Consider the following 114356-nt stretch of genomic DNA (forward strand, 5'->3'; position numbering starts at 1 on the left):
ACCTCTGTCGTTGACAGACGCTGCTGAGCAAGAACAATCTGCCTAACGCCTACATGGTGCGCAGCGTTTTGAAACCGCATTCTGCAGAGCTTCCTTAACAGGACTTCGCGGCGTTGCTGCCTTATGGGTGGTTGTGCATCACATGTTGCTGCTCGCGCCACTTCCAACTTCGCTGAACACTCTCGTGCATCACGGTTATCTGGCCGTCGATGTTTTTTTCATGCTCAGCGGCTTCGTCATGTCGTTGACGTATGAGCGCATGTTCAGAACGCGCTTGCTTGGACGAGGCTATGCGATTTTCCTGATCCGGCGCCTGGCGCGCGTGTATCCGCTCTACGTCGTCACGCTACTGGCCGTCGCCGCGCTCAATCTCGCCGGCTTCAGTCATTCCTGGTCAGGCGGGTACGCAAACTTCGTCTTCAACTTGCTGATGATTCACGGATGGGGATTCTATGACTCCATCAATTCGCCGGCATGGTCGATCAGCACGGAGTTCGCGGCCTATCTCCTCTTCCCCGCGTTCACGCTCTTGGTATTGCGACAGCGATGGCTGCGCATTGCCACGGTGACTCTGTTCATCGCCGGCATTGCGCTGATGTCATGCGTGTCGCTGCATCAGGGCGCTCAGAACGGACCGCTCGACATCGCCAACGAAGCGACCATCTTCCCGCTGCTGCGTTGCCTGTGTGAATTCGGTATCGGCATGGCGGTCTATGTCGCCGCGAAAGATCCACGCATTGCGAAGGCGTGCTCCGGCAAGCGGGTATCGGTGTTCATCGTGATCGCGTTGCTCGCCTGCCTGCTGACGCCGGGAACCGATGTGATCGTGGTTCTCGCGACGCCTTTCGTCATCGTCATTGCCGCGACTTCCAGAAGAGCGCCCGTCAGCAAATTCCTGGGTTCTGCTCCGGTATTTTTTCTCGGCGAGATCTCGTATGCAATGTACTTGCTCCACTCGCAGTTCTTGCGGATCTATCGGCTCGGACCGCTGATTCTCGAACGGCATCACATGCCGCACACGCTTGCGCTGCTGATCACCATCGCCGCGTTGTTCGGCAGCCTGATCAGCGCGAGCTACCTGGCGTTTCGATATCTGGAGGTACCGGCGCGCAATGCGATCCGCAGGCTCGAAAGCAGATTGCAACCGCGCCCGGCGAGCGCGGTCGCAGTCCAGTCCTGAATAAAGAAGCGCCCACGGAGAATCCAGTCCTGAATAAAGAAGCGCCCACGGAGAATCAGGTCACCGGCGCCGGATTGAACAACACCAGGGCGTTATGCAACTTGAGCGCCTCGGCCTTGGTCTGCTTCTTCCCGCTGGCGACATCGAGCATCAGCCGGAACAGTTCCCAGCCCACATCCGCGATCGTCGCCTCGCCGGTCGCGATGGTGCCCGCGTTCACGTCCATCAGATCATGCCAGCGGCGCGCCAGATCCGAGCGCGTCGCGACCTTCAGCACCGGCACTTCAGCGAGGCTGTACGGCGTGCCGCGTCCCGTCGTGAAGACATGCAAGTTGATCCCTGAAGCCAGCTGCAAAGTCCCGCAAATAAAATCACTAGCAGGCGTAGCTGCATAGATAAGCCCCTTCTGCTTCACCTTCTCTCCCGGCGACAACACGCCGGAGATCGTCGAACTGCCCGACTTCACGATGGACCCCATCGCCTTCTCGACGATGTTCGACAACCCACCCTTCTTGTTCCCCGGCGTCGTATTCGCGCTCCGGTCCGCCCCGCCGCGCTTCAGATAATCGTCGTACCACTGCATCTCGCGGATGATCGCCTGCGCCACCTCTCCGTTTGCCGCACGCGCCGTCAACTGCGCGACGCCATCGCGCACTTCGGTGACTTCCGAGAACATCACCGTTGCGCCGGCGCGCACCAGCAGATCGGTCGCGAAACCTACCGCCGGATTCGCCGTCAGCCCGGAAAACGCATCGCTGCCGCCGCACTGCACGCCAACGACAAGATCCGCCGCCGGACACGTCTCGCGACGCCGGTTGTCCAGCCGCTTCAGATGCGTTTCCGCCATGCGCATGATCGAGTCGATCATCGACTGGAAGCCCACATGCTCCTCGTCCTGCAACACGACCGTGCCGCCGTTGCCGTCGAGCGTGTTGTCGCCGATATCGGCCACGTCTTCCGTCTGCGCCGCAGCCGCCGCGATGGGAATCGTGCCCGCCGGCATCAGCCGCTCCGGCTGCAGCTTCTCGCAGCCCAGGCTCACCATCATCACTTCGCCGCCGAAGTTCGGGTTCAGCGCGATATTGCGCACCGTGCGGATCGGCACCATGGCGTCCGGCGCATCGATAGCCACGCCGCACCCATACGTGTGACCGAGGCTGACGACATCGTCGACGTTTGGGTATTTCGGCAGCAGTTCCGCCTTGATGCGCGTCACCGCGTGCTGCACGACGTCGGCCACGCACTGCACGGTGGTGGTGATGGCGAGAATGTTGCGCGTGCCAACCGACCCGTCCGCATTGCGATAACCCTCAAAGGTGAAGCCTTCGAGCGGCGACTCGTCCGGCGCCTTGATGGTGGCGATGGGCAAGTCGTGCAGTTCGGGTGGCGTCGGCATGCGCGTGACGTGCTCGTTCACCCAGCTTCCCTTCGGCAAAAACCGCGTCGCGTAGCCGATCACCACGTTGTAGCGGATCACCGCATCGCCTTCCGCCAGGTCTTTCAGCGACAGCTTGTGCCCCTGCGGCACGCGCTCGCGCAGCACGAGGCCATCGGCGAACGTGGCGCCTTCGCCCAAGCCGCCGTCGTTCACGACGATCGCGACGTTGTCGTCCGGATGCACACGTATATAGAGAGGGGACTGATTCATTCTGACGATTCCTTCGGCACGCAACAGGCCGCTTAGAGTTATGTCATCCTACAACATAGCCGCCTTGCACGGCTAAGTATTTACCCTATCAATTGATTCCATTGCGATAAATCCGTTGTGAGGCGTCGACCCGTGTTGTACGATGACTTATAAGCTCGGCAACCGCCGGTCGCTGCTCAACGGACATTTTCATGACCACTCCGCAAGAACTGAAGCACATCGTTTCCGAAGGCCTGCTCTCCTTCCCCGTCACCGACTTCGACCAACAAGGCAACTTCCGCGCCGACACCTACGCAGAGCGCCTCGAATGGCTGGCTCCGTACGGTGCGTCCGCGCTGTTCGTCGCGGGCGGCACGGGCGAGTTCTTCTCGCTGACCCAACCTGAATACTCGCAGATCGTGAAGACGGCCACCGAAGTGTGCCGCGGCAAGGTGCCCATTCTGGCGGGCGCGGGCGGTCCGACCCGCACGGCCATCGCGTTCGCGCAGGAAGCCGAGAAGCAAGGCGCGCAGGGCATCCTGCTGATGCCGCACTATCTGACGGAAGCCTCGCAGGACGGCATCCGCGCGCACGCCGAGGAAGTGTGCCGCGCCGTGCCGAACATGGGCGTCATCATCTACAACCGCGCCAACTCGAAGCTCAACGCGGACATGCTGGAGCAACTGGCGGAGCGCTGCCCGAACCTGATCGGCTTCAAGGACGGCGTCGGCGAGATCGAGAACATGGTCACCATCCGCCGCCGTCTGGGCGAGCGCTTCTCGTACCTCGGTGGCCTGCCGACGGCTGAAGTCTACGCAGCCGCATACAAGGCGCTGGGCGTGCCGGTGTACTCGTCGGCCGTGTTCAACTTCATTCCGAAGACGGCGATGGAGTTCTACCGCGCCATCACCGCCGACGACCACGCGACCACCGGCCGCCTGATCGACGAATTCTTCCTGCCGTACCTGAAGATCCGCAATCGCAAGGCCGGCTATGCCGTGTCGATCGTCAAGGCCGGCGCGAAGCTGGTCGGCCACGACGCGGGCCCGGTGCGCGCGCCGCTGACGGACCTCACCGGCGAGGAAATGGAGCAGCTCGACGCGCTCATCAAGAAGCTCGGCGCGCAGTAATTCCACGGCGCCACGAGCAGACAGGCGAGGCGCGGCATGGCCGGTCGCTTCGCCGACGAGGGCCGCGCGAGCGGCCCTCCGTGTATCGGCACGCCTGAATCCGCGCAGTGCCCAATCGAAGCAAGGGGACGTTCATGTCGATGAGCCGCGCCGCGAATCCCGCGGACCTCATGAAGCGCAGCAAGACGCGCTATCTCATTCTGTTGCTGATCTTCGTGATCACGACCTTCAACTACGCCGACCGCGCGACCCTCTCGGTCACCGGCTCGGCGATGCGCGCCGAATTCGGCTTCGATGCCATCCGCATGGGCTATATCTTCTCGGCCTTCAGCTGGGCGTACGTGCTGTCGCAGCTGCCGGCCGGCTGGCTGCTCGACCGCTTCGGCGCACGGCGCGTGTATGCGGCGAGCATCTTCCTGTGGTCGCTGTTCACGCTGCTGCAAAGCTCGATCGGCTTGCTGGGCAGCGCGGCGACCGCCGTCACGGCGCTGTTCGCGCTGCGCTTCATGATGGGCGCGGCTGAAGCGCCCGCCTTCCCGGCCAACGCGAAAGTGGTCGCCAGCTGGTTCCCGACGAAGGAACTCGGCACGGCATCGGCGATCTTCAACTCGGCGCAGTATTTCGCGGCCGTCGTGTTCACGCCGTTGATGGCCTGGCTCACGCATGCGTTCGGCTGGCATCACGTCTATATCGTGATGGGCATCGCCGGCTTGCTGCTGGCGCTGACGTGGCTCTCCGTGATGAAGAATCCGGCGGACCATCCGCGCGTGAACCGGCAGGAACTCGACTACATCGAAGAAGGCGGCGGCCTCGTGAGCGGTCATCAGCGCAGATCGACGGGCAGCTCCGCCCGCGCCGGGCAGATCGGCTGGCCAGTCGTCAAGCAACTGCTGACCAACCGGATGCTGCTCGGCGTCTATCTCGCGCAGTACTGCATCAACGTGCTGACGTACTTCTTCCTGACGTGGTTCCCGATCTATCTCGTCCAGGCGCGTCACATGACGATCCTGAAGGCGGGCTTCGTCGCGTCCCTGCCGGCCATCTGCGGCTTCGCGGGCGGTGTCCTCGGCGGCGTCATCTCGGATGCGCTGCTGCGCCGCGGCACGTCGTTGACGGTAGCGCGCAAGCTGCCGATCGTCGGCGGCATGCTGCTGTCGTCGTGCATCATCGGCTGCAACTACGTGGATACGGACTGGCTCGTGGTCGGACTGATGTCGCTGGCGTTCTTCGGCAAGGGTATCGGCGCGCTCGGCTGGGCCGTGGTGGCCGATACGTCGCCGAAGGAAGCCATCGGGCTGTCGGGATCGATCTTCAACATGTTCGGCAACGTCGCCGGGATTGTGACGCCCATCGTGATCGGCTATCTCGTCGCCGAAACCGGCTCGTTCAACGGCGCGCTGGCGTTCGTCGGCGTCAATGCGCTGGTGACCGTGTTCAGCTATCTCGTGATCGTGAAGGACATCAGGCGCGTCGAACTGAAGATGTGAGTCTCCTCAGGCCTTAAGCCCGTTCTGCTTGCGACAGAACGGGCTTTTGTCTTTTCAGGCCGAGCGAATCACGTCGATGCGCAACGCCTCGCCGCCTTCGACAATCGCCACCAGACGGTCCACATTGGGATGCGCGCCGGGACGGCTGCGCGCGTCGGCGGTGTGTTCGGCGAACACGGCGAGCGCGTGCTCGGCGGCACGGGCGTCGAGCGTGCCGAACGCTTGCTGCAAGTAGTGATACACCGCGAGCGAACCCTGCTTGCCCGGCTTGTTCTCGATGCTTGCCACCACATTGCCCGCGCCGTTCACGAGATCGAGGCGCTCGATGCCATCGATGGCGGGCAGTTGGGCAAGGTTGTCCTTGAATACGTTGCTCGGTTGAATCACGGGTTGAATCACGGGTTGAATCAAGGGTTGAATCACGGGTTGAATCACGACAGGCACTCCACGTTAAGGGTCAAAGGCTGAGGCGCAGTATCTTAGCCGATCGTCGGGTGGACGCTCTTGCCTCCCGCTATCGGGTCCGCACTTTGCTCGACACCGGAACCCCCAACCGATAACGGAGAACACCATGTCCCGCGATACGCAAATGAGTTCCGGCACCGCTGCATCGGTCAAGACGGCGCGCAGCGTCGACGCGACCAAGCTGCTCACCGAGGATCACCGCGCCGTCCAGAAATTGTTCGATGCATTCGAGAAGGCTGACGACAACGACCTGGACGCAAAGGGCACCCTGGTCAGGCGTGCGTGCGAGGAACTGACGGTTCACGCAATGATCGAGGAAGAACTGCTGTACCCGGCTGCCCAGAAGGCGCTGCCGGAAGACGAGAGGCCTGACGTCGAGGAAGCTTATGTGGAGCACTTCCTGGTGAAGGTGCTGATCGAAAAGTTCGCGACGCTGAAGCCCGGTCAGACCGGCTTCGACGCGACCTTCAAGGTGTTGAGCGAGATGGTGAAGCACCACATCGAGGAAGAGGAGTCGGAACTGTTTCCGAACTTGCGCAAGTCCGGCGCCGATCTCGAAGAACTCGGCGGCAAGATGATGAAGCGCAAGGAAGCGCTTGAAGCAAAGATCCCGAAGGACGCGGGCGACAATACGATGCGTCTGCACTGATCCCGCGATGCGCGTTCCGGTCCTCTCGAAAGAGGACCGGCCTCGCCGCTACTTTCCGGAAGGAGACACCGCGGGCGCGACAACCGTTCCCTGCGCGTCTTCCGCTTCAAGAGAAGTCTTTGCTTGCTGCCAGAATTCCTCGGCGCGGCCATCGGGACTGCCTTCGCGTTCCCAGATTTCATAGGCGCGGCGACGAATCCGGTCCTGCTCTTTCTGATCTTCCATGACAGTCTCCCAGTAACACAATGACGAGTCCGCCTGGCGCTTGCCCGGGCGTTCTGAATGCTCACTCGCACGAGCAACCTCCGTGCCCCGGCAAGCGCGATTGCGCAGGCGAATCCGGCACGTTGCTTGCTCGAATGAAGGCCCCAATCGTCTGTTCAAACAGGAGGCGTCATGAGCATTTTTTCTTCGATCATGGGCAAGATCTTTGGTCATCACGACACCGCTGGCACTGCTGGAGCCACGCAGCCCGGTTCAGCTACGCCCCCGTCCAGCGGTGCTGCAGGCGCTCCTGCTGCGCCTGCCACACCGGCACCGGCGCAGTCCGCGCAGCCGCAGCAACCGGTCGACGTTGAGGCCGTGCTCACGCAAATGCAATCGAGCCACAGCGAGCAACTCAACTGGCGCACCTCAATCGTGGATCTGATGAAACTGCTCGGCCTGGATAGCAGTCTCGCCGCCCGCAAGGAACTGGCCGCCGAACTGCACTACAGCGGCAGCACCGAAGACTCCGCCGCCATGAACATGTGGCTGCACAAGCAGGTGATGCAGAAGCTGGCCGAGAACGGCGGCAAGGTGCCCGACGACCTGAAATAAGCATCGAAGCCCGGGCGACGCGCGTGGTGGTCCGCGCGGCCGCCCTGCCGCGTGTTCGACGAATGGAACGGTCATTGCTGCGGAATGCATCGACCGGCATCAACTGGCATCAACCGCTCCATGCTTCGGATCCCAACATGAAACTCGCCGACAAACCGTCCAGCTATCCCTACGCATCCGGTGGATGGGGCTCGCTCAAAGCCGTCACCCGTATCGTGACGCAAGAAAAGGTCGCCCTCAAGGACGGCCCCATTCTGCTCAAGCAGAACAAGCCCGAAGGCTTCGCCTGCGTCAGTTGTTCCTGGGCCAAGCCGGCCCATCCCCACACGTTCGAATTCTGCGAGAGCGGCGCAAAGGCCACGGCCTGGGACACCACTTCGAAACGGATCACGCCTGACTTCTTCGCGCAGCACACGGTGACGGAACTGCTCGACTGGCACGATCACGACCTGGAGGAAGCCGGCCGGCTGACCGCGCCGATGAAGTACGACCACGCCACCGACAAGTACATCGAAATCAGTTGGGAACAGGCGTTCGACGAAATCGGCCGGGAAATGCGTACGTTCGATCCGCACAGCGTCGTGTTCTACACGTCGGGGCGGGCATCGCTTGAAACGGCTTATATGTTCCAGTTGTTCGCGCGCATGTACGGCTGCAACAACCTGCCCGACAGTTCGAACATGTGTCACGAAAGCACCAGCGTGGGACTGACGGAAGCGATAGGCGTGGGCGTCGGCACCATTGTGCTCGACGACTTCGAGAAGACCGACCTGATGTTTTTCTTCGGCCAGAACGTCGGCACCAACAGCCCGCGCATGCTGCATCAGCTCCAGGACGCCCGCAAGCGCGGCGTGCCGATCATCACGTTCAATCCACTGCGCGAGCCGGGTCTCGTCTCCTTCGCGAATCCGCAGTCGCCCGTGCAGATGCTGACGCCCGCCGAGACGCGCATCAGCACGCAATACCATCAGCTGAAAAACGGTGGCGACACCGCCGCGATTCTCGGCATCTGCAAGGCCGTCATCGAAGCCGACGACCGCGCCTTGACCGAAGGCCGGCCGCGCAAGATCGACGTCGAGTTCATCGAGCAGCACACGACCGGCTTCGACGACTTCGCTGCCTGCGCGCGCCGCACGGAATGGCGCGAGATCGAACGCGTGAGCGGCCTGCCGCGCACCGCCCTGCTCGAAGCCGCCGACGAATACATGCATGCCAATGCGGTGCTCGCGCACTTCGGCATGGGATTGACGCAGCATCGGCTGGGCGTGCAGAACGTGCGCATGGTGTGCAACCTGCTGCTTCTGCGCGGCAACATCGGCAAGCCGGGCGCCGGGCCTTCGCCGATACGCGGGCATTCGAACGTGCAGGGACAGCGCACCGTGGGCGTGACGGAGAAGCCCGAACTCGCGCCGCTGGATCAACTGGCGAAGCAGTTCTCCTTCGAGCCGCCGCGCGACAAAGGCATGAACACGGTGGAGGCCTTCGAAGCCATGCTCGAAGGCAAGGTCAGCGCCGTGCTCAATCTCGGCGGCAATCTCGTGCGCTCGGTGCCCGACCGAAGCCGCACCGAACCCGCGTGGGGCAAGCTGCAACTCACGGTGAACGTGGCGACCAAGCTCAACCGCAGTCACCTCGTGCACGGTGCAAACGCGTATCTTCTGCCGTGCCTGAGCCGGATCGAAATCGACCGGCAGGCCGGCGGCGAACAAGCGGTTTCGATGGAAGACAGCACCGGCTGCATGCACGGCTCGCGCGGCGTGACCGAACCCGCCAGCGACGACGCGCGCTCGGAGCCGTTCATCGTGGCGGGCATCGCGAAGGCGGCGCTCGGCGCGCGCTCGACGGTGGACTGGGATGCGTGGCGCGACGATTACGCTGTCGTGCGAAACGAGATCGCCACGACTTATCCCGATATCTTCCATGACTTCAATGCGCGCATGTGGCAGCCAGGCGGTTTCCATCGGCCGTTGCCGGCGCGTGAGCGCGTCTGGAAGACGAAGTCCGGCAAGGCCGGTTTTCTCGTGCCTGAATCGTTGGGCGAGGATCCGGACATGCCGGAGACCACGCCTGATGCGCTGCGCCTGATGACCCTGCGCAGCGACAGCCAGTTCAACACGACCATCTACAGCCTCGACGACCGCTTCAGGGGCGTGAAGGACACGCGCATGGTGATTCTGATGAGCCAGGCCGACATGGCAAAGCGCCAGTTGCGGGAAGGTCAGGAAATCACCTTGCAGACGCTGTCGAACGACGGCTTCGACCGCAGGCTCGGCGGGCTGACCGTGAAGGCGTATGACATTCCGGAGGGCTGCATCGGCGGATATTTTCCGGAGTGCAATGTGCTGCTGCCGCTATGGCATTACGCAAAGGAAAGCAAGGTGCCGGGCGCGAAGTCCATTCCGGTGCGCATCGTCTGACGGCTCGTGACCGCGTGAAAGCAAAGGTCAGACGGCGCATAGGCCGCTTCGACGCGCTGCGCATGTGCATGCAGTCACTCATCGCGAGCGGGCTGGCCTATGGCTGCATGCAGTTCATCGCGTCATCGAACCTGACGTGGGGCGTCTTTGCGAGTCTCTTCACGCTGCAAGTGAATGTCGACCGCAGCCTGAAATATGGCGTGGGCCAGATGATCGGCGCAGCAGCAGGGACAGCGGTCGGCCTCGCGGCGCTGCACTTCTTCCCCGGCGCCGATGCAACACTGCCGCGCCTCGCGCTCGCCACGCTCGTCACCTGCCTCGGCGCGACGCTCTTTCCTACCACCAACTACAGCATCGTCGTGGCGGCGGCGCTGGCGCTGGAACCGTCGATGAGCATCGACAGCGCCTTCTCGCGCGCGCTAGCCATTGTGCTGGGGTCGGCTATCGGCATTGCGGTGTCGGTGAGCGTGTGGCCGCAACTGGCCCGCTCGCGCGCGTTCGACATCATGGCCGAACTGCTCGACGACTGCCGCGCCCTGCTCGCCACGCTGCCGATCCTGCATCCGGCCGAAGACCGGCAAACCGTGGACGCGCTGCATGAACGCTTTCTACGCCATCTCGTCGATGCCCGCGCGGTCTGCTCGGAGACGCGCGTGCGCGCCCGCTTTGCCACCGGTCCCACGCTCAACGCCGCGCTCAATGCCTTCGAGACGCTGTGGCATGGACTGGTGCTGCTCGATCGCGCGGGACAGGTGCAGGAGGGGTTGCCGGCGTCCGAGCGGGAGTCATCGGCCGGGCACATCCGCACCGTCAGCGATTGCGCCGGCGCCTATCTGGAAGCGCTCGCGGGATGGCTGCGCGACAACCACACGCAACCGCCGACCGAGCACTTTCTCACGCCGCTCCACGAGGCCTCCGCGGCAATCAAGGCGAGCTTCTCGCACATCATTGCGACGTGCCCGCCGGATTCGCCGCGCGTACAGCGACTCTCCACACTCACTTTCGCACTGGAGCAGATCGAGTCGAATCTCGCGAACATCGGGCGGGTGCTCGAAACGCGCTTTCATCCCTAGCGTAAGACGCGCACGACGGCATGCATCATGCTCGCGTCAGTATCGACACCGAACGGAGGAATCATGTTACGCGCCGCCATCTTCGACATAGACGGAACCCTGGTCGATTCCGTGGACCTGCACGCCCTCGCATGGCATGAGGCGTTCAAGCACTTCGGGCACGACGTCGGCGTCAACGCGGCGCGCAGCCAGATCGGCAAGGGCGGCGACAAGCTGTTGCCAGTGTTTCTTTCCGAGGACCAGATCCGCGATCATGGCAAGGCGCTCGAAGCGTGGCGCGGCAAGCATTTCAAGGCCCATTATCTGTCGCTCGTGCGGCCGTTCTCAGCGGTGCCCGAACTGTTGCAGCGGCTCAGCGACCAAGGCACGAAGCTGGCCGTGGGATCGTCGGCGAAGAAGGACGAGCTTCAGGTGTATCTTGACATTGCCGGCGTGGCGGACCGGTTCGACGTCGCCGTGTCGTCCGAGGACGTGGAAAGTTCAAAACCTGATCCCGATGTATTCCAGACCGCATTGCGCAAACTCGGCGTACAGGCCGACGAAGCCATTGCCATCGGCGACTCGCCTTACGATGCCCAGGCTGCCGGGCGAACGGGCGTGCGCACGATTGGCGTGCTGGCGGGCGGCTTCTCCGAGGCATCGCTGAGAGAAGCGGGCTGCATCGACATCTATACTGGACCTGCAGGCTTGCTGGCCAGATTCGACGCCTCGCCGCTGAAGGCAATGGACTAGTCCATTGCCCGATTCTTGGCCCTTCTGACTGAGTCATCGAGCCGGTATCGTGTAAATCATGCAACGTGGAGAACACGCATGGACACGACAATCGAATTCCGGCATCTCGATTCACCTGATGAATGGACCCGCGCCTTTCCGGTCGTGAAGGAACTGCGCCCGCATTTGACCGACGCCGCTGCTTTCGTCACCCGCATGCAGGCTCAGCGCGAAGAGCGCTACCGCCTGCTTGCCGCCTGCGATGCCCATGGCGTGATTCTCGGTCTCGCCGGCTATCGCTTGCAAACGAACACGCTGTACGGCCGCTTCCTCTATGTCGACGATCTCGTCGTCACCGCGCGGCTGCAACGCAGCGGCGTAGGCGCGCAGCTGATCGATCAGGTGCGCGACATCGCGCGCCGCTCGGACTGCGCGCATCTCGTGCTCGATACCGGCCTGCACATGGCGCTCGCGCAGCGCTTCTATTTCCGCAACGGTCTGCTCGCGCAAGGCATGCATTTCGTCGAGCCGTTGCACTCCACCCACGAGGAGGCCGCGCAATGAAATTGCTGTTCATCAACGCGAGCCCGCACAGCGAAGCGAGCCACGGCTACCGGCTGGCGCTCGACATGATCGGCAAGCTGGGCAGGCGTGCGCGCGTGCAGATTGTCGAACGCGACCTTGCCGCGCAGCCGCTGCCGCCGGTCACTCTCGACTACGCGCGCGCCATCACGTCGCGCGAGCCGGACATACGCCACTTCGATGTTTCGGAAGAACTGATACGCGAAGTCGAAACCACCGACGTGCTCATCATCAACACGCCGATGCACAACTTCACGGTACCCGCCGCGCTCAAGCTGTGGATCGATTACGTGTTGCGCATTCATCGCACCTTCGCGTCGACGCCAGAGGGCAAGGTCGGGCTGATGCGCGACCGGCCGGCTTTCGTGATCGTCGGATCGGGCGGCCATCACAGCGGCGAGCATGCGTTGCAGCAGGATTTCCTGACGCCTTACCTGCGCTATGCGTTGGGTTGCATCGGCGTGACGAACGTGCATTTCCTGCTGCTGCAAGGTCTCGTGCGCGGCGACGAGGCCGTGACGGCAGCACTGAACGCGGCGCGCGATGAATTCGAGCAACACGCGCTGTTCACGTCCGACAGCGCCGTCACTCACTCAGCTCAACCGTCATAAGCGCGCCGCAGCAGGCGCGCGAGCCGTGCCGCTTCGGCTTCGTCGGCGACGTTCGCGAAACCCAGTACCACGCCGCGCAAGGTGCGCTTCGTGCGTGCGCCGATATGCCACGCCGACAGCGCACTCACGCCCAGTCCCGCTTCCTGCGCGCGGGCGACGATGGCGAGATCATCGACGGGGCCGGTGCGGCCGTTGTTGAACAGCATCACGAGATGCATGCCGCCCGCAGGCCGTTCGATGTGCACCTTGTCGCCGAACGCTTTCTCCAGCGCCCGTGCGCAGACCTCGCGGCGCTCTGCATAGAGCGCGCGCATGCGCTTGAGATGCCGTGCGAAATGCCCTTGCGCGATGAAGTCCGCCACCGCCGCCTGCAACAGATAAGGCGGTCCGGCGTTCATGCTCTTCGTAAGCTGCGCGAAGCACGCAATGGCCCGCTCGGGCGCCACCACGTAGGACAGCCGCAAACCAGGGAACAACACCTTGCTGAAGGTGCCGCAATAGATCACGCGGTCGTCGACATCGAGGCTCTTCAGCGCGGGCAGCGGCCGCCCGGCATAGCGAAACTCGCTGTCGTAGTCGTCCTCGACGATCCAGCTGCCCGCCTGTCCCGCCCATTCGAGCAGCTTCATGCGCCGTGCCAGCGAGAGCGTGGCGCCGAGCGGACTCTGATGCGAAGGCGTCACGATGGCAAAGCGCGCGTGCGGAGCGAGCGCCCGTCCGGCATCGACATCGAGCCCGTCGCGATCCACCGGCACGGGTGCGAGCTTGAGCCCCGCCTGATCGAGGAAATCACGCGCCAGAAAATAGCCGGGTTCTTCGAACCACGCGCTGTCCTCCGGTTTGGCGAGACTGCGCAGGATGAGTTCGAGCGATGCGCGATAGCCGGTGGTCACGAACACCTGTTCCGGCGCGCACTCCACGCCACGCGACAGGCCCAGATACGTCGCGATGCGCTCACGCAGCGGCCCAAAGCCTGCTGGATCGGGATAGGTAAGCGAAGCGAGATCCACGCTGCGCGCCCGGTGCGCGATGATGCGGCTCCACACCTTGCGCGGAAATGCATCGAGCGCGGGCAGTCCGGGACGCAGCGGCCGGGCTTCGTGACCGGGGCCCGCTGCGGGCGCAGGTTTCACGCGCGGCACGCCAGAGCGTTCGCGTCCCCGGCGCGCGGCCGGCTTCAGCACCGATGCCGGCAGCGACGACGACACAAAGGTGCCCGCCGCGCCGCGCATCTGCAGATACCCTTCGTCGACGAGAATGTCGTAGGCCATTTCCACCGTGCCGCGCGCCGTGCTCAGCTGCGTGGCGAGACCGCGCAGCGCGGGCACGCGGTCGCCGGGCTTCAGGTGTCCTGCTGCAATTGCAGCCTTGAAGCGCTCGCAGATCTGCAGGTAGACCGGCAGCGCATGGCGCCGGTCAATGTCGATCTTCAGCGCCTGTTCCGGGTTCGGCATGGCAGGATCCTTGGACTAGTCCGATCGTTGATTCTTGTCCCTTCTGGCTAAGACATGATTGTCACACAATGACTTCACTTTCACGAACCAAACGAGGTGTGTCATGAAGATCGTCGTCATCGGCGGGACCGGGTTGATCGGGACGAAGGCCGTGGCCTTGCTGCGCGAGAAGGGTCATGAGGCGGTCGCCGCATCGCCGAGCACGGGCGTCAATGCCATCACCGGCGCGGGCCTTGCCGACGCGCTGCGCGGCGCGCAAGTCGTGATCGACGTGACCAATCCGCCGACGCACGACCGCGAAGCCGTCATGGCCTTCTTCCGCGACGCCACGCGCAACCTGCTTCAGGCCGAGCGCGAAGCGGGCGTGCAGCATCATGTCGTGCTGTCGATCGTCGGTGTGGACCGTATGAAGGGCAATGCGTACTACGCGGCGAAGTGCGTGCAGGAAGCGCTGATCGCGGAATCGGGCGTGCCGTATTCGATCGTGCGTGCCACGCAGTTCTTCGAGTTCCTGGGCACCATTGCCGACCTGAGCACCGTCGAGGGCACGGCGCGGCTCTCGCCGCATCAGTTCCAGCCCATCGCCGCCGACGACGTCACGGCCATCATCGCGGAGATCGCGCTGGGCGCGCCGCTGAACGGCATCGTGGATATCGCCGGTCCCGAGCAGGGTGCGATGCATGCGTTCATCGGCACTTACCTGCGAGCCGTGCGCGATGGCCGCCGGGTCATCGCCGACGACAAGGCCACCTACTTCGGCGGCGTGATGAGGGAGCGTTCTCTCGTGCCGATGGGCGCGGCGCGGCACGGCCGCACGAGTCTCGGCGCCTGGCTGGACCGTGCCCGCCAGAAGCCGCTCGCCACCGCCTGAAGCGTCTAGAAGATGTGCATCATCCCGACATACGCGCCGGTCTGCGATTCGCCCGCGAGCGGACTTGTCGGGCTGGACGCGTCGCGCGGCGTCGCGAACACGGAGAACGTGCCGTTCGCGCTGTTGCGCACGTAGGCCACCGTGCCGTACAGGAAGGTGCGCTTGGTGAAGTTGTAGGTGGTGCCAAGCGCGTAGAGCGTGGCATGGCTCGCGGGATCGTGCGCCGCGTCGCCGCTGCCCGCGCCGACATGAATATAAAAGCCCGCCGCCGTGACCGCCCAGGCGGGCGTGGCCTGATACGTGGCGCCGAGCCAGTAGTGATCGGCGCTGTCGGCCACGCCCGCCGGCGAGTCGGGCGCGGCGTAGTGCGTGTAGGCCATCTGCAGCTTCCACTTGTCCACCTTCACATTCGCGCCGACGAAATATTCCCGCGATGCCTGGAAGATGTTGTCGAGCTTGCCGTCCTGGCTGCGGAGTTCGTCGTAGATGCCGCGCAGGTCGAGCAGCGTCGAATGGTAGCTCAGCATGATGCCTTCGGAGCGGCCGAACTCGCCCGGCGCGCCGCGATTGAACGCGCCCGGCTGGTTGCCGAACGCATATTGCCCCTGCACGTCGACGCCATGGAACACCGGGCTGTGGTACTCGACGTTATTGCTGGACTGCTGCCAGTTGCGGCCCCGCACCAGCGACGCCGACGACACCGCTTCCTGGACGAAGGGGTCGAATTCCCAGACGCCGTCGCTGTCGATGAAGAGATTGCGGCCCGCCTGGATTTGCCCCCATGTCTTCGAGTTCAGGCCGGCGTAGGCGCGGCGGGACCATAGACGCCCGCCGCCAGTTGTGCCATTCATGATCTGTATGGCGGTTTCGAGATCGAAGACCGCGCTCAGGCCGCCGCCCAGGTCTTCATTGCCTTTCAACCCCCACATGCTGGTGCCCCAGTCGCCGCCCTCCGCGCTCCAGCGCGAGGTGTTGCCGTTGGCGCCGTTTGCAATGTGATTCAGGTATTCGATGCCGCCGTCAATGCGGCCGTACATCGTGACGGTGGACTGGGCGAAGGCGGTGGAGGCGAACAGGAGCAACGCTCCTGCGTTCCAGGCATGCGGTTTCATGAGCCGGCGTCTCCGTCTGGTTCTGTCCTTGGCGATGGGCAAGGAAGCGGTTCACGCGACCATAGCACTAACTCGGGAAGAGGGTTGGGTTAGGTGCGGAGCGTTGAAACACAGCGGGCGAGCCAGATTCATCGGCCGGCGTGACGAAAGTCCCATCGTGAGGAAGGCCGCGGAGAAGCATGATGAAACACGTCAATGTTTTTGCCGGTCGTGCTCAGGCGATGTTGATCGGTTCAACGATCGCCTACACAACCGCCAACGGTCACTACATTCTGATGACCATTCGCGACGATAGGGCGAAGTTCGCATCCGGCAGCCGGATGGACAACACCCCAGACGAAAACAAGGCGGTGGTCCAGGGCATGATCGCCCACTTCGGCACCTACACCGTGGACGAGTCTGACAAGACCATCACTTTCCATATCGCCAGCAGTTCGTTCCCGAACTGGAACGGCGTCGAGCGGAAGCGACCCTTCACCGTCGACGGGGACCCGCTCGAATGGAAAACGCCGGGCTCGAGCGGCGGCACTGCCGAAGTAATGATGCGGCGGTTGGAATGATGCAGCCGCCACGTCAGCGCAATGCGCTAACGCGTCCCGCAATCGGTACTGAACGTGCGTATCACCCGCCCAGCCTGCGTCAGCGTGATGCTGACCTTGCAGACATCGCCCTTGACGGACGACACCTTCAGCGTCGATACCGCATGGCTCTCGCCTGCGCGCAACCGCAGCCTGCCCATTTGAGCCACGTTCGAGGTTCCCAATGCGCCTGAGCGAAACACGCGCAGGTCATAACCGAGATCGGTATCGCTTACGCTGACAACATACGGCACCACGCGGATCGCACCATTGGCAGAAGCGACATCAAAGGAAACGAGGACATCGGATAGCGCGAGCATGCTGGACTCCTTGTCGGCGAAACGCCCCGCGACCACAAAACGCCCCGCGCGCCGAAGCTGGAAAATCACTCCGATCACGCAGGGCAAACACACACATCGACCGGACAGCCTGGGGCATGACTGTCCGGGTCAGGCCACGAAAGGAACGCCTGGACCTACGCGATCAACGCTGGCTGATGGTCGCCGAATTGTGGCTGCCCGCTTGCGAGACGGTCGCGACGTTCCCCGATCCCGCCTGTGCAATCGACGCATAGTTGTTCGACAGAGACTGCGTCGCCGAGATGCGGTTGTTGCTGCCGGATTGCGACGCGTACAACTCGTTGGCCGTGCCGGTCTGCGAAGCAAGCAACGTTTCTTCCACGCCGGCCTGATACGCGATCGCCGTGTGGCCGCTGCCGTTCTGCGTCAGATCGAGCTTCGAGTTCGTCGCACCGACTTGCGACAGCGTGGCCGCATTCACCGCGTTGCCGGTCGAGATCTGCGTCGAGGTGATCTCGTTGCCGTTGCCGCTCTGTTGCAAGGTTGCGATCGTGTTCACGCCCGAGCCGCTTTGCGAGACGGTCGCGCTCGAACCGATTTCGTTCGATTGAGCCACCGCGGCCGTGCTCGCCGAGCCCGATTGCGTCACCGACACCGTACCGCCGAGCGCCAGCAGTCCCGACACGTTCGCCGTGTTGCCGGAGCCGCCCTGCGTCACGCTGGACTGCTCGAGCGCCGACAGGGTCTGTGCGACGTTTGCCGTATTGTTCGAGCCGCCTTGATCGATCGTCGTCGTGTTGCCGAGCGTGCCCACTTGCGTGACCGTGGCCGTTGCTGAAGCGTTGCGCTGCGCGATGTTCGTCGTGTTGATGTAACTGGCCGTCTGATTCACGCTTGCATTGGCCGACGTCCCGCTTTGCTGGATGTTGGTCGTATTGCCCGTCGAGGACGCCTGATTCACCGAGGCCTTGTTGTAGAGGCCGCTCTGACGAATACCCGTCGTGTTGTCGGACCCGACGTTCTGCGCCACGCTTGCGGTGTTGATATTGGTCTGGTTGATCGACGTCGCATTGCCGGTGCCGCTGTTGGAGTTGACGGTCGCGGTCGACGCGCTGAGCAGACCAGACTGCGTGATATCGACCTTGTTCTGCACCTCGCTCGTCTGCGTGACCGAAGCCTTGGCCGAAGTGAGCAAGCCGCTCTGATTGATGTTGGTCGTGTTCTTCGAACCGCCGCTCGTATTCACCGATGCACTGTTCAGCACGTTCGACTGGTTGATCGTCACGTTGTTGCCGCTCGTGCTCGACTCCGCCACATTGGCCGTGTTACCGGCCGCGATCACGCCGCCTTGCTGCGAGACGGTCACGGTGTCGCCATTCGTGTCCTGCTGGTTGACGGTCGCACTGTTATAGGCGCCGATGGTGTTCACCGTCACGGTGTTGTCCGTGGCCACGGCGAAGGCGCTCGACGAAGCCAGTGCGAAAAAACCCATTGCGACGACGGATGTCTTGATCTTCATGGCGATAACCCCTTTGGAGATATGAACGATGTTGCTGTTATTGTTACTTCACGACTACATGCCGGATCTGATCGTCAAGTGAGCGCCTCCCTTGTGCGGCTCGCACTGAAATGGGCTTTTGTGTCTTGCGCGTTACCGTGCAATCGCCAGCGCTCTTGCTCCGTTGCCCGTCTGCTGGATCTGGATGCCGCTTCCGGAGCCGGCCTGAATGATGGCCGCCTGATTGCCGTTGCCGCGTTGCGAGACGGACGAATCGTTAGCCGAGCCGTACTGTGCAATGGATGCATGGTTGCCGTTGCCCTGTTGCGTGGTGCTGGCCGTGTTGTAAGAACCCGATTGCAGGCCCGCGTACTGATTGCCGTTGCCCGACTGCGAGAGCGCCTGCCAGTTCTGCACGCCGCTCTGCTGCGCTGTGGCCGCATTCGCCAAACCCGCCTGGCCGATGCTCAAACCGTTGACGCCCACCTGCCGTGCGTTCGCCACATTGCCCGCGCCCGCCTGACGGATCGCCGCGCTCTGGCCGCCCGACGCGAATCCCGGTTCGCCCGGACCGAAGTCCGAGGTGAACGAGAGATCGCTTGCATGAGCGAGCATCACGGTCCCGATCGCCAGCCACCCGATAAGGGATGCCAACGAACCCATGGCGATACGCTTCCCGTTGAACACGTCTTTCATCTGCTTCTCCTGATGAGCGAGGCCTTCGAAACGAAGCGGCTCAGCTTCCCGTCGAGCTCTTGGCCTTGTCGATCCTCGTCGGGTCGTAGGGCGTATCGAGCTTGTCCATTTCAGCCGCATAGCGATGGTCTTCCTGCAAATAGCGCTGCAGCGTCGGGTCGTACCAGTCCTTGTCATCCTTGAGCGCCCAGGTCTGATTCTTCAGGCCCTGGACGATCAGATGAACCACCGCCGATTCGATCGCTTCCTTCACGCACAGCTGCGCCGGTTCGTTGCGCGTCAGGCCCGCCTCGGCCTGGAGCAGATCCTTGAAGCCGACGAACTTGTAGACGCCGATATCGACCTGATACGAATAGATGGTCTTGGTCGTCGATACGCTGTTCAGGATCTGGCCGTTGCGGATATCGACCGTGCGCAGATTGACGGTGACCTGATCCACACGATACTGCTGCGAACCGCTGATCCCGAGATAGCCCACGCCCGCGCCGCCCGTTCTCACATTCGAGTCATAAGCGACGATTCCGCCTTCCAGAATCACGCTCGCCGGCGCGAGTGCACCGATCTGCGGAATAGCGCGATTCTTGTCATCCGGCGTTTCGAGCGCGCGCATGATCTTGCGCTCGGTCAGGAGGTCTTGCAGGTTCTCCCGCTCGACCGGCGTGAACCAGCCGGAGTCGCGCATGGACGCCACCAGGAAGGACGCGCCGCCCTGCGTCACTTGCGAAGAGAACGAGCTGTCGGGCGACGGCTTGTATTGGCCCGTCAGATCGCGGAAACCGTACACGGCGGCGAGCACGCGGCCCTTGGGCGGCGGCAGATGCACGAGATCCCGCGTGATGCGCGTGGGCGGTGTGAGCGTGGCATTGCTCGAAACGCTCTCAGGCGCCACCGCGCAACCGCCGAGCGTGAGCGCGGCGACGCTGGCCAGCGCGAGCGTCGCGCGAACTGCTGATCGATTCATCATCTTCCCCGTGGCCTGATTTTTTTATGTCGATAGCGGCGCAGAACGTCCGCTGCTTTTTGTTACTGCCCGCCGCTGACCACGAAGGTCGTCGAGGATCCCGTGGTCTTGTCGGTGGTCGTCACTTGCAGGTTGCCGCCGGCGATTTGCGCGATGTTGATCGAGAAATTACCGGTGTTGATCGTCCCCGGCTTGAGCGATCCATCCGCGCCCACAATGGAGCTCGTCACCGAACTCGCCACGCGCGAAAGGATGGCTTGTTGCAACTGGCTGTTGAACTGATCGAGTGTCGACTGTGAGCTGGTCAGGCTCGACAGGCTGGGGTCCTGATGCTTGTTCTGGGCCGTCGCCTGATCCATCAGCACGGGGCCGTTCAACGGATTGCCGCCAAAGGTGGGATTGACCGGCTCATACACGAGCGGCGACGCGAACGCAGCAGGTGTGCATGCGGCACTGATCATGGCGACAAGCAGGAGCGGCCTTGAAAGGCCTCGATGTGTTTTCATGAATCACCCCGTAGGTTGGTCTCGTTACCGCTTTATTGTTTTGCTGCCCGGTGCTGCGAACTACAGCTCGTCTGCTGCGAGATCGGATTCGTGAAACAGCAGGCGTGCGATATCGGCCTGCATCACGGTTTGCAGCACGCTTGCCGCCGCGCTTTCAGCAATGGGCCGCACATTGGCGCGGGCAATCGGCAAGAAGGCCTCGAACACGCGGCGCTGATCGTATTCGACCCAGACCAGACTGCCGTAGCGGGCGGATGGCCGTTCGTGCATGGACACGATGTAGCGCTCGCTCAACGGCATCTGCGTCCATGCCTGCGAGAACCAGGCGTAGAAGTCCTGCCCGACGAGCGTCACGGCGTTGTTCGTCACGATGCCGCCGAGCGCATCGATGAGCGGCTTCTGATTCGTCACATCGGGGGAGCGCGCGCCGGGTCTCGTCGCCAGCGTGTCGTTTCCACTCAGCGTCGACTGCTTGCCGACCGTGGCGCTGTCCGTGAGGGCGGGCTTCGTCGCGAGCGGCCTCACCTTGGTCAGCGGACCCGGCGTGGGCGGATTCGGCAGCGTGACGAGCGCACGCGCTTCGTTTCCCGATGCAGAGCCATGCGCGCTCACGGGCGACTCCGCGTCCTGCGCATCCTGAGCGTAGACCGCGGCACTCATCAACTTGCCGATCAGCACAGCAAGGAGCGCGTGCCTGCGCCGCCTTAAGCATCGCCTTGCATCGACAGCGTGTTGCATGAGCGTCTCCCCGTGGTGCGTCTGTTTTTGTTGTGGTCTGTGCGCATTCTCACGTTCGGACATGAACGACGTCCATGGTTCAAATGAACACCTCGCGCCTGCCGATGCATGCCTTGCATCGCGTGTCACGGCGAAACGTTACGGTGTTACGGCGAGGCAGCGCCACGCATCGACGCTTCCATCCGCCCCTTGTTCAGCCGCGACGCCAGTCCGGAAGCGCCTTGGATAACTGGCATGTGTTTTGCATCTTAGCGACGGAGATCATGAAAGCGAGTCCGACAACACAGAGCTCGCACAACAACGACAAAGCAGCGTTTCATGAAAAACGCCAATGAGAGAACCGCAGAGGGGAATGGAAATGCTGGATGTATTCGGGGATTTGGCGGTCGGCGACGACGGTCTGACGATCGCGCAGGAAAGCCTGGCACCCATGCCGGCAGCCGGCATCGTCGCGCTGGATGACGCCATGAACAGCGATGCCGCCGCGCTGATCGAATACTTGCTCAACGAAGAGACGACCGTCATAGCGGTCGATGTCGATCTGAACGTCAGGTGCCAGATGTCGAACGCCGCAACGCTTCTGAAGGAAGGCGCAGGTCTGTCGATTCGTGATGGACAACTCATGCATCAGGACCCGGACGTACATCAGGGACTGCGCTCGAGGCTGGCGAAGGCGCTCGCTCCCGGCATGCCCTGTGCCGTCGTGCTGCCCGGAACGTGGGGACATGCCTGGCATGTCGTGATCACCCCGGAAGCGAACATCTCTTTCTCAACGCCGCCGCGCGCCGTGTTGCGGATCGAGCGACGCCACATTTTCCGTCGGCCGGAAGTCGAAACGCTGCAGAACGTATTGCGGCTTTCGCAAGCGGAAGCGCGCGTACTGTCCGAGTTGATCTGCGGCCATAGCGTCATTGAATGCGCCACGCTTCTCGATCTCTCGGTGGCCACCGTACGCAAGCACCTCGCCGCGATTCTCAAGAAAACCTGCTGCTCGCGTCAGTCGGAATTGATGCGGCTCGCGAGCATCGTGATGTGAGTGAACGGCCGGGTTCCGCTCACTCCATCAAAGCTTCGATCCCCCATCCACGCGCAAGGTATCGCCGGTGATCCAGCGCGCCTCGTCGGACGCAAGGAACGCCACCGCCGCGCCGATATCGCCGGGTTCAGCCATGCGCTTGAGCGCCTGAATGCCGAGCGCGAAATCCCGTCCCGCGTCCGTCTTCGCGAAGCTGGACATATCGGTCGGCACGACGCCGGGGGCCACCGCATTGACGCGGATGCCGCGCTCGCCCAACGTCGCGGCGAAGTGTTTGACCAGCGTGTCGATCGCGCCTTTGGTCGCGGCGTAGGCGGCCAGCGTACCGAGCGACGCGTGCGCCACCAGCGACGACAGCAGCACGACGCTGCTGCCCTCGCATAACACCGGCAACAGCTGCTGCACGATGAAGAACGGCGCACGCACGTTGACCGCATACAGATCGTCGAACTGCTGCACCGTGGTCTCTTCGATCGTCGCCGAGCCGGCAATGCCGGCATTGGCCACCAGGATGTCGAGACGGTCGCCGACGATTGCACGCGTGCGCTGCGCAAGCAGATGCGGACCGTCGGCGGCGCGCAGGTCCGCAGCGATCTTCTCCGACGTGCCGCCCGCCCGGCGTATCTCGTCGACCACCGCGTCGGCTTCCTGCTCGCCGCGGCCATAATGCACCAGCACCTGCGCGCCCGCCCGTGCCAGCGCCAGCGCACTGGCGCGGCCGATGCCGCGTGATGCGCCCGTCACCAGCGCGGTCTTGCCATTCAGCGTATCCATGTCTGCTCCTTGAATGCTCAGCCCGCGGTCTTGCCGCCGTCGACCGTGACGATCTGCCCGGTCACGAACGCAGCGCCGTCGGACGCCAGATAAAGCACCGCTGCCGCGATGTCCTCGGGCGCGCCGATCCGCGCGAGCGGCACCTTGCCCGCGAGGGCGGCCTTGCGCTCGGCGGTGCCGGTGAAGCGGTCGAGCATGCCGGTGTCCGTCGGTCCGGGCGCCACCGCATTGACGCGCACGCCGGTGCCGGCAACTTCCAGCGCCGCCGATTTCGTGAACCCTTCCACCGCGTGCTTGCTGCCGGCGTAGATCACCGCATAGGCCGCGCCTTCGTGGCCATAGGTCGACGAGATGTTGATCACGCTGCCCGATCGTTGCGCGGCCATGATGCGCAGTTCGTGCTTGAGGCTCAACAGCACGCCCAGCACGTTGGTGTCGAAGGTCGCTGCGTAGCTGTCCGGCGAGACGTCGGTGATCGGTCCCGGCGTGCCTTCCGTGCCAGCGTTGTTGACCGCGACATCCAGCCTGCCGAAGCGGGCGACGGTCTGGTCAACGAGATCGCGGACTTCGTCGTCGTGCCGTACGTCGGCCTGGATGAAGCGGGCCTCGGCGCCGAGTTCGCGCAGTTCGGCTTCGAGCGCGGCGCCCTCGGCCGGACGACGGCCAGAGACGACAAGCTTCGCGCCGGAGCGAGCAAAAGCAAAGGCGGTGGCGCGACCGATGCCGGTCAATGCACCGGTGATGAGAACAACGGGCTGACTCATGGTGAAACTCCTGTAAGGTATTGCTGCGATGCATGACTCGGGGTCACCTTCGCAACTGGATTCGGGTCGGACAGGACTTAATGTAGGCGCCCGTTGCGCCGTTGAGAAAGACTTTCGAGGCGGGTGGGCATGCCTAGCAGGCATGGAGAACCGGGCGATGGAACTACGGCATTTGCGCTATTTCATTGCGGTCGCTGAGACCGGCAGCCTGACCGAGGCAGCCGCCAGCCGGCTGCACACGTCACAGCCGTCGTTGAGCCGGCAGATTCGCGATCTCGAGGATCGGATCGGCACGGCGCTGTTGCAGCGCAGTGCGCGCGGCGTCGAGTTGACCGACGCAGGTCGCGCGTTTCTCGATCATGCGCGGCTCGCGATGGCCCAGGTGGACGCCGCCGTCGAAGCGGCGCGACGCGCGGCGCAGCCCGCCAAACCGCGCCTGGCGCTGGGCTTTTTGACCGGTCAGGAGATGACCTGGCTGACCGAGGCGATGCATCTGTTGCGCGACAAGTTGCCGAACATCGAGGTCACCGTCACGAGCGACTACTCGACGGAACTGGCCAGCGCGCTCGCGCACGGCAAGCTCGACGTCGCGTTCATGCGCGCCGAGCCCGGCCACGGTCTCGACTACCGGATCATCGGCCAAGAGCCGCTGGTCGTGCTGATGCCGAGCGATCATCCGTTGGCCGCACGTAAAAGCGTGCGCCCGGAGGACTTGCGGCACCAGCCGTTCATCGCAATGGCGGATAAAGCGAAGGTGCTGGGGCAGGTCATCGATGGCTATCTGACGAAAGCCGGTGTCGAAGTGGAGGTCACGCAAAGGGTCGACAATCCGGCCATGGTGATGTCGCTGATCGCTTCGACGCGGGCCGTCACGTTGATCCCGGCCTACGTGCAGAAGCTGATGCCATGGTCCGTGGTCAGCCGTCCGTTGAAAGGCGAAGCGCCGACCATCGATCTGGTGGTCGGCACGAGTCCCGGCAACGCAGCGCCTATCGTCCAGTTGTTTTTGTCGCGACTGGAGGCGTTGAGAGCGAATAGCATGCGGCGTGCGGAGTGAAGCTGGCGTGGCGACAAGCCCATTGCGGCTCGCGCGTCGCTGCGTCATTCGGGCACGAAGGCATCCGGAATCGCACGTTGTAGAAGCGTCGCCTGCCTGTACACGGACTGCATGAACACGCTCGCATTCCGCGACGGCGGCGCAAATCGCGAGTACACGAAATGCGCGGTCAACCCGATCGCTTCACGCAGCGGCCGAATGACCAGCGCACTTCCCGTAGTCGCGAAGTTGTCGACGATCGTCACGCCCAGTCCGCCTTCCACGAGGGCAAGCGCCTGATCCGCGCGCATCACATCGATCGTCGACCTGAGTTCGACGCCGGCTTGTTGACAAGCTTGCGCGATGACCGTACCGAAGGGAATGTCGCGCTTGAACAGCACAACAGGCTCGTCTACGAGATCCGCGAGCGACACCTCTTGTCGAGCCGCCAGCCGGTGTCCCGCCGGCATCGCGCAGACCATGTTGCCGACCATGAACGGAACGTTTTCCAGGTGCTCGTGCAGGACCGGCATCGCGGCAATGGCGACCTCCGCTTCCTTGCTGAGCAGTTCCATCGGCATGTCGGCCATCAACGTGGTCTGCCAGCTTACCGTCAGCGCAGGCAGCCTCTTCTTCAGTTCGACGAGCGCGGGCGCGACCACACTCATCGCCAGCGAAGCACTGCACGACACCCGCAGAAGACTCGACGGTCCGAGCGCGAGCGCATGGGCGAACTCGTCCACGCGCACTGCCGCCTGATAGACCTGCTCGACCTCCCTGAACAGCGCATGAGCCTCCGCCGTCGGCACCAGACGGCCTTTCGAGCGCTCGAACAGGCGCAGACCGAGCGTCGTCTCGACATGCGACACCAGCTTGCTGACAGCGGGCTGTGAGACGAACAGCAGCTTCGACGCCGCATTGATCGATCCGGTCAGCATGACCGCACGAAACACCTCCATATGACGAAGCTTGAAGCGCATGGCGGCCGTCCGGACGATTAACCAAAAGTTATACGTTAGCTGACTTTCGGCATACGACAAAGCGGGCGTTAGTCCCTAGTATCGGTTCAAACGATGTCGAACTCTCGGAGACAGAAGGATGAACCAGCTGGATTTGCATCATCGCGTGTGTGTCATTACCGGCGGCTCCGGTGCAATCGGTTATGCGATCGCCGAACGACTCGTCGCTTCAGGCGCCAAGGTAGTGCTGTGGGATATCGACGGCGCCGCCGCCCGGGCGGCGGCCGAAACCGTTCGTGCGGCTTCATCGGCTCAGGTGAACGTGACGGATGCCGCGAGCGTGGCCGCTGCGGCGAAGTCCGTCGCCGAACACTACGGCTCCATCGACGTGCTGATCAACGCAGCGGGCATCAACGGTCCGATTGGTCCTGTCGAAACGTATGCGATCGATGCCTGGCGACAGGTCATCGACATCAATCTCACGGGCGTGTTCGTCTGCTGCCGCGAAACGCTGCCGTATCTGCGCCGTGCGCGGCACGGGCGCATCGTCAACCTTTCGTCGGTCGGCGGCAAGGAAGGCAATCCGAATCAGGGCGCGTATGGCGCGTCGAAGGCGGGCGTGATTGCATTGACCAAGTCGTTGGGCAAGGAGCTTGCGGACACGGAGATTCGCGTCAATTGCGTCACGCCGGCTGCCATCGAGTCAGAGATGCTTCGCAACATGACGACCGACGCCCGCAATTTCGTGCTCGCGAAGATTCCGCTCGGACGCGCGGGCCGTCCCGACGAAGTCGCGTCGATGGTCGCGTGGCTTGCAACGGAAGAGTGCTCGTTCACGACTGGCGCCGCGTTCGATCTGACCGGCGGACGTGCGACCTACTGAGCCACCGGAACCGTGCAATGAAAAGACTCTCCCTGGCTCATCTCACGGTGCTCGACGTCGGGCCGCCGGATCTGATTTCACTGGCCGCGCAAGCGGGATTCAAAGCTGTCGGCATCCGCTTGTGTTCTCCGGTTCCCGGCGGGCTTGCTTATCCGCTGCGCGCAGGATCGCCTGAATTGCGCGACACGCTGCGTCTCATGGAAGCGCACGATGTCGCGGTTTCGGACATCGAAGTCGTTCGTATCGGTGCCGATACGCGTATCGACGACTACGTCCCCGTGTTCGAGGCAGGCGCGGAACTCGGCGCACGTCGCGCATGCATCAACATCGACGATCCGGAGCGTGCGCGCGTGATTGAGCGGCTGGGCGCGCTATGCGATCTCGCCCGGCCGTTCAACCTTGCGCTCGACATCGAATTCATGATCTGGCGCCCGGTCGCCCGGCTCGAAGACGCAGTCGGTGTCGTCAAGGCGGTGGACAAGGAGAACGCCTTCGTGCTGATCGATGCATTGCATCTGTTCCGCTCGGGCGGCACGGTCGAAGCGGTGGCGGCGCTCGATCCCGCGTGGATCGGCAGCGTCCAGCTGTGCGATGCGCCGATCGACGCGCCAGCGCCTGCCGGGATGGTCGACGAGGCACGCGGCAACCGGCTCTTGCCGGGCGAAGGCGAGTTGCCCTTGCTCCCGCTTCTCGATGCTTTGCCGAAGGACGTGCCGCTATCGGCTGAAGTGCCGCTCGCTCGCGAACCGGATGCGACGAAGCGCGCGGCCCTCGTCCGAGAGGCCACCGGCCGGCTGCTCGGAAAGAGTGCGTGGCCGCTGATTTGAAACTTCCAACAAATACACGGAGACAGACATGACGACAAACACGATACGCACCGGCGACACGACACGGTCCGAGCCGGCCGACAGCAGACGCCAGGCGAGAAAGGCCGCCATCGCCGGATGGATCGGCAGTGCGCTCGAGTACTACGACTTCTTCATCTACGGCACGGTAGCCGCGCTGGTCTTTCCGCGCATCTTCTTTCCGCCCGGCGACCTGGCCGCCGCGACGCTTGCCTCGATGGCCACGTTCGGCGTCGCGTATGCGGCCCGTCCCCTCGGCTCGTTCCTGATGGGACACTACGGCGACCGTCTCGGCCGGAAAGTCGTGATGGTCGGCACCCTGCTTCTGATGGGTGTTTCCACGTTTCTGGTCGGCTGCCTGCCGGGTTATCAGAACGCAGGGCTGCTCGCCCCCGCGTTGCTCGTCCTGTTGCGCATTCTCCAGGGCATCTCGGCGGCCGGCGAACAGGCCGGCGCGAATTCGATGTCGTTCGAACACGCGCCCGCGCATCGTCGCGGCTATTACACCAGCTGGACCCTGAGCGGGACGCAAGGCGGTCAGGTGCTGGCGCCCGCCGTCGTGCTGCCCCTCGCCGCCTTGCTGTCGGAAGATCAATTGCTCTCGTGGGGCTGGCGGGTGCCGTTCTGGCTCAGCGCGGTGGTGGTCATCGTCGGCTTCATCGTCCGTTCGCGGCTCGAAGAAACGCCCGCGTTCCAGAGCGAGGCGTCGCACGGCGACGTTCCGCGCGCGCCGCTCAAGACGCTCCTCACGACGTATCGCAAGGAACTGCTGCAAGTGTTCTTCGCGGCGCTGATCGCATCCGTTGGGACGACATTCGCCGTATTCGCGTTGTCGTTCTCGCGCACATTCGACCATCACATCAGTACATCGACGATGCTGTGGACAGCGATCATCGGCAATCTGATCGCGGTGTTCACGATCCCGGTCTATGCGACGCTCTCCGACCGCATCGGGCGGCGTCCGGTATTCATCGCGGGCAACATCTTGTGTGCGATTGCCGCCGCGATCTTTCTCTGGTCGATCACGACCGGAAGCGATGCGCTCGTGCTCGCGACGGGCGTTTTTCTGGGCGGCGTCGTCTACAGCATCACGAACGCCGTCTGGCCGGCGACGTACGCCGAGCGCTTTCCCACGCAAGTGAGACTCTCAGGCATGGCGATCGGCACTCAATTCGGCTTCGCGATCGCCGGCTTTGCACCGCTGATCGAAACGGCGCTGATCGGCAAGTTCGGCACCGCGCCGTGGGTGATGCCGGCCGTCTTCACGGCGTTCGTGTGTCTGTTGTCCGCGGTGTCGATTTATTCGATGAGGGAAACGTATGACGTTCCGCTCGAGCGCCTTGGGAAGCACTCTGGCTGAAGACGAGATGCGGTCCGGGAAACGCACCCCGCCCTGTTGAACAAAACCATAAAGAACCCTGCCCCCCTGCCGATAAACGTGAAGCAAAGGGGGCCGGACGACCGTTCGACCCGATCCGCAGCGCTTTCAGGGAGAGAACGAATTGGTCTTCAGCTACAGGGACATGATGGTCACGCCGGCAGCGATCCGGCACGGCGACATGTTTGCCGCGACGGCGCGCATCCAGGATCTCGACGGCACTGAACGATCCGTCCGGCTGCCGGGCGCGTTCCCGAATGTGGAAGACGCGATCCGTTTCGCGATTGCTGCCGGCTTTGAATATATCGACTGCGCGCCCCGCTGCGGAGCCGCTTGACCCTGATCCAGCCGGACGCACAGGCGATCGGTTAAAATCCCCCCGCGCCGCAGCCCTTGCGGCGCTCTCCTTCCAGCACTAGCCCCCGTCCAGACACCTATGTAGCGTATCGCGAGCCTCCTTCGTCACATCCATCTGACCGACAGGGGTTCGCGGACCTATGACGTGCGTCGCCGGCATCGCCCATGTGAGCGCCGCGCAGCGCATGCATCGCGTGACCGCGCCCGCGGTCGTTGCACTCATTCTCCATCCAGGTTCACCCATGAAGACCCACACATTGCGCGAGGAATGGCTCTCGAACGTGCGCGCCGACGTGCTTGCCGGCATCGTCGTCGCACTGGCGCTGATTCCCGAAGCGCTGGCTTTTTCCATCATCGCGGGCGTCGATCCGAAGGTCGGCCTGTACGCCGCGTTCAGCATCGCGGTGGTCTCGTCGATCGCGGGCGGCCGGCCCGGCATGATCTCGGCGGCCACCGGCGCCGTCGCGCTGTTGCTGTCGTCGCTCGTCAAGACACATGGCGTCGAATACGTGCTGGCCGCGGGCATCCTCGCCGGCATCCTGCAAATCGGCGCCGGATTTGCGCGGTTGGGCGCGCTGATGCGCTTCGTGTCGCGCTCGGTCATCACCGGCTTCGTCAACGCGCTGGCCATCCTGATCTTTCTCGCGCAATTGCCACAGCTTAACGCGCAGCCCTGGTACGTCTACGCGATGGTCGCGAGCGGCCTCGCCATCATCTATCTGCTGCCGCGCCTGACCAAGGCGGTGCCGTCGCCGCTCATCTGCATCATCGTCATGACGGCCATCTCCATGGCCCTGCATCTGCAACTGCGCACGGTCGGCGACATGGGCCAGTTCCCCGACCGCCTGCCGGTGTTCGCGTTCCCGCAAGTGCCCTTCTCGTTCGATACGCTGCGCATCGTGTTCCCGTATTCGGTGGCGATCGCCATCGTCGGGCTGCTGGAGTCGCTGATGACGGCCGCCATCGTCGACGACTACACCGACACCCCCAGCGACAAGAATCGCGAATGCCGCGGCCAGGGTTGCGCGAACATCGTTGCGGGCTTTCTCGGCGGCATGCCGGGCTGCGCGATGATCGGCCAGACGGTCATCAACATGAAGTCAGGCGGACGGCAGCGTCTGTCCACCTTCGTGGCCGGCGCGTTCCTGCTGGTGCTGGTGGTGTTCCTCGGCCCGTGGGTCAAGCAGATTCCGATGGCCGCGCTCGTCGCGGTCATGATCATGGTGTCGATCAGCACGTTCAGCTGGAAGTCGATCGGCAATCTGCGCACGCATCCGAAGAGTTCGTCGGCGGTGATGCTGGCCACCGTGATCGTGGTCGTGGCAACGGGCAATCTGGCGATTGGCGTCGGGGTCGGCGTGCTGCTCTCGGCGTTGTTCTTCACGTCGAAGGTGCGCCGCGTGCTGGCCGTGGAATCCACGCTCGACGAAGCCGCGAGCGAGCGCCGCTATGTGGTGCGCGGGCAGGTGTTCTTCGCGTCGTCGGAAGCGCTGGTGGCGGAGTTCGACTTCAAGGAACGGGTGCGCGCGGTGCGGCTCGATCTGTCGCATGCGCACTTCTGGGACATCACGGCCATCGATGCGCTGGACCGCATCGTGAACAAGTTCCGCCGCAACGGGATCGCGGTGGACGTGACGGGTTTGAATCGCGCGAGCGCGACGATGATCGAGAAGTACGCCACGCACGACAAGACGTCCGCGACGCACGCCGAACCCACGCATTGACACGCAGGCAACGCAGGCAACGCAGCGAAGCGCGGCGCTTCGCTGCTTCCACGAGCCCGCTCAGCCGAGCTTGATCGAGGTCGGATCAGCCGTGAGGTAGCCCACCGCCGCGCCGAAGCGATCCTTGTAGTTCGCGCGGATCAGCGGATCGAGCGTGGCCTGCACTTTCGCATGCAGCGGCAGTTCCCAGTCGCCGGCGTGCTGGAAGTTGCTCATGATGTAAGTCCAGCCGTTGATCTCGTCGACGGCATGCAGGCCCGTCGATTCCGCGCCCGCCGGCGCCGAGAGAATCCGCGTCAGCGACTTCGTATCGACGTTGTACGCCCACAGGAAGTTGTTGACGTGCCGGCCGCTGTCCTCGCCGATGAAGAGCGTGCGCAGCTTCTCCGAGAACTTGAGGTTGTCGGGATTCGCCACCTTCTCCGGATTGCCGATATTGCCGAGCACATCCGCCGTGATGTCCTCGCCGACCAGCGCGGCAGGCGCGGCGATATCCACCGGCACCCATTCGCTGTCGATGGCCGCGCCGCTCAGGTCGCGCTGGCCGCCCTTCAGGTTGAACGCATACACGGCGCCGGAATTGATCGCCTTGTCCACGGCGAAGTCGCCGGCGTGCGCATCGCCCTTGACCATCGATTTGACGATCTGCGACATCGCCGAATACACGATCTTGTCCTTCGCATTGACCGTCGTGCCTTCGAGCTTCGTGAAGGTCATGCTCGCGCCGCGCAGCGCGGCATAACGGTGCGTTTCCAGGAACGCGGCCGCCTTCTCCATGCCCGGCTTCACGCGGATCCAGTTGAACGCGCCGTTGAAGTTGATGCGCGTGTAGCTGGCATCCAGCGTCGCGCCGACGGTCGCGTCGCTGACCACGTCCATGATGTCGGCGAGCGTCAACGTGTTGGCCAGATTCTCGATTTCATCGCTGGTCGCGTGGCCCAGGTTGAGCCACGTGAGCGTCGCCGCGCCCGCGCCCGCCGTCGAGGTCTGCGCGCACTTCGCCACGTAGAGCGTGCCCGCCGAGAGATCGGCCTTCTTGTCCGCGACGAACATGAACACGCCGCCGTTGGTGGCATCGTCGCCCATCATCACGGTGCGCTCGTCCGGCAGCACCTGGATCAGCTCGTGCGAGATGCGGCCGAGGCAGTAGTGCTTCTTGATCGTGCCGGTGCCGTCCGGATTCACGGTGACTTCCGGCAGATGGCCGTAGTGATACGGACGCGCCTTCGTTTCGTCGCCATAGAGGTTCTTGCTGTAGGCGAGGAACTGCGCGTCCTTCGCGCCCAGTGCCGCGTCCGGCTCGTACTCCTCGCTCGACAAATGCGTGTTCCACGGCGACAGGCTCGCGCCGCAGGTGATCCACAGGCCGTTCGCCTTCGAGGTATCCACGTTCGCGTAGCTGACCAGCGAGAGCTTGCCGGTGGCCGGATCCTGGTCCAGCGTCAGCACCGCGATGGGCGACGGCAGGCGGCCGTACATGCTGGCCGCGTTCTGGTCGCGCGTGGTGTATTCGAACTGCACGACCGCGAACACGGCATTGCCCTTCACGCCCTTGACGGTCGGGTTGTCGAGTTTCAGCAGCGAGGTGCCGTCCGGACAGTCCGAGAAGAACTGGCGCTCCTTGCCGGCCACCGAGCGATCGATGATCGGCTGGTTATTGATGTCGACATAACCGCCCGCGACGATCGTGCCGCCGGCCGTGTTCGGCACCGTGTCGCCGGTGACGAAGAACGGCTGGTAGGCGAGCTTGTAGGCGCGCGAACTGCCGTCGCTAAAATTCACGGTCATCGACGAAGCAACCGTCGTGGTAGCCATCGCGTTCGGCGCCGCCAGCGTGGGCGCTGCCATGCCGGTGAAGGCCGCCGTGGTGAAGGCCGCCGTGGGCGTGGGCGTGGGCGTGGCCGCCGTGCTGTCGCTGCCGCCGCAGGCCGTGGTCAGCAGCGCGGCGGTCGCGGCGCCGCCGAGCGGCAGCATCGGAGCGCCGGCGAGGATCTTGAGGGCTTTGCGGCGGGAAAGGTCGGTGGGCAGCGCCATGTGTGGTTTCGAGTCCTGGAGTGGGGGTTGTTGTCATTGCATCGCGGACCGGATGCGGCCTGGCGTGCTGATCGACGCGCTACTTTAGGAAAAGATTGTGAAATCAATTTGACAGGCTTTAGTAATTTTATCGCCTTGCATCCGAAAGAATGACCCGCTACGCGCCACGGCAGGCGCTCACCATTCTCGAAACGAGAAGGCTGCATTCCGCGTCCGGGTCATTCCGCCGGCTGGCCCCGGCGCACAGAATGATGCGCACTGCGCCGAGATCGGCGCCGCAACCGTACTAACCGGCGCGCCAGGCTGCCAGCTCTTCCGGCGCGGGGACCTGTTCGCCTTTCGAGGTGGAGGACTTATGAGCAAGCAGGCAATCATCGTGGTCGACATCCAGAACGACTATTTCCCCGGCGGCAAGTGGGTGCTGGAAGGCGCCGACGCCGCCGCGGACAACGCGCGCGCCGTCATCGAGGCCGGCCGGGCCAACGGCGACTTCATCGTGCATGTCCAGCACGTGACGCTGGCCGAGGGCGCGGCCTTCTTCGTGCCGGATACCGAAGGCGTGCAGATTCATCCCAAGGCAGCGCCGCTGCCCGGCGAGCAGGTGATCGTCAAGCATCACCTGAACCCCTTCCGCGAAACCGGCTTGGCCGACATGCTCGCGGCGCGCGGCATCGAGAAGGTGATCGTGGTCGGCAACATGAGCCATATGTGCATCGACGCCGTGACGCGTCACGCCGACGATCTCGGCTACGACACGACGGTGGTTCACGACACGTGCGCCACGCATGAGCTCGAATTCAACGGCGTGAAGGTGCCGGCCGCGCAGGTTCACGCGGCTTTCATGGCGGCACTGGACTTCGGCTACGCGAACCTGATCACGGCGAAAGACTTCGTCGAGTCGCGCCGGAAGGAAGCGGCCTGATCGTTGCGACAGACCGGCGGCGAGTCTCACGGACTTCTCATCTGCCCGTCATCTTCAGGCACCGAGCGCCTCGCATACTGCCTCTCAGGCTCGGCCAGTCGGCCGGCTGCACTCAAGGAGGCTCACATGAAGAAGTCGCTAATCGCCGCCATGCTGATTACTTCGTCGATGGCACTCGCGCTCGCATCGGGCACCGCGTCCGCGCAGGGCAAGTCGCGCGATCAGGTCAGGCAGGAACTCGTGCAGGCTCAGCATGACGGCGACGTGCCGTCGGGCAAGACCCAGTACCCGCCCTCCGAGCAACTGGTCGCGCGCAACAAGGAAGTGCATGCATCGGCGGTGCATGCGGGCGAAAAATCCCCGTCCGTCGATCAGCACGACAACCGCTGATTCGTCTCAATCGCTCGCGCATGCCGCGTCGGCTTGCAAGACGGGAGGCGCGGCGGGAGGCGCGGCGGCATGCGGGCGGCGCGGAAACGCCATCCAGAAGGTCGTGGACACGTGCGGCATGCTGCGCACGCCGCACGCTCCGCCGTGCCGTTCCATGATCGACCTGACGATGGCCAGTCCCAAACCCGTTCCCGCCGCCGAGTTGGAGCGCGCCGGATCGACGCGATAAAAACGGTCGAAGATCCGGTCCAGATGCGGCTGCGCAATCCCCTCGCCGGTATCCGACACGCAGACCATCGTCATGTCGGCGCCGTCCATCACGCAGACCTCGCAGTCGATCCTGACGACCGAACCCTGCGGCGCATGCGACAGCGCGTTCGAAAGCAGGTTGCTCAGGGCCCGCTGGTAGAGCAGCAGATCCGCATCGACGGCGGCCGCGCCGCCTACTTCGATGCTCACGCACGCCTCCTCCGCCATCGACTCGTAATAGCCCGCCACGCGCCCGGCTTCGGCGGCCGCGTCCAGAGCGCGCACCGCGAGCAGCGCACCGGCCTGCTCCGAGCGCGCCAGGAACAGCATGTCCTCCACCATCGTCGTGAGCCGTCGATACTCCTCGACGCTCGACTCGATCACCTCGCGATACTCGTTCGCCGCGCGCGGCTGCGACAGCACCACCTGCGCGGCCGCCTGCAGGTTGGTCAGCGGCGTGCGCATGTCATGCGCGAGGTCGGACGAAAACTGGCTCAGCAGCGTGAACGATTCGTTCAGCCGCCGCAGCATGGCGTTGAACGCGCGTTCCAGTTCCGCCAGTTCGCCCGCCGCGCCGAGCGCCGGCAACGGCTGCGCGAGCCGGTTCACGGAGATGGCCTCGGCATGCTCGACCATGCGCCGCAACGGGCTGATGCCGAGCATCGTGATGCCGTAGGCGAGCGCGGCGGCCAGCACCACGCCGAGTGCCTGGATCAGCACGATGGTCCGCGCCTGCGCGCGCAGCAACGCGATATCGCTCATGCGGTCGTAGCGCACCACCACCTCGACGGACCGCGGGCCGGACCCGAGCGGCACCCTGGCCGTCAGATAGCGGTAGCGGAGCGCATGGCTGTCCGGCTTCGCATCGTCGGCGCCGCGCCGGAAGCCCGGCGTCGAGATCAGCAAACGTCCGTCGACACCGAGAATCGCGAGGTCCACGTTGGCCCGCCCATGGAGCGTTTCGGTCACGGCCGCGATACCGGCTTCGGGTATGCCGTCCGGAACGGCCTCGGCGAGATGCGCGCGCACTTCCTGCACCGTGCCATCATCTCCGCGGACGACGTCGCTTCGAGACGTCCCTTCAACGTTTCATAGACCAGCACGCCGGTGGACGCGAGTACGAGCGAGGTCGACAGCACGATCAGCACCGTCAGGCGCGCGCGCAGCGTGCGCGGCAGGAAACACGTCACTGGAAGCTCCGCGCTTCCAGCACGTAGCCCATGCCGCGCACGGTATGGATCAGCTTCGGATGGTAGTGGTCGTCGACCTTGGAGCGCAGCCGGCGGATCGCCGAATCCACCACGTTCGTGTCGCTGTTGAAGTTCATGTCCCACACTTGCGAGGCGATGGTCGCGCGCGGCAGGATCTCGCCCGTGCGCCGCATCAGCAGCCACAGCAGCGCGAACTCCTTCGCCGTGAGCAGGATCGTGTCGCTCTTGCGCACGGCCTTGCGCCGCACCAGATCGAGTTCGAGATCGTCCACGCGCAACGTGGTGACTTCGCGCGGCTGGCCCCGACGCAGAATCGATTTGACCCGCGCCAGCAGTTCGACGAAATCGAATGGCTTGACCAGGTAATCGTCCGCACCGAGTTCGAGACCCTTGACGCGGTCGTTGACGTCGTCGCGGGCGGTGAGGAACAGCACCGGCAGCGACTTGATGCGGCGCAGGTTGCCGAGCAGCGTCCAGCCGTCCTGACCCGGCAGCATCACGTCGAGCACCAGCAGGTCGTAGTCCTCGACCTCGGCCTGATGCTGGCCGGCAATGCCGTCGCCGACCCAGTCGACCACGTAGCCCGCCTCCGTCAAGCCCTTCTGCAAATAGGCGCCGCTCTTCGGCTCGTCTTCCACGATCAATATACGCATCAATCCACACTCCGTGCAGGCCCGGCGCGGCGCGTCAGCACGCGGGGCAGGACACGCGCGAGCGCCGCGCGCAGCGATACCTGATGACTCAGGCGATACAGCACCGGCAACACCAGCAACGTGAGCGCCGTCGAAGAAAGAATGCCGCCGATCACCACCGTCGCGAGCGGCCGCTGCACCTCGGCGCCGGTGCCGGTGGCGAAGGCCATCGGCATGAAGCCGAGCGAGGCGATCAGCGCGGTCATCAGCACCGGCCGCAGCCGCGTGAGCGCGCCTTCGCGAATGGCGTCGTCGAGCGTCGCGCCCGACTCGAGCAGATTGCGGATGAACGAGATCATCACGAGGCCGTTCAGCACCGCCACCCCGCACAGCGCGATGAAACCGACCGCCGCCGTGATCGAGAGCGGCATGCCCCGCAGCCACAGCGACACCACGCCGCCGCACAACGCGAACGGAATGCCGGTGAACACCAGCAAGCCGTCCTTCATGTCGCCGAACATCACGAACAGCAGCACGAGCACCAGCAGCAAGGCCAGCGGCACGACCACCTTCAGGCGTCCGACCGCGCTCTGCAGCTGCTCGAACTGGCCCCCCCACGCGAGCCAGTAGCCGGCGGGCAGCCGCACGGTGTCGTCGATGCGCGCCTGCGCCTCGACGACGAACGACCCGACATCGCGGTCGCGCACATTGGCCGTCACCACCACGCGGCGCCTGCCGTTCTCGCGGCTGATCTGGTTCGGCCCCGCGCCGACCTCGACCTTCGCGAGCTCCGCGAGCGGCACATAGAGCGTGCGTGGCAGCGGCGCGCCGTTGCCGAGGCCCAAGCCGGAAGCCGCGCTGTCGGCCGGCGCGCGCGCCGTCAGCGGCAATGCAACCGGCAGACGCTTGATCGCCTCGATGTCCGAGCGCAGGTCATCCGGCAGGCGCACGACGATGTCGAAGCGCCGGTCGCCCTGGAACAGCGTGCCGGCCTTCTGTCCGCCGACCGCCGCGAGCACGGTGTCCTGCACGTCGGCGACACTCAGTCCGTAGCGGGCGAGCTTGTCGCGCTCAAGCGTCACGCCGAGCACCGGCAGCCCCGAGGTCTGCTCGACCTTCACTTCGACCGCGCCCCGCACCTTCTGCAACGCGCCCGCCACCTTGTCGGCGTTCTCGCGCAGCACGATCATGTCCTCGCCGAAGACCTTCACGGCGACGTCGCTGCGCACGCCCGAAATGAGTTCGTTGAAACGCAGCTGGATAGGTTGCGAGAACTCGTAGACATTGCCCGGGAAGTCGGCGAGCACGGTCTCGACATCCTCGATGATCCGCTCATGCGGTTTCTTCGGGTCCGGCCACGCGGATCGCGGCTTGAGCATCACGTAGGCATCGGAGAGATTGGGGGGCATTGGATCGGCGGCGATCTCCGCCGTGCCGGTGCGCGCGAACACGCGCTCGACTTCGGGCACGCGCGCCTTCACCGCCTGCTCGATGGCCTTCTGCATCTCCACCGACTGCGAAAGGCTCGTGCCGGGAATGCGCAGCGCCGCCACCGCCAGGTCGCCTTCGTTCAGGCTCGGGATGAATTCGCTGCCGAGCCGCGTGGCAAGCACGAGCGTCAGCGCGACGATCCCCGCCGCGCCGATCAGCACCCCGCGCGGCCGTGCCATGAAGCGCGTCAGGGTGGGCTCGTAGACGCGCCGCACGGCCCGCAAAAGCCGGCTCTCCTTTTCCTCGACGCGCTTGTTCACGAACAGCGCGACCGCGGCCGGAATGAACGTGACGGTCAGGAGCATCGCGGCTGCCAGCGCCATGACGACGGTGATCGCCATCGGATGGAACATCTTCCCTTCTACGCCCGTGAGCGCAAAGATCGGCAGATACACCACCATGATGATGAGCTGCCCGAAGATCAGCGCGCGGCGCGCTTCCTGCGAGGCCTCGAACACTTCGGCGAAGCGCTCCTCGCGCGTGAGCGCCCGGTTCGCGACACCTTGCGCGTGCGCGAGCCGCCGCACGCAGTTCTCGACGATCACCACCGCGCCGTCGATGATGATGCCGAAGTCGAGCGCGCCGAGACTCATCAGGTTGGCGCTGACGTGCGCGTTCACCATGCCGGCGAAGGTCATCAGCATCGACAGCGGAATCACCAGCGCGACGATCAGCGCCGCGCGCAGGTTGCCCAGGAACAGGAACAGCACTGCGATCACCAGCACCGCGCCTTCGAGCAGGTTCTTCTTGACCGTTTCCACCGCCTTCTCGACCAGCCCGGTGCGGTCATACACCGGTACGGCGCGCACGCCCGGCGGCAGCATGCGGTTCACCTCGGCAAGCTTCGCGGCCGCGGCCTTCGCCACCGTGCGGCTGTTCTCGCCCATCAGCATGAAGACCGTGCCGAGCACCGTCTCCTCGCCGTTCGACGTGGCCGCGCCGGTGCGCAGTTCGCGCCCGATGTCCACGCGCGCCACGTCGCGCACGCGCACCGGAACACCGCCCGAATTGGCGAGCACGATGTTCGCGAGATCCTCGGTGGAACCCGCCTGTCCCGGCACGCGCACCAGATACTGCTCGCCCCGCTTCTCGATATAGCCCGCGCCGACGTTCTCGTTATTGCGCTCGACGGCGCGCACGATATCGGCGAGCGTCAGGCCGTAGGACATCAGCCGGTTCGGATTCGGCGCGATGCGGAATTCCTTCACATAACCGCCGATCGAGTTCACCTCGGTCACGCCCGGCACGTTGCGCATCTGCGGCCGCACCACCCAGTCCTGGATCTCGCGCAGGTCCGCGAGCGTATAGCGGTTGCCGTCGGGCTTGCGCGCCGCCGCGCTCGCCTCGACGGTCCACAGGAAGATCTCGCCGAGACCTGTCGAAGTCGGACCCATCGCGGGCACGACGTTCCCCGGCAGCTTGTCGCGCGCCTCCTGAATGCGCTCGTTGACCAGCTGGCGCGCGAAGTAGATGTCGGTGCCGTCCTTGAAGATCACCGTGACCTGGGAGAGGCCATAGCGCGAGATCGAACGGGTCTGCTGCAGGTTCGGCAGACCGGCCATCGCGGTTTCGACCGGATACGTGATGCGCTGCTCGGCTTCGAGCGGCGAATAACCCGGCGCGGACGTGTTGACCTGCACCTGGACGTTGGTGATGTCCGGCACGGCGTCGATGGGCAGTTGCCGGTAGCTGAACAGGCCCCAGCCGGCCGCCGCGAGCGTCGCGAGCAGCACCAGCCAGCGGTGTGCAATGGCAAAGCGAATCAGCTTTTCGAACATGCGGCATCACTCCTCGGCGCTGGCCTTGCCCAGCTCGGCTTTCAGCACGAAACTGTTCGCGGCGGCGTAGCGCTGGCCGGGCGCAAGCCCGCTCACGACCTCGACCGTATGGTCGTCCTGGCGGCCCACCGTCACGGGCTGCGCGACGAATCCCTCATCCGCTTGCACGAACACCGACGCCGCGCCTTCCACGTCCTGCAACGCGTCCTTCGACACGGCCACCGTGACGCCGGCGCGGCGCGCTTCCACGGCAACGTTCACGAACATGCCCGGACGCCAGACGCCATCCGGATTGGGCAGTACCACGCGCGCCACCGCCGAGCGCGTTTCTTCGCCGAGCAGTTCGCCGACATAGGACACGCGTCCGGTCGAACTCGAATCGAACGCGGCGGCCCTGACCGTCGCCGCGCGTCCGATCCGCACCTCGTCGAGCTGTTGCGGGTTCACGGCCATTTCGGCCCATACGGTGGACAGGTCGGCCAGCGTGAAGACGTTGGTGTCGGCAGTGATGGCCTCGCCCGGCGTCACATGCCGCTCGACGATGGTGCCGTCGAACGGCGCCCGCAATTCATAGCGGTTGAGCGCCTGCCCGCCCGGCAGCGCGCCGATCGCTTCGAGCTTCTGGCGCGCGCCGCGCGCGGCAATCTCCGCCTCGCGCAACTGCACTTGCGCCTGCAGATAATCCTGTTCGGCCGAGATGCGTTCGAGCCACAAGGTCCTTTCGCGCTCGTAAGCGACACGCGCGGCCGTCAGCCTGCGCTCCGCCGTCAGCAGTTCGCTGCGCCGGTCCGCCAGGTCGGTGCTGGCGATCACCGCGAGCAACTGCCCCTTCGTCACCCGCTGACCCACCGACACCGGCACCCGTTCCACCACGCCGCCGACCCGCGGCCCCACGTGCGCCGTTCGATCCTGGTTGAAACGGATTTCGCCCGGCAATTGGAGGGTTGTCACCACTTCGCCCGGACCCGCGCTCGCCAGTCCTATGCGCGCGGCGTTCACCTGCTGCGGGCTCAGCTTGACGAGGCCGTCCTTGCGCGCATAGACGATCGACGCCGACTGACCTTTCCATGAAGCCTTCAGCGTCGCCTCGAAGACATGCGGCCGGCCGACCGCCTGCGACGAAACCAGTTCGGCGCCGGAAGACACGAAACGCAGGGACTGCGGCGGCCCGAACGGCCGCGCGAGCGAACCGGTGACGCTGAGGCCCTGCGTGACGGGCTTGCCGTTGGAGAAGGCGGCGAGAATCAGGCGCGGATCGCCCGCCTGTTCCGAGATCCCGACCTCGATGACCAGACCCATCAGCCGATACTGGTCGAACCCGGGGCGGGACGCACTGCTTGCATTGCTGGCTGTCGCCGCCTGGGAGGCGGAGTGGCCGGAGGAAAACAGCAGCGAATCGAGCAGGAAACCCGCGCCGATCCCGCCGGCCGCCAACGCGACATAGAGAAGTTTGCGCAACATGACCTGACCTTCAGGGAAGAACTGAAATCGGCAACGCGCCGGACGACGCGGAGGACGAGGACAAACCTGGCGACGGCGGCAGCGGCGTGCCTTCGAGCCGCCCGAGTTCCGCGTACGCCAGATGCGCGGTCGTCAAGGCCTGCACGTAGCGCGACTGCTCCTGGTACAGCGTGCGCTGCGCGTCGAGCACGTCGAGGAAGGCGAACTTGCCGAGCTCGAAGCCGCGCGACATCGCCACCAGCGTGTCGCGCGCGGCGGGCAGCACGTCGGACCTGAGCCGCTGCGCTTCTGCGGCGGCGTTCTGGAAATTCGTATAAGCCGACGAGAGTTGCAGCCGCAACGTCGCCTTCTCGTTGTCGAATTCGGCTTCGGCCTGCTCCGCGTTATGCGCCGCTTCGAGCAACGCGCCCTTGTTGGTGTCGAAGAGCGGTAGCGGAATGGACACGCCGATCACCGCCTGATTGAACGGCACGCCACCCGTGACCACATGCTTCATGCCTGCGCTCACGGTGATGTCCGGCACGCGCCGCGCGCGTTCCAGCTGGATCGCCGCATCCGAGCGCAGCATCTGCGCCTTCGCGGTGCGCACCAGCGGCCCGCTGTCCGTTCGCGCGACCATCTCGGCAAGCGGCTCGGGCGTCGGAAGCATTTCGATATCGCCTGCGATGGCCCGCTCGCGCACCGCGGACTCGCCGGTGATCGTCGCGAGCCGGTCGGCCTGCACGGCGACTTGCGCGCGCGCCCTCTGCAACTCGATCTGCGCACCCGCTTCGGCGACGCGCGCCTTGCCTGCCTCGACCGGCGAGATCTTGCCGGCCCGCACCCGCTTGTCCGCGGAATCCAGCGTGCGGCGCGCGATGTCCGCGGATTCGGTGGCCACCTGCAACTGGCGTTGCACCGCGAGCAGACCGTAGAACGCTTCGATGACCTGCGCCCGCAGCGCCGCGTCGCGTGCGTCGAGACGGGCGAGCGCGGCCTCGCGGCCATACGAGGCGACGTCGAGACGCGCCCCGCGCTTGCCGCCCAGTTCGATGCGCTGGCTCACCATTCCGGTACTGGTCCGCTCGGACGGACCGAAGCCTTCCTGGAGAAACGACACATCCGGATTGGGCCGCATGCCCGCCTGGAGAAACGCGCCTTCGGTGGCATCGGCGCCGGCGCGTGCGGCACGCAGCGACGGATTCGCCGTGACCGCCGACGACAACAGCGCATCGAGCGTCAACGGCGCATCCGCTGGCGGCGGCGCGGCGCCGGCGCGCGACAGGGCGATCGAGAGAACCAGAAAAGAAGCAGTGCGCTTGAGCATGGAGAGCGAGACCGGTGGAAGTCCTGCATTTCGAATTTCACACAATGTTAGGGTGACTATGCAATCTGATGATGATATTCAGATGATGTTTTCGTCATCTGGATCGCGCTGCTTCGTTGTTTCTCTTGCGCGATGCCTGTCAGTTGCCTGTCTTCTCGGGTGCAATCGCGGCATCCTGCGGATGTTCGATCGCATGCTGCTGCTTGTTGCGCGCGATGCTTGCCGAGGTGGGCGGATATTCACTGTCGCGATGCGGCAGGTAGCCGTCACGCCAGGCCTGTTCCAGCGGGTCGATGGCTTGGGCTGTGGTCCTGCCCGCGTCCGGTCCGTCCTGATGCGCGAGAGCCGGCGCGGACGCCGCGCCCAGCAACCACGCCAGCCCGATGATGGTGCGTTTCATGTAAGACACTCCTGGTTCGTTTGATCCTGGTTCGACTCTTATGGAAGACGCGTGCGCAACAGCCGCAGCCCATTGCCGATGACGATCAGGCTCGCGCCCGTATCGGCGAAGACCGCCAGCCACATCGAACCGTGGCCGCCCAGCGTCAGTCCGATGCACACCGCCTTGATCCCCACCGCCAACGCAATGTTCTGCAGCAGCGTTGCGTGCATCGCCTTCGACAAGCGGATGAACGCGGGAAGCTTGCACAGGTCGTCGTCCATGAGCGCGACGTCGGCGGTGTCGAAGGCGGCGTCGGTGTCCATCGCGTTCATGGCGAAGGTGATGTCCGCGCGCGCGAACGCCGGCGCGTCCTTGGTGCCGTCCCCGACCATGCCGACCGGAGCCCCGCGCCCGAGCGTCTCGATGACACGCAGCTTGTCTTCCGGCAAGAGGCCGCCTTCGGCGCGGTCGATGCCAGCCTGCTTCGCGACCGCGCGGGCGAGGTGCGGGTTGTCGCCCGTCAGCACCGCCGTGCGCACGCCGATGGCGCGCAAGCGGGCCACGGCGTCGCGGCTCATCGGCCTGAGCGTATCGGCCACGGCGAAGAGCGCCAGCACGCCGCTGTCGCTGGCGAAGATCACGACGGTGCGCGCAGCGCATTCCTGCGCCTCGACGCGCCGCCGCAGGTCGCCTGAGTCGTGGCCGATCTCCGCCATCAGACGCAGGTTGCCGAGCCAGTAACGGCGCCCGCCGATGAAGCCGAACACGCCGCGCCCCCGCACCGAGCCGAAGCGGCTCACCGCGAAGCGCGGAATGTGTTCGTTCCGCGCGGCCTGCGCGATGGCGCGCGACGCGGGGTGCGGCGAACGCCCCGCCAGACTCGCCGCGAACGCGCGCACGATGCTCTGCTCGAAGCCGGCGTCGAGCAGTTCGAAGGCGGTCTGCACCGGCGTGCCGTGCGTGAGCGTGCCCGACTTGTCGAGCGCGAGCCAGCACAACCGCCTGCCGCGCTCCAGGAACGCGCCGCCCTTCACCACGATGCCGTGACGCGCGGCGCGAGCCAGTCCGCTGACGATCGTCACGGGCGTGGAAATCACGAGGGCGCAGGGACACGCGATCACCAGCAGCACGAGCGCCTGATGAATCGAGGCAAGCCATCCGTCGTCCAGCGCCAGCGGCGGCAGCAACGCGACGCCGAGCGCGCCGATCAGCACCGCCGGCAACCACGTGCGCACCACGCGTTCGAGCAGCATCTGGGTCGGCGCCTGGCACAGTTGCGCTTCCTCGATCGCATGGACGATGCGGGCGAGCGTCGACTCGTTGATGCCGCCGGTCACGAGCATGTCGAGCGTGCCGGTCTCGTTGAGCGTGCCCGCGAACACCGCGTCGCCCTTGCCCTTGGCGACCGGCCGGCTCTCGCCCGTGATCGGCGACTGGTTCACGCTGGACCGGCCCCTGACGACCTCGCCGTCGAACGGAATGCACTCGCCTGCCTTGACGCGCACGATCTCGCCCGCGGCGATGTCATTCACTGCGCAGTCACGCCAGGCGCCACCGGCTTGCAGGACGGCCGCCCTGGCCGGCAGCGCCTTCAGCAGCGCCGCCGTGGCATTGCGCGCGCGCCGCAGCGAATTCTTCTCGACCCATTCGGCGATGGCGAAGCACACCGAGATCATGGCCGCCTCCGGCCATTCGCCGATCAGCAGCGCACCCGTGACGGCGATGCTCATCAGTGCTTCGATCGTGAAGTGGCCGCGGCAAAGGGCGAGCAGACCCGCGCGATACATCGTCAGGCCTGAGGCGGCGACAGCGCTCAAGGCGAGCACGACGATGGTACTGGTCTGCGCGTCGAACCAGCTCGCGGCTTGCGATGCGATAGCGACGGCGCACGCGCCGCCGAGCAGGCAGATGGACACGCGATCCGGCGCGCCGGGTTCCGGCGCGAGCCGCGGTTCGAAGCCGAGCGAGCGCAGGCCGGCAAGAATCGTCCCGAGTGCCTCGACTTCGTGTTCGACGATCAGCATGCGGCGCAGCAGGTCGAACTTCATCGACACGATGTCGCGCATGCCGCCCAGCTTCTTGCGGATCAGCGCTTCCTCGGCGACGCACTCCAGCTGTTCGATGTGGAGTTGCGTGCGCGCCGTGCCGCGGCTTCTTATGCCGGACACGCCTGCTTCAGCTGGCCGGGCGCCCTGCATCGCGCTGCAAGAACCGAGGCGCGTGTTGCCGATATCTTCTGGCCGTAACATACTGACGTCCTTACTCGATCAAGCGCCAAGTAGAAACCTTGGAGCCGCTCAAGAGTCAAGAAGGATCAGCACATGAAGATTGGCGAATTGGCGCGCATCTCGAAATGCACGCCGGACACGATTCGTTTTTATGAAAAGGAAGGCTTGCTTCAGCACGCGGAACGCACTGAAGCGAATTACCGCACCTACAACGCAAGCCACGTCGAACGCCTGCGCCTCATCCGCAACTGCCGCGAACTGGACATGACGCACGATGAAGTGCGTGCGCTGTTGCGTGCCATCGATGAAACAGGAGATAGTTGCCAGCCAATCAATTCACTTGTCGATGAGCATATTCATCATGTCGCTGAACGCATCGATGAATTGATCGGATTGCAAACGCGCTTGCTTGCATTGCGCGAGAAGTGTCAGGGCGAACAACTGGTGGATACCTGCGGCATCATGCACGAGCTGACATCGAAAGAAGCCGCCAGCCGGAAGACGAAGAAGTCGCATCTCGGCTAGCGGTTTTCATCGGCGGCTCAAGCTTTCATGCGGTCGGCGGCGACGATCGCATCCGCGAAGTCGCGCGGCGCTTCCTGCGGCAGGTTATGTCCGATGCCGCCCGTCACGTTCCGATGCTGGTACGGGCCCGTGAATTTCTTCGCATAGGCCGAAGGGTCCGGATGCGGCGCGCCGTTGGCGTCGCCTTCCATCGTGATCGTCGGCACGCCGATGGTCGGCGCGGCAGCCAGGCGCTGTTCGAGCGCATCGTATTGCGGCTCGCCCTGCGCGAGCCCAAGACGCCAGCGATAGTTGTGAATCACCACCGCCACGTGATCCGGATTCCCGAATGATTGCGCTGAACGCTCGTAAGTGGCGTCATCGACATGCCATTGCGGCGATGCGAGTTGCCAGATGAGCTTGTTGAAGTCGTGCCGATTCGCTTCGTAGCCTGCCTGGCCGCGCTCCGTCGCGAAGTAGAACTGATACCACCACGCGAACTCGGCCTTCGGCGGCAACGGCGCGCGATTGCCCTGCTGGCTGCCGATCAGATAGCCGCTCACCGACACCATCGCTTGCACGCGCTCGGGCCACACCGCCGCGATGATGTTCGCCGTCCGCGCCCCCCAGTCGAACGCGCCGAACACCGCTTGCTTGATTTTGAGCGCATCCATGAGCGCGATGATGTCCACCGCGACTACCGCCTGCTGCCCGTTGCGCGGGGTATCGGCGGACAGGAAGCGCGTCGTGCCGTAGCCGCGCAGATACGGCACGATCACGCGATAGCCCTGCGCCACGAGCAGCGGCGTGACGTCGGCGAAGCTGTGGATGTCATACGGCCAGCCGTGCAGCAGGATCACGACGGGACCGTTGGCGGGACCGGCTTCCGCGTAGCCCGTGTTGAGCGTGCCCGCGTTGATCTGGCGCAGTGCGCCGAAGCCGGCCTGCGGCGCGGAACGGGTCTGGGCCTGCGCCAGATTGCCGAAGCCCGCTTGCAGCAGGCCGATGCCGGCGCTCGCCAGCGTGGCGCCGAGCAAGCGGCGGCGCGACGTGTCGATGATGTCCGTCATGATGCGGTTCTCCTGTTTCGTTGTATCAAGAAGAAATCGTCACGCGGCCGACGCGCGCAGCGCGGCGAGCGTCGGGCCCATCGGACGCACGCGCATGTGGGCGGCGAGATTGCGCCAGGGCAGATCGGCGGGGTCGGCGGCCATCGGGCCCGGCGCTTTCGCGACCAGTATGCGCGATGCGATCGGCTCGAAGTCCGCACGAAAATGCACCGAACTCTTGTTGACCAGTATCTTCATGCGCTCGGGTTCGATCCCCGCGACACGAAACAGATTGCGGTCGAAGACCTGCATCTTGATGCTGCTCACCGCAATGCGCACGCCTTCGATACGCAGACACGCCGTGGGACCGAGTTCGCCGCTCATGCCGTTGAGCATCGGGCCATCGAAGCGGAAGCGGCCGTCGGAGAGATGTTCGACTTCGAACTCGCCTTCGAGCGGTGAATCGCCCGGCACGTTCGAGCCGCCGCCCAGCGCCAGCCGGATGCGCGCGCCGACACCCGCCCGATGCGCCGCGCGTGCCGCGCGCTCATCCCAGATGACGCCGACGCCGGCCTCGCGCGCGCCGTGACGCAATAGCGCGCGGACCATGCCCATGGTGTTCGAGTCGCCGCCCACGCCGGGGTTGTCCTGCGTGTCCGCGATGATCACCGGGCCGTGTGCCGCGCCGCTTGCTTCGATGGCCTCGCGCGCCGCTTCATCGGGCGACAGGAACGGGACGTCCCAGCGCGCTTCATCGTCGACGAGGCGGGTGTACAGCGCGTCCACCGCGCGATCCGCCGCGTCCTGTTCGACCGCATAGCCCCAGACGACCGGCCCGCATTCCTCGAAGTCCGATGCCGGAAACCCCGGCGCGAACGACAGCGACACGGCGTCACGCTCCAGCATCGCCAATGCGTCATACATGCCGCGCGCCGGTTCGACGAGCGTACACATGCCGTTCACCGGAATCAGGAACGGCACGCGGCGCACGGCGCGCGCAAGCGGCCTGCCGTGCGCGATGCGCCGCGCGAGCAGATGACCCGCCCGCAATCCCGTTTCGGCCATGTCGACGTGCGGATAGGTGCGATACGCGACCAGCGCATCGGCCAGTTCGACCATGCGCGCCGTGACGTTCGCATGCAGGTCGAGGGAGACGACGAGCGGCATGTCATCGCCGACAATCTGCCGCACGCGCGCCAGCAATTCGCCTTCGCCGTCGTCGAGATGCTCGGCGACCATGGCGCCGTGCAGGTCGAGATAGATCGCATCGAAACCGCCGGCGCGCACGCTTTCGACGATCGCGCCCGCAATGCGCTCATAGGCGTCTTCCGTCACATGCGCCGACGCGCTCGCGCCGGCCCAGATCACCGGCAGCAGTGCGTGCCCTTGCGCTTCGGCCCACTGGATGAAGCCGCCGATCGGCACGTTGACGTCGCGCAGCTCGAGCACGTCGGTGCCGTGGGCCATCGGCGGGAAGCCTTCGCCCTGGATGAAGCTCTGGTAGCTGGCGCGGGTCGGCGCAAAGGTGTTGGTTTCGTGCTGGAACCCTGCGATCAGGATCTTCATGATGGTCATCCTTTCGTCTTCGATGAAAAGTCTTCAGGCCGCGCGCGTCTTCGCGACGATCACGGTGCAGCGGTTCGCCAGGATCAGCACGCAGGCAAGCGCGGCCATGCCGGCCATCGCATACAGGCCGCCGTTCGTGCTGCCCGTGGCGGACTTGACCCAGCCAAACACCGCCGGTCCCCAGAACCCGCCCGACAAACCAATGGTGTTGATCAGCGCGATGCCGCCCGCCGCGGCCGGGCCGGAGAGGACTTCAGAAGGAATCGCCCAGAACACCGTGTAGGCCATCCACATGCAGGCGGTGGCGAGCGTGAGCAGGACCAGCGTCGCCGCCAGGCTGCCGGAGGCATACGGCGTCATCACCAGCAGCGCGGCTGCGGCAACCGCTGGCAACGCGCTGTGATAACGGCGCTCGCCGAGCGCGTCGGAACGGCGGCCCGCGCTGTACATCGCGAGCGCTGCGGCTACATAAGGAATCGCGACATACCAGCCGAGCTTCAGGGTGTCGTGGGCGCCCTGCTCTTTCAACAGCGTGGGCAGCCAGAAGCTGATGGCGTAGATCGGAAAGATGATGCAGAAGTAGGCCAGCGCCAGCACGAGAATGCGCGGGTTTTTGGCAATCTCGCGAAACGATGCGATCCGATGCGACCCACTGCCATGCGCACCGGCTTCGGCCGCGACGAGACGCCGCTCGTCTTGCGAGAGCCAGCGCGCTTCAGCAGGACCGTTGGCGAGCGTGAACCACACCAGCGCGCCGAGTGCGATGCACGGCAGGCCTTCGACGAGAAACATCCACTGCCAGCCCGTCAACCCGCCGACGCCCGCGAGCGAGGTCATCAGCCACGCCGACAACGGCCCGCCGACCACCCCGCCCAGCGGCCCCGCGACGAACACGAGCGCGATGGCGCGCGCCATGCGCTTGGGCCCGTACCAGCAGGAGAGGTAATAGATCATGCCGGGCGCGAAGCCCGCTTCGAAGACGCCGAGCAGGAAGCGCATCGCGTAGAAGGCGGGCACGCTGTGCACGAAGAGCATGCATGCCGACGTGATGCCCCACAGCACGAGAATGCGGCTGAAGGTGAGACGCGCGCCGATCTTCGGCAGCATCAGGTTGCTGGGAATCTCGAAGAGCACGTAGCCGATGAAGAAGATGCCCGCGCCGACGCCGTAGGCCGCATCGGAGAAGCCGAGATCGCTCTGCATCTGGAGTTTTGCGAAACCCACGTTCACGCGGTCCAGATACGCGAACAGGTAGCACGCGATGAGCAGCGGCAACAGCCGCCAGTTGATCCTGCTGTAGAGCGCCGAGAGGGCAGCGCCGCTCTCGTTGAGTTGAATCGTCGACATCCGCGTCTCCTGGTGGTCTTCCCCTCTCCGGGTGAAATCATGGTGAGCGCGTTCGACTGTCCCAGCAAGAGCAACCAAGTTCACCTATCGTTGCTCTGTGAGCAACACTCCATTGTTGCGTTCCGGAGCTTTCGACATGCGTGAAATCAATCAGCAACGCCTGCGTTACTTTCATGAAGTGCTGTCGCACGGCACGATGCGCGGGGCGGCGGACCATCTGAACACGTCGCCTTCGGTGATCGCGCGGCAGATCAAGCTGCTCGAGGACGAACTCGACACCACGCTGTTCGAACGCGAGGCGCGCGGCGTGAAGCCCACCGAAGCGGCCTTTCATCTGCTGGAGTTCTGGCGGGGCTATCGTTCGCAGCAGGAGCGGCTCGAAGATCAGTTGCACGCACTCAAGGGCTTGCAGCAAGGGCAGATCCGGCTGGCGGTGAGCGAAGGCTATGTCGATACGCTCGTCGATGACGTGCTCGCGCCGTTCTGTGCGCGCTATCCACGCCTCGAGATCGACGTGCAGATGCTCGCCGTCGACGACCTGCTGGACGAAGTCGCGCAAAGCCGCGCGCATATCGGACTCGCCTACAATCCGCCGCCGCATGAGCGGATCGAGATTCGCGCGAGTTGCGCGCAGCCGGTCGTGCTGCTCATGCGGCGCGATCATCCGCTGGCGCGGCGCGGCGGTGCGGCGCAGATCCGCGATCTGCTCGATTACCCGCTCGCGCTGATGCCGCCCAGCTTCGGCATCGGGCATGTGGTCAAGATGCTCGAAACCACCGACGGCGTTTCCATTCGTCCCGCGCTCACGACCAATTCGCTCGGCGCGCTGAAGCGGCTCGTCGCGGCGGAGCAGTTCATGACGCTGATCGGGGAGTTTGCCGCGTATCGCGAGCTGGCGAGTGGCGAGCTGACCATTGTTCCGGTCGCGCATCCGCTGTTCGAAAGCGCGCAGGCGCGGGTGCTGGTAAAGACCGGGCGACCGCTCGCGGCGGGACCGCAGGCATTGCTCGAATCGATTCTCGAGCGGATGCCGATGTTCAGCAAGGCGTCTGGTGCGACCGCTAGCAGGAAACCGCGCCGCAGAGCGAAGCGGTGACGCGGACACGTGATGTTCAGAAAAGCGCCTGTTGCAACGGCAAGCAGGAAACCGCGCTGTAGAGCGAAGCGGTGACGCGGACGGATCGCCGCGTGATTCACGCGCCCCGCACGCCCTCCGGCACGTCATCCAGGCGCGCCGCCGGCGAAGCCGCAATGATCGCCGCCTGCACGACGAAGCACAGGGCCGCCGCCACGAGGCACGGCCCGATGCCGAGACGCGCGCTGATCGCCGCGCCCAGCAGCGCGCCGAGCGGACGGGCGCCGTAGGTTGCCGTGCTGTTGAGCGCGGAGACGCGGCTCAGCATCGAGGCGGGCGTGATGGCCTGGCGCAGGGTCGTGGAGCCGACGGTCCACAGGATCGGCCCCGCGCCCAAAAGAAAGAAGCTCGCGGCCGCCAGCCAGACGGACGGCGCGGCGAGCGTCGTGACCAGCATCAGCGAAGCGGTCAGCCCGCACAGCGGCCCGACCATCAGCATCCGTCCGAACGTGATGCGGCGTGCCACCGCCGCGGCCGCCAGCGCGCCGCACACCATGCCGATGCCATAAGCCGCGAGCGTCATGCCGATCGCCGATGCATCGAGACGCAGATGCTGCGCCGCATACGACACGTACACCGCCTGCACGATAAAGAAGCCGAGATTGAAAAACACGGCGGTGGCGAGCATCGGGCGCAGCAGGGCATCGCGTGCGACGAAGTTCGCGCCTTCGCGCAGTTCGGCGAAGAAGCGGCGTTTGACGGCTTGCTGACGCGGCGGTTCGCGCAAGCGTGCGAGCAGCAGCGCCGCGCAGGCCGAAAGACCGGCCGCGCAGCCGTACGCCCAGCCCGCGCCAATCCATCCGACGAGCAGTCCGCCGAGCGCCGGCCCCGCTGAATAGGCGACGCTGCGCGCGAGTTCGATGCGCCCGTTCGCGGCGGCCAGCGTGGACCGTTCGACCAGCGCGGGCACGAGGGCGGGCGCGGCGACGTTATAAGCAACGGTGCCGGTCGCGCCGAAAAAGCCGAGCAACGCGAGCAAAGGCAGCGTCAGCGCGTGCGAACGCACGAGCAGCAGGATCGACAACATGGCGAGCGCGCGGGCGCATTCGGCGCCGGTCATGAGCGTGCGGCGCGAGCGGCGGTCCGCGAGGACGCCGAGCGGGATCGACAGCAGCAGGAAAGGCAGCGTCTGGGCGCTTTGCAGCAAACCGGTATCGGCTGCCGAAGCGCCGAGCGCGAACACGGCAACGAGCGGCGTCGCCGCGAGGCCGATCTGCTCGGCGGACTGCGCAAGGAGGTTGGACCAGGCAAGGCGCTGGAAGGCGACAGGAAACGGCATGGGCGGGCTCCGGAACGAGAGGATGGCCCATAATCGCGGGTGAGGCGTGCAGCGGCACTCCGGGGCTTGCGCTGTGATTCGGGCGGCTATGGCCCGCTGCCAAGCGTCTTTTGCTCCGATACGATCCGGTCGGCGATCTTTCCTGCCAGATCGTCCAGCGAAGACGCCCCTTCCACCTTGTTGATGACGAAACGCGCCGCCGCGCCGTAAGGCTTGGGCGCCGCCGCCGATTTCTGCCCTTTGAGTTCGTCGCTGGTATCGATGCGCGCCGAAGCCTGACCGGCCGACGCCGACAGACTCGCGAGTTGCACCGTGACGTGGGTGTTGGGCGGTGGGTCGGAGGAATTCATCGAGGGGAGCGCGGCGCCAGGCCCGGTCGGGATGGACTCATCGAATTCACCGGTCACGAGCCAGCCCGATGCGGGCAGCGCGCTCAGCGACTCCGCCCGGCACGCGCTGACACCGCGCGCCTGGAGCGCCTTCACGATGCCGTCCGAGAGCGCGGACGCGTTTTGATCGACCTTCATCGTGTTGCGCATGGAGCGCAGACGGGAGCCGGGAAGGCGCGACTCGCCGCCCTGGCTCACGGCCGTGAAGTCACGCACGACGACAGGCGCTGCCGCGCCGCCGCACGGCGGCGCATCCTGCGCGAAGGCGCACGGACCCAACATGAAACCGAGCACGATCAACAGCCATGACACCGATGTCTTCATCGCAGCCTCCGGCAACGGATCAACGGGTCTACCGCTCGGCGATGATACTGCCGCTCGCCGCACAGCCACGCGTTTCCTGCCAGAAAGCCTCAGTGCGCGACCGCCGTCTCCGCCGACCCCGCCCGCTCCATCAGCACCGCCAGCGCAATCGGCCGGCTGAGCAGATAGCCTTGCATCTTGTCGCAGTGAACAGCGCGCAAGGTATCGAGCTGCTCCTGCGTCTCGACGCCCTCCGCCACCACCGTCACGCCGAGCTTGTGCGCAAGATCGATCACCCCTTCGACGACGGTGCGCACCATTGCGTCCGTGGCGATGTTGTCGACGAAGGACTTGTCGAGCTTCAGCACGTCCGGACGGAAGCGCGCCAGATAACTCAAACTCGAATACCCCGTGCCGAAATCGTCGATGGCAATGCGCACGCCCATCTCTCTCACCTTCAAGAGCACTTCCTGCGCATCGTCCACATTGTCGATCAGCGCGGACTCGGTGATCTCCAGCATGATGCGGCTCGAATCGATGCCCGCGCGCCTGATCGCCTGCCGCAGCACATGCACGAGACGCGGATCGCGGAACTGCTTCGGCGACACGTTGAGCGCCACGGAACACACCGCCGGCAACGTGCTGGCGAGCCGCGCCGCCGACTGCACGGCTTCGCGGATCACCCAGTGCCCCGCTTCGACAATCAACGCGCTTTCCTCCAGCACCGGCACGAACGCGCCAGGCGCGAGCATGCCAAGCGACGGATGGTTCCAGCGCAACAGCGCCTCGACGCCCACGAGCGCGCCCGAATCAACGCGATACTGCGGCTGATAGTGCAGCACGAACTGATTGTCGCGAATCGCGCCGTGCAGTTCGGATTCCAGATGCGCGCGCGCCAGATCGTCTTTCTCGCGCTCGCCGAACACGCGGAAGGTGTTGCGGCCGGCGCGCTTGGCGGCGTACATCGCCATGTCGGCGCTGATGAACAAGGCCTCGGGCGTGCGCCCGTGTTCCGGATACAGCGCGACGCCGATCGAACAGGTCATCGTCACGCTCTTGCAATCGACCTTGATCGGCCGGTGACACGCCGCCGCCAGCTTGCGGCATGCGCGCTCGATGCTCTCCTGCTCGAACGGACCGGGCAGGATCACCGTGAACTCGTCGCCGCCCGGACGCGCGGCCACCGCGCTCTCCGGCAACGCCTCCTGAAGCCGCCGCGCGATGGTGCGCAACACGGCATCGCCGGCAATATGCCCGGCCGTATCGTTGATCGACTTGAAGCGGTCGATGTCGACGAACAAGTAGGCGAACGCCGTGCCTGCTTCGCAGCGGCCCACCAGCGTTTCCATCATCGCATTGCGGTTGGCGAGGCCGGTGAGGCTGTCCGTGTTGGCGAGCCGGTGCAGTTCCTGAAGACGCTCGCGCTCGTCGGTGGCGTCCACGCACACGCTCACCACGCGCGACACGGCGCCGTCCTCGGTCACCGGATAGATATCCGCGCGCACCCAGCGAGTCCGCTCGTGCGGCAGGCACAGCCGGAAATAGCTTTGCGTCGCGGAGCCGGTCTGCACCGCGCTGCGCATTTCGACACGCAACGCGCCGAGATCGTCGGGATGCACGCGCTGCGACCACGAAGTCTGATCGGCTTCGAGCGCGGACATCGGCATTTCCCACATGCGCTCGAACGCCGAACTCACGTGCAGCAGTTCGCGAAAATCATGCGTGGCGGTCCAGAACACGGCATCGACGTGATCTTCCATGTCCTTCTGCACGCGCGCGTTGCCGCGCAGTTCATCGATGAGATTCACCTCCGCCGTGATGTCGCGCGACTTGCACAGCACGGCAGTCACGCGGCCATGCTCGCCGTAGACCGGCGCGAAGGTCGAGGTCCACCATTTCAGCGTGCCGGTCATGGTGCGGCACGCGCCCGAGAAAGAGGTCGATTCACCCGCCTTGGCACGCTCGAAGGCCTGCCGCGCGTCGGGACCTTCCCAGAGCGCGAGCCAGTCGATGTCGATCAGCGCATCCGCGCATTCCGCCTCGATCAGATTGCGGCCGACGTCCGAAATGCACATGATGCGGCCGTCGAGACTCAACAGCTTGAGGCAATCCTCAGCGATGGCGAGCAGCGCGTGCGCCACCTGACGCGCAACAAAAATCTTCCGGTGCGCGGCCTGCATGCGATGCACGACCAGCGTCAGCGCCAGCACGAGCGCGGCCAGCGCGATATTCCATGGCATCGGCACGAAGAACGTGCCGCAGGCGGCGATCAGCACGCCCAGCGGAGCCAGGCCGAGGCCATCGAAACGGCGCGCGTATTCGAGGTACGGCAACTTGCTGGCAACGTTCTCGCCAATGGTTCCGAGAAAGTCGGTCGGTTCTCTCTGCACCGCTTTGACCCTGTTCTGCTATTAGTATGATCGTTGTTTATCGGCGCAGTACCGAGGGTCTTGAGTGCGGCAGAGCTAAACGAAGCTCGCCGCAGCGGTAAGGGTTACGGGATGCTCAGCCATTCAAGGCCGCCGCGATCTCGCGCGCCAGCATCTCCGCACGATACGGCTTGTTCAGCAGCGTCACGTTCGGCCGGAGCACGCTGTCGCGGGAAATCATGTCGCGGGTATAGCCCGACGCGTAAATCACCGGCACCGGACGCACCTGGGAAAACGCCCATTCGGCCAGGTCCGCGCAACTCACTTTGCCCGGCATCACGACGTCGGTGAGGATCAGGTCCACATGCACGCCGCTTTCGAGCACGCTCATCGCGGCGTCGCCGTTCGCCGCGCGCAGCACGGTATAGCGCATCGCTTCCAGAATCGCGACCGTCGAGGACAGCACCGCAGGATCGTCATCCACGACGAGCACCGTCGCGCCGCCGGTCTGCGCCATTAGCGCATCGGCGCGCGGCGTCGCGGCTTCGTCGTCGTGGCTGCGCGGAAAGAAAATCTCCACGGTGGTGCCCACATCCACCGTGCTCGACACCGCGATATGCCCGCCGGACTGCTTGACGAAGCCGAACACCATCGACAATCCCAGCCCGGTGCCATGGCCTTCCGGCTTGGTCGTGAAGAAGGGCTCGAAGGCGCGTTCGAGCACCTCGGGCGGCATGCCCGACCCGGTGTCCGATGCGGACAGCTTCACGTATTCGCCCGGACGCAGTTCCTTGCCTTCGCAGGCCGCCGCGTCGAGCACCTCGTTCGAACTCGCGAGCATGAACTTGCCGTCGTCGCGCATGGCGTCGCGGGCGTTGATCGCCAGGTTCAGCAGCGCGTTCTCCAGCTGATTCCGGTCGACGCAGAAATTCCACGGCTCCTCGACGATCATCGTGCCGATCGCCACCGACGCACCCACCGCGTGCTGGAGCAATTCGCGCAGTTCGTCGAACAACCGGCGCGGGTTGATGACCACCGGCGATTGCGGCTGCCGCCGCGCGAAGGACAGCAGTTGCGACGCGAGCTTCGCGCCGCGCTGCACCGCGTCCATCGCGGCCTGCAGGCGCTCGGGCACGCGCTTGTCGGTGGGCGGCAGATATTGCAACAATTGCAGGTTGCCGCTGATCGCCTGCAGCGTGTTGTTGAAGTCGTGCGCGACGCCGCCCGTCATCGCGCCGAGCGCTTCCATCTTCAGGCTCTGGCGCAGTTGCGCCTCGACCGCCGTGCGCGCCGCCACCGCCTCCGCGATCTTGTCCTCGAGGTCAAGCGTCAGTTCCCTGAGCTTTTCCTCGGCCACCTTGCGATCGTGAATGTCGATGATGACGCCGGGAAAACGCATCGGCCGGCCTGTTTCGTCGTATTCGCAGCGGCCCGAGGCCATGATCCAGGTCCAGCCGGAGTCGGCCGCGCGAATCCGATATTCCGCCCGGTACGACGTGTTCTCGCGCACCGTCCGCGCGATCAGCGAGGTGATGCGCTCGACGTCGTCGGGATGGATGATGTCGAACGCCCGTTCAATCGGCAGGCCGGCCGTCACCTGCTCCAGTGCGAACAGGAAGGTGCGCGCAAAGCGCTCGTCGCCCTTGACGCGGTTGCTCTGGATCTCCCACACGAACGTGCCGAGCACCGCGCCCGAGTTGAGCGCGAGTTGCAGGCGTTCGTCGGCCGCGCGGAACGCCGCCTCGGCCGCGGCGCGCGTGCGCTCCAGCGTCACCCGCCCGGTGGTTTCCACGACGACCGCCAGCACCCCGACCGGCACGCCTTCGTCGGAGGCGATCGGGCTGTAGTGCAGATCGAGCCATACGTTGGATTCGCGGCCCGCGCGCGGCAGCACGAAGTCGATGTCCAGATAAGACAGCGTTTCGCCACGCAGCCCGCATTCGATTACATTGCGATTGAACGCCACCGCCTCGGGCCACGCGCGTTCGATCGGCATGCCGAGGATCTTCGGATGGCGGCCGCCGGAGAAGCGCGCGTAGGCGTCGTTGTAGAGCAGCGTGCCTTCCTCGCCCCACAGCACGGCCATCGGCAATGCATTGCGCAGCATGAGTTGCACGGCGGAGCGCAGCACGTGCGGCCAGGTATCGATGGGGCCGAGCGGCGTCGTGCTCCAGTCGAAGTCGCGAATGGCGCGCGCGGATTCCCCAATCCATGATTCGAGCTGACGGGGGTCGGCGATAGTCGAGGGCAAACGGTGATTTCCTTGTTGGTCGGAACGCGGGGCACAGCGCGCGGCGCCCGACAGCATAAAGGTTCAGCAGCCGTTTCCCTAGCACGGGAACCGCCCACTTTGCCAGTTTGCTCCGCGCAGCAAGGAACCGGCCCGCCCTTCACTCGCGCTTCGGCCGGCGCACCGCACGCACCTTGCCGGTCCGCCCGCCGCCGCAGAAAAAGCGCTCTCCGCCGTCCGATTCCAGCCCCGACACAGCCGCACCCTCGGGCATGTCGAGCCGCTCCAGCACCTCGCCGGATTGCGGGTCGATGCGCCGCAGTTCGCTTTCGTCGCCCTCCCAGGTGGCGTGCCAGAGTTCCCCGCCGACCCACGTGACGCCGGTGACGAAACGGTTCGATTCGATGGTCCGCAACACCGCGCCGTTTTGCGGATCGACCTGATGGATCTTGCGCGCCTTGTATTCGCCGACCCACAGCGTGCCTTCGGCCCACGCCAGGCCCGAGTCGCCGCCGTTGCCCGGCGCAGGAATCGTGGCCAGCACACGGCCGTTCTCCGGATCGATCTTCTGGATGCGGTTCTCGGCAATCTGGAAGAGGTGTTTGCCGTCGAAAGCGGTGCCCGCGTGCGCCGCGAGGTCGAACGAGCGGCGCGGCTCGCCAGTGGCGGGATCGAACGCATTGAGCGACTCGCCGGCGGCGAACCATACGTTCTCGCCGTCCCAGGTAACGCCGTGCACGCCTTCGACGCCGGCAAACGGCCCGTATTCGCGGATGATTTCCGCCTTCGCGCGTTTCATGTCAATGTCCTCCCGAATGAGTGAATGAGCGACAACGGCTTCATCCTAGTCATTTGCCAGCGCCGCAGGGAGTAACAAGACGGTCGTGAATCCGGGCATCGGCGGCGTGGTCCAGCGGCGCGCCCGGCCGCGCCCGAAGGATTGCACCTTGCCCGCGGCGGCGAGCGCATCGAGCGCGCGCTGCACGGTGCGCTGGCTCGCGCCCAGCGCAAGCGCCAGCGCGGAACTCGACCACGCTTCGCCGTCGGCGAGATGCGCGAGCAGCGGCGCGTGTTGGTCCTCGACCGGCAGCGCGAGCACGGCGACCTCCCGCGCGCCGAGCGGCATCAGGGCGAAACCGCGCGGCGTGGCGGCGATACGCGCATGCGGCCGCAACAGCGCGCGCAACCGGCCCATCTCGACGCGCAAGCGCGCGCGATGCGTTTCGTCGGCCTCGCGGAGGCGGAATGCGCGGGCGATCAGCGCATCGCGCGGGACATCGCCGGGCCACGCATGCGCGAGCATGCGCACGAGCGTGAAAAGCACCGGACGCGTCGCCAGCGATACCGCGCTGCCCGCTTCACGCACGCACAGACGGCACGCATCCACGACGAGCGTCTGCGAGGCGAACAGCGCCTCTACATCGTCGAGCAGCAGGAGCCGTTCGCCGTCGCACGCGATGAGGCGCGCGGCCGGCGTCCGCAACAGGCGCCATGCGCTCTCGACTTCCGCCGCGAGCGCCGGAATGGCCGCCTGCTGCGCGGCGTCCTGCGCGCGCCCGAGCGCGTCGCGTGCGTCGCGCGTGCGCAGACGGCGCAGCGCGAGCCCCGCTGCAAACAGCTCGTGCGCGGTGCGCAGCGCCGCAGGCAGCGGCGCGGGATTCAGGCTGGCGAGCATCTGACCGGCGGCATCGAGCTTGCCGAGCAGCAACGCGCGCCGCACGTCGAGATAGCGCGCGTGCGCGGCGTTCACGGTGTCGCCGTGCGCTTCGAGGATGGCGCGCGCCTGATGCGGCGTCTTCTCCGGCCAGCCCAGATCGCGCGACGCCAGCGCGATCTCCGCTTCCGCGACGACGCAGCGCGAGCGCGCCAGCGCCTCTTTCGCGCCGAAGGCCCGTGCCGCGCGCCTGACGAGCACCCGGGCGCGCGCGAAGTCGCCGAGCTGCGCCATCGCGATGCCGCGCAGCGCGAGCGCGCCGGCATCCTCGCGCAACGCGATGCGGTTCAACGCGCCCAGCGGATCGCCCGCCGCGAGCGCGCGGGCGGCGGCGGTGATCAACGAATCCATGCGAATGCCGGCACGCGGGTCACTCCCGGACGGTGGCTGTCGGCGACCAATCTACCACCGTCCCGGGCCCGACTATCTCCCCAGCAAGCCGAACACGGCCACCCCGCTCTTGGTGCCCACGTAGACCTTGCCGTTCGCGATCATCGGCGTGATGAACTTGTTGCCGGGGCCGAACTGGTCCCGGCCGCCGGCGTCATTGCTGCTGTAGAGGGCGTTGCCGAGATTGGTCGCGTCGTATGCGCGCAAGACCCCCGTGGCACCGTTTTCCGCCGCCCACAAAATGGCGTTCGCCGTGCCGTTCGCCGAAATGGCCGGCGTCGCGCCCGGATAACCAAATGTGTAGTACGTCTGGCTCGTCGGCGTCCGCGACAGCGACGCGTTCGAGATCGAGAACGCCTTGATGCTGTCGCCGACCGCGCCGAAATAGACCGTGTTGTTGAAGTAGGCGGGCGCGCTGAACACCCCGCCGCTGATCTGACCGACCAGCTCCTGATAGATGTGATCCGCGTTCGAATCGAACTTGCCCATCGAGAAACGGTTCACGACATAAATGGTCGCGTTCTTGCCCGCGCCCACCGCGAGATGACGCACGTTGCCGTTCACATCGACGAAATCCGGCAGGACCATCGCGCCGCCCGAACCGAGGTCTTCATCCTCGTTCGTGAGCTGCATCGTGTTCGACGGCTGGAAATAATCCTGCACGCGCAGCGGCGACAGATTCAGCCTCAGGAAGCCGTTGCCATGGTCCCCGTTGTTCGGCATCTCGTGCTCGTTCTGGGTGGGATCGAAGGTGCCGTTTCCATCGAGCAGATAGATCGCCTCGCCGTCCGATGCCGGGCCCGCGCCGCTCATCCAGATTGCGCCCATCTGGCCGTTCGGCGTGACGTTCAGCACGCTCGCCTGTTGCAGCGTGTTGGCGTCGTAGCCCATGACCCAGCCGGTGTAGGGCAGGAAATCGCAATGCGAAGTCCACGCGGTATAGATGACGCCGTTCAGCATCAGCAGCGACGCGCGTTCCACGTACTGGGCCGGATCGAACGTGAGCGTGCCGTTCACGCTGCCTGAACCATTGCCGGGATAGGTCGCGCGGATCTCCGTCGGGCCGTTGAACAACTCGGCGCCGGTGGTGAGGTCGAGCGCGTGGATGCGCTGGTGATAGGCGCCCCCGCCGTCCTTCGACACCCCGACGACATAAATCACGCCATTCGGCCCGCGCGTGCGGTCGATGACCGGCGTCGCCGTCACGCCGATGCGCGGCGTGATCTGGTTGCAGTTATGGTCGTCGCTCGGGTTCTCGCCGCTACGCAACGTCGAGACGCGCCAGAGCACCGTGCCGCTGTCGGCATCGAAGGCATACACGCTCGCGTTCTCGGTCGCGACGTACACCACGTTATGCGTGCCGCCCGCGATCTGCACGCTTGCAAGAAAGAGCGGCTGGGCATCGACGGCGCCATCGGCGGAAAAAATGGCGAGCTTGCCAAAGGTATTGGAACGGACGTTCGCGGGGGTCAGGACTTTCTCGGCCAATTGCTGACCGGTGCGGGCAATGTCGTTGTGCCAGGTGAGGACGTCCATGGGATTGGCGGCGGCATTCGTACTCGCTTTTGAAACGCTGGCCGGCGCCTTGACGGCCGAAGCCGGGTCGCCGCCGGAGTCGCCGCCGCTGCACGCGCCGATGATTACCGTGATCAGCACGGCGCCGAGTGCGGCGGTACAGGCGGATAAACGCGCATTCATTTGCAATCTCCTTCAGCGGAAGGCATGGACGGACCACGCGACGTCGGGGACGACGGTGTCTGAGTAAAGCAATCGTAATGCCCCGTGTTTTTGTGTCCTGATCGATCCCCGCAACCCGCGATGGTGGACGAAAGCCGGTGATTTCGCTTCGCCGAACGTTCGGTTCTGACAAGGGGCACACGCGTGGTGCGCACCACTTTCGCTACACATTGTTCAGGCACCGAAATCGAATGTGCCCGAGTGCACATAATTCCCCATTCAATTCGCTTACCGAACGGTTAATCCCTTTGCGGATTGCTAACCTTCGATCCAGAGTCTTTTCAGCACGTCTCGCGCTCATCAGGCTGGTCTTTCGAAACTCCCTCCACCCCGAGTTCTCTCGACGGGGATCGTGAAGCCGTCGACCAACACGGCTTCGGAAAGTCAGCCAGGGTACGAAATCAAATGGATTCCGGCGTGCATGGGTGTGCTCCCTCGCGGACCCGACGCTCTCTGCTAGGGAGCATGGCCGCACTTGCCTCGGGCATCACGCCTTCATTCGCTCATGCGCAACACGGCGGGCCGGGACTCGTCACGCCGCCCGTTCGCCTCGAGGATGTCTGGCTCGTCGATCAGAACGGCGCGAAGCGTCGTCTGAGTGCCTGGCTGCATGGGGGCGTCACGGCGTTGCAGACGGTCTATACCGGCTGCGGCACGGTCTGTCCGCTGCAAGGCGCGCTCTTCAGCGCGGTCCAGGAACGGATTCCACGAATCAAGGCGCCTCGCCGCGTGCAATTGCTATCGATTGGAATCGATCCGCTCTCCGATTCACCCGCCGCGTTACGCGCCTGGCTTGCCCGCTTCGAGGCTGGCCCCGCGTGGAATGCGGCGACACCGGCGCTGGCGGATGTGGACCCGATGCGCGTGACGCTGTCGGGCAGCAAGACGCCCCTCGGCAACCTCGCGGACCATTCGACGCAGGTCTATTGCTTCGATACCGGCGCGACGCTGCGCTGGCGAAGCGCGGACCTGCCACGCGTCGATGACGTCTGCGATGTACTCGGCGCACTTGCACGTGCATAGCGGATTCATCCAACGGGGAGCAGATCATGCGAGACATCCGTTCGAAGAAGAACGTATTGAGTTGGCTCGGGCGCTGCATGCGCGTGCTGCTGCCTGTCGTGCTGCCGCTGGTCCTCGCATGGCTGCCGGCCACGGTCCGCGCGCAGACCTATGGCCCGCTCACCGTGAACGGCACCAACCTGTGCGCCGATGTCAGCGGCGCACAGGTCACGCAGGGCGCACCCATACTTTCGTGGACCTGCTGGGGCGGCGCAAACCAGCAGTGGCTTCCCTCGGCCACCGGCACCCGCTATAACCTCATCAACCGGAACAGCAACCTGTGCATGGACGTCTCGGGGCGCAGCCTGAACCCCGGCGGAGTCATCATCCAGTGGCCCTGCAGCGGTGGCCCTAATCAAGCCTTCACGATGGTGCCGCAAGGCGGAGGCTATGCGATCGTCGTGCAGCAAAGCGGCCTGTGCGTGAGCACGTCGAGCACGACCACGCAGGGCCCGCAACTGACCCAGCAGGTATGCGACGGCAGCGCCGGGCAAACCTGGAACGTCGGCGGCTTGCCGACGCAAAAGCCGCCCCTGGTTTCGAAATGGACGGCGCCCATCACGCTGCCGCTCGTGCCGGTGCAGGCGGCCAATCTGCCCGACGGCACCGTGCTGGTCTGGTCCGCCGACAGCGCGCTCAACTTCACCACCGGCGAAGTCACGCCGGGCAAGACCTACACGGCGATCTTCAACCCCTCGACCGGCAAGAGCCGGCAGATGATCGTGACCAACACCGGACACGACATGTTCTGCCCCGGCATCGCCAATTTGCCGGACGGACGGATCATCGTGACGGGCGGATCGAACACGCGCAAGACGAGCATCTATTCGCCCTCGACGAACGCGTGGTCAACGAGCAACCTGATGAACATCCCGCGCGGCTATCAGGGCAGCGTGACACTCAGTAACGGCAACGTGTTTTTGGTGGGCGGCTCGTGGAACGGCGGCCTCGGCGGCAAGACGGGTGAAACGTGGTCGCCGGGTTCGGGCTGGCAGGTCAACGGCGCGATCACCGACGACATCATCCTCACCAACGACGCCGCCGGCATCTTCCGCTCCGACAATCATGCGTGGCTGTTCGCGGTCGGCAACGGGCGCGTGTTTCATGCGGGACCGAGCCGCGCGATGCACTGGTTCGACACGGCGGGCAACGGCAACGTCAGCGCGGCGGGCAATCGCGGCAACGACAACGACGCGATGAACGGCAACGCCGTCATGTACGACATCGGCAAGATTCTCGCGGTCGGCGGCGCGCCGAGCTACGACCAGTCGCAGGCGACGTCCAACGCGACGCTCATCGACATCAGCAGCGGCACGGCGGTGACGCGCACCATTGGGCCGATGAGCTATCAGCGCGCCTTCAACAACAGCGTGGTGCTGCCGAACGGACAGGTCGTCGTGGTCGGCGGGCAGACGTTCGCGGCGCCGTTCTCGGATGACAACGCCGTCCTCACGCCAGAGATCTGGGACCCGGCCACGAACGCCTTTTCGCCGCTCAACCCGCAGGCCGTGCCGCGCACGTATCACAGCATCGCGCTGCTTCTGACCGATGGTCGCGTGCTGAGCGGAGGCGGTGGATTGTGCGGCACCTGCGCGACGAATCACACCGACGTGGAGATCCTGACGCCGCCGTATCTGCTCAACGCGGACGGGTCCGCCGCGTCGCGTCCGAGCCTGACGTCCGCGCCCACCGACGCGCAACTCGGCACCACGATCGTCGTCAACGCCAGCCTGGGCGTGAACGCCTTCGCGCTGATGCGTTCGTCGTCGGTCACGCATTCGCTGAACAACGAGCAACGGCGCGTGCCGCTGTCGTACAGCGTGGGGACCGCAGGCGAATATCAGTTGAACATTCCCGCCGATCCGGGCGTCGTGGTGCCGGGTTATTACATGCTGTTCGCGCTGAACGCGAAGGGCGTGCCGAGCGTCGCGCGCGTGTTGCGCGTGCATTGAATGAGGCGGCTACGCGGTGACGTCGCGAGCGGTCTTGCGCTCGCTTGTCTCGCCCTCTCCGTTCATGCGCAGCAGGCATGCGGACCGGGCGACCTCGGGTGTGCGATCTTCACCGGCGAACATCCACTCAACGCTCATCTGCGCGACGACAGTCGTGCGTTGCCCTCATCGACGACCCGTTGTATCAATTGCCACGCCGCAACGCCCGCCTCGGCAAGCTTTGCGCCGCCGCTGACACACGACGCGCTGCTCGGCGAGACGCGTCGCCGGGGCGGACCGCTGAGCCACTATGACGCGGCGGCATTCTGCCGTGCGCTCGAAGACGGCGTCGATCCGGCTGGCGTGTTGCTGCGCAAGGCGATGCCGCGCTATCGGCTGAACGATGCCGAATGTGCGGCGCTGTGGCGCTTTGTCACGAGCCGATGAGTGTGGATGCGTCCGGCCGCGCTCCAGCCGCATGGTCCGTGGCACACGCCTGAAAAAGGAGTCCATCATGCATGCAACGTTCACGGCTATCCGCGTCATGCTACTCACGCTGTGCCTGTCGAGCCTCGCCTGGGCCGATTCCAACCCGCTGCTGGGCACCTGGCGCCTGAAGTCGTTCGTGCGCGAGGTGGCAGGCACCGGCGAGCGATACAACCAGTTGGGCGATCATCCCGACGGCTATCTCACCTATTCCCCGGATGGCCGGATGCTGGCGCTCTTCGTTTCCGGCGAGCAGCCGCGACCCAAGGCCGAGCCGTCCGCCGAAGAGCGCATTGCACTTCACAAGGCGATGCTGGCCTACGGCGGCACGTATGACGTGTCGTCGGCGAAGGTCATCCATCACATCGACATCGAATGGGACGGCCGGCGCATTGGCACGGATCAGGTGCGCTTCTATAGCCTCTCCGGCGACACCCTGACCATCAAGACCGAACCGAACAAGAGCCCGGTGGACGGGCGCGAGGGAATCGGCGTGCTGATATTCGAACGGGTCCACGCTTCGCAAGCTCAATAAATCCTGGAAGTCCTTCGAGCCATTTTTTTCTCATTATTTTTTTTCGTCTTTCTTCTACCTTGCTGACATTCGCGAAACATTTCGCATGATGAAGCATCTGCTGAAAAAAGGGCGGATCTTCATCCGGATAACAAAAGACAACAAGGGACGACATGGCCAGCGCACCGACCGTTTCCATTTGCCTGCCAAGCTGCGACCGGCCGGAACTGCTCGTCGAATGTCTCGATTCGTGTCTGGCGCAGCGCTATCCGCACATCGAGATCCTGATCGGCGACGATTCCCGCGACGACGCCACGCGGCGCTTGATCGACGCGCACTACGCGGACGACGCTCGCATCCACTACGTCCGCAATGATCCGCCGCTTGGCCAGGCGCGCAATGTCGCGAGCCTGTTCGAACGCGCGACCGGCACGCTGCTCATGCTGATTCACGACGACGATTACCTCGCGCCGACCGCCGTCGAACGGCTGGCGTCCTTGTGGGAGCTCTATCCGCATCTCGAAGTCGCGTTCGGCGACCAGCATGAAGTCGATGTCTCCGGTGTCATCGACCCGCAGCGCAGCGCCACGCTCAATGCCGCGTTTCATCGCACGCGGGACGCGCGCGGCATGCAACCGCTCGCCGGACGAACCGGCCTCGTGCAGATGTTTCCCAACAATGGCTGGATGGCGCTCGCGCCGCTGGTCCGGCGCGTCGGCTATCGCGAAGACGCTGCGGCCTGCTGCGACTTCGTGTTCGGCGTCGAGTTGTGTCTCGCGGCGTCACATGTCTATTACCTGCACGAGTACGTGTCGTATTACCGCAAGACCGCCCTCTCCATCTCGAACAGCACCCGCTTGTCGCCGTGCGCGGCCGCGTTCGTCGCCTATTCGTTCGTGCTCGGTCTGCCTCTCGAGCCCGCGCTCGAACCGGCTCGCGCCATGGCGTTGCGCAGGCTCGCGCCGATCGTCGTCTCGCTGCGTGCGCGACAGGATGCGCCGCGCGCCGCGCTCGCTCATCCGGATGCCTATGGTTATGGGCTCAGCCCGCGCCTCTACTTCCATCTCGCCCTGATTGCGCGAGCGCTCCTTGCACGGCGCGTGCGGCAACGTTCGGGGGCACCGCGCTTTCCTTGAGAACGTCGCGTATTCCGAATGACCGTGCGGAACATTTTGCAAGGTTTCCCGCGACGCTTCCGGGCAAACCCTTATAAAAACAAGAAGTCCTTGTTAACACTGACCTTTTCAGTCCGCTACGCATTCCCGCGCCATCGTGTCCTAAAGGGCATCGTTTCGCTGTCGATATATAAGCGGCTGATGAACAACATCGGCCGCGCGACGGGCGAGCCTCTTCGTCCGCCATCGCGCCCCGCGCCCAACGATGCAGCCCACCTAGAGATACCTATGTTTTCGACCATCAAAGGCCGTCTGGCCTTGGCCATGACCATGCTGAGCGCGCTTCTGATCGCGATTGGCGTGGTCGGACTGATCGGCATGAGCCGCTCCAACACGGTCACGCACGACCTGTTCTCCAATCAGATGCCCAGCGCCGTATCGGTGGGCAACGCCGAAATGTTCATGGCGCGCGAGCGGCTGAGCTTCGATCGCGCTGCCCTCAACGTCGGCACGCCCGCCGCGGAAGATGCGATCGGCCGGGGCGCGCTGATGCGCAAGATCTCCGACGACGCCTGGACCAAGTACGCCGGCCTGCCGCAAGGACCGGGCGAAAAGCCGCTCGCGGACAAGTTCAACGAAGAGCGCCTCTCGTTGCAAAAGCTGATCGACCAGGGCTACGCCGACATTCGCGCGAAAGACCAGGCGAAGATCATCGACGACGCCAGCGCCATGCAAGCGTCCTTCAACCAGTTCGCGAAAGCGGGCGTGGACCTGCGCAAGCTGCAGTTCGAACAGGCGAACCAGGCGTACGACGCAGGCCAGTCGACCTTCGACCTGTTCCGCACGGTCAGCATCATTGCGATCCTGGTGGGCGTGGCCGCGGCGTTCTATACGTGGATCTCGCTGCGCAGCCGCATCTCCCGTCCGCTCGACGCCGCGCTCGCGCAGTTCGACGCCATCGCGTCGGGCGACCTGCGCCGCAGCGTGACCATCACGTCGAACGACGAAATGGGCCAGTTGCTGCGCGGCCTCGCGGCCATGCAGTCGAGCCTCATCGATACGGTGCGCACGGTACGCGGCGGCAGCGAGTCGATTGCATCGGCGACCAAGCAGATCGCGGCAGGCAACATCGATCTTTCTTCCCGCACGGAGCAGCAGGCCTCGGCGCTTCAGGAAACGGCATCGAGCATGGACGAACTGACCGGCACCGTGAAGCAGAACGCCGACAACGCCCGTCAGGCCAGCGTGCTCGCGGCCAATGCTTCGGACATCGCCGGCAAGGGCAGCCAGGTCGTCTCGCAAGTCGTGACCACGATGGGCGAGATCAACCAGAGCTCGTCGAAGATCGCGGACATCATCACGATCATCGAAGGCATTGCGTTCCAGACGAACATCCTGGCATTGAACGCGGCAGTGGAAGCGGCGCGCGCCGGTGAAGAAGGACGCGGCTTCGCCGTGGTGGCAGGCGAAGTGCGTTCGCTCGCGCAACGCTCGTCGGCGGCGGCGAAGGAAATCAAGGAACTGATCGACAACTCGGTGGAACGCGTGCAGTCGGGTACCGCGCTCGTCGATGAAGCCGGCCGCACGATGACCGAAATCAGCACCGCCGTCCAGCGCGTGACCGACATCATGGGCGAGATCGCGGCGGCATCCGAGGAACAGAGCAGTGGGATCGATCAGGTGGCCCGCGCCGTCACGCAGATGGACGAAGTGACGCAGCAGAACGCGGCGCTCGTCGAGGAAGCGGCGGCGGCGGCGCAATCGCTCGAAGACCAGGCCGGCGCGTTGCGCACGGCGGTGGAAACCTTCCGTCTGCAAGACGAAGGCATGCGCGCAACTGCCTGAGCCTTTCCCTTTACGCGGTGACATGCGGCTCGCGTTCCGGCTGGGAACGCGAGCCGCGTTTGCTTTCAGACCTTGAGCACGCGCTTGCGCTTCGCTTCGCACTTGATGACCGGCACGGAGACGCGCTCGCGCAGATACTCCACGGTGCGCGCGCAACGCGCGGGCAGCGGCCATTCGGCGCGATGAATGAGCCACAGCGTATCGATGACGGGCGCGCCGCACTCCATGACGCCAATCTCTTCCGCCCGTCCAAACGCAATCCGCGCATAACGCGGAATCACCGTGAAGCCGAGCCCGCGCGCGACGAATTCGGGAATCAGGCTGATCTGATTGCTGAAGCCCTGCCGCCGCAAACTGCCGACGCCGGGATTGCCCGGAAAGCGCCGGCTCAGCAGACGGCTGGCGGTGGCGTGCGCTTCGGGATAGTCGATGAAGCCGAGCCGTTCCAGATCGCTCCATTCGTGCACCTCTTCATGCGCGGGCACGACGAGTTCCAGCGGTTCCTCGATGAACCGGCTCGCGGCAAGACGCGGATCGTCCGGCTTCAACGCGACGATGCCCAGGTCGTAACGGCTCTCCAGCACGGCTTCGAGCACTTCGGAATCTGGCGCGAAGCGATGCCGCATTTTCCATTCGGGCCGCTGCTGCTGCAGATCGAGCAGCAGCGGAAACAGCACCAGTCCGATGCTGCCGGGCGTGATCAGCCCGACCTCGCCCGCTTCGTCTTCCTGGTCGGAGAGACGCGACGCGAGCCTCCTGTCCGCCAGTTCCATCTCGCTGCAATAGTCGAGCAGCGCGCGGCCCGCAGGCGTCAATTCGATGCCGCGCGGACGGCGCACCACCAGCAAGCCGAGTTGATCTTCGAGATGACGCAGATGCTGGCTGACGGCGGCCTGCGTGAGATCCAGCCGTTCAGCCGCGCGCGTGAAGTTGCCGACTTCGACGAGCGCGAGAAAGGTGCGAAGCCATTGGGGATTGAGCATTACCAAATCTTATTGAAGCGATAATCGACAGATAGTTTTAATTATAACGACCTAAGGGTAATCTCTGATGTCTCAACTCACTAGATCGCTTTCAGGAAACTCCGGATGTCAGCACTTTTCACTCCCTTCACATTGAAGGACGTCACGTTGCGCAACCGCATCGCGATCCCGCCGATGTGCCAGTACAGCGCCATCGACGGCTTCGTCAACGACTGGCACCTCGCGCATTACACGAGCCTTGCACGCGGCGGCGCGGGCCTCGTGATCGTCGAGGCGACCGCCGTGTCGCCGGAAGGACGCATCACGCCGGGCTGCACCGGCCTCTGGGACGATGCGCAGATCGAAGGCATGAAGCAGATTGCGTCGGCCATCAAGGCGGCGGGCGCGGTGCCCGGCATCCAGATCGCGCACGCGGGACGCAAGGCGAGCGCGAACCGTCCGTGGGAAGGTGACGATCACATCGAAGCCGGCGACGCGCGCGGCTGGGACACGCTGGCGCCGTCCGCCATAGCGTTCGGCGGCGGTCTGCCTAAGGTGCCCGCGGCGATGACGCTCGACGACATTGCGCGTGTGAAGGCGGACTTCGCCGCCACCGCGCGCCGCGCCCGCGAGGCCGGCTTCGAATGGCTCGAACTGCACTTTGCGCATGGCTATCTCGCGCAGAGCTTCTTCTCCGTCGATGCCAACCAGCGCGACGACCCATATGGCGGCGATCTTGCTGGCCGCAGCCGCTTCATCGTCGAGACCTTCGACGCCGTGCGCGATGTCTGGCCCGAGACCCTGCCGCTGACGGCGCGCTTCGGCGTGATCGAATACGACGGCCGCGACGAGGTCACGCTCGCGGAATCGATCGAACTGACGAAGACCCTGCGCGGCAAGGGACTCGACCTGATGAGCGTGAGCGTGGGCTTCTCCACGCCGGATGTGAGCATTCCGTGGGGTCCGGCTTTCCTCGGGCCGGTGGCGCAACGCGTGCGGCACGAGGCCGGGATTCCGGTGGCGTCGGCATGGGGCTTCGATTCGCCGCCGAACGCGGAACACGCCGTCGAGTCGGGGCAGCTCGATCTCGTCATGATCGGCCGCGCGCATCTTTCGAATCCGCACTGGCCGTATCACGCGGCGAAGCAGTTGAAGGTCGAAAAGCCGTCGTGGGCGCTGCCTGCGCCGTACGCGCACTGGCTCGAGCGCTACGCCGTCGCCGAGTGACCGCAGCTTCGGCTAGCGCGCCTTGCGGATCGCGGCGTGGGCCGCCTGCGCCGCAAGGTCCGCATACAACTCTGCCCACTTGCCGAGCAATGAACTGTCGTTGGTGAGAAAGAGCGGCGCGGTGAGCCAGGCGTTCACCGGGCCGTCGTGCGCGCTGTCTTCGAACACGCGCAGATCGCGATCCTCGCTGACGCCCACCCGCGCCAGTTCAGCGAACGACAACGCCTCTTCCACACGCGATTCGTGCAGTGGCACGTCGCGCAGCATCGACAACGCGGTGCGTGCGCGGCGCGTCGCGCTTTCGCGGTTCTCGGCAAGGATGAAGATCACCAGCGCAGCAGGCGTCGCCATGCGCACGCGGTAAAGCTGCGCGCGACAGCGTTCGCTCAGTTGCGTGCTCATCGGACCGGCTCCATGCCGTGACGCGCCTTGACGGCATCGGTTTCGGGGGACGCGGCATAAGCGAGAAACTCGCGTGCGAGTGCGGGCGCGCTCGCCGTGGCTGCGACCGCGCCCGTGAAGACCGTGAGCGTCTGGATGGACGCCGGCAGCATGCCGAGCACATCGATGCCCGCCATCCCGATCATCTCGCTCAACTGCTGGAATCCCAGTTCCACTTCACCGCGTGCGATCAAGGTGCCAACGGCGACGCCCGGCTGTGCCTGCACACAGCGCGCCGCGATACGCCCGGCAATGCCCCAGCGCTCGAACAATTGCGTCAGATAGACGCCGCTCGGACCCGTCGAATAACCGATGCTGCGCGCCGCCAGCACCGCTTCGCGCACGACGGCTTCATCGTGCACGCGCAGATGCGGCGCCCCGGCCTTCACGGCAACCGCCACGCCCGAGCGCGCGAGCGCCACGCGGCTTTGTGCATCGACGTGACCCGCCGTGGCGAGTTGGTCGATCACGTTCGACGCCAGCACGACAATATCCGTCGCCTCGCCCTCCTCGACGCGCTTGCGCACCGCCACGCCGCCCACGGACTCAATGGCGACGCGCCGGCCCGAATGCGTCGTGAAGGACGCGGCCAGCTCGTCGAGCAGACGGCGCGTGGCCATCGATGAAAGGCCGTTCAGTGCAACATCGGTCATTGCTCGAATCAGTCGATATAGCGCAGACCCGCCCGTTCGAGCGGCTCGCGCATGCTGTACATGTCGAGGCCGAGTATGCCACTCGCGAGCTTCTCGCGTTTTCCGGCTTCGAGCGCCTCGCGCGCAGACGCCTTGTCGAGCACCTGACGCGCCACCGCGGCCGGCACCACGACGACGCCATCGTCATCCGCGACGATCACGTCGCCCGGCGTCACCAAGGCTCCCGCGCAGACCACCGGCACGTTCACCGAGCCGAGCGTCGCCTTCACGGTGCCCTTCGCCGAAATGGCCTTGCTCCAGACCGGGAAGTTCATCTCGGTCAGCACGCGCACGTCGCGCACGCCGCCGTCGATGATCAGCCCCGTCGCGCCGCGCGCCTTGAAGCTGGTGGCGAGCAGGTCGCCGAAGAAGCCGTCCGTGCAGTCCGCCGTGCAGGCCGCGACCACGATGTCGCCGGGCCGGATCTGTTCGGCCGCGACGTGCAGCATCCAGTTGTCGCCCGGTTGCAGCAGCACGGTCACCGCCGTGCCGCTGGCTTGCGCGCCGACGAACACCGGCCGCATATACGGCTTCATCAGGCCGACGCGCCCCATCGCTTCATGCACGGTGGCCGAGCCGAGCGCGCAGAGCTTCGCGGCCGCTTCCGCATCCGCGCGTTCGATGTTGCGATACACCACTCCCAGTTCAAACATGATCAACGTCCCTTTGCCTTGAGCGCCGCATCCAGACGCGGATATACACGGCGCGCGTTACCTTCATAAATCTTGTAGCGCGCTTCGGGCTCAATCTGCGCGGCCTCGACATAGCGCTTCGTATCGTCGAAATAATGTCCGGTCTCCGGATCGATGCCGCGTACCGCGCCAATCATCTCGCTCGCGAACAGGATGTTGTCGACGGGGATCACGCGCGTCAACAAGTCGATGCCCGGCTGGTGATACACGCAGGTGTCGAAGAACACATTGTTGAGCAAATGATCCTTCAACAAGGGCTTCTTCAGTTCCTGCGCGAGACCGCGAAAACGGCCCCAGTGATACGGCACCGCGCCGCCGCCATGCGGGATCACGAACTTGAGCGTCGGGAAATCGCGGAACAGGTCGGAGGTCAGGCATTGCATGAATGCCGTGGTGTCCGCGTTCAGGTAATGCGCGCCGGTGGTGTGGAAGCACGCGTTGCAGCTCGTGCTGACGTGGATCATCGCGGGGATGTCGTACTCGACCATCTTCTCGTACAGCGGATACCAGCTGCGGTCCGAGAGCGGCGGGCTGGTCCAGTGTCCGCCCGACGGATCCGGGTTCAGGTTCACCGCGACATTGCCGTATTGCTCGACGCACTTCACCAGTTCGGGAATGCACGTCGCGACATCCACGCCGGGGCTTTGCGGCAGCATCGCGGCCGGCACGAACGAGTCGGGAAACAACTGGCTCACGCGATGGCACAGCTCGTTGCAGATCGCGGCCCACGTGCTCGACACCTCGAAGTCGCCGATGTGATGCGCCATGAAGCTCGCGCGCGGGCTGAACACGGTGAGGTCGAGGCCGCGCTCGCGCATCAGGCGCAGCTGATTGCTTTCGATCGACTCGCGCAGTTCATCGTCGCTGATGCGCAGTTCGGAGACAGCGGGTTTCTCCGCCGGGCTCTTGATGCCGGCGATCTGCCGGTTGCGCCATGCTTCGAGCGCCTTGGGCGCGGTGGTGTAGTGGCCGTGTATGTCGATGATCATCCGTTATTGCTCCAGGGACTAGTGTGCTGCAGTGGTCTGCGCATGCGCTTCATCAACATGCGTGCGTTGCGCGACCAGAATCGAAATGGCGGCGAGCGTGGCGGGCACGGCGAGCATCGCGAGGATCGCGCCGAATTCCCAGCCAAGGCCCAGCAGCGCGCCGCCGAATGCGGAACCAAAGATGCTGCCGAAGCGGCCCATGCCGAGCATCCAGCTCACGCCGGTGGCGCGCGCGACGGTCGGATAGCGGCTCGGCGCGAAGGCGTTGAGGCCGGTCTGCGCGCCGCTCATGCAGAAGCCCGCGGCGAACACCATCACCGCCAGCGACGACGACAGCGCGCCGATCCATGCAAGACCCAGCACGCAGACCGCCCCGCCGAGATAGGCGGCGCTGATGACCGGCGCGGGCCGCGCCCGGTCCATGATCCAGCCGACCAGGATCGCGCCGATCGTGCCGCCGATCTGGAACATCGCGGTGACATTGGCGGCCGCCGAGACGGTGAGGCCCGCGTCCTTCATCAGCGTCGGCAGCCAGCCGGTCAGCAGATAGATCACCAGCAGGCCCATGAAATACGTGACCCACAGCGCGGCGGTCAACAGTCCATAGCCGTGCGAGAACAGCACGCCGATGGGCCTCTTGGTGGGCAGCGGCGGCTCTTGCGACACGAAGGTTTCGTTGCCGTCGAAGCGCGCACCGCACACGCGGCCCAGCACCTTGCCGATGCGTTGCGCGGTCGCGCCGCGCACGGCGAGCAGACGCGCGGACTCGGGCAGCAGCCAGATTTGCAGCGGAATCAACACGAGCGGCAACGCGCCGCCGAAGATCAGCACCGAGCGCCAGCCATGCACCGGAATCAACGCGCCCGCGACGAAGCCGATCAGCGCCGAGCCGAGATTGAAGCCCGTAAACATGATCGTGATGAGCAGCGCGCGCTTGCGTTGCGGTGCGTATTCGGAGAGCAGCGTGGTGGTGTTGGGCATGGCGGCGCCGAGGCCGATACCGGTCAACAGGCGCAGCAACGCCATGCTGGCGGGTGAGTTCGTGAACGCGGTCGCGATGGTGAACACGCCGAACAGGAATACCGAGGTAATGAGCACCCATTTGCGGCCGATGCGGTCCGAAGCCGGTCCCGCCGCCAGCGCGCCGATCACGAGGCCCAGGGGCGCCGCGCTCATGACGAGCCCGAACGCGGGTCGCGAGATGTGCCAGTCCGCGATGATCGAGGGCGCGACGAAGCCCATGATGGCCACGTCCATGCCGTCCGCCGCGACGACGAGAAAGCACAGCGCCACCAGCAGCCACTGGTACGCGGAGATCGGGCGCTCGTCGATGAAGCGCTTGATGTCGATGGTTTTACCGTTGGTCATGTCTGTCTCCTCCACGTGTCGTTCAGTTCTTGGTCTTGTCCCAGTCGAGCTTGTCGGCGCTCTTGCCCGCGACCGAATACAGCGCACCGGGCGCATTGCGGGTCTTCTGGAATTCTTCGAGGGTTTCGCCGCGCATGGCGGCATAGATATGCAGGTTCGATACGCCCGTCACCGCGCCGAGTTTTTCCAGCATGAAAAAGATGACGCCGTAGTGCAGCAGGCCGCGCCAGTCGCGACGGCGGATCAGGTCGCGTTCCTGATCGGAAAGACCGGCCGCTGCGAAGCTCGCTTCTTCATCGGCCTTGAAGGCTTCCCGATGCGCGGGTTCCACCATGCGATGCAGGTAATCGTTGATGCGATACGCGCGCACGGCGGTTTCGATCGAGAACGGATAGGTGCCTTCCAGTTGCTCGACATCGGTGAGCTGCACCGCCATCTTCTGGCGATGACGCTCGATGATCGCGGGCTTCGTCTCGCTGCCCTCGCCTTCGTAGATCGCCGTGGCGATGCCGGCCATCGACGGCAGGTAGTAGCTGCGATGCTTGCACACGACATTCGCCGACAGCGCGCCGCGCATCGTGAGCCACATGATGACTTCGGCGCCTTCATAACCGCCGAGCGTGGCGAACTCGGCAAGCGTCATGTCCGCCAGTTGCTCGGGATCGCGCTCGAAGAGATCGAGGAAACGCGCGTCCCACTCCGTGTTGTTGAAGCCCGCGCGTTCGCCGTGAACCTGATGCGAGAGACCGCCGGTTGCGAGAATCGCTACCTTGAGATCTTCCGGATAGCTCTCGATCGCGCGACGCAGCGCCTGCCCGAGTTTGTAGAAGCGGCGCGCGCTCGGCACCGGCAATTGCAGCACGCCCATTTGCAGCGGCACCAGCTTGACCGGCCACGCGGGCTTGTGCGGGCACAGCATCGAGAGCGGCGAGAAGCAGCCGTGATCCAGCGCCTTGTTCTGGAAGAACGACATGTCGAATTCGTCGCTCATCAGCGACGTGCCGATATGCGCGGCCAGTTCCGGGTGGCCCTTGATCGGCGGCAGGTCGCGCGCCCCGCCGCCTTCGTCCGCGACGCTCCATTCGGGACCGACGCCCAGCGTGAACGCGGAGTAGTGATCGAAGAAGAACGACGTGACGTGGTCGTTGTAGATCGAGATGATGACGTCGGGCTGCTTCTCCGCGAGCCAGTCCGCGAGCGGCGCGAAGTTTTCGAAGATCGGCGCCCAGACGGGATCGTCGCGCTTGTTCTTGTCGAACGCGAAACCGATTGTCGGCGTGTGCGAGGCGGCGATGCCGCCAATGATCCGTGCCATGTGCGCTACTCCTTCGAAATGCGTCGCCGGGCGGGCGTGCTTCAGGGAAAACTGAAGTCGAAGGGTAGCGGAGATAGCGCGCTGTCAGGGACTACGCGTTAACCAGAAGATAGGTTTTATGGAAGCGGTTGGACGCGTGTGGAAGGCCGCTCCGACAAGCCTCGGCGCCAGTTTCTCACGCGCCGTTCTCCGCGTGCCGCGATAAACAGAACAGATGACGGGTGAAGCAGGACGCAAGGACGGCTGTGGAATCCACGATCCGCGCACCCCGTGCAAGTTCCGCCGATTAACGGGCAATCGATCCCGCCTGCGACACCCCGTTCCAGTCCGCCCCATATCCACCGACAGCAGCCTGATGCGCTGCCTTGTGAAACTCCGCGGCCTGCATTTCGCCTTCGGGGAAATAGGCCCAGGCGGTCGGGCTGTAGCCGGCCTTCTCGGCCTGAACCAGGTCGGCGCGTACTTGCGCGCGGGTAAGAGACTGTGAAATTGCCTGCGCGAACGTGATGGCCGGAGCCGCAACGGCCAGCGCAATGACAACCCTCATGAGCGATTTCATGGCAAACCCCTGTGTAGCGGCGCGCTGCGCCCACGTTGTACTTCACTCGTGGGAAAAGCTTAGCAGCGCGCCTGGGCAGGGTAAATGCCGGAGCGGGCAATGGTGATCGCCCGGCGGTCAACCGCACGGGGAAGTCAGCGCGGCGTCATGCGGTTGAACCTTCGCGGACAGGTTCGCGACAGCATCATGACGCTTCAGAAGATATGCCGGATACCCGCGATGATCGAGATCTGGCCGCCGCCGGCGGGCGGACTCGCGGTGGGCGACAACGTGGTCGCCGCGAGTGCGAGGTTGCCCGAGTTGTTGATGTGTTCGCCGGTCAGATAGAGCAAGGTCCGCTTGGACAACAGATACTCGCCGCGCAGCACTTCGATGAGCGCCTTGTTGGGTGATTGATCGTATCGGAGCTGGGCCACCATGCCGTCAATATGAAAGAACGGATTCACCGGCACGGTTCCCGATACCCAGAACAGATTGCTTCGGGGCGTGGCGATGCCGTCGTCGAGACGCCGTATCCAGCCGACGCCCAGCTTGGTTCCATGGAACTTGACGTAGCCGCCCAGCGTGATGCGGGCATCGGCCTTGTCGGGCGAGGTGAGACCGCCCCAGGTCGCCGCTGTGCCGCCATAGTTGCGCTCGTAGGACGTGGCCACGCCCCACGTATGCGCGTCGTACTTGAGCAGCGCCGACCATTCCCGGCACTGGTTCGACGGCGTGGTTTGCCCCGGGCAATTGGTGGCGACCGAACTGTTGCCCGCCACGGCATCGCGGCCGAAGCTGTAGTTCACGCCGCCTTCGAAGTCGCCGAGGAAGTAGCGATAGCTCACCGAGTTGTCGGCCCGCGCGTTGGCAATGCCGTTGTCCAGCGTCGTGATGCCTTGGGCACCCGTTCCGAACGGGTTGATGAACGACACGCCATAGAAGCGCATCGTGTACTGGCGGCCGAAGGTGAGGCGCCCGTATTTACCGTCGATGCCCACGTAGGATTGACGTCCGAACAGACGGCCGCCCTGCCGCGAGGCGCCGTTGGTCGGCTGGAAACCGCCTTGCAGGTCGAAGATGGCCCGCATGCCGCCGCCGAGATCCTCGACCCCGCGAATGCCGAAGTAGGACGTGGCGGTGCCGTCGCCGGTGCGCCAGCTATTGGTGGTGGCGTTCTTGCCGTTCGCCACGTTGTTGACGAACTCCACGCCCTGATCGATCAGGCCATAGATGGTAACCGAGCTTCCGCCCAACGGCAGAGGTGCGCTCGACGTCTGGCCTTCCGCATTCGCCCACGCGGGAACGATGCTCATCAATGCTGCGCAGGCCAACGCTGCGGTCCGGTAATTCATGATCGACGCTGTCTCCTTGACGGGACCCGTACTTGACCCCGCAGGCGCGACAGCAATCGCCTTCAGGGGTGGATCTCGTTCTTTTCATGTGTGTGTGTAACGCACACAAATTCTGCCAGCAGGAGAAGGCGTCGATATTGAATAAAACTGCGTGCCGATTGAAGGAATGGTTAAGGCAGATTCCGGCCTGAAAGACCGGAAAACCATGCAGAACGGACGGCGCGACGATCGCTAGGTCATCCCCATACCTCATCCGGCACGGGCAAGCCTTCCAGATCCGCCTTGGTCAACGGCCCATCCGGCGTCACGCCATGACTCTCCAGCATCAACATGATCTGCCGCGTGTGCTGCGTGGCGTGCCATGCCGTGCGTTCCAGCACTTCGTGGAAGGGTCGCGTGCCGTAGTAGGTCTGCACCGTGTAATTCACCTCGGGGTCCGTTTCCGCGGCCCACCATGCATCGAAGCGGCGATGCACGTCGTCGCCCCAGCGGCGGATGTCATCCGCCGTACAGGTCTCGGGCGGCACCTCGTCGAAGCTCTCGAAGCGCAGCAGCATGCCCTGCGACGCTTCCATGCCCATCTCGGCGATGCGGTACACGTGGTAGCACAACTGCGCCGGCGTGCGGCGCCGATCGCGAAACGGTTCGTGCAGATGCTCCGGCGCGAACTGGACCACGTAACGGGACACCGCGCTCATCACCGTGTCGAGCCGTTGCACCAGCATGCGCGGCGGCAAGGGTTCGGCGAGCGTCGTGCGCAGGTCGAGAAACTTCACCACGTCCTTGAGCGATTGCGCGAACGTGTAGCGCGCGCCGATGGACACCACCGGCACGCTGCGCACGCCGAGCGCGAACAACTCGGCCTGCGCTTGCGGGTCGTTATGCACGTCGCGCGATTCGAACTCGACGCCCTGCTGGGTCAGGAACTCCTTCGTGCGCAGGCACGACGAACAGCCCGGCTGCCAGAAAACCTTGATGCGCGCACTCGTCGCGATATCGGTCATGAGTCTCCTCCGTTGCGTTGCATTGCATCGCGCGACGTCGAACCGCGCGCTAGTCGTAGATGCGCATCGCCATGTCGTGATGCGCGGCGATGCGCGCCTCGAACGCGCGCGTCGCCTCCGTGATGTTCACGCCGCGAAAACCGCCGCGCACCGCCTTGCTCGCCACGTCCTTGTAAGTCGGCAGGAGGCCTTGAGCGAGCGGCTGCGCATCGGGGATCGCCAGCCACAGACGATACAGCAGACGGCGGCGTCCCGGTTCCGGCCAGTCTTCGTAGCTGGTGCGCGAATGCAGTTGCGTATGGTTGTTGAGGAACTGGATGTCGCCGGGTTCGAGATGCATCGAGAAGCGCACGTCCTCGCGCGCGAGGATTTGATCGAAGAGATCGAGCGCCTCGGTCTGGGCCTGCGTCAGGCGCGGCAAGTCGGGAAAGCCGTCCTGCGCGCCCTTGATATGGTTGCGCACATGACGGCACGCGAAGTGGCCTTCCGTGACCGAGAACACCGGCGACTCGTACCACAGCCCTTCCTCCGGCGCCTGCTCGCCCTGCCGGCTGAAGATGAACGGCTCGTACAGCACCGCGACGAGATCGGGGCGTTCCTGAAGCATCACGTTATGCGCATGCACCGAACTCGCGATCAGACTCTCGCCGCCGCGCTTCGCCGCGTTCACGCACATGAGTCCGACGATGTCCGCATTGTCCGCATGGAAGTCGAGCTTCGAGTTCGTGTTGTAGCCGCGTCCCGTGGTGCTGCGGTAGGTGCCGCCCGCATCGGTGACATCGGACATGAACTGGCTCTGCTTGCCTTGCGGACGCGGCACGCCCATGTGCAGACCGAGCCCCCAGAACAGCAGGCGCAGATGCGCCGGCTCATGACGCGCCACCGGAAAGCCGCGCAACACCATCACGCCGAGTCCCTGCTGGGTCTCGTCATGCACGACAGCGAGCGCGGCGCGGCCGGCTGCGCCGAGCGGAAAGTCCTCCACGCCGAGATCGAACAGCGCTTTGCCCGATGCCACCGCCGTGCGCATCGCCGTTTCGAAATCGGCGATGGCATCTTCCGGCAAACGATGAAACCACGCGTCGGTCTGCGCGAGATCCAGTCCTTTCCAGCCCGCGCGGCTTGCAACCTGCTGAATCATGAAGCTCGTCTCCTTTTATGTTCCGGGTTCGCTCAATGCTCGGCCTGCGCAGCCAGTGCCGCACGGTGCGCGTCCTGTTCGGCGTCGAGCTTCGCGAGCCGGTCCGCATCCATGCCGAGCATGCGCGCCGGATTCTCGCGCACCATCTTGCGCACCGCCGTCTCGGACATGCCGAGCGCGAGGAACGTGCCAATCAGCATGCGCATCGTTTCCGGACCCGGCGGCGACCATTCGAAGAAGTAGTCGGTCGTCAGGATGACCTTGTCCTCGCCAATATCGCCCACTACATCCGCGAAGTCCTTCGGCTTCATGCGCATCAGCGGCGGCAGGCAGCCGAGCGCACAGAATTCGCACACCGCGCCGAGCGCGCACATGTCGCGGATCTCCTGGCGGTTCGCGCCCACCGAGTTGCTGTCCGGATGCGAGAAGATCACTTCGTTGATGCCGTAGTCTTTCGCTTCCAGCGCGAGCGCGATCGACTCCGTCGGCGAAACGTGTCCCGTGCAGATGGTCATGCCGTACTGGCGCGCACAGTCGAGACACTCGCGCGTTTCCTGCAGCAGCTTGCCGTTGGAACCCGTCAGGCGGATGCCCTTGCCCGGCCGCAGCGTGCCTTCCGCGCGGTCGAGGAAATGCCGCAGGTGCCGGCTCATGCCGCCGCGCTCGATGTCATGCTCGGCGCTCCAGGTCGGCATGAACACGACCTTGGCGCCCTGCTTCGCCGCGCTTTCGATGGCCAGCGGATTGAGCCCGCCCACCGCGTAATTCAGCGTGATGCTCGGGAAGATCTCGATGCCCGGCACCATGTTGCTCAGGTGATACGCGCGGCCAACGGTCGGGAACATGTGCGACTTCAGCACGATGCCGAGCATGCCGGCATTGCGTGCAATCGACATCTCGTCGATGTCTTCCAGACGGGTCTTCGCCTCGAAGCTGATCTCCGGGAAGCCGTGATGATGCAGGTCGATGGCGCCCTTCAGGATGCGGTCGGTGGCGGTGGCGCCGCCCGGCGGATACGGATAGTAGTTCGATGTCATGCGTGGGGTCTCCTGTATCTTTCGCTACGTTCGTTAGTCGAGACGCTTCTTCACGTCCGCGAGAATGTGGGCTTCGAACTCGCGCATCGTCTCGATGCCGAGCGCGCTGTTGGTCTCTGCGAGGCTCGCCATGCGCTCGACCCACGCGCGCGAATCGCCGCTTTGCTTGAGATCGGCAAGGAAGTCCTCGACGATGCGCACGGTCAGCCGCACCGTGCTGCTCGGGAACAGCGCGATGGCAAAGCCAAGCTCTTGCAATTCCGCCGCCGAGAGCAGCGGCGTGAGTCCCGATTCCGACATGTTCGCGACCAGCGGCCCGCCCGCCAGTTCGCGTCCGATGATCTCGAGCTCCTCCAGCGACTGCGGCCCGTCGACAAACACGACATCCGCGCCCGCGTCGCGGAACATGCGGCAGCGTTCGAGCGCTTCGTCGATGCCGTGCGGGCCGCGTGCATCGGTGCGCGCGATGATCACGGTGTCGGGATCGCTGCGCGCTTCGAGCGCGGCGCGCAGCTTGCGCAACGCGACCTCGCGCGACTCGACGATCTTCGCGTCCATGTGGCCGCAGCGCTTGGGCCACGCCTGATCCTCGATCTGTATCGCGGCCACGCCCAGGCGCTCCATGCCCTGCACGGTGCGGATCATGTTGGTGACGTCGCCGTAGCCGGTGTCGCAATCGACGATCAGCGGCACGTCGGCGACGCGCGTCGTGGCGAGCACGGCGTTCTCGATTTCGCCATACGCGACCAGCCCGATGTCCGGCACGCCGTAGCGCGACGCCGCCGTGGCATAGCCGCTGAGATACGCGGCCTCGAAACCGGCGCGCGCGATCATGCGGATTTCCAGCGGCGAGCCGCCGCCCGGCACGACGACGATGTCCTTCCGTTGCAGGCGTTCGCGCAACACGCTGGCATGCGATGCAGATTTCATGACTTGTTTTCAGGTTGGGGATAGCGCCGCGACGCGATCCGTTGCAGGAAATTGACGAGCTGATCGAGGGCCACGGCGAGCACCAGCACGAGCAGCACGCCGAAATAGACGTTGGGGGTATTGAAGAGCGTCCGGTTCTGCGTGATGACGAAGCCGATGCCCGACGTCGCGGCCATCATCTCCGCGACCACCACGCCGATGGCCGTCATCGCGCTGCCGAGGCGCATGCCCGACAGCACCGAGGGCACCGCGGCGGGCAGCATCACGTGGCGCACCAGTTGCATGCGACGCGCGCCCATGCTGCGCGCCGCCACGAGCAGTTGCCGGTCCACGGTGCGCACGCCGGCGGCGGTGGCGAGGAGCATCGGAAAGAAGCCGTAGACCGCGCCGAACACGATCTTCGATTCCATGCCGATGCCGATCCACGCCGTCAGCAGCGGATAGAGGATCACGAGCGGCACCGCATACAACGACGACGCCAGCGGCAGCAGCGTGTCGCGCAGCACGGCCACGCTGCCGAGCAAGAGCCCGCACGCGCCGCCCACCACGAAGACGATGGCCAGCGCGGCCGTCATCTCGGCCACCGTGGACACGAGGTTCATTGCGAACATCGGACCGTTGGCGAAGCCCGCCACGAGCGTGGACGACAGCGGCGCGAGCATCACTTCGGGCACCCAGCCGAGACGCGGCGCCAGTTCCCAGAAGGCAAGCAGCAATACGATGCAGACGAGCCGCAGCGCCGCTGCACTCAGCGCGGGACGGCGCGGCGCGCGTTCGGCTGCTGCTTCTGCGGCGGCGGGCGCGTGCTTCGTGCGGACCAGGGGCGGCGAGATCATGCGTGCTCCACCGTGCGGATGAGTTCCCAGATCTCGTCGCGCAGTTCGCCGAAACGCGCGGTTGCCATCGTCTTGAAGGTGCGCGGACGCGGCAGGTCGATCTGGATGCGCTTGATGATGCGTCCCGGACGCGCCGCCATGACCACGACTTCATCGCACAGATAGACCGCCTCCGTGAGGCTGTGCGTGACGAACACCACAGTCTTGCGATGCTGCTCCCAGATGGACAGCAGTTCGTCGCCGAGCGAGAGGCGAGTCTGTTCATCGAGGGCGGCGAACGGTTCGTCCATCAGCAGCACGCGCGGGTTCTGGCAGAAGCCGCGCGCAATCGCCACGCGCTGCTTCATGCCGCCGGACAGTTCGTGCGGACGGCGGTCGAGAAAATCCTTCAGCCCGACGCGCGCCAGCATCTCGCGCGCGAGCGGCCGGCGCGTCGTCACATCGATGCCGCGTAGCTCCAACGGAAACTCCACGTTTTCAAGCGCGGTCTTCCAGGGAAGAAGACTCGACTCCTGGAACACGACGCCGATTTCCTCCGGCTCCGGCTGCGTGATGCGCCGCTCGCCCACGCGGATGCAGCCCGCGCTCGGCGCGAGCAGGCCGGCCATCATCATCAGCAGCGAGGACTTGCCGCAGCCGCTGGGACCGACTAGGCCGATGAACTTGCCGTTGTCGATGCTGAACGATACGTCGTCGAGCGCGTGGACCGGGCCGCTCTTCGATTGATAGGTTTGCGACACGCCGTCGATGTGCAGCGCGGCGGTCTCGTTGCGAGAGAGTGCGTTGGGTGTGCTCATTCGAATTGTGTGTTGTCGTGGGGTTGTACCAACATCGTCAGCCGCGCCAGGCGCCGACCCGATGCTCGTACCAGCGCAGTGCTTCGTTCACCATGATCGACACGAGGCTCGCGAGCACGATGCCCGCCAGCAGACTGACGATGTCGAAGTTCATGCCCCAGTTGGCGATCAGATAGCCCAGTCCGGCGCGCGACACATACATCTCCGCGAACAGCACGCCGGTGATGTTGAAAATCATGCCGAGGCGCAGGCCTTCGAGAATCACCGGAAGCATCGCGGGCAGATACACATGGCGATAGATCTGCGCGCGCGTCGCGCCGAACGAGCGGGCCGTGCGCACGTAGTCCACCGGCACGCTTTCCGCCGCCGCGATCGCCGCGACCACCAGCACGAAGATCGCCTGGAACATGCCGAAGGCTACTTTCTGCGAAAAGCCCATGCCGAGCGCGAGAATGAAGACCGGCAGGAACACCGACTTCGGCACGCTCGACATGAAGTAGAACAGCGGCCGGAAGGCCGCGCCCCAGTACGCGTTCTCGCCGAGGAACAGGCCCAGCGCGATGCCCACCGGCGTGACCAGCACCACCGCCAGCATCACCTCGCCGAGCGTCACGCCGAGGTGGTGCAGCGACTGCGCGTCGCCGAGCAGATGGAGCATGCGGGCGAACACTTCGGCGGGTCCGGGCAGCAGCATCGGATCGACGAAGCGGCCCGCCACCGTCAGGTGCCACGCGAGCACGAAGCCCGCGATGATCGCCGCCTGCGTGAGACGTCGTGCCCAGGGGCTCATGGGGCCACCGTCTTCACGGGCACGAAGCGCGTGGTGAACAGGTCCTTCGCGGGCGGCGTGTCGTTCATGCCGGCGAGCTTCGCGAGCTTGAGCGATTCCTCGACCCACTCGGCCTTGATCGAACCGTCAGGCGAGAGGCCCTTGATGGTGTTGTCGTATTCCAGCTTGGCGATTTCCGGCGGCAGACCGGTCTGCTTCTGGATGAACGCAATCGTCCACTCGGGGTGTGCCTGCATGTAGACCACCGCGCTGTACAGCGCAATCAGCGTCTTCTTCACGCCGTCCGGATTCTTCGCGAGGATCTCGTCGGAAGCCATCCACACGTCGGGCACGTTGGCCGGCATGGCCTTGCCGAAATCGACCAGACTGCGGCCCGTGCCCGCCTGCAACATCTTGTAGCTGAGCGGCGGATACGCGACGATCGCATCCACGTTGCCCGACAGCAGGTTCGGCACCATGCCCGGACCGCCTACCGGAATGCGGTTCACCGGCGCACCCGCTTCGTTGGCCGCCCACAGTCCGAAGAAGTCCGTCGTCGAGCCGGTGGCCGAGATGCCCACCTTCTTGCCCGCGAGATCCTTGACGGTCTTGAGCGGCGAATCCTTCTTGACGATCACGTCCCAGCCGCGCGGCGTCAACGAGTCCGCGCCGACGATGGTCGCCTTCACGCCGCGCTTCTTGGCCAGCGCGAGACCCGGCGGAAAGAAATTGACGATATCGACTTCGTTCGCGGCCAGCGCCTCCATGCACGCTGCGCCGCCCGGAAAGCCGGTGAACTGCGTCTGCACGCCCACCTTGTCGAACAGCTTGAGTTCCTGGGCGGCCATGACGGGCAGCACCGGCCCGTAGTTGCTCGTCCCGCCGATACGCACCACATCCGCCGCATACGCGCTCGCCGCGCACATCCACCCCGATACCGCCAGCGCCACCGCGCCCAAGCGCATCAAACCCTTCATGTTGTCTCCGAATTTGTAGTGTTGTGGATCAAAGTGTCGAACACTTTTGTTTGAATTAAATGTTAAAACGTATGGCGCGTCAACGGAAACTATTGGACAATCCGCTCATGGACTTCCCTCATATCCCTGTTCCCGCTGACCTCGAAGCCGACATCGAAAGCGTCGGCCGCTCGGGCGAAACCGTCGAGCGCATCGCGGCCGAACTGAAAAACCGCATCCTCGAAGGGCGGCTCGTGCCCGGCCAGCGGCTGATTTCACGCGATGTCGTCGAGCAGCTCGGCATCAGCCGCGGCTCGCTGCGTGAAGCGTTCCGACGGCTGGAAGCGGACGGCCTCATCGATGTCGTGCCGAATCGCGGCGCGGTGGTGCGCAGCCTGTCGGCGGCCGAGGTGGCGCACGTCTATCAGATTCGCGAAGCGCTGGAGGGCTATGCGGCTCGGGTGGCTGCGCAGAACATCGATGTCGGCGACAACCGCGCGCGCTTCATCGCCGTGCTGGAGCAAGGCCGCGTTCACAATGAACGGCCGGACTTCCAGCGCTTCATCGTCGACAACCGGGCGTTTCATCAGGAAATCGTGCACATGTGCGGCAATCCGCAACTGGGCGAACTGATCGACAAATATCAGCTGCCGGTGTTCATGATCCAGTTGCGCCAGCAGATCGGCAGCGCGCAGATGATGAAGAACGCGCTCGCGGAACATGAGGACATCGCCGAGGGCATCCTTGCGGGCAATGCGGACATGGCCTATCAGGCCATGAAGCGCCATCTCTGGCATTCCGCCGACCTGATCCTGCAACTGCCCGCGCTCGCGGGCCTGGGTGCGCCGCTGAGCTGAAATCGCAGTCTGAAGGAGGAGGAGACAAATATGACATCCCACATGACGACTCATCAGGATGGCGAAGAATGAGCGCGCAAACGATGTTCGACAAGGTCTGGAACGCGCATGTCGTCGAGGAGTTGAGCGACGGCACCACGGTCCTGCATATCGATCGCCATCTGCTGCATGAACTGACTGCCGTCGAAGCGATCCGCGTGCTGGAGCGGCGCGGGCTCGGCGTGCGCGACGCGGCGCTGACCTTCGCGACGCCGGATCACGTGATATCGAGCGTGCCGGGACGCCGCGCCGGCGATCAGCCGTGGGCCACCGAAATGGTCGAGGCGTTCCGCGAGCAGACACATCGTTTGAAGATCGAACGCTTCGATCTCGACGACGCGCGCCAGGGCATCGTCCACGTCATTGCGCCGGAACAAGGGCTGACCTTGCCCGGCACCACGCTCGTCTGCGGCGACAGCCATACCTGCACGCACGGCGCATTTGGTGCAATGGGCTGGGGGATCGGCTTGTCCGAGCAGGTGCAGGTGCTGGCGAGCCAGACCTTGCGCCAGCGCAAGCCCGCGCGCATGCGCGTGACGCTGCGCGGCACACCTGCGCGGCGCGCGACGGCGAAGGACGTCATCCTGCATGTGATCGGCAAGCTGGGCGTGGCGGGCGCGGTGGGTCACGCGCTCGAATTCGCTGGCGACGCGGTGCGTAGCTTCGACATGGAAGCGCGCATGACGCTTTGCAATCTCGCGATTGAAATGGGCGCGCGTCTCGGCATGATCGCGCCCGACGATGTCACCTTCGACTATCTGCGCGGCCGTCCTTTCGCGCCGCAGGGCGATGCGTTCGACACCGCCGTCGCCGCCTGGCGGCAACTGGCGACGGACGCCGACGCGATCTTCGACAAGGACGTGGACGTGGATATCGAAGGCATCGATGCGCAGATCACCTGGGGCACGACGCCCGAGCAGGTGGTATGCATCGACGGCTATGTGCCCGATCCCGCCGCCGAGCCGAATCCTCAGCGGCGCGCGCAATCAGAAGCGGCGCTCGGCTATATGCGGCTCAAGCCGCTACAGCGCATGGAAGGCACGCGCATCGACCGGGTGTTCATCGGCTCGTGTGCGAACAGCCGCATCTCCGATCTGCGCGCCGCCGCGCAGGTCGTGCGCGGCGCACGCGTGGCGAAGCACGTGAACGCGTGGGTCGTGCCGGGCTCGCTGCCGGTGCGCGAACAGGCCGAACGCGAGGGACTCGACCAGATTTTCCGCGACGCAGGCTTCGAATGGCGCGAGCCGGGCTGCTCGATGTGCGTCGGTGCCAACGGCGATCTCGGCGCAAGCGGCGAACGCTGCGTGTCGACCTCGAATCGCAACTTCGTCGGACGGCAGGGACCGGGCGTGATGACACACCTCGCCAACCCGGCAACGGCCGCCGCTTCGGCGCTTGCAGGCGAAATCCAGGGAGCCGCATGAAAGCCTTCGACGTGTGTACGGGACATGCCGCCGTGATCGACCGCGATGACGTCGATACGGACTTGATCGTGCGGATCGAGCGTATCTCGCAACTGAAGCGCGGCGAGTTCCAGCCGTGGGCCTTCGAGACGCTGCGATATCGGCCGGACGGCACCGAGAACCCGGATTTCGTGCTGAACCAGCCGCCGTTTCGCGACGCGCGTATCGTTGTGACCGGCAAGAACTTCGGCTGTGGCAGTTCGCGTGAAATGGCCGTGTGGGCGCTCGACGAGTTCGGCATACGGTGCGTGATCGCGTCGAGCTATGGCGACATCTTCTACAACAACTGCTTCCAGAACGGCGTGCTGCCTGTGCGTCTCGCGCCCGAGGAAATTGCCGCGATCATGCCGGTCGCGGCGCGCGGCGAGTTGCTGACGGTGGACCTGCAAGCCTGCCAGGTGCGTGTTCCGGGCCTCGAACCGTTTGCGTTCAGCTTGCCCGAATCGCAGCGCGTTGCGTTGTTGAACGGTCAGGACGACGTCGATCAGGCCGTGGCGCGGGAAGCGCGCGTCGCCGAGTTCCAACGCGCGGACCGCGCGCGGCGGCCGTGGGTTTATGCTTCGGCGTGATCCTCACGCACGCACCGACACCATGACACCGGACGAACTCTCGGCAATCTATCGCGCGTATATCGACTGTCTGAATGCGCAGGACTGGGACCAACTAGGCAACTTCGTCGACGAAACCGCACAGCACAACGGACGCGCGTTCGGTCTGGCGGGTTATCGGCGGATGCTGGAGCAGGACTTCCGCGATATTCCTGATCTGCGCTTCAACATCGAATTGCTGGTGGCGGAGCCGCCGCGCATCGCCAGCCGTCTGCGCTTCGATTGTTCGCCGCAGGCGGACTTCATGGGCCTGAAGATCGACGGCCGCCGCGTGACGTTCTGCGAGAACGTCTTCTATGCGTTCCGCGACGGCAAGATTACCGAGGTTTGGTCGGTGATCGACAAGGCTGCGATCGAAGCGCAGCTCTAGACGCTTTCCGTGAAGAACCGGCCGACGATCTCGTCGCGCAGCCTGCCGACGCCCTGATCGCCCGGCTTGCGCGGCCTCGGCAGCGTGACGTCGATCACGTCGCCGATGCGCCCCGGCCGCGCCTCCATCACGACGATGCGGTCCGACAGCAGCACGGCCTCTTCAACATCGTGCGTGACCAACACCATCGTGATGCGCTCATGCGCCCAGATGCGCTGCAACTCGGCTTGCAGACGCGAGCGCGTGAGCGCGTCGAGTGCGCCGAAGGGTTCGTCGAGTAACAGCAGGCGCGGCCGGTTGACGAGCCCGCGCGCAATCGCGACGCGTTGCGCCATGCCGCCCGACAACTGATGCGGATAGTGCCGTTCGTATCCTTCGAGACCGACGAGCGCGACATGCTCCGCAACCGCGCGGGCCTTCTCCGCCCGTGTGAGCGGCGCATTGCGCAGCGCCACCGCCACGTTCTGCGCGACATTCAGCCAGGGAAACAGCCGATGATCCTGGAACACGATGCCGCGTGACAGATCCGTCGTGACGACGCGCTCTCCGTCGAACTCGATCTCGCCGTCATGCGCGGGATCGAGCCCGGCGATGAGGCGCAGTAGCGTCGACTTTCCGCAGCCGCTGGCGCCGACGATGCTCACGAACTCCCCGCTCGCAATCGACAGCTCGATGCGATCCAGCACCGGCGGCGCGGTGTCGTCGCTGAAGCGCTTGCTCACGTGCCGCAGCGTCAGGCCGCTTCCCTGTTCGATCAGGCTTGCCATGTTGACTCTCCTCAAACCGCGCGCGACGCGCCGAACCAGCGGCGCTGCACGCCGCGCGCAAGGGCGTTCAGCGCCCATCCCGTGATGCCCACCACGATCACGCCGAACACGACGAGATCCATGCGGAACTGTTCGCTGCCATCCACGAGCAAATTGCCGATGCCGCTGCCCGCCACGAGCAGATACTCGGCGCCGAGCGTCGCGAGCCACGAATAGATGAGCGCGAGATAGACGCCCGTGAAGATGGACGGCAACGCGGCGGGCAGCACGACGAACGCCAGCGTCTGCAAGCGGCCATAGCGGTACGCGCGCGCCACGTCGAGATAAGTGGGCGATACGGCGCGAATGCCGTCGCTGGTGTGCACGACGACCGGCACCAGCGCGGCCAGCGAAAGGAACACGACCTTCGCGACATCGCCGAGCCCGAACCATACGGAGATCAACGGAATCCACGCGAACAGCGAGACTTGCTTGAACGTGTTGAAGCTCGGCGCGATGGCGCGATTCGCCAGCTTCGACACGCCCAGCAGCGCCCCGAGCACGAGTCCGAGCGTCGCGCCGATGGCAAAGCCCGTCAGTTCGCGCGCCAGCGAGGCCGAGAGCGCACGCATCAGCGCCCCGCTGCGGGTCTGTTCGACGGCCGTCTGCCACACGCGCCCCGGCGAGACGAGGATGCCGTGATCGGCCTGTGCGTGACGCGCGAGCCACCACCACAGCGCGAGCGCAGCAACCGGCAGCACGGCGCCGCGCCACGAGCCTTTCACCGCAATCTGTTCCTGTTCCAGCGTGGACATATTCATCTCCTCAGTGAGCGCGGCCCCGCTGGAGCCTGCGCTCGAACGCCGTGAGCAACCGGTCCGCCGCGTAACCGATCGCGCCGACGATCAGTACCGAAGCCAGCACGAGATCGAGCTGAAACAGTTGCCGTCCATAGACGATCAGATAGCCGAGTCCTTCCGACGACGCGACCAGCTCCACCACCACCAGCGTCAGCCACGCCTTCGTGAACGCGAGCCGCACGCCGGTGCCGATCACCGGAATCGCGGCGGGCAGCGTGACGCGCGCAATCACTTGCCAACGTGTATAGCGATACGCCGCTGCCACTTCCCGCAAACCGCGCGGCGTGTTGCGAAAGCCTTGCAGCGTGGAGAGCGTGACCGGCACGAGCGCCGCGTGTCCGATCAACAAATACTTCAACGGCTCGCCAATGCCGACGACGATCATCAGGAACGGCAGCCAGCCGAGCACCGGCACTTGCACGATGGCGTTGAAGCTCGGCAGCACCCATGCTTCGAGCGTGCGCGACAGGCCGAGCGCGCCGCCCAGCAGCACGCCGAGCACCACACCGCCACCAAAGCCCACTAACGCGCGCGTCATGCTCGCGGAGAGATGCAGCCACAACTCGCCGCTCCTCACCAGCGCCGCCAGCGTGTCGAAGACGAGCCCGGGCGGCGGCAGCACTTGCGCCGAGATCCATCCATAGTGCGATCCGAGCACCCAGAGCAGCGCACAGCCTGCGGGCAGAAGCCAGGGCAACGCGGTCCAGACGGCGGCGCGCAGCGCGTCGTTGGAAGGCGTCCGGCGCGGACGCACGGAAGGCAGCGCTACACGGGTCAAGGTACGGGCCATCTTTATGGGTCTCCTCGAACCATCAAGCGATAGGTTTGCCCGCCGCATCGAAGCGCGGCCAGTAAGCTTCGAGCTTCAGCGACTTCAACGCCTGGTCGAGATACTTCGGCTCGAACCAGCCATTCACGCTGACGGGCTGACGGATCAGGTTGAGGCGCAGCGCATCGTCGGCGACGGACTGATAGCGCGCCACCAGGAACGGATCGATCAGCGGCGACATGCGGTCCTTCAACGGCTGCTTCGCATACTCCGCCTGCCACGATTCAGTTGGCACGCCGCTCTTTGCCCACAGCGTGAAGAGCGCATCGCGGTTGGCTTCGTCGGACGACCATTGCGCTGCCTGCACGACCGCCGTCACCACTTTCTGCACGATCTCGGGGTGCTTCTGCTCGTAGTCGTCGAGTACGAGCAAGTGAGCCTGTCGCGTGAGCTGCACGCCGTCATCGCGCGATGCGTAGACGATCTTCGCCAACCCCTGGCGTTGCAGCTTGAACAGCGAGTAGTCGAGGAACACGGCATCGACGCCCTTCGATGCAAGCGCCGCCTGCGCGGCCGCCGTGTCGAGATTGATGACGCGCAGATCGCGCTCGCTCAGGCCGTTTTCCTTGAGGACGTTGTCCGCCACGAGTTGCAGGTTGGTCCCGCGAAACAGGCCGACGCGTTTGCCCTTCAGGTCCTTCACGCTCTTGATGCCGGAGTCCGGCGGCACGGCCAGATACACACCGGTGCGCACGTTCGAAGCGAGCAGCAGATGCGTCTTCAAGCCATTCGCGCGGCCCAGCACCGAAGGTAGATCGCCTTGATAAGCAAAGTCGATCTGCTGGTTCGCGAGCGCCTCGTTCACCGCCGGCCCCGCGCCCTTGAAGAACAGCCATTGCACCTTGGCCTGTCCGGACAACGCATCTTCCACGCGATGCTGCAACTGCGCGGTCGCGGCCGGTGAACCCCCGAACGTGGGCGGATCGCCACTGCCCTGTTGCGCCACACCGATGCGGACCACGGCGGGATCGGCGGCTTGCGCAGGGCCGTTGAGCGCGGCGAACAGCGTCGCCGTAAAGGCGAGAAACTTGAATCTTGATGTCATCTTGCTCAGGCTGAAGAAGGGTTGACGCCGCTATAGCGCGAGGAGAAGCGCGTCAGGCGGCGCGCGTTTCCTGCTTGACGATGCGGCTGCGGCGTCCGTCGATGCCCACGGGCACGTCGCCATGAACCGTCGCGCGGCGCACGACGCGATGCGCGTCGCCATAGTCCGCCACCGCGTAATGCTGGGTCGCGCGGTTGTCCCAGATCGCGACGTCGCCCTGGGTCCAGCGCCAGCGCACGGTGTTCTCCAGACGCGTGACGTGATCGTGGAAGAGTTCGGCCAGCCGATCCGAATCGCGCTGCGACAGTCCGCTAAAGCGCTGCACGAAATGACCGAGCACGAGCGTGCGCTCGCCCGTTTCCGGATGCACACGCACGACCGGATGCTCGGTCTCATAGAGCGTCGAGGTGAATTGCTTGCGATACGCGCGCTCGGAATCGGTGTCGGGCACGTTGCGCGTCGCGGCGTAGTCGTAGGTGTTGGAGTGCAGCGCCCATAACTCGTCGGCGAGGGCGCGCAGCGGCGGCGGCAGGTTGTCGTAGGCGGCCGCCGTATTGGCCCAGACCGTGTCGCCGCCGGCGGGCGGAATCACCACGCCGCGCAGGATGGAGATCTTCGGATAGGCATCGACGAAAGTGACGTCGGTATGCCAGGAGTTCGCGCGCGTGCCGTGTTTCGAATCGAGTTCGAGCAAGCGGCTGCTGCCGGCAAGCGATGGCACCGTCGGATGCGCCACCGTTTCGCCGAAGCGCGCGGCGAAGGCTTCCTGCGCGGCGTCGTCGAGATGCGACTGGCCGCGAAAGAACAGCACCTTGTGCTTGAGCAGCGCCTGATTGATTGCGCCGATGGCGGCATCGTCGAGGTCAGCGGACAGCGTCACGCCGCGCACTTCAGCGCCGATGCGTCCGCCTATGGGACGCACCTGGAACGGTTCATTCGACGTGACGGGTTCGCGCGCGGCGTCGGCGGCGAGTGTGGGGCTCGTGGACATCGGGACACTCCGTTGGGTTGCGTTTGTCGGATGCAGCCGCGTTCAGCGCGACGGAATCATTGAAGCATCGACAGCACATTCGACCAACGAAGCGTTTCGACTAAGCTTTACAGCGATCAGCGCGATTCATATTGACGCAGGCCCGCGATGCTTTCCTGCAACTCCTCTTCGAGCCGCGCCATCAGTTCGGCCGCCGGCAGTTCGCGTACCAGCGCGGCCGCCTGCCCCGCCCATTGCGCGCCATAGCCGAACTCGCCCTGCGCCTTCGCGGCCGCATGCAGCGCCTTGCCGGCGTCGTAGGTGACCGGATAATCAGGAATCACGGGCGCCTGCGCGCTGCGGCCGAATTCGGTGAAGCGGTTGACGAGGCTGCGCGCCTCGCGGCCCGAGATCGCGGTGGTGAAGGTCGTGCGGCGCGCCGCATCGCTCAGCAAGGCACGCCGGTAGCCCGCATCGATCGACGTCTCCTTGCACGGCACAAAGGCCGTGCCAAGCTGCGCCGCCTGCGCGCCCAGCGCCAGCGCCGCCGCAATGCCCGCGCCGTCCATGATGCCGCCTGCGGCGATCACCGGAACATCGAAGGCCCGCACCAGGAGACGCGTGAGCGCCAGCACGCCGAGTTTGTCGTCTTCTCCAGCGGGATCGAAGAGGCCGCGATGCCCGCCCGCCTCGATGCCCTGCGCCACGATGGCGTCCACGCCCGCCGCCGCCACCTGTTCGGCTTCCCGCACATTGGTTGCGGATGCAATCAGTTTGATGCCCGCGCCGCGCAACGCATCGATCGCACGCTGCGACGGCAGCCCGAAGTGAAAGCTCACCACCGCCGGCTTCTCTTCGACAAAGACCTGGAGCATCGCTTCATCGACGACAAAGCTCGTATAGATCTCGCTCAGCGTGGCGGGCGGCGTCGCGCCGTATTGCGCGAATACCGGCGCGAGCCAGTCGGTCCATGCCTTCTCCACGGCCGCGTTGGCGGTCGACGGTGCGTGACAGAAGACGTTGACATTGAAGGGGCGGGAAGTCAGCGCGCGGGTCTCGCGAATGACCTTGCGCGCGCCTTCGGCGTTCATTGCACCGACGCCGAGCGAGCCCAGCCCGCCCGCTTCCGATACGGCCGCGACGAGCGCCGGCGTGCTGACGCCTGCCATCGGCGCCTGGATGATCGGCGTCCGGATGCCGAGTAGCGATGTCAATGGGTTCGTGCTCATGGATGATCGTCCCTTGAAGGTTGCATTCAGCGCGTGCCGAGCTTCTCGACCACAAAGTCGACAAACGCACGCACGCGCGACGACAGATGCCTGCCGTGCGGATAAAGCAGGATGAACGGCCGGCTGCATCCACCGGCCTCGCGCAGCACCTCGACGAGCGTGCCCGCGCGCAGTTCCTTGTCCACCACGAAGCGGTAGGTCTGGAACAATCCCGCGCCATGCAGCGCGAGCGGAACGCCCGCGAGCGCGTCGCCGGAGGTGCCGTAGACGGCGTCCACCACCCGCTCCACGGCGTCGCCGTTCTGCATGAAGCGCCACGGCACGGGCCGGCCGGTGCTCGGCATCTCGAACTGGATGCAGTCGTGATGGTTCAGGTCTTCGATCGTGCGCGGCACACCCGCCCGCTCCACGTAAGCGGGCGAGCCCACGATCACGAGTTCCGCGTCCTCCAGCTTGCGCGCGATCAGGCCGGAATCGCGCGGCGCGCGGCCGCGGATCGCGAGATCGAAGCCTTCCTCGGCGAAGTCGATATTGCGGTTGCTCAGATGCGCTTCCACTGTCACATCGGGATAGCGCGCGCGGAATTCCGCGAGGATGGGCAGCATGCGAAAGTGCCCGTAAGGCGTCGGCATGCTGATGCGCAACACGCCCTTCGGCGTGGTCTGCTGGCCGGTGGCTTCGCGCTCGGCTTCAGCCAGACGATTGAGCGCGTCGCGGCATTGCTCGAAGTAACGGCGCCCGGCATCGGTCAGGCGGATCTGGCGCGTCGTGCGCACGAACAACCGCACGTCGAGACGCTTTTCCAGCCGCGCGACCGAACGGCTCACGGCAGCGGGCGTGACGCTCGCTGCGGTTGCGGCCAGCGTGAAGCTGCCGAGTTCAGCCGCGAGGCAGAACAGCTCGATGCTGCCAAGAAGAAGGTCGTCGAATTGCCGCTGCATGATGGTGGACACTACGTCCCGGTTCACTGTGCTGCATCTTCGCCATGCGCGGCGTGCGAGTCAATCGACGCGCATGCATTTGACTTGTGACGGCGTGGAACAGATGCGTCAGCTCAAAAAAAACGCCCGCTTTTCCGGTCAGGAAAAAGCGGGCGCTGTTTGCAAGCGTGCCATTGAGATGGCAAGCGATGCCTTACTTCGCGGTCGGCATCGCGAACTCGGCGCCCTTCTCGGTGCTTTCGGGCCAACGCTGCATGATCGACTTCTGCTTCGTGTAGAAACGCACGCCTTCCTCGCCATACGCGTGCATGTCGCCGAACAGGCTGCGCTTCCAGCCGCCGAAACCATGCCAGGCCATCGGCACGGGGATTGGCACGTTGATGCCGACCATGCCCACTTCGATGCGGCGTCCAAACTCGCGTGCAATGTGGCCATCACGCGTGTAGCAGGCCACGCCATTGCCGAACTCATGTTCGTTGACGAGCTCCACGGCTTCGCTGAAGTCCTTCACGCGCACGCAGGCGAGCACCGGTCCGAAGATCTCTTCCTTGTAGATGCGCATCTCCGGCGTCACGTGGTCGAACAGCGTGCCGCCCGTGAAGAAGCCGTCTTCATGACCCGGCACCTTGAAGCCCCGGCCATCGACGACCAGCTTCGCGCCCTCGTCCACGCCCATCGCGATATAGCCCTCGATGCGCTCCAGCGCCTGGCGCGTGACGATCGGGCCCATTTCGGCATCGTCTTCCATGCCGTTCTTGATCTTGAGCTGCTGCGCGCGCTCGGCGAGACGCGGCACGATCTTGTCCGCGACATCGCCCACCAGCACCGCCACCGAGATGGCCATGCAGCGCTCGCCCGCCGAGCCGTAGCCCGCGCCGATCAGCGCATCGACGGCTTGATCGAGATCCGCATCCGGCATCACGACCATGTGATTCTTCGCGCCGCCGAGCGCCTGCACGCGCTTGCCGTGCTTCGCGCCCGTCTCGTAGATGTAGTTGGCGATCGGCGTCGAGCCGACGAAGCTGATCGCCTTCACTTGCGGGTGCGTGAGCAGCGCATCGACGACGACCTTGTCGCCCTGCACGACGTTGAAGATGCCGTCGGGCAAGCCGGCTTGCTTGAGCAGTTCCGCCATGAACAGCGACGCCGACGGATCGCGCTCGCTCGGCTTCAGGATGAACGCATTGCCCGCCGCGATGGCGACCGGGAACATCCAGCACGGCACCATGCACGGGAAGTTGAACGGCGTAATGCCCGCGACGACGCCGAGCGGCTGGCGCATGGTCCAGTTGTCGATGCCGGTGGACACCTGTTCGGTGTAGTCGCCCTTCAGCAGTTGTGGAATGCCGCAAGCGAATTCAATCACGTCGATACCGCGCGACACCTCGCCCTGCGCATCCGAGAACACCTTGCCGTGCTCGGCGGTGATGATGGCCGCGAGTTCGTCGCGATGCTTGTTCATCAGCTCCAGGAACTTGAGCATGACGCGCGCGCGGCGGATGGGCGGCATGTCGCGCCAGGCCGGAAACGCTTGCTTCGCGCTGGCCACGGCGGCGTCCACGTCGGCGGCTTCGCCGAGCACGAGCTTGCGCGGACGTTCGCCCGTCGCGGGGTTGAAGACCGGCTGGGTGCGCGTGGCCGAGCCGTTCGTCCGTTGACCGTGGATGTAATGGACCACGTCGGCGGTGTCGTTGAACGCTTGCATCTCGTCTCCTTCACTGAATGTTTGGGCAATGGTCACAGTGTAGGAAGCATCGGGCCGCGCGCAAAGACGCTATGATTGAACTCATTGTTTATTCTGGCGAACAATGAGCAGATGGAAGAGCAAAAGATCGAGGCTCTCTGGACCCATTTGCACTGGCTCACGGTGCTCGCGGAACAGGGCAGCTATACGGCGGCGGCCGCGCGCCTGAATGTCTCGAAGGCGGCCATGAGCCAGCGCATCGCGGAACTGGAGCGCGCGGCGGGCGTGCCGCTCGTCACGCGCACCACGCGCAGCGTGCGTTTTACCGAGGCAGGCCGCCGGCTCGTCGATGACACGCGCGAGCAATACCAGCACATCGCGTCGAGCTTTCTGAGCGTAAGGGAAATGGCGGGCGTCGCGCGCGGGCTGATCCGCTTGACCGCGCCGATGGCGTTCTCACGCCAGCAACTCGTGCCGAAGATGTCGGGGTTCCTGCATGCGCATCCGGACGTGCGCGTGCAACTGGAGGCCGCCGACCGACTGAGTTCCATCGCCACCGAGGGTTTCGATCTCGCGGTGCGTCACAGCGCGCAGGTGCCGGACACGCACGTGGCCTGGAAACTGTGCGACACGTATTCGGTGATCGTTGCCACGCGCGCCTATCTCAAGCGGCGCGGCACACCGCAGACGCCGAACGATCTCGCCACGCACGACTGCCTCGTCTATCCGCGCGCGCAGTCGGCCAGCATCTGGTCGTTCCAGCGCAAGGGGAGCCGCAAGAGTTCGGCGGGGCCGACCACGCTGGCCGTCAGCGGGCCGTTCGAAGCGAACAACAGCGAAGTGTTGCGCGACGCCGCGCTCGATGACCTGGGCATCGCGTTGCTGCCGGATTTCACCGCGCAGGCGGCGGTGCAAACGGGCAAGCTCGTGGTGCTGCTGCCGGAATGGCGGCCGGTCGGCGCATTCGCGGATCAGCTTTTCGTGGTGCGGCCTTATTCGCCGCATGTGCCGCGAGCCGTCGCGCTGTTCATCGGCTATTTGCGCGAAACCTTTTCGGGCGGGTTTCCGCTTTGATTTGCCGGACTCTGAACGCAAAACGCGCCCGCATGAATGCGGGCGCGTCGCTTGGGGTGCTGCTGCTTGCTTAGTGATGCGCGAACGTCGATGTCACGTCGTTTTGAATCGTGGTGATGCGTGCGCCCGATTGCGAGCCGCCATCCGCGACACCGCCGTAGGCGCCCTGCGCTGCGACACGCGCTTCGGCTGCCTGGATGTCGGCGGGATACGTGGTGTCGTTGACGACGCCCGGGTTGTAGCCTGCCTTTTCCAGTTGCACGATCTGCGCGCGGACTTCAGCGCGCGTCAAAGGTTGGCTGGATTGCGCGAAAGATGCGACCGGAGCGGCAAAAGCAAGAGCGACCGCTGCAATACCGATGAGCTTGTTCATGATTGATTCCTCCGTACCTTCAGTTTTTGGGTTGTCGCTCACGCTGCCTTGTTGCCTGACTTGCTGCTTCGTTTGCGACCGTTGAGGCAAGTGTAGGCATCGCTTCATCTAGGGTAAATACCTAATCTGCGAAATCACTTTTGGCGAAAAACAGACTAATCCGGGCGCACGCGAAGCCGGACGATAGCGATCCGTATCGGCTATAAATAAGAACTAGCGTGGCTTTTGGCGCGAACGATCGTTTAGACAGGAGAATCGCCTTGAAGCGCATCCTGGTAATCGGCGCGGGTTTCGCGGGACTGTGGAGCGCGCTGTCCGCCGCGCGCAAGCTCGACGAAATCGGCCCCGCCGCCGGGCCAACCGACGTGGCCATCATCAATCCGGCGCCGTTCCACAGCGTGCGGGTACGCAACTACGAACAGCCGCTCGACCCCACGCTCGTCCAGCTCGATACCGTGCTCGGCCCGGCGGGCGTGCGCTTGATCCAGGCAAAGGCCACGGACATCGACAGCGCGAACCGCCGCGTGACGGTCGCGCAAGACGGGACATCCGAAACGCTCGACTACGACCGGCTGATCCTCGCGGCAGGCAGCGTGCTGGTACGCCCGCCCATTCCCGGCCTCGAGCACCATTCCTTCGATGTCGATACCTACGCGAGCGCATGCCGTTTGCAGGCGCATCTGCTGACGCTCCCTGCGCTGCCCGATACACCCGGCCGCTACACGGCGATCGTGATCGGCGCGGGTCTGACGGGCATCGAACTCGCGGCGGAACTGCCTGCGCGGCTGCGCGAAATCGTCGCGGAAGACGAGCGCGGCCGCGTGCGTGTCGTGCTTGCGGATCGTTCGGCGCGCATCGCGCAGGCGATGGGCGGTGCGCAGCCGGTCATCGAGGACGCGTTGAGTACGCTCGACGTGGAGTTGCGGCCGGGCGTGTCGCTGGAAGCGCTCGATGAACGCGGCGTCACGCTCACGAACGGCGCCACGCGCGAGACCATTGAGGCCGCGACGGTCATCTGGTGCGGCGGCATGCATGCGAATGCGCTGGCGGCGCAGCTACCGGTGACGCTGGATCCACTCGGCCGCGTGCCCGTCGATACTTTCCTGCGCGCGGAAGGCGTGCCTGGGGTATTCGCGGCGGGCGACTGCGCGCGCCTGTTGATCGACGGCACGCGGCCTTCGGTCATGTCGTGCCAGCATGGCAGGCCCATGGGACGCTATGCTGGTCACAACGCCGTGTGCGATCTGTTCGGGATCGAGATGTTGCCGCTGTCGATCGACTGGTACACGACCATCTGCGATCTCGGACCGTGGGGCGCGGTGTATACGGAGGGATGGGACAGGCAGCTGGTCTCGCAGGGCGAGACGGCCAAACAGACGAAGCGCACGATCAACGGCGAGCGCATCTATCCGCCAAGGAACGGCACGCGCGAGGCGCTGTTCCAGGCGGCAGCGCCCGTGGTGCAGACGCCGCCGCCGACGCATCGCAGCTGACTCGCTACGATGCTGTGAGGCTGCGAAGCGTCAGACCTTCTGCACGGACGCGTCGTAGATCTCGTTGATCGACTGATCGAGCGTCTTGTCGAACTCGCTGTCGCTCATGGACTTCTTCAGCTCGTTGATGAGCGCGCGCGAGAAGCTCGCGATCATGCCGTGGTTCTGCGCGAGCTTCTTGCATGCGTCGGTACGCGTATAGCCGCCCGACAGCGCCACCACGCGCACGACACGCGGATGCTCGATCAGCGGACGGTAGAAATCCGCCTCGTCCGGGATGGTCAGCTTGATCATCACCTGGCTGGATTCAGGCAGCGCGTCGAGGCCCTTGAGCAGTTCGTCGCGCAGGATCTTTTCCGCGCCCTTCTTGTCCGGGCTCTTGATCGAGACTTCGGGTTCGAGGATCGGCACGAGACCGTGCTTGATGATCTGTGCGCCGACTTCGAACTGCTGTTTCGACACAGCGGCAATGCCCTTCGCGTCGGCCTGATGGATCACCGAGCGCATCTTCGTGCCGAACACACCGAGCTTGGCTGCGCGCGCGAGCAGGTCGTCGAGACCGGGGATCGGCTTCATCACCTGCACGCCGTCCGCTTCCGCTTCCAGACCCTTGTCGACCTTCAGGAACGGCACGATGCCGCGGTCTTCCCACAGAAACGCGGGCACCGGCTTGCCGCCGGCTTCGCCATCCATCGTGCGCTCGAACAGAATGGCGCCGATCACTTTCTGGCCCGTGAACGAAGGCGCCGTCATGATGCGCACCCGCATCTCGTGCATCAGCTTGAACATTTCGGCGTCGCCGTTATAGGCGTCTTCCGGAATGCCATATTGCTTGAGCGCACCTGGCGTCGAACCGCCGCTCTGATCCAGAGCAGCGATGAAACCATTCTTCTCAGCCATTTGCGCGAGCATCTTTTCGTTAGCCACGAACATTTCCTCCTCGAAGTTCAAACACCAGGTTCGGCGCATTCGAATTCACGCCTTTACCCGGGCTTATGGATTAGCTTCCTCAAGTGTAATGGTTTTGACGGATATAAAAGGCGCGCAAAGCCGCGTTTGCCAGCAAAGCAGCCGCGAATGGGCCGCTATCGTGCGTTAGCGCACTTGCTGACGTGAATAAGCCGCTTGATGCGGCTCAGGACGCGGCGGACCCGAGGTCGCTTGCGCCAACAGGCTTGACGCCTGTGCGCCAGAACCGCATGACACGGCGCAGCGCGGAAGGCGCGCGTGCGAAATCAGCGGCTTGCGGGAGTTCCGCATGATCGTTCGACGCGACACAGGATGTTTCGCTCGATGGCGCCGGAGCAGTCACTTCAGGCTCGGGAAGCGGCGCGAGTCTTTCTCTGGCATCGCCGCAACGCGCATTCAACTGCCGGCGTATTTCGGGGTCATCGATCAAGGCCTGCGCACTCGACATGCCGCGTTCGAATTGCAGCGCATAGGCGATGTCGGTGAAATTTTCATAGCGGCCGGTATCGGCCAGTTCGAAGGCCAGTTCCGCGGTGCGGCGGCGCTTCCATGTTTCGAGATCGTCTTGGCCCGTGCTCACGAATGTCCTCTTCTGAGCGATGAGGTGCCGGTGATGTTAGCCCGCCGCCAAACGTTTTACCGTTGTCGCGTCACAACAAGCAGACGAAAGACGCTCAACAATTCGTACAAAAAATGCTTGCCTTGCGCATGGGATTCGCTTAGCCCGCGCGCAACGTGCGCTTTGAAACACTGTTTCTGCTGCTGGCATGTTGTATTGCTTACAATTGCGGCAGCCGGAGCGGCATCATCCGGGCATCCATCAGTTCGCTGCGGTCTTGCGAGCCTTACCTATAGCAACCATCAAGCGAATGGAACACGAGTCGAGAGAATTGATCCTGCGGGATCTGGGCGCGGTCGCCCGCATCAATGCAGTGCCTTCGATGCTCGAAATGATCTGCAATGAATCCGGCATGGGATTCGCCGCTGTTGCGCGCGTCAGCGAGCTGACCTGGACCGCTTGCGCGGTGAGAGACAACATCAGCTTCGGGCTCCAGCCCGGCGGCCAGCTCGACCTCCACACCACGTTGTGTCACGAGTCGCGCGAGGAGCGAGTCCCGATCATCGTCGATGATTTCGACACGGATACGCGCTATTGCGGACATCACACGCCGACCATTTACAAGCTGCGAAGCTATATCTCCGTGCCGATCGTGCTGCCGGACGGCGAGTACTTCGGCAATCTCTGTGCAATCGACAGCCGTCCCATGCACGTGTCCGATCCGCGCGTGGTGCGCATGTTCGAAGTCTTCGCCAATCTCATTGCGTTGCAACTCGACAGCGACAAGCGCCAGTGGTCCACCGAGAACCTGCTGTCGAGCGAGCGTGAGAGTTCGAAGCTTCGCGAGCAATTCATCGCGGTGCTTGGCCATGATTTGCGCAGTCCGCTGGCGGCGATCAGCGCGAGCGCCGAGTATCTGCAATTGAAAGCGGAGTCGCCCGACATGACCCTGGTGGCAAAACGCCTGAGGTCCAGCGCGTCCCGCATGTCGAAGCTCATCGACGACATCATGGATTTCGCACGCGGCCGGCTGGGCAACGGTATTCCCGCGCGTATCGAACGGGTGCAGAATCTCGGCCCTTACCTGCAAACGGTGGTCAACGAGATCACGCAGGCGAACGAAGACCGGAAGATCTTCGCGACCTTGGCTATCGAGCGTCCTGTCGATTGCGACCCGACGCGCTTGCAGCAATTGCTCGCGAATCTGCTTGCCAACGCCGTAACCCACGGAAGCGCTGACGAGCCCGTTCGCGTGTCGGCCGTCACCGATGCGTCCCATCTGGTCATCAAGGTGGCGAATCAAGGCGATTCCATCGCGGAGGAGTCACTCGCCAAGGTATTCGAGCCGTATTGGCGCGCGGCGAACAAGACGCCCAGCGAAGGCCTGGGCCTCGGACTGTATATCTGTCAGCAGGTCGTCAACGCTCACATGGGAACAATCGAGGCGTGCTCATCGCAGGCGGACGGGACGTGGTTCACCGCGCGCATTCCGCTGGTCGCATGATGAATGGATCAGGTCCGAACCATGCGCTCACGCATGATGAATTGATTCTCCAGCTCGACAGCACGATGAGGACGCCACTCAGCATGAACGGCCCAGCCGCAAAAGCCCAATGCGTCATCTGGACGCGCCGTACAAAAAGTGCGCTCGAAGCCCCGCGCGTGCTCGTTGTAGATGACTTCATGGATACCGCGGACGCGATCAGCATGGTGCTGGCCATCGGCGGTTTCGATTCGAATGCCGTCTACAGCGGACGCCGCGCGATCGACACGATTGGTCAATGGCACCCGCAGATCGTCCTGCTGGACATCTGGATGCCGGATATGTCGGGACTGGAAGTCGCCGCGCATCTGCGGGCCGACGCGAGCACGTCGGATACTGTGCTGATCGCGCATTCGGCGGCGTCATCGGCGTCCGACCTCGAACGCGCGAAGCAAGCGGGATTCGACGCGTTCTGCGCCAAACCTACGGACTCGGCCATCCTTGCGCCGTTGTTGCGGCATTTCGTTCCGGACGCTTAGGCGCACCAGATCGTAACGCCGCAAAGATGGGAAGCTACAGATCGACGCGTTCGCGCGGCTCGTGCATTGGACAGCCGTTGCGCTCGCCGCGAAAGCCCGACGACACCTCGTAAGACATCCGCCGCGCACGCATCACGCCGCCCAGCGGCCGATGCGCCGCCACGCCATGCCACGGACTGAAGGCCATGCCGTCGTCGATGCCGCGCTCGCGCTGCGGGTTCCACGTGCTCTGCGGCGCCACGCGAATGCGCGCCACGGCCACATACGGGCTTTCGTCTTCCGGCCATTGCACCGACGCATCTTCGACAGGCATCGTCTCGATGTCGGTTGCCAGTTGCACGCGCACTTCCCATTCGGCGCCGTTCGCCGCGAAGAAATCGCTGACGGATTCGCGCAGGCCATCCGGACGGTCCTTCAGATCGACGGGAGCGTCCGTCAGCGCCGTCAGTTCCGGCGAGACGGGCGCGACGCTCACCTTGCCAAAGTACCGGCCATGAAGGAGCGGCACGGCCGTATAAAACGTCTCGCCCAGGATGTGCGTCTCGGGATGACCGCCGAGGCTCTTGAGCATGCCGCTTTCGCCGCCCAGCTTCTCGATCAGCGCTTCCGTGCCGCGCAACATCGCCGAGAGCGCCTTCTTGCCGCCGGGCATCTTGTCGGTGGTCTTGGCGAGCAGCTTGAGATTCGAGAGGAACTTCTTCGGCGTCGCGGCGGTGAAGGCCGGCGCGTTGATCATCACCAGATCCTGCGTGCGATCGCCTTCACTGCCCGGCAAACGCTCGCCCTCGACGCCGATGATCTTCACCGCAAGTCCACGTGGGGTCGAAACGTTGTCGTCGAGCAGGTCGCCCGGATTCGTCGACAAGCGCAGCACCACGGGAAAGCTTGCAGGCCGCGCGAAGATGCCTTGCGCGAGTTCAGGCGGCAGACCGGCACTGACCTGCATCTCACCGATCAGAAGACCGTGGCTTTTCGCGTGTACGCTGCGGATCGCATGTCCCGAGTCGGCATAGGTCTTCCCGGTGATGCCGCGCATGGTTTCCGCGAGTTCCCTCGTGGTCTCGGCTTCGTCGTCGGGAATCTGTTCGAACGCGGGATCGAACGGCAGCGCGGGGATGGGCATGGCAGCTCCGGTGTGTGGGTGTTTTGAACAACACCCAGCAACGGACGTGCCGCCGCGTCGACAGGTCAGGCGCTGTTCACCACGCTCCGGCAAACGCCAGCACCGCGCGGTTGAACGCGCCGGGACTGGCGACATTCATCCCATGCGACGCCCGCGCGATCGTCTGACGCTCGGCGAACCCAATCCACTCCGTCAGCTTCTCGACGTTGTTGCGGAACATGCGCGGGCTCTTCTCGCCGTCGATCAGCAGCGTGCGGCATTTGATGTCGCGCGCCAGATCCCGCGTGTAGGCGGGCAGCGGATCGCGGAATTGCTTCGGCAGCGTCAGCGCATTGTCGAGCGCCATGCGGCGGAAGCTCTCCGTGCTCTTCTTCCAGAAGCCCGGCATGCTCACCGAATCGACGAACAGCTCCAGGCCGCGGTCGAATTCGCCCTGTTCGATCAACTCGGCCACGCGCGCGCGCAGCGCATTCGTGGCGGGCGGCAGCGCGGCCGGTGCGGTATGCGACTTCGTTTCCAGTTCCAGCGGGCCCCCCGGATCGGCCAGCGTGAGCGTCTTCACGAGGCGCGGATACGCGCGCGCCAGATGAAACGCAATCGCGCCGCCGCGCGAATGCCCGACGAGATGGACAGGCGCAATTTCCAGCGTCTCGATGAACGCCGCCATTTCCGCGACGTGCGCTTCCCAGCCGAACTCGCCTTGCACGAAGGCATCGACGGCCGGCCAGTAATGCGACAGGCTCGGCACGATCACGCGAAACTGCTTCGCGAGCGGCAGGACTTGCGCCTCCCAGTAGCGGTAGTCGCACAGCGACCCGTGGATGAGCACCATCGGCTCGCCTTCCCCGCACTCGATATACGGCACGGAAATCCCGGACACGGTCGTGGCAAACGACGGTTCAGGCAGGCCTTGCACGGCGGTGAGGACGGAAAGATCGGTACGGGCGTTCATGGATGGGCTCCTTGACTGCATGATGCGCTCCGCCCTGGTAAAAGAAAAATGCATAATCTTGATAGAATCGCTCAGATTTTCTGATACCACGCCCGACTGACCATGAAAGCACTCGATCTGGATGTTCTTGCGATGATCGTCGCCGTCGCGGATACCGGCAACATCAGCCGCGCGGCGGAACTCGTGCATCGCTCGCAATCGGCGGTGAGCATGCAGATCAAGACGCTGGAAACCGCGCTCGGCAAGCCGCTGTTTGTCCGCAAGCCGCGCAGCGTCGTGCCCACGCAGGACGGCGAGGTGCTGCTCACCTACGCGCGCCGCATGATCGCGCTGCGCGACGAAGCGTGGGCAGCAGTCGTACGGCCGGACGTGACGGGGCGCGTGGTCATCGGCGTGCCGGACGATTACGCGTCGTCGCTGTTCCCGCCCATTCTGAAGAAGTTTTCCGCGACCTATCCGAAGGTCGAGATCCAGGTGGTCGGCCTGCCGAGCGTCGCGCTCGCGCCAATGGTGAAGGACGGTTCCGTGGATCTCGTCTGCGCGACGCGGGTCAAGGGGCTGTCGGGCGACTTCGTGCGTCACGAGCCGATGGTATGGGCCGCCGCGCCCGGCGCCACGGATATCTGGAAGGAGCGGCCGCTGCCCATCGCGGTGTTCCTGCCGGGCAGCGTCGCGCGGGAGAACGCGATCCGCAGCCTGGAGCACGCACGCATCGCCTATCGCACGTCGTATGAGAGCCCGAGCCTGCTCGGCCTGCTGACGATGGCCGAAGCCGGCCTCGCCGTGACGCCGCTCGCGAAGTGCGCCGTGCCCGCCCATTTCACGCTGCTCGGGCCGCCGCAAGGTTTGCCGGATATTGGCACGCTGGAAGTGGTGCTGGCGAGAAGCGCGGCGTCGAGACGCCCGCCGTGCGACTTTCTCGCCGAGCGCATCATGGCCGACCTGCGGCGCTGATCCGCGCTTCTATCGCTTGCATGCGCTTCGTGCTCCAGCTGCGCAGCGCGCCGTCCGATACCACCATCGGCAGCGAAGCCGCGATGATGCGATAGACCTCGTTGCGGCGCACCTTCGAGATGTGCGCGGGATCGAGCCACGCGTCGTTGTCTGCGAGCAGCACCAGCGTGTCGAGCCCGATCATGATCGGCCACAGGCAGGCCAGGCGCAAACGCACGGCGCCCGCTGGAATGGCCAGCGTGTAATCGACGGCGTCCTGATACCACGCCAGCGAAGTGCGCAACAGCTCGAACAGCACGGGCCGCGCGCGAATCGACGCCTGCGGGTCCAGCAGATCATGCGGCGTGAGGCCATGACGCGCGAGCATCGTTTCAGGCAGATAGCAGCGTCCGATGCGCAGGTCGCGCGCGCAATCGCGCAGCACGTTGGTCATCTGCAAGGCCTTGCCAAAGCGCACGCCGAGCGCCCGCATCGTTTCGAGCGGCGCCTTGAGCGTGCCCGGCTGGTGCGCCGCCGTCATGCGCGTCCAGAATTCGCCGACGCACCCCGCCACCAGATACGTATAGCGATCCAGTTCGTCGAACTCCTGCAACGCGGCGATCTGCCCGGACGTCTCGTCGGGAAACGTGCGCAGGTCGAATTCCATGCCGGTGCTGAGCGTCGTCACGATGTCGCGCACCGCCGCGCCGTCCCGCGCATCCAGTTGCGGCAAGATGGCGAGCGCAGCGCCAAGCGCTTCGAGCAATGCGCGCTCGTCCGGCTGCGCCTGCTGCTGCGCCACTTCGCCGGCAATCCGCGCGAGCGCGCCGTCATCAGGGGCGCCGTTCACCTGCGCGCGCAACGACAGCAGGAGTTCGAGGCGGCGTTGCGGCGGGATCAGCGAGGTATCGGCGATGGTGTCCGCCGCGCGCGCCAGCAGATACGCGAGCCCGATGGGATCGCGCATGCCGGCGGGCAGGATGCGCAGCGTCAGGTAGAACGAGCGCGACACGCTCTTGAGTAGCGGACCCAGCAAGACGGTCCGTGATGAACGGTTCATGAGGTAACGGAGGGAGAAGCCCGCCGCATTGTATCCGTCCACGGGGGATCACGAGCAGGCGCGCCCGTCACCTCACGTGGACACGGGCTCCTCGCTTCGTTCCTCGCCGATCAGTTCCGGCATCAACGCCCACACTTCCGCGCGCAGGTACTGTTCGAAGTCCTTGCGCACCTCGGGATGCTGCAACGCGAACTGGATCGTTGCCTTGAGATAGCCGAGCTTGCTGCCGCAGTCGAAACGCGTGCCGAAATAGCGATACGCGAGCACCTGTTCCTCGCCGAGCAGCGCGCCGATGGCGTCGGTCAGCTGAATCTCGCCGCCGGCATTGGGCCGTGTCTCGCGCAGATGCCGGAAGATGCTGGGCATCAGCACATAGCGTCCGACCACGCCGAGATTCGACGGCGCGAGCGCGGGCTGCGGCTTCTCGACGATGCCCGACATCTTGATGACATCCTCTTCCCATTCGCGCCCTTCGATCACGCCATACGAAGCGCTGTCCTCGCGCGCAATGCGTTCCACGCCGATCACCGAGCTGTGATAGTGATCGAAGACGTCGACGAGCTGCTTCATCACGGGCTGCGGCGCATGCAACAGATCGTCGGCGAGCATCACGGCGAAGGGCTGTTCGCCGACGAGCCGTTCCGCGCACAGCACCGCATGACCGAGACCGAGCGCGGACGGCTGGCGCACGTAGAAGCAATCGACATTCGCGGGCTTGATGCTGCGCACGGCGTCGAGCAGGGCCGCCTTGTTGCGCGCCTCGAGTTCGGCTTCGAGTTCATAGGACTTGTCGAAGTGATCCTCGATGGCGCGCTTGCCGCGGCCGGTGACGAAAATCATCTCCGTGATCCCTGCGGCGACGGCCTCTTCCACCGCGTATTGAATCAGAGGCTTGTCGACCACCGGCAGCATTTCCTTGGGACTGGCCTTGGTCGCCGGCAAGAAACGCGTGCCGAGACCCGCGACAGGAAATACGGCCTTGGTCACCTTGAGCATGAGTCTTTCCTCCAGATCGAAACTCGTGATTGAGATGGCCCCGAACCCGCCGGTCCGTTGCTTGGCGCTCGGGCGTCGCTTATTCCGCCTCGTCCATCTGAGGCGCCGGGACGCGATTCGAGCCGCGCTTGCGCAACGGGCTCAGGGGGTCGTTGCGCAGTGCGTCCCGATAGGCCGAGGCGGCCACCAGCACGAGCAGCACCGCCACGCCGGCAATCGCATGCATATCCATGATCCGCATCCATTCGACGTTAGACAGGCATCGACCGTAACAGAAAAAAATCGATAAAAAATGGGCGCCAGTGTCGCGAGTTATTTCGTTATTCATGCCATTTCTGCTGCCCTAAGATCGACGCATTCTTTCTCGCGCGATCCTTCACTCCATGAGCGACTCTCCCCTTTTCGCGCCCGCCGCCGCGCGTCATGAAGGCCTCCTGTCCGACCGCCAGGATGTCGCGATCGACGCATGGCGTGGCGCGGCCGCGCTGCTCGTCGCGTACTTTCATTGCCGGCAGGTCACGTGGGTCGGCATGCAGCAGTTTCATCGCACCCTGCATGGCTTCGACGCCAACGCGCTCATCAGCTACCTGACCTTGCCGATTGCCTGGGGCTCGGCGGGCGTGCCGGTGTTCTTCGTCATCAGCGGTTATTGCATCCATCGCGCGATGGCCCGCAAACTGATTGCCGACCCGCTCGCCTCCTTCGATAGCCGCAACTTCCTGCTGCGCCGCTTCGTCCGCATCTATCCCGTGCTGATTGCCGCGCTGCTGCTGACGCTCGCGCTCGATTCCTTGAGCAGCACGTTCCTGCCCGTCAGCCACAAGATCAATCCCTTCGATCTGCGCGCGTTCCTCGTCAACCTGTTTTCGTTGCAGGGCATTGCGGGGAAGACTTTCGGCTCGAACGGCGCGCTGTGGACGCTGTCGGTCGAAGTGCAGTTCTATCTCGTGTATCCGTTGCTGATCGCGCTGCGGCGGCGCATCGGCATGCGCGGCGTGATGGCGGGTGTGGGCGTCGTGAATGTCGTGTCAGCGCTGGTGTTCGAGCCGCGCGGCATCGTCGTGTTCACGTCTTACTGGTTCGCGTGGATGCTCGGTGCGTGGATCGCGGAAGCGAAAGCGCGGGGGATCGAAGCGCGGCCACGCATGGGACTGCTGGCCGGCGTGCTCGCGCTGGCCGGATGCGGCGCGTTCAGCCTCGCGCAATATGCGGCGTTCCAGTTGTGGGCATTCGCTTTCGCCATCTACCTGCACGGTGCGCTCGACACGCCGATGCGCGCGTCGCCCGTCGTGCGCTGCCTGTCCTGGCTGGGCACGTACAGCTTCTCGCTGTATGTCGTGCATCTGCCCATTTTCGTGCTGCTGGGATCGGTACTGTTCAGGTCCGCGCTACAGACCGACATCTGGGCTTCGTTCGGTTTCACTGCGGTTGCGGTGTGCGTGGCCCTGGTCTTCCATGCCGCCGTCGAGAAGCCGGCGATGGCATGGTCAGCCGCGCTGCGGCGCACGCGCCGCAAGCGCTGACTCAACCGCGTTTGCGCGAGCGCTCCGCCACATCGACGAGAATCTTCTCCACGCTCTCGACATAGCGCTCCGTACCGAAGCGTCGCGTCGCGTTCTCATATCCCTGTTCGACGAGACGTTCGCGCAACGGCTGGTTCTTTCTCAGGCGGTCGAGAATGCGCGCGAGTTCGGCGGCGTCGCCGGGTGAGCAGAGGATACCGTTCTCGCCGTCTTCGACGATATCCATCACGCCGCCCGCCCGCGTCGCCACGACGGGCCGCTTCGACAGCATCCCTTCGATGATCACGCGCCCGAACGGCTCCGCCATGATCGAGGTATGCGTGACCACATCCACCGCTTTCATGCAGGCGGCGATGTCGTCCTGAAAGCCCAGGAAGTGCACGCGGTCCTGCAGGCCATGCTCATCGACATAGGCGCGCAGTTCGGCTTCGTAGGCGTCTTCGCCGAACAAGGCCGCGCCGACCAGCACCGCATGCATGTCCGGCGACTCGCGCAGCGCTTCGAGCAGCACGTGCTGGCCCTTCCAGCGCGCGAGCCGGCTGAAGCAGCCGACCAGGAAGGCATCGCGCGGCAAGCCGAAACGCGCACGCAGTTCGTGTTGCGCGACGGCTTCGATATCATTGAACGGCTCGGCCGAGATGCCGTTGAACACGACATCGAGCCGTTCCTCGCGCAGCCGCGTCAGCGCCGTGACCGCGGCGGCCGAAGCGGTCGAATTGGCGATCACATGCTCCAGCATCAGCTTGGTGCACCACTTGATGACCGCTAGTTGCGTGCGGCCGAAGTGTTCCTCGTTGACGATGTCGCGCAGATGCCAGACCACCGGCCTTCGCGAGATCAGCCCCGCAATCGCGCCGATGACCATCGCACGCTGCGTGTTCACGTAGATCACGTCGGCGTTGCGCGAGCGCTCGAGCGTGCCGCGCAACAGCTTCAGCATGCCGCCCAGCATGTTCATTCCAGGACGCGCCTTGCCGTCCTTGCGCATGCCGTCGAGCGACTTGCCGTCGAGCACGTCCACTTTCACGCCGACTGCCTCCAGCGCGATGCGAAACGGGCCGTCGTCGAACAGGACGGTCTGCACGTCGCCACGCATGTTCTTCACCACTTCGAGCATCGACAACTCCGCGCCGCCCAACGCCCCGCTCTGATCGACGGCCAACACCTTCAGGCCGGACGGCGGCTCGTCGATGGCAGGCGGTTCGGGTTCCTTCTCCACCGGCAACGGGGGCAGCACGAACTGCGGTGCGATACGCGAGATATGCGCATGCAGCGCCTCACGGAAGCGTCCGTTAGAGAAACGCTCGGCGTTTGCGCGGCAATCGGCGGGGCTGAAGGTGAGCGCGCCGCTGTCGAAGGCTTCGACGGCGTCGATGATCGCCTGCGCCGTCTGGCTGTTGAAGAACATCCCCGTGGGCCGTTCGTGCGAGGCGTCGAGCACCGTTTCCAGCGCGCCGCCCTTGCCGAACGCGATAACCGGCGTGCCGCACGCCTGCGCTTCCACCACCGAAATCCCGAAGTCCTCTTCGGCTGCAAACACGAAGGCCTTCGCGCGGCGCATCTGGTCATGCAGCACCGCGAACGGCTGGTAGCCCATGATCTCCACATTGGCGGTCGCTTTGGCGCGAATCTTCGCCATGTCCGGGCCTTCGCCGATCACGACCAGTTTGCGCTCCGGCATGCGCGCGAACGCCTCCACGATGAGATCGATTTTCTTGTACGGCACCATGCGCGAAGCAGTCAGATAGAAATCCTCCTTCTGCTCGCACACTTCGAACGAGGCCACGTCCACCGGCGGAAAGATGACCTTCGAGGTGCGTCGATACACCTTGTGAATCCGCCGCGCGATGAAGTCCGAATTGGCGATGAAGTGATTCACCGAGTTCGACGTGCGGATATCCCAGTTGCGCATGTAATGCAGGATCAGCCGCGCGAACAGCGACTTCGCGCCCGCGGTCAGATTGGATTGCTTGAGGTATTGGTGTTGCAGGTCCCACGCATAGCGGATCGGCGAATGCACGTAGCTCACATGCACCTGATCGGGTCCGGTCAGCACGCCTTTAGCCACGGCATGGCTGCTGGAAATGACGAGATCGTATCCGGAGAGGTCCAGCTGTTCGATCGCGAGCGGCATCAGCGGCAGATACGCGCGATAACGCGTCCGGGCGAACGGCAGCTTCTGGATGAACGACGTGGCCGCCTGCTTGCCGCGCAGGAACGAGCGGTCTTCGAGAAAGTCCACGACGCTGAAGATGTCCGCATCCGGAAAGCACGCGATGATCTGTTCCAGCACGCGTTCCGCCCCGGCGTAAGTGACGAGCCAGTCATGCACGATCGCCACGCGCGGCATGCCGGGATGAACGGACACGCCGCGCGGTCGCGGCGCGGGCGCGAGACCGTCGTCGCGCAGGAGGTGACGTGTCTTTGCGCGTCCGATAAACGCGTCTTCGAATTCGGTGCTCATGCGTCACGCCTCGCTTTCAGAGGTGAAGGGGTCCGGCCGATGAACTTGCGCGCCAGGGTCAGCGCCAGCGCGCGCAACGAAGGCTGCGTCGCCACGGACCATGCCGTGTTGACGAAGGCGAAGAGCGCCGCCGCCGCGACGGCCTGGAAGGGATGCGTCATGGCATCGATGACCATGGCGACGGCCAGCGCGGCAAGCAGAAACGCGAGATGCGCGAGCATGTCGAGCGCGATGGGCCGCGCGCGGATCCGCGACATCCAGAGGAGGACCGCATAGTCCGCGAGCGCGCGCACCGCGACTACACTCGCCGCGCCCACCGGCCCGTATCGCTCGATGCCGAACCAGAGCAAGCCGACGAAGAACGGCAGTTGCGCGAGTCCCGCGCGCGCGGCCTTGGCGGGATCGACTTGCGACTGAATCAGAATGCGCGTCACGCCCGCCTGTCCGACGAGCCACACGGCGATCACGAGAATGCGCCCCACCGGCGCGCTTTCGACCGCGAGGTCTGCGCCGATCCACAGATGCAGGAACGGTTCGAGCACCAGCATTGCAAACAGCGCGAGCGGCGTGAACACGCCGTTCAGGAACGTGAGCGAGGTCGCGGCCATGCTGTTCGCGTCGCTTCGATCGATGGCCGACAGACGCGGAAACAGCGTGCGCACCATCGCGTTGGGCAGCATGTTCAGGCGCGTGACAAGGTTTTGCGGCACCGTGTAATACGTGACGAAGCGCGCGCCGAGATGCGCGCCGAGCAGCACGCGGTCGAGCGAGTCGGTGAGCATCGTGGTGATCGACGACACGAGCATCCAGCCGCCGAAGCGGAACAGGCCGCCCGCGACCTGGCGCGTCGGCCATTCGATGCGGCGGATGTCGAGCAGCCTGAAACTCGCGCGGGCGAGCAGCAGCGCCGCCAGCAGGCGCGCGACCACCGCGGCCGCGATCACGGTTTGCAGGTTCGGCGTGATCCACCACGCCGCGCCCAGCGGCAACAACTGGAACAGGAAGGTGCCGAAGGTCTGGTTCGCGTTATAGACGCCGAAGCGCTCCATCGCGTTGATGGCGCCCGCGAAGACCCAGGAGACGTTGGCAAGCGGTATGGCGAGCGCAAGCCACGGCAACGCGCGATACACCTCCTGCTGCAGGGCGGGCGCGGAATCCGCGACATAGGCCGTGTAAGCGAAAGCGCCCAAGTAGATCGCCAGGCCGCCGAGTACGCCCGTCGCGAAGTTGAGCCATACGGCGCTCCAGAACACGCGCGTCCGTTGCGCGACGTCGCCCGCTGCCTGCGCCTTCGCGATCTGATGTTGCGCGGCCATGCTCATGCCAAGATCGAGAATGCTGAAATAGCCGATCAGCGTCCATACGAGACTGATTACGCCATAACGCTCGACGCCGACGAGCCGGATATACGCCGGCACCGTCGCGAGCGATACAAAGGTGGGCAGGATCAACCCGATGAAGTTGATTCCCACGTTCCGCATCATGCTTCTTTCCATTCGTCGTTCCTCGCGCGTTCAGCTTGACGGGGTCCAGCGGTACATCGTCACCTTGCCGCGTGCGTCCTCTTCGACGAACACGAGGTACTCGCCGTTGCCGCGCCGGTGCGCGCTGATGCCGTTGGGCACGTCCACCCAGCCGGACGCCCGGCCGACTTCCGGCCCCGGCCGGATCACGCCGACCTCCTTGCCCGAGTCCTTGTCGTACACATGCACCTCGCCCACCGGCTCCACCGCGAACACGTATTGCCCTTCGACCGTCGCGCCGATCACGGTCGCCAGCGGCTTTGCCTGCGTGTCCCACGGCAAGTCGATCGCATAGCGCAGGCGCGCGCCGTTCGACCAGTTGTCGTAGCGCAC

Annotated in this window: 106 protein-coding genes and 2 pseudogenes (1 of these 108 cut by a window edge); 40 read left to right on the forward strand and 68 right to left on the reverse strand. The window is 64.8% G+C overall.

Features of this window, described 5'->3' with window-relative positions; translation table 11 throughout:
- Positions 1-100: 100 nt before the first annotated feature.
- A pseudogene (locus QCE63_RS25260) lies at positions 101-1180 on the forward strand (acyltransferase family protein); the annotation flags it as partial.
- Between the two features lie 55 nt (positions 1181-1235).
- Here QCE63_RS25260 and garD read toward each other — a convergent pair.
- Positions 1236-2828, reverse strand: coding sequence for a galactarate dehydratase (garD, locus tag QCE63_RS25265; RefSeq protein ID WP_309817495.1), 1593 nt, complete (start codon positions 2826-2828; stop codon positions 1236-1238).
- 191 nt (positions 2829-3019) lie between these two features.
- Between garD and kdgD the strand changes: the two genes are divergently transcribed.
- Both kdgD and QCE63_RS25275 read left to right on the forward strand, forming a co-directional pair.
- A complete protein-coding gene (gene kdgD / locus QCE63_RS25270) occupies positions 3020-3937 on the forward strand; it encodes a 5-dehydro-4-deoxyglucarate dehydratase (protein ID WP_309836838.1) in 918 nt (305 codons plus the stop codon).
- A gap of 134 nt (positions 3938-4071) precedes the next feature.
- Positions 4072-5424 carry an MFS transporter gene (locus QCE63_RS25275; RefSeq protein WP_309836840.1) on the forward strand — a complete coding sequence of 451 codons (1353 nt, stop codon included), beginning with the start codon at positions 4072-4074 and terminating at the stop codon, positions 5422-5424.
- Between the two features lie 54 nt (positions 5425-5478).
- Here QCE63_RS25275 and QCE63_RS25280 read toward each other — a convergent pair whose 3' ends face one another.
- Positions 5479-5811, reverse strand: a complete 333-nt coding sequence (locus QCE63_RS25280) for a DUF2322 family protein (RefSeq protein WP_309837334.1) — start codon at positions 5809-5811, stop codon at positions 5479-5481.
- Positions 5812-6013: 202 nt separating this feature from the next.
- Here QCE63_RS25280 and QCE63_RS25285 point away from each other — a divergent pair, with 202 nt between their 5' ends.
- Positions 6014-6538, forward strand: coding sequence for a hemerythrin domain-containing protein (locus QCE63_RS25285; RefSeq protein ID WP_309837336.1), 525 nt, complete (start codon positions 6014-6016; stop codon positions 6536-6538).
- 48 nt (positions 6539-6586) lie between these two features.
- On the opposite strand, the gene QCE63_RS25290 is transcribed toward QCE63_RS25285, so the two are convergent.
- Positions 6587-6763: a DUF2934 domain-containing protein gene (locus QCE63_RS25290; RefSeq protein WP_309836841.1), complete on the reverse strand. Its 177-nt coding sequence runs from the start codon at positions 6761-6763 to the stop codon at positions 6587-6589.
- Positions 6764-6934: 171 nt separating this feature from the next.
- On the opposite strand from QCE63_RS25290, the gene QCE63_RS25295 reads away from it, so the two are divergent.
- The 6 genes from QCE63_RS25295 (at position 6935) to QCE63_RS25320 (ending at position 12751) form a co-directional block, all read left to right on the forward strand.
- A complete protein-coding gene (locus QCE63_RS25295; RefSeq protein WP_309836842.1) occupies positions 6935-7357 on the forward strand; it encodes a DUF3597 domain-containing protein in 423 nt (140 codons plus the stop codon).
- A 137-nt stretch (positions 7358-7494) separates the two neighbouring features.
- Complete coding sequence (locus QCE63_RS25300; RefSeq protein ID WP_309836844.1) at positions 7495-9774, forward strand: FdhF/YdeP family oxidoreductase; 2280 nt, start codon at positions 7495-7497, stop codon at positions 9772-9774.
- Positions 9775-9842: 68 nt separating this feature from the next.
- On the forward strand, positions 9843-10847 hold the full coding sequence (locus QCE63_RS25305; protein ID WP_309836846.1) for an FUSC family protein: 1005 nt from the start codon (positions 9843-9845) through the stop codon (positions 10845-10847).
- A gap of 63 nt (positions 10848-10910) precedes the next feature.
- Positions 10911-11579, forward strand: a complete 669-nt coding sequence (locus QCE63_RS25310) for an HAD family hydrolase (RefSeq protein WP_309836848.1) — start codon at positions 10911-10913, stop codon at positions 11577-11579.
- Positions 11580-11657: 78 nt separating this feature from the next.
- Positions 11658-12122 (forward strand): GNAT family N-acetyltransferase, encoded by a 465-nt coding sequence (locus QCE63_RS25315; protein ID WP_309836850.1) that lies wholly within the window; start codon positions 11658-11660, stop codon positions 12120-12122.
- Complete coding sequence (locus QCE63_RS25320) at positions 12119-12751, forward strand: NAD(P)H-dependent oxidoreductase (RefSeq protein ID WP_309836852.1); 633 nt, start codon at positions 12119-12121, stop codon at positions 12749-12751. Before QCE63_RS25315 ends, QCE63_RS25320 begins: the two co-directional genes overlap by 4 nt.
- On the opposite strand, the gene QCE63_RS25325 is transcribed toward QCE63_RS25320, so the two are convergent.
- Positions 12739-14205 (reverse strand): PLP-dependent aminotransferase family protein, encoded by a 1467-nt coding sequence (locus tag QCE63_RS25325; protein WP_309836854.1) that lies wholly within the window; start codon positions 14203-14205, stop codon positions 12739-12741. The genes QCE63_RS25320 and QCE63_RS25325 overlap by 13 nt on opposite strands.
- Positions 14206-14308: 103 nt before the next feature.
- On the opposite strand from QCE63_RS25325, the gene QCE63_RS25330 reads away from it, so the two are divergent.
- Positions 14309-15076 carry an NAD(P)H-binding protein gene (locus QCE63_RS25330; protein ID WP_309836856.1) on the forward strand — a complete coding sequence of 256 codons (768 nt, stop codon included), beginning with the start codon at positions 14309-14311 and terminating at the stop codon, positions 15074-15076.
- Positions 15077-15081: 5 nt separating this feature from the next.
- Here QCE63_RS25330 and QCE63_RS25335 read toward each other — a convergent pair whose 3' ends face one another.
- On the reverse strand, positions 15082-16188 hold the full coding sequence (locus QCE63_RS25335) for a porin (protein WP_309836857.1): 1107 nt from the start codon (positions 16186-16188) through the stop codon (positions 15082-15084).
- A gap of 179 nt (positions 16189-16367) precedes the next feature.
- On the opposite strand from QCE63_RS25335, the gene QCE63_RS25340 reads away from it, so the two are divergent.
- Positions 16368-16748 (forward strand): lipocalin-like domain-containing protein, encoded by a 381-nt coding sequence (locus QCE63_RS25340; RefSeq protein ID WP_309836858.1) that lies wholly within the window; start codon positions 16368-16370, stop codon positions 16746-16748.
- A 26-nt stretch (positions 16749-16774) separates the two neighbouring features.
- Here QCE63_RS25340 and csgH read toward each other — a convergent pair whose 3' ends face one another.
- The 6 genes from csgH to QCE63_RS25370 form a co-directional block, all read right to left on the reverse strand.
- Positions 16775-17086 (reverse strand): curli-like amyloid fiber formation chaperone CsgH, encoded by a 312-nt coding sequence (csgH, locus tag QCE63_RS25345; protein WP_309836860.1) that lies wholly within the window; start codon positions 17084-17086, stop codon positions 16775-16777.
- 163 nt (positions 17087-17249) lie between these two features.
- A complete protein-coding gene (locus QCE63_RS25350) occupies positions 17250-18584 on the reverse strand; it encodes a hypothetical protein (RefSeq protein WP_309836862.1) in 1335 nt (444 codons plus the stop codon).
- Between the two features lie 132 nt (positions 18585-18716).
- Positions 18717-19259 (reverse strand): hypothetical protein, encoded by a 543-nt coding sequence (locus tag QCE63_RS25355; protein WP_309836863.1) that lies wholly within the window; start codon positions 19257-19259, stop codon positions 18717-18719.
- Positions 19260-19299: 40 nt separating this feature from the next.
- Complete coding sequence (locus QCE63_RS25360; protein ID WP_309836865.1) at positions 19300-20220, reverse strand: CsgG/HfaB family protein; 921 nt, start codon at positions 20218-20220, stop codon at positions 19300-19302.
- A gap of 62 nt (positions 20221-20282) precedes the next feature.
- On the reverse strand, positions 20283-20726 hold the full coding sequence (locus QCE63_RS25365; RefSeq protein WP_309836868.1) for a curli assembly protein CsgF: 444 nt from the start codon (positions 20724-20726) through the stop codon (positions 20283-20285).
- 60 nt (positions 20727-20786) lie between these two features.
- Positions 20787-21386, reverse strand: a complete 600-nt coding sequence (locus QCE63_RS25370; RefSeq protein WP_309836870.1) for a CsgE family curli-type amyloid fiber assembly protein — start codon at positions 21384-21386, stop codon at positions 20787-20789.
- 430 nt (positions 21387-21816) lie between these two features.
- Between QCE63_RS25370 and QCE63_RS25375 the strand changes: the two genes are divergently transcribed.
- Positions 21817-22500 (forward strand): LuxR C-terminal-related transcriptional regulator, encoded by a 684-nt coding sequence (locus QCE63_RS25375; protein ID WP_309836871.1) that lies wholly within the window; start codon positions 21817-21819, stop codon positions 22498-22500.
- Positions 22501-22527: 27 nt separating this feature from the next.
- Here QCE63_RS25375 and QCE63_RS25380 read toward each other — a convergent pair whose 3' ends face one another.
- Together QCE63_RS25380 and QCE63_RS25385 are read right to left on the reverse strand one after the other, a co-directional pair.
- Positions 22528-23274: an SDR family oxidoreductase gene (locus QCE63_RS25380; RefSeq protein ID WP_309836872.1), complete on the reverse strand. Its 747-nt coding sequence runs from the start codon at positions 23272-23274 to the stop codon at positions 22528-22530.
- Positions 23275-23291: 17 nt separating this feature from the next.
- The gene (locus tag QCE63_RS25385; protein WP_309836873.1) at positions 23292-24038 is read right to left on the reverse strand and encodes a glucose 1-dehydrogenase; all 747 of its coding nucleotides are present in this window, start codon (positions 24036-24038) and stop codon (positions 23292-23294) included.
- 157 nt (positions 24039-24195) lie between these two features.
- On the opposite strand from QCE63_RS25385, the gene QCE63_RS25390 reads away from it, so the two are divergent.
- Positions 24196-25095, forward strand: coding sequence for a LysR family transcriptional regulator (locus QCE63_RS25390; RefSeq protein WP_309836874.1), 900 nt, complete (start codon positions 24196-24198; stop codon positions 25093-25095).
- Positions 25096-25139: 44 nt separating this feature from the next.
- On the opposite strand, the gene QCE63_RS25395 is transcribed toward QCE63_RS25390, so the two are convergent.
- Positions 25140-26054, reverse strand: coding sequence for a LysR substrate-binding domain-containing protein (locus QCE63_RS25395; protein ID WP_309836875.1), 915 nt, complete (start codon positions 26052-26054; stop codon positions 25140-25142).
- Positions 26055-26172: 118 nt separating this feature from the next.
- Here QCE63_RS25395 and QCE63_RS25400 point away from each other — a divergent pair, with 118 nt between their 5' ends.
- From QCE63_RS25400 to QCE63_RS25420, 5 genes are all read left to right on the forward strand, one after another.
- A complete protein-coding gene (locus QCE63_RS25400; RefSeq protein WP_309836876.1) occupies positions 26173-26916 on the forward strand; it encodes an SDR family NAD(P)-dependent oxidoreductase in 744 nt (247 codons plus the stop codon).
- A gap of 17 nt (positions 26917-26933) precedes the next feature.
- Positions 26934-27743, forward strand: a complete 810-nt coding sequence (locus QCE63_RS25405) for a TIM barrel protein (protein ID WP_309836878.1) — start codon at positions 26934-26936, stop codon at positions 27741-27743.
- Between the two features lie 28 nt (positions 27744-27771).
- A complete protein-coding gene (locus QCE63_RS25410) occupies positions 27772-29121 on the forward strand; it encodes an MFS transporter (RefSeq protein ID WP_309836880.1) in 1350 nt (449 codons plus the stop codon).
- 142 nt (positions 29122-29263) lie between these two features.
- Complete coding sequence (locus QCE63_RS25415; protein WP_309836882.1) at positions 29264-29476, forward strand: hypothetical protein; 213 nt, start codon at positions 29264-29266, stop codon at positions 29474-29476.
- 262 nt (positions 29477-29738) lie between these two features.
- Positions 29739-31220 carry a SulP family inorganic anion transporter gene (locus tag QCE63_RS25420; protein ID WP_309836885.1) on the forward strand — a complete coding sequence of 494 codons (1482 nt, stop codon included), beginning with the start codon at positions 29739-29741 and terminating at the stop codon, positions 31218-31220.
- 60 nt (positions 31221-31280) lie between these two features.
- Here the strand turns inward: QCE63_RS25420 and QCE63_RS25425 are convergent, their stop codons facing one another.
- Positions 31281-33254: an alkaline phosphatase PhoX gene (locus tag QCE63_RS25425; protein WP_309836887.1), complete on the reverse strand. Its 1974-nt coding sequence runs from the start codon at positions 33252-33254 to the stop codon at positions 31281-31283.
- A 355-nt stretch (positions 33255-33609) separates the two neighbouring features.
- On the opposite strand from QCE63_RS25425, the gene QCE63_RS25430 reads away from it, so the two are divergent.
- Both QCE63_RS25430 and QCE63_RS25435 read left to right on the forward strand, forming a co-directional pair.
- Complete coding sequence (locus QCE63_RS25430) at positions 33610-34176, forward strand: cysteine hydrolase family protein (protein ID WP_309836889.1); 567 nt, start codon at positions 33610-33612, stop codon at positions 34174-34176.
- Between the two features lie 126 nt (positions 34177-34302).
- Positions 34303-34566, forward strand: coding sequence for a DUF4148 domain-containing protein (locus tag QCE63_RS25435; protein ID WP_309836891.1), 264 nt, complete (start codon positions 34303-34305; stop codon positions 34564-34566).
- Between the two features lie 6 nt (positions 34567-34572).
- Here QCE63_RS25435 and QCE63_RS25440 read toward each other — a convergent pair.
- From QCE63_RS25440 to QCE63_RS25470, 7 genes and pseudogenes are all read right to left on the reverse strand, one after another.
- Positions 34573-36005: pseudogene (locus QCE63_RS25440) on the reverse strand (heavy metal sensor histidine kinase).
- The gene (gene irlR, locus QCE63_RS25445) at positions 36002-36679 is read right to left on the reverse strand and encodes a heavy metal response regulator transcription factor IrlR (protein WP_309836893.1); all 678 of its coding nucleotides are present in this window, start codon (positions 36677-36679) and stop codon (positions 36002-36004) included. Before irlR ends, QCE63_RS25440 begins: the two are co-directional and overlap by 4 nt.
- Positions 36679-39927 (reverse strand): CusA/CzcA family heavy metal efflux RND transporter, encoded by a 3249-nt coding sequence (locus tag QCE63_RS25450; RefSeq protein ID WP_309836895.1) that lies wholly within the window; start codon positions 39925-39927, stop codon positions 36679-36681. The genes irlR and QCE63_RS25450 overlap by 1 nt, the downstream gene beginning before the upstream one ends.
- Positions 39928-39933: 6 nt before the next feature.
- Positions 39934-41388, reverse strand: a complete 1455-nt coding sequence (locus QCE63_RS25455) for an efflux RND transporter periplasmic adaptor subunit (protein WP_309836898.1) — start codon at positions 41386-41388, stop codon at positions 39934-39936.
- A 10-nt stretch (positions 41389-41398) separates the two neighbouring features.
- Positions 41399-42694: a TolC family protein gene (locus QCE63_RS25460; protein WP_309836900.1), complete on the reverse strand. Its 1296-nt coding sequence runs from the start codon at positions 42692-42694 to the stop codon at positions 41399-41401.
- Between the two features lie 139 nt (positions 42695-42833).
- A complete protein-coding gene (locus QCE63_RS25465) occupies positions 42834-43094 on the reverse strand; it encodes a DUF4148 domain-containing protein (protein WP_309836902.1) in 261 nt (86 codons plus the stop codon).
- 38 nt (positions 43095-43132) lie between these two features.
- On the reverse strand, positions 43133-45325 hold the full coding sequence (locus QCE63_RS25470; RefSeq protein ID WP_309836905.1) for a heavy metal translocating P-type ATPase: 2193 nt from the start codon (positions 45323-45325) through the stop codon (positions 43133-43135).
- A gap of 72 nt (positions 45326-45397) precedes the next feature.
- Between QCE63_RS25470 and cadR the strand changes: the two genes are divergently transcribed.
- A complete protein-coding gene (cadR, locus tag QCE63_RS25475) occupies positions 45398-45829 on the forward strand; it encodes a Cd(II)/Pb(II)-responsive transcriptional regulator (protein ID WP_309836907.1) in 432 nt (143 codons plus the stop codon).
- Positions 45830-45846: 17 nt separating this feature from the next.
- On the opposite strand, the gene QCE63_RS25480 is transcribed toward cadR, so the two are convergent.
- Genes QCE63_RS25480 through QCE63_RS25490 form a run of 3 tightly spaced genes read right to left on the reverse strand, consistent with a single transcriptional unit; the run spans position 45847 to position 49770 of the window.
- Complete coding sequence (locus QCE63_RS25480; RefSeq protein WP_309836910.1) at positions 45847-46878, reverse strand: alpha/beta hydrolase; 1032 nt, start codon at positions 46876-46878, stop codon at positions 45847-45849.
- A 39-nt stretch (positions 46879-46917) separates the two neighbouring features.
- Positions 46918-48423: a M81 family metallopeptidase gene (locus QCE63_RS25485; protein WP_309836914.1), complete on the reverse strand. Its 1506-nt coding sequence runs from the start codon at positions 48421-48423 to the stop codon at positions 46918-46920.
- A 33-nt stretch (positions 48424-48456) separates the two neighbouring features.
- Entirely contained in the window at positions 48457-49770 is a 1314-nt protein-coding gene (locus tag QCE63_RS25490; RefSeq protein WP_309836916.1) for an MFS transporter, read from the reverse strand.
- A 136-nt stretch (positions 49771-49906) separates the two neighbouring features.
- Here QCE63_RS25490 and QCE63_RS25495 point away from each other — a divergent pair, with 136 nt between their 5' ends.
- The gene (locus tag QCE63_RS25495) at positions 49907-50866 is read left to right on the forward strand and encodes a LysR family transcriptional regulator (protein WP_309836918.1); all 960 of its coding nucleotides are present in this window, start codon (positions 49907-49909) and stop codon (positions 50864-50866) included.
- A gap of 97 nt (positions 50867-50963) precedes the next feature.
- On the opposite strand, the gene QCE63_RS25500 is transcribed toward QCE63_RS25495, so the two are convergent.
- From QCE63_RS25500 to QCE63_RS25530, 7 genes are all read right to left on the reverse strand, one after another.
- Positions 50964-52184, reverse strand: a complete 1221-nt coding sequence (locus QCE63_RS25500) for an MFS transporter (RefSeq protein WP_309836919.1) — start codon at positions 52182-52184, stop codon at positions 50964-50966.
- Between the two features lie 86 nt (positions 52185-52270).
- Complete coding sequence (locus QCE63_RS25505; protein WP_309836921.1) at positions 52271-52897, reverse strand: hypothetical protein; 627 nt, start codon at positions 52895-52897, stop codon at positions 52271-52273.
- Positions 52898-52986: 89 nt separating this feature from the next.
- Positions 52987-55266: an EAL domain-containing protein gene (locus QCE63_RS25510; protein WP_309836923.1), complete on the reverse strand. Its 2280-nt coding sequence runs from the start codon at positions 55264-55266 to the stop codon at positions 52987-52989.
- Positions 55267-55381: 115 nt separating this feature from the next.
- Complete coding sequence (locus QCE63_RS25515) at positions 55382-57496, reverse strand: ATP-binding protein (RefSeq protein WP_309836925.1); 2115 nt, start codon at positions 57494-57496, stop codon at positions 55382-55384.
- 139 nt (positions 57497-57635) lie between these two features.
- Positions 57636-58274 carry a glutamine cyclotransferase gene (locus QCE63_RS25520; protein WP_309836928.1) on the reverse strand — a complete coding sequence of 213 codons (639 nt, stop codon included), beginning with the start codon at positions 58272-58274 and terminating at the stop codon, positions 57636-57638.
- Positions 58275-58319: 45 nt separating this feature from the next.
- Positions 58320-59540, reverse strand: coding sequence for a helix-turn-helix domain-containing protein (locus QCE63_RS25525; protein WP_309836930.1), 1221 nt, complete (start codon positions 59538-59540; stop codon positions 58320-58322).
- 72 nt (positions 59541-59612) lie between these two features.
- Positions 59613-61277 (reverse strand): pyrrolo-quinoline quinone, encoded by a 1665-nt coding sequence (locus QCE63_RS25530; RefSeq protein ID WP_309836932.1) that lies wholly within the window; start codon positions 61275-61277, stop codon positions 59613-59615.
- A 504-nt stretch (positions 61278-61781) separates the two neighbouring features.
- Here QCE63_RS25530 and QCE63_RS25535 point away from each other — a divergent pair.
- The 6 genes from QCE63_RS25535 (at position 61782) to QCE63_RS25560 (ending at position 68269) form a co-directional block, all read left to right on the forward strand.
- On the forward strand, positions 61782-62339 hold the full coding sequence (locus tag QCE63_RS25535; RefSeq protein WP_309836934.1) for an SCO family protein: 558 nt from the start codon (positions 61782-61784) through the stop codon (positions 62337-62339).
- A 26-nt stretch (positions 62340-62365) separates the two neighbouring features.
- Positions 62366-64330: an RICIN domain-containing protein gene (locus QCE63_RS25540; protein ID WP_309836936.1), complete on the forward strand. Its 1965-nt coding sequence runs from the start codon at positions 62366-62368 to the stop codon at positions 64328-64330.
- A complete protein-coding gene (locus QCE63_RS25545) occupies positions 64331-64756 on the forward strand; it encodes a hypothetical protein (protein WP_309836939.1) in 426 nt (141 codons plus the stop codon). It abuts the gene before it with no gap.
- Positions 64757-64823: 67 nt separating this feature from the next.
- Positions 64824-65330 (forward strand): lipocalin-like domain-containing protein, encoded by a 507-nt coding sequence (locus QCE63_RS25550; RefSeq protein WP_309836941.1) that lies wholly within the window; start codon positions 64824-64826, stop codon positions 65328-65330.
- Positions 65331-65482: 152 nt separating this feature from the next.
- On the forward strand, positions 65483-66445 hold the full coding sequence (locus QCE63_RS25555; protein ID WP_309836943.1) for a glycosyltransferase family 2 protein: 963 nt from the start codon (positions 65483-65485) through the stop codon (positions 66443-66445).
- 267 nt (positions 66446-66712) lie between these two features.
- On the forward strand, positions 66713-68269 hold the full coding sequence (locus tag QCE63_RS25560; protein ID WP_309837337.1) for a methyl-accepting chemotaxis protein: 1557 nt from the start codon (positions 66713-66715) through the stop codon (positions 68267-68269).
- A gap of 65 nt (positions 68270-68334) precedes the next feature.
- Here the strand turns inward: QCE63_RS25560 and QCE63_RS25565 are convergent, their stop codons facing one another.
- Positions 68335-69252, reverse strand: coding sequence for a LysR family transcriptional regulator (locus tag QCE63_RS25565; protein WP_309836946.1), 918 nt, complete (start codon positions 69250-69252; stop codon positions 68335-68337).
- Between the two features lie 105 nt (positions 69253-69357).
- Here QCE63_RS25565 and QCE63_RS25570 point away from each other — a divergent pair, with 105 nt between their 5' ends.
- Positions 69358-70458 (forward strand): NADH:flavin oxidoreductase/NADH oxidase, encoded by a 1101-nt coding sequence (locus QCE63_RS25570; protein ID WP_309836947.1) that lies wholly within the window; start codon positions 69358-69360, stop codon positions 70456-70458.
- Positions 70459-70470: 12 nt separating this feature from the next.
- Here QCE63_RS25570 and QCE63_RS25575 read toward each other — a convergent pair whose 3' ends face one another.
- The 16 genes from QCE63_RS25575 to QCE63_RS25650 all read right to left on the reverse strand — a co-directional run bounded on the left by QCE63_RS25575 (position 70471) and on the right by QCE63_RS25650 (position 85339).
- Complete coding sequence (locus QCE63_RS25575; protein WP_309836949.1) at positions 70471-70860, reverse strand: hypothetical protein; 390 nt, start codon at positions 70858-70860, stop codon at positions 70471-70473.
- Positions 70857-71552: a substrate-binding domain-containing protein gene (locus QCE63_RS25580; RefSeq protein ID WP_309836951.1), complete on the reverse strand. Its 696-nt coding sequence runs from the start codon at positions 71550-71552 to the stop codon at positions 70857-70859. The genes QCE63_RS25575 and QCE63_RS25580 overlap by 4 nt, the downstream gene beginning before the upstream one ends.
- Before the next feature lie 8 nt (positions 71553-71560).
- Positions 71561-72244, reverse strand: a complete 684-nt coding sequence (gene ligK / locus QCE63_RS25585; RefSeq protein WP_309836953.1) for a 4-carboxy-4-hydroxy-2-oxoadipate aldolase/oxaloacetate decarboxylase — start codon at positions 72242-72244, stop codon at positions 71561-71563.
- A gap of 2 nt (positions 72245-72246) precedes the next feature.
- Positions 72247-73272, reverse strand: a complete 1026-nt coding sequence (locus QCE63_RS25590; RefSeq protein WP_309836955.1) for an amidohydrolase family protein — start codon at positions 73270-73272, stop codon at positions 72247-72249.
- 18 nt (positions 73273-73290) lie between these two features.
- Positions 73291-74640: an aromatic acid/H+ symport family MFS transporter gene (locus QCE63_RS25595; RefSeq protein WP_309836957.1), complete on the reverse strand. Its 1350-nt coding sequence runs from the start codon at positions 74638-74640 to the stop codon at positions 73291-73293.
- A gap of 22 nt (positions 74641-74662) precedes the next feature.
- On the reverse strand, positions 74663-75955 hold the full coding sequence (locus QCE63_RS25600; protein ID WP_309836959.1) for a gallate dioxygenase: 1293 nt from the start codon (positions 75953-75955) through the stop codon (positions 74663-74665).
- 286 nt (positions 75956-76241) lie between these two features.
- Positions 76242-76514 (reverse strand): DUF4148 domain-containing protein, encoded by a 273-nt coding sequence (locus QCE63_RS25605; protein ID WP_309836961.1) that lies wholly within the window; start codon positions 76512-76514, stop codon positions 76242-76244.
- A gap of 194 nt (positions 76515-76708) precedes the next feature.
- Positions 76709-77848, reverse strand: a complete 1140-nt coding sequence (locus tag QCE63_RS25610; protein ID WP_309836963.1) for a porin — start codon at positions 77846-77848, stop codon at positions 76709-76711.
- 236 nt (positions 77849-78084) lie between these two features.
- On the reverse strand, positions 78085-78852 hold the full coding sequence (locus tag QCE63_RS25615; protein ID WP_309836966.1) for a glutaredoxin domain-containing protein: 768 nt from the start codon (positions 78850-78852) through the stop codon (positions 78085-78087).
- Positions 78853-78901: 49 nt separating this feature from the next.
- Entirely contained in the window at positions 78902-79993 is a 1092-nt protein-coding gene (locus QCE63_RS25620; RefSeq protein WP_309836968.1) for a TauD/TfdA family dioxygenase, read from the reverse strand.
- Positions 79994-80025: 32 nt separating this feature from the next.
- The gene (locus QCE63_RS25625; RefSeq protein ID WP_309836970.1) at positions 80026-81030 is read right to left on the reverse strand and encodes a DUF6282 family protein; all 1005 of its coding nucleotides are present in this window, start codon (positions 81028-81030) and stop codon (positions 80026-80028) included.
- Positions 81031-81063: 33 nt separating this feature from the next.
- Positions 81064-81960, reverse strand: a complete 897-nt coding sequence (locus tag QCE63_RS25630) for an isocitrate lyase/phosphoenolpyruvate mutase family protein (RefSeq protein ID WP_309836972.1) — start codon at positions 81958-81960, stop codon at positions 81064-81066.
- Positions 81957-82796 carry an ABC transporter permease gene (locus QCE63_RS25635; RefSeq protein ID WP_309836975.1) on the reverse strand — a complete coding sequence of 280 codons (840 nt, stop codon included), beginning with the start codon at positions 82794-82796 and terminating at the stop codon, positions 81957-81959. The genes QCE63_RS25630 and QCE63_RS25635 overlap by 4 nt, the downstream gene beginning before the upstream one ends.
- A complete protein-coding gene (locus QCE63_RS25640; protein WP_309836977.1) occupies positions 82793-83593 on the reverse strand; it encodes an ABC transporter ATP-binding protein in 801 nt (266 codons plus the stop codon). The genes QCE63_RS25635 and QCE63_RS25640 overlap by 4 nt, the downstream gene beginning before the upstream one ends.
- Positions 83594-83630: 37 nt before the next feature.
- Positions 83631-84383: an ABC transporter permease gene (locus QCE63_RS25645; protein WP_309836979.1), complete on the reverse strand. Its 753-nt coding sequence runs from the start codon at positions 84381-84383 to the stop codon at positions 83631-83633.
- The gene (locus tag QCE63_RS25650) at positions 84380-85339 is read right to left on the reverse strand and encodes an ABC transporter substrate-binding protein (RefSeq protein WP_309836981.1); all 960 of its coding nucleotides are present in this window, start codon (positions 85337-85339) and stop codon (positions 84380-84382) included. The genes QCE63_RS25645 and QCE63_RS25650 overlap by 4 nt, the downstream gene beginning before the upstream one ends.
- Before the next feature lie 107 nt (positions 85340-85446).
- On the opposite strand from QCE63_RS25650, the gene QCE63_RS25655 reads away from it, so the two are divergent.
- The 4 genes from QCE63_RS25655 (at position 85447) to QCE63_RS25670 (ending at position 88655) form a co-directional block, all read left to right on the forward strand.
- Positions 85447-86175, forward strand: coding sequence for a GntR family transcriptional regulator (locus tag QCE63_RS25655; protein ID WP_309836983.1), 729 nt, complete (start codon positions 85447-85449; stop codon positions 86173-86175).
- 68 nt (positions 86176-86243) lie between these two features.
- Complete coding sequence (gene leuC, locus QCE63_RS25660; RefSeq protein ID WP_309836985.1) at positions 86244-87638, forward strand: 3-isopropylmalate dehydratase large subunit; 1395 nt, start codon at positions 86244-86246, stop codon at positions 87636-87638.
- On the forward strand, positions 87635-88246 hold the full coding sequence (gene leuD, locus QCE63_RS25665) for a 3-isopropylmalate dehydratase small subunit (RefSeq protein WP_309836987.1): 612 nt from the start codon (positions 87635-87637) through the stop codon (positions 88244-88246). The genes leuC and leuD overlap by 4 nt, the downstream gene beginning before the upstream one ends.
- Before the next feature lie 22 nt (positions 88247-88268).
- Positions 88269-88655: an ester cyclase gene (locus QCE63_RS25670; protein WP_309836989.1), complete on the forward strand. Its 387-nt coding sequence runs from the start codon at positions 88269-88271 to the stop codon at positions 88653-88655.
- Here QCE63_RS25670 and QCE63_RS25675 read toward each other — a convergent pair.
- From QCE63_RS25675 to QCE63_RS25710, 8 genes are all read right to left on the reverse strand, one after another.
- Positions 88652-89422 carry an ABC transporter ATP-binding protein gene (locus QCE63_RS25675; RefSeq protein ID WP_309836991.1) on the reverse strand — a complete coding sequence of 257 codons (771 nt, stop codon included), beginning with the start codon at positions 89420-89422 and terminating at the stop codon, positions 88652-88654. The two genes, QCE63_RS25670 and QCE63_RS25675, sit on opposite strands and share 4 nt — an antisense overlap.
- An 11-nt stretch (positions 89423-89433) precedes the next feature.
- Positions 89434-90216, reverse strand: a complete 783-nt coding sequence (locus QCE63_RS25680; protein ID WP_309836993.1) for an ABC transporter permease subunit — start codon at positions 90214-90216, stop codon at positions 89434-89436.
- Positions 90217-90226: 10 nt separating this feature from the next.
- Positions 90227-91051 (reverse strand): ABC transporter permease, encoded by an 825-nt coding sequence (locus tag QCE63_RS25685; RefSeq protein ID WP_309836995.1) that lies wholly within the window; start codon positions 91049-91051, stop codon positions 90227-90229.
- A gap of 22 nt (positions 91052-91073) precedes the next feature.
- Positions 91074-92135 (reverse strand): ABC transporter substrate-binding protein, encoded by a 1062-nt coding sequence (locus QCE63_RS25690; RefSeq protein WP_309836996.1) that lies wholly within the window; start codon positions 92133-92135, stop codon positions 91074-91076.
- Positions 92136-92187: 52 nt separating this feature from the next.
- Positions 92188-93126 carry a TauD/TfdA family dioxygenase gene (locus QCE63_RS25695; RefSeq protein WP_309836999.1) on the reverse strand — a complete coding sequence of 313 codons (939 nt, stop codon included), beginning with the start codon at positions 93124-93126 and terminating at the stop codon, positions 92188-92190.
- A 116-nt stretch (positions 93127-93242) separates the two neighbouring features.
- Entirely contained in the window at positions 93243-94334 is a 1092-nt protein-coding gene (locus tag QCE63_RS25700; RefSeq protein WP_309837001.1) for a nitronate monooxygenase, read from the reverse strand.
- A gap of 26 nt (positions 94335-94360) precedes the next feature.
- Entirely contained in the window at positions 94361-95275 is a 915-nt protein-coding gene (locus tag QCE63_RS25705; RefSeq protein WP_309837339.1) for a LysR family transcriptional regulator, read from the reverse strand.
- Between the two features lie 193 nt (positions 95276-95468).
- A complete protein-coding gene (locus QCE63_RS25710) occupies positions 95469-96980 on the reverse strand; it encodes a CoA-acylating methylmalonate-semialdehyde dehydrogenase (protein WP_309837004.1) in 1512 nt (503 codons plus the stop codon).
- Between the two features lie 111 nt (positions 96981-97091).
- On the opposite strand from QCE63_RS25710, the gene QCE63_RS25715 reads away from it, so the two are divergent.
- Positions 97092-98033 (forward strand): LysR family transcriptional regulator, encoded by a 942-nt coding sequence (locus QCE63_RS25715; RefSeq protein WP_309837340.1) that lies wholly within the window; start codon positions 97092-97094, stop codon positions 98031-98033.
- Positions 98034-98103: 70 nt separating this feature from the next.
- Here QCE63_RS25715 and QCE63_RS25720 read toward each other — a convergent pair whose 3' ends face one another.
- Positions 98104-98406, reverse strand: coding sequence for a DUF4148 domain-containing protein (locus tag QCE63_RS25720; RefSeq protein ID WP_309837006.1), 303 nt, complete (start codon positions 98404-98406; stop codon positions 98104-98106).
- A 260-nt stretch (positions 98407-98666) separates the two neighbouring features.
- Between QCE63_RS25720 and QCE63_RS25725 the strand changes: the two genes are divergently transcribed.
- Positions 98667-99899 carry an FAD-dependent oxidoreductase gene (locus QCE63_RS25725; protein WP_309837008.1) on the forward strand — a complete coding sequence of 411 codons (1233 nt, stop codon included), beginning with the start codon at positions 98667-98669 and terminating at the stop codon, positions 99897-99899.
- Between the two features lie 30 nt (positions 99900-99929).
- Here the strand turns inward: QCE63_RS25725 and QCE63_RS25730 are convergent, their stop codons facing one another.
- Both QCE63_RS25730 and QCE63_RS25735 read right to left on the reverse strand, forming a co-directional pair.
- Positions 99930-100832 carry a fructose bisphosphate aldolase gene (locus QCE63_RS25730; protein WP_404990176.1) on the reverse strand — a complete coding sequence of 301 codons (903 nt, stop codon included), beginning with the start codon at positions 100830-100832 and terminating at the stop codon, positions 99930-99932.
- A 202-nt stretch (positions 100833-101034) separates the two neighbouring features.
- A complete protein-coding gene (locus QCE63_RS25735; protein ID WP_309837012.1) occupies positions 101035-101448 on the reverse strand; it encodes a hypothetical protein in 414 nt (137 codons plus the stop codon).
- Between the two features lie 310 nt (positions 101449-101758).
- Here QCE63_RS25735 and QCE63_RS25740 point away from each other — a divergent pair, with 310 nt between their 5' ends.
- Positions 101759-102931, forward strand: a complete 1173-nt coding sequence (locus tag QCE63_RS25740; RefSeq protein ID WP_309837014.1) for a GAF domain-containing sensor histidine kinase — start codon at positions 101759-101761, stop codon at positions 102929-102931.
- Positions 102932-103014: 83 nt separating this feature from the next.
- Positions 103015-103449, forward strand: coding sequence for a response regulator (locus QCE63_RS25745; RefSeq protein ID WP_309837016.1), 435 nt, complete (start codon positions 103015-103017; stop codon positions 103447-103449).
- Positions 103450-103483: 34 nt separating this feature from the next.
- Here the strand turns inward: QCE63_RS25745 and QCE63_RS25750 are convergent, their stop codons facing one another.
- Positions 103484-104572 (reverse strand): catalase family protein, encoded by a 1089-nt coding sequence (locus QCE63_RS25750; protein WP_309837018.1) that lies wholly within the window; start codon positions 104570-104572, stop codon positions 103484-103486.
- 76 nt (positions 104573-104648) lie between these two features.
- Positions 104649-105524 (reverse strand): alpha/beta hydrolase, encoded by an 876-nt coding sequence (locus tag QCE63_RS25755; RefSeq protein ID WP_309837020.1) that lies wholly within the window; start codon positions 105522-105524, stop codon positions 104649-104651.
- A 102-nt stretch (positions 105525-105626) separates the two neighbouring features.
- Here QCE63_RS25755 and QCE63_RS25760 point away from each other — a divergent pair, with 102 nt between their 5' ends.
- Complete coding sequence (locus tag QCE63_RS25760) at positions 105627-106478, forward strand: LysR family transcriptional regulator (protein WP_309837022.1); 852 nt, start codon at positions 105627-105629, stop codon at positions 106476-106478.
- On the opposite strand, the gene QCE63_RS25765 is transcribed toward QCE63_RS25760, so the two are convergent.
- The 3 genes from QCE63_RS25765 to QCE63_RS25775 form a co-directional block, all read right to left on the reverse strand.
- Complete coding sequence (locus QCE63_RS25765; RefSeq protein ID WP_309837023.1) at positions 106456-107517, reverse strand: phytoene/squalene synthase family protein; 1062 nt, start codon at positions 107515-107517, stop codon at positions 106456-106458. The genes QCE63_RS25760 and QCE63_RS25765 overlap by 23 nt on opposite strands.
- A 72-nt stretch (positions 107518-107589) precedes the next feature.
- Positions 107590-108513, reverse strand: coding sequence for a UTP--glucose-1-phosphate uridylyltransferase GalU (gene galU, locus QCE63_RS25770; protein WP_309837025.1), 924 nt, complete (start codon positions 108511-108513; stop codon positions 107590-107592).
- A gap of 79 nt (positions 108514-108592) precedes the next feature.
- A complete protein-coding gene (locus tag QCE63_RS25775; protein ID WP_309837368.1) occupies positions 108593-108841 on the reverse strand; it encodes a hypothetical protein in 249 nt (82 codons plus the stop codon).
- Positions 108842-108896: 55 nt separating this feature from the next.
- Between QCE63_RS25775 and QCE63_RS25780 the strand changes: the two genes are divergently transcribed.
- A complete protein-coding gene (locus tag QCE63_RS25780) occupies positions 108897-110036 on the forward strand; it encodes an acyltransferase (protein ID WP_309837027.1) in 1140 nt (379 codons plus the stop codon).
- Between the two features lies 1 nt (position 110037).
- Here the strand turns inward: QCE63_RS25780 and QCE63_RS25785 are convergent, their stop codons facing one another.
- The 3 genes in view from QCE63_RS25785 to QCE63_RS25795 are tightly spaced (at most 18 nt apart) and all read right to left on the reverse strand, a layout consistent with a single transcriptional unit that may run on beyond the window.
- Entirely contained in the window at positions 110038-112500 is a 2463-nt protein-coding gene (locus QCE63_RS25785) for a glycosyltransferase family 4 protein (protein WP_309837029.1), read from the reverse strand.
- Positions 112497-113996, reverse strand: a complete 1500-nt coding sequence (locus QCE63_RS25790; protein WP_309837032.1) for a flippase — start codon at positions 113994-113996, stop codon at positions 112497-112499. The genes QCE63_RS25785 and QCE63_RS25790 overlap by 4 nt, the downstream gene beginning before the upstream one ends.
- A gap of 18 nt (positions 113997-114014) precedes the next feature.
- A protein-coding gene (locus QCE63_RS25795) for a hypothetical protein (protein ID WP_404990177.1) crosses the window boundary here: on the reverse strand, positions 114015-114356 show its 3' portion. Its footprint extends 1881 nt past the window's final position; the window shows 342 of its 2223 coding nt (coding positions 1882-2223); its start codon lies beyond the right edge, outside the window; it ends in the stop codon at positions 114015-114017.

Origin of the sequence: Caballeronia sp. LZ065 (assembly GCF_031450975.1) — a bacterium.
In the GTDB taxonomy this organism is placed as follows: Bacteria; Pseudomonadota; Gammaproteobacteria; order Burkholderiales; family Burkholderiaceae; genus Caballeronia.

Excerpts from the sequence above, each read along its gene's own strand:
- QCE63_RS25325 (WP_309836854.1), bottom strand. The coding sequence starts at position 14,205 with ATGCCGAACCCGGAACAGGCGCTGAAGATCGACATTGACCGGCGCCAT.
- QCE63_RS25595 (WP_309836957.1), bottom strand. The coding sequence starts at position 74,640 with ATGACCAACGGTAAAACCATCGACATCAAGCGCTTCATCGACGAGCGC.
- QCE63_RS25300 (WP_309836844.1), top strand. The coding sequence starts at position 7,495 with ATGAAACTCGCCGACAAACCGTCCAGCTATCCCTACGCATCCGGTGGA.
- QCE63_RS25705 (WP_309837339.1), bottom strand. The coding sequence starts at position 95,275 with ATGCAGCGGCAATTCGACGACCTTCTTCTTGGCAGCATCGAGCTGTTC.
- QCE63_RS25380 (WP_309836872.1), bottom strand. The coding sequence starts at position 23,274 with ATGGATACGCTGAATGGCAAGACCGCGCTGGTGACGGGCGCATCACGC.
- QCE63_RS25700 (WP_309837001.1), bottom strand. The coding sequence starts at position 94,334 with ATGAGCACGAACCCATTGACATCGCTACTCGGCATCCGGACGCCGATC.
- QCE63_RS25460 (WP_309836900.1), bottom strand. The coding sequence starts at position 42,694 with ATGCTCAAGCGCACTGCTTCTTTTCTGGTTCTCTCGATCGCCCTGTCG.
- leuC (WP_309836985.1), top strand. The coding sequence starts at position 86,244 with ATGAGCGCGCAAACGATGTTCGACAAGGTCTGGAACGCGCATGTCGTC.
- QCE63_RS25505 (WP_309836921.1), bottom strand. The coding sequence starts at position 52,897 with ATGAAGACATCGGTGTCATGGCTGTTGATCGTGCTCGGTTTCATGTTG.
- QCE63_RS25525 (WP_309836930.1), bottom strand. The coding sequence starts at position 59,540 with ATGGATTCGTTGATCACCGCCGCCGCCCGCGCGCTCGCGGCGGGCGAT.
- QCE63_RS25470 (WP_309836905.1), bottom strand. The coding sequence starts at position 45,325 with ATGTTACGGCCAGAAGATATCGGCAACACGCGCCTCGGTTCTTGCAGC.
- QCE63_RS25560 (WP_309837337.1), top strand. The coding sequence starts at position 66,713 with ATGTTTTCGACCATCAAAGGCCGTCTGGCCTTGGCCATGACCATGCTG.
- QCE63_RS25765 (WP_309837023.1), bottom strand. The coding sequence starts at position 107,517 with ATGAACCGTTCATCACGGACCGTCTTGCTGGGTCCGCTACTCAAGAGC.
- QCE63_RS25495 (WP_309836918.1), top strand. The coding sequence starts at position 49,907 with ATGCGTGAAATCAATCAGCAACGCCTGCGTTACTTTCATGAAGTGCTG.
- QCE63_RS25435 (WP_309836891.1), top strand. The coding sequence starts at position 34,303 with ATGAAGAAGTCGCTAATCGCCGCCATGCTGATTACTTCGTCGATGGCA.
- QCE63_RS25340 (WP_309836858.1), top strand. The coding sequence starts at position 16,368 with ATGATGAAACACGTCAATGTTTTTGCCGGTCGTGCTCAGGCGATGTTG.
- QCE63_RS25690 (WP_309836996.1), bottom strand. The coding sequence starts at position 92,135 with ATGACATCAAGATTCAAGTTTCTCGCCTTTACGGCGACGCTGTTCGCC.
- kdgD (WP_309836838.1), top strand. The coding sequence starts at position 3,020 with ATGACCACTCCGCAAGAACTGAAGCACATCGTTTCCGAAGGCCTGCTC.
- QCE63_RS25455 (WP_309836898.1), bottom strand. The coding sequence starts at position 41,388 with ATGTTGCGCAAACTTCTCTATGTCGCGTTGGCGGCCGGCGGGATCGGC.
- QCE63_RS25565 (WP_309836946.1), bottom strand. The coding sequence starts at position 69,252 with ATGCTCAATCCCCAATGGCTTCGCACCTTTCTCGCGCTCGTCGAAGTC.
- QCE63_RS25790 (WP_309837032.1), bottom strand. The coding sequence starts at position 113,996 with ATGGAAAGAAGCATGATGCGGAACGTGGGAATCAACTTCATCGGGTTG.
- QCE63_RS25500 (WP_309836919.1), bottom strand. The coding sequence starts at position 52,184 with ATGCCGTTTCCTGTCGCCTTCCAGCGCCTTGCCTGGTCCAACCTCCTT.
- QCE63_RS25610 (WP_309836963.1), bottom strand. The coding sequence starts at position 77,848 with ATGAATTACCGGACCGCAGCGTTGGCCTGCGCAGCATTGATGAGCATC.
- QCE63_RS25450 (WP_309836895.1), bottom strand. The coding sequence starts at position 39,927 with ATGTTCGAAAAGCTGATTCGCTTTGCCATTGCACACCGCTGGCTGGTG.
- QCE63_RS25695 (WP_309836999.1), bottom strand. The coding sequence starts at position 93,126 with ATGTCCACGAGCCCCACACTCGCCGCCGACGCCGCGCGCGAACCCGTC.
- QCE63_RS25570 (WP_309836947.1), top strand. The coding sequence starts at position 69,358 with ATGTCAGCACTTTTCACTCCCTTCACATTGAAGGACGTCACGTTGCGC.
- QCE63_RS25285 (WP_309837336.1), top strand. The coding sequence starts at position 6,014 with ATGAGTTCCGGCACCGCTGCATCGGTCAAGACGGCGCGCAGCGTCGAC.
- QCE63_RS25645 (WP_309836979.1), bottom strand. The coding sequence starts at position 84,383 with ATGAGCCCCTGGGCACGACGTCTCACGCAGGCGGCGATCATCGCGGGC.
- QCE63_RS25620 (WP_309836968.1), bottom strand. The coding sequence starts at position 79,993 with ATGATTCAGCAGGTTGCAAGCCGCGCGGGCTGGAAAGGACTGGATCTC.
- garD (WP_309817495.1), bottom strand. The coding sequence starts at position 2,828 with ATGAATCAGTCCCCTCTCTATATACGTGTGCATCCGGACGACAACGTC.
- QCE63_RS25335 (WP_309836857.1), bottom strand. The coding sequence starts at position 16,188 with ATGAAACCGCATGCCTGGAACGCAGGAGCGTTGCTCCTGTTCGCCTCC.
- QCE63_RS25710 (WP_309837004.1), bottom strand. The coding sequence starts at position 96,980 with ATGCAAGCGTTCAACGACACCGCCGACGTGGTCCATTACATCCACGGT.
- QCE63_RS25410 (WP_309836880.1), top strand. The coding sequence starts at position 27,772 with ATGACGACAAACACGATACGCACCGGCGACACGACACGGTCCGAGCCG.
- galU (WP_309837025.1), bottom strand. The coding sequence starts at position 108,513 with ATGCTCAAGGTGACCAAGGCCGTATTTCCTGTCGCGGGTCTCGGCACG.
- QCE63_RS25390 (WP_309836874.1), top strand. The coding sequence starts at position 24,196 with ATGGAACTACGGCATTTGCGCTATTTCATTGCGGTCGCTGAGACCGGC.
- QCE63_RS25520 (WP_309836928.1), bottom strand. The coding sequence starts at position 58,274 with ATGAAACGCGCGAAGGCGGAAATCATCCGCGAATACGGGCCGTTTGCC.
- QCE63_RS25355 (WP_309836863.1), bottom strand. The coding sequence starts at position 19,259 with ATGAAAGACGTGTTCAACGGGAAGCGTATCGCCATGGGTTCGTTGGCA.
- leuD (WP_309836987.1), top strand. The coding sequence starts at position 87,635 with ATGAAAGCCTTCGACGTGTGTACGGGACATGCCGCCGTGATCGACCGC.
- QCE63_RS25575 (WP_309836949.1), bottom strand. The coding sequence starts at position 70,860 with ATGAGCACGCAACTGAGCGAACGCTGTCGCGCGCAGCTTTACCGCGTG.
- QCE63_RS25600 (WP_309836959.1), bottom strand. The coding sequence starts at position 75,955 with ATGGCACGGATCATTGGCGGCATCGCCGCCTCGCACACGCCGACAATC.
- QCE63_RS25290 (WP_309836841.1), bottom strand. The coding sequence starts at position 6,763 with ATGGAAGATCAGAAAGAGCAGGACCGGATTCGTCGCCGCGCCTATGAA.
- QCE63_RS25405 (WP_309836878.1), top strand. The coding sequence starts at position 26,934 with ATGAAAAGACTCTCCCTGGCTCATCTCACGGTGCTCGACGTCGGGCCG.
- QCE63_RS25465 (WP_309836902.1), bottom strand. The coding sequence starts at position 43,094 with ATGAAACGCACCATCATCGGGCTGGCGTGGTTGCTGGGCGCGGCGTCC.
- QCE63_RS25540 (WP_309836936.1), top strand. The coding sequence starts at position 62,366 with ATGCGAGACATCCGTTCGAAGAAGAACGTATTGAGTTGGCTCGGGCGC.
- QCE63_RS25310 (WP_309836848.1), top strand. The coding sequence starts at position 10,911 with ATGTTACGCGCCGCCATCTTCGACATAGACGGAACCCTGGTCGATTCC.
- QCE63_RS25395 (WP_309836875.1), bottom strand. The coding sequence starts at position 26,054 with ATGCGCTTCAAGCTTCGTCATATGGAGGTGTTTCGTGCGGTCATGCTG.
- QCE63_RS25305 (WP_309836846.1), top strand. The coding sequence starts at position 9,843 with ATGCAGTCACTCATCGCGAGCGGGCTGGCCTATGGCTGCATGCAGTTC.
- QCE63_RS25760 (WP_309837022.1), top strand. The coding sequence starts at position 105,627 with ATGAAAGCACTCGATCTGGATGTTCTTGCGATGATCGTCGCCGTCGCG.
- QCE63_RS25745 (WP_309837016.1), top strand. The coding sequence starts at position 103,015 with ATGAACGGCCCAGCCGCAAAAGCCCAATGCGTCATCTGGACGCGCCGT.
- QCE63_RS25580 (WP_309836951.1), bottom strand. The coding sequence starts at position 71,552 with ATGACCGATGTTGCACTGAACGGCCTTTCATCGATGGCCACGCGCCGT.
- QCE63_RS25375 (WP_309836871.1), top strand. The coding sequence starts at position 21,817 with ATGGAAATGCTGGATGTATTCGGGGATTTGGCGGTCGGCGACGACGGT.
- QCE63_RS25485 (WP_309836914.1), bottom strand. The coding sequence starts at position 48,423 with ATGAAGATCCTGATCGCAGGGTTCCAGCACGAAACCAACACCTTTGCG.
- QCE63_RS25370 (WP_309836870.1), bottom strand. The coding sequence starts at position 21,386 with ATGAGTGCCGCGGTCTACGCTCAGGATGCGCAGGACGCGGAGTCGCCC.
- QCE63_RS25315 (WP_309836850.1), top strand. The coding sequence starts at position 11,658 with ATGGACACGACAATCGAATTCCGGCATCTCGATTCACCTGATGAATGG.
- QCE63_RS25365 (WP_309836868.1), bottom strand. The coding sequence starts at position 20,726 with ATGAAAACACATCGAGGCCTTTCAAGGCCGCTCCTGCTTGTCGCCATG.
- QCE63_RS25530 (WP_309836932.1), bottom strand. The coding sequence starts at position 61,277 with ATGAATGCGCGTTTATCCGCCTGTACCGCCGCACTCGGCGCCGTGCTG.
- QCE63_RS25590 (WP_309836955.1), bottom strand. The coding sequence starts at position 73,272 with ATGATCATCGACATACACGGCCACTACACCACCGCGCCCAAGGCGCTC.
- QCE63_RS25680 (WP_309836993.1), bottom strand. The coding sequence starts at position 90,216 with ATGTCCACGCTGGAACAGGAACAGATTGCGGTGAAAGGCTCGTGGCGC.
- QCE63_RS25630 (WP_309836972.1), bottom strand. The coding sequence starts at position 81,960 with ATGAAATCTGCATCGCATGCCAGCGTGTTGCGCGAACGCCTGCAACGG.
- QCE63_RS25430 (WP_309836889.1), top strand. The coding sequence starts at position 33,610 with ATGAGCAAGCAGGCAATCATCGTGGTCGACATCCAGAACGACTATTTC.
- QCE63_RS25750 (WP_309837018.1), bottom strand. The coding sequence starts at position 104,572 with ATGCCCATCCCCGCGCTGCCGTTCGATCCCGCGTTCGAACAGATTCCC.
- QCE63_RS25605 (WP_309836961.1), bottom strand. The coding sequence starts at position 76,514 with ATGAAATCGCTCATGAGGGTTGTCATTGCGCTGGCCGTTGCGGCTCCG.
- QCE63_RS25545 (WP_309836939.1), top strand. The coding sequence starts at position 64,331 with ATGAGGCGGCTACGCGGTGACGTCGCGAGCGGTCTTGCGCTCGCTTGT.
- QCE63_RS25650 (WP_309836981.1), bottom strand. The coding sequence starts at position 85,339 with ATGAAGGGTTTGATGCGCTTGGGCGCGGTGGCGCTGGCGGTATCGGGG.
- QCE63_RS25480 (WP_309836910.1), bottom strand. The coding sequence starts at position 46,878 with ATGACGGACATCATCGACACGTCGCGCCGCCGCTTGCTCGGCGCCACG.
- csgH (WP_309836860.1), bottom strand. The coding sequence starts at position 17,086 with ATGCTCGCGCTATCCGATGTCCTCGTTTCCTTTGATGTCGCTTCTGCC.
- QCE63_RS25615 (WP_309836966.1), bottom strand. The coding sequence starts at position 78,852 with ATGACCGATATCGCGACGAGTGCGCGCATCAAGGTTTTCTGGCAGCCG.
- QCE63_RS25785 (WP_309837029.1), bottom strand. The coding sequence starts at position 112,500 with ATGAGCACCGAATTCGAAGACGCGTTTATCGGACGCGCAAAGACACGT.
- QCE63_RS25420 (WP_309836885.1), top strand. The coding sequence starts at position 29,739 with ATGAAGACCCACACATTGCGCGAGGAATGGCTCTCGAACGTGCGCGCC.
- irlR (WP_309836893.1), bottom strand. The coding sequence starts at position 36,679 with ATGCGTATATTGATCGTGGAAGACGAGCCGAAGAGCGGCGCCTATTTG.
- QCE63_RS25555 (WP_309836943.1), top strand. The coding sequence starts at position 65,483 with ATGGCCAGCGCACCGACCGTTTCCATTTGCCTGCCAAGCTGCGACCGG.
- QCE63_RS25670 (WP_309836989.1), top strand. The coding sequence starts at position 88,269 with ATGACACCGGACGAACTCTCGGCAATCTATCGCGCGTATATCGACTGT.
- QCE63_RS25775 (WP_309837368.1), bottom strand. The coding sequence starts at position 108,841 with ATGAATAACGAAATAACTCGCGACACTGGCGCCCATTTTTTATCGATT.
- QCE63_RS25490 (WP_309836916.1), bottom strand. The coding sequence starts at position 49,770 with ATGTCGACGATTCAACTCAACGAGAGCGGCGCTGCCCTCTCGGCGCTC.
- QCE63_RS25625 (WP_309836970.1), bottom strand. The coding sequence starts at position 81,030 with ATGACATCGAACTACTATCCGTATCCGCCGGGCGGCGCCACCGCCACC.
- QCE63_RS25755 (WP_309837020.1), bottom strand. The coding sequence starts at position 105,524 with ATGAACGCCCGTACCGATCTTTCCGTCCTCACCGCCGTGCAAGGCCTG.
- ligK (WP_309836953.1), bottom strand. The coding sequence starts at position 72,244 with ATGTTTGAACTGGGAGTGGTGTATCGCAACATCGAACGCGCGGATGCG.
- QCE63_RS25720 (WP_309837006.1), bottom strand. The coding sequence starts at position 98,406 with ATGAACAAGCTCATCGGTATTGCAGCGGTCGCTCTTGCTTTTGCCGCT.
- QCE63_RS25350 (WP_309836862.1), bottom strand. The coding sequence starts at position 18,584 with ATGAAGATCAAGACATCCGTCGTCGCAATGGGTTTTTTCGCACTGGCT.
- cadR (WP_309836907.1), top strand. The coding sequence starts at position 45,398 with ATGAAGATTGGCGAATTGGCGCGCATCTCGAAATGCACGCCGGACACG.
- QCE63_RS25550 (WP_309836941.1), top strand. The coding sequence starts at position 64,824 with ATGCATGCAACGTTCACGGCTATCCGCGTCATGCTACTCACGCTGTGC.
- QCE63_RS25730 (WP_404990176.1), bottom strand. The coding sequence starts at position 100,832 with ATGTTCGTGGCTAACGAAAAGATGCTCGCGCAAATGGCTGAGAAGAAT.
- QCE63_RS25400 (WP_309836876.1), top strand. The coding sequence starts at position 26,173 with ATGAACCAGCTGGATTTGCATCATCGCGTGTGTGTCATTACCGGCGGC.
- QCE63_RS25715 (WP_309837340.1), top strand. The coding sequence starts at position 97,092 with ATGGAAGAGCAAAAGATCGAGGCTCTCTGGACCCATTTGCACTGGCTC.
- QCE63_RS25535 (WP_309836934.1), top strand. The coding sequence starts at position 61,782 with ATGGCCGCACTTGCCTCGGGCATCACGCCTTCATTCGCTCATGCGCAA.
- QCE63_RS25635 (WP_309836975.1), bottom strand. The coding sequence starts at position 82,796 with ATGATCTCGCCGCCCCTGGTCCGCACGAAGCACGCGCCCGCCGCCGCA.
- QCE63_RS25675 (WP_309836991.1), bottom strand. The coding sequence starts at position 89,422 with ATGGCAAGCCTGATCGAACAGGGAAGCGGCCTGACGCTGCGGCACGTG.
- QCE63_RS25360 (WP_309836865.1), bottom strand. The coding sequence starts at position 20,220 with ATGAATCGATCAGCAGTTCGCGCGACGCTCGCGCTGGCCAGCGTCGCC.
- QCE63_RS25385 (WP_309836873.1), bottom strand. The coding sequence starts at position 24,038 with ATGAGTCAGCCCGTTGTTCTCATCACCGGTGCATTGACCGGCATCGGT.
- QCE63_RS25685 (WP_309836995.1), bottom strand. The coding sequence starts at position 91,051 with ATGGCCCGTACCTTGACCCGTGTAGCGCTGCCTTCCGTGCGTCCGCGC.
- QCE63_RS25425 (WP_309836887.1), bottom strand. The coding sequence starts at position 33,254 with ATGGCGCTGCCCACCGACCTTTCCCGCCGCAAAGCCCTCAAGATCCTC.
- QCE63_RS25295 (WP_309836842.1), top strand. The coding sequence starts at position 6,935 with ATGAGCATTTTTTCTTCGATCATGGGCAAGATCTTTGGTCATCACGAC.
- QCE63_RS25655 (WP_309836983.1), top strand. The coding sequence starts at position 85,447 with ATGGACTTCCCTCATATCCCTGTTCCCGCTGACCTCGAAGCCGACATC.
- QCE63_RS25780 (WP_309837027.1), top strand. The coding sequence starts at position 108,897 with ATGAGCGACTCTCCCCTTTTCGCGCCCGCCGCCGCGCGTCATGAAGGC.
- QCE63_RS25330 (WP_309836856.1), top strand. The coding sequence starts at position 14,309 with ATGAAGATCGTCGTCATCGGCGGGACCGGGTTGATCGGGACGAAGGCC.
- QCE63_RS25320 (WP_309836852.1), top strand. The coding sequence starts at position 12,119 with ATGAAATTGCTGTTCATCAACGCGAGCCCGCACAGCGAAGCGAGCCAC.
- QCE63_RS25275 (WP_309836840.1), top strand. The coding sequence starts at position 4,072 with ATGTCGATGAGCCGCGCCGCGAATCCCGCGGACCTCATGAAGCGCAGC.
- QCE63_RS25640 (WP_309836977.1), bottom strand. The coding sequence starts at position 83,593 with ATGAGCACACCCAACGCACTCTCTCGCAACGAGACCGCCGCGCTGCAC.